General features: G+C 32.2%; 91 protein-coding genes and 1 tRNA gene. 67 read left to right on the forward strand and 25 right to left on the reverse strand.

Features of this window, described 5'->3' with window-relative positions; all coding sequences use genetic code 11:
• Window positions 1–358 precede the first annotated feature (358 nt).
• The 18 genes from LNP27_RS10975 to LNP27_RS11060 all read left to right on the forward strand — a co-directional run bounded on the left by LNP27_RS10975 (window position 359) and on the right by LNP27_RS11060 (window position 20,880).
• Complete coding sequence (locus LNP27_RS10975) at window positions 359–1,360, forward strand: acyltransferase family protein (RefSeq protein ID WP_229941644.1); 1,002 nt, start codon at window positions 359–361, stop codon at window positions 1,358–1,360.
• 49 nt (window positions 1,361–1,409) lie between these two features.
• The gene (locus LNP27_RS10980; protein WP_229941645.1) at window positions 1,410–2,711 is read left to right on the forward strand and encodes a lipopolysaccharide biosynthesis protein; all 1,302 of its coding nucleotides are present in this window, start codon (window positions 1,410–1,412) and stop codon (window positions 2,709–2,711) included.
• Between the two features lie 9 nt (window positions 2,712–2,720).
• Complete coding sequence (locus tag LNP27_RS10985) at window positions 2,721–3,575, forward strand: glycosyltransferase family 2 protein (RefSeq protein WP_229941646.1); 855 nt, start codon at window positions 2,721–2,723, stop codon at window positions 3,573–3,575.
• A gap of 173 nt (window positions 3,576–3,748) precedes the next feature.
• Window positions 3,749–4,402 carry a DUF1919 domain-containing protein gene (locus tag LNP27_RS10990; RefSeq protein WP_229941647.1) on the forward strand — a complete coding sequence of 218 codons (654 nt, stop codon included), beginning with the start codon at window positions 3,749–3,751 and terminating at the stop codon, window positions 4,400–4,402.
• Window positions 4,396–5,424 (forward strand): glycosyltransferase, encoded by a 1,029-nt coding sequence (locus LNP27_RS10995; protein WP_229941648.1) that lies wholly within the window; start codon window positions 4,396–4,398, stop codon window positions 5,422–5,424. Before LNP27_RS10990 ends, LNP27_RS10995 begins: the two co-directional genes overlap by 7 nt.
• A 44-nt stretch (window positions 5,425–5,468) precedes the next feature.
• A complete protein-coding gene (locus LNP27_RS11000; RefSeq protein ID WP_229941649.1) occupies window positions 5,469–6,407 on the forward strand; it encodes a hypothetical protein in 939 nt (312 codons plus the stop codon).
• Between the two features lie 241 nt (window positions 6,408–6,648).
• Window positions 6,649–7,596 carry a glycosyltransferase family 2 protein gene (locus LNP27_RS11005; RefSeq protein WP_229941650.1) on the forward strand — a complete coding sequence of 316 codons (948 nt, stop codon included), beginning with the start codon at window positions 6,649–6,651 and terminating at the stop codon, window positions 7,594–7,596.
• Entirely contained in the window at window positions 7,593–8,675 is a 1,083-nt protein-coding gene (locus tag LNP27_RS11010) for a glycosyltransferase family protein (protein ID WP_229941651.1), read from the forward strand. Before LNP27_RS11005 ends, LNP27_RS11010 begins: the two co-directional genes overlap by 4 nt.
• Window positions 8,672–9,916, forward strand: a complete 1,245-nt coding sequence (locus LNP27_RS11015; RefSeq protein ID WP_229941652.1) for a glycosyltransferase family 4 protein — start codon at window positions 8,672–8,674, stop codon at window positions 9,914–9,916. The genes LNP27_RS11010 and LNP27_RS11015 overlap by 4 nt, the downstream gene beginning before the upstream one ends.
• A gap of 13 nt (window positions 9,917–9,929) precedes the next feature.
• Window positions 9,930–11,246, forward strand: a complete 1,317-nt coding sequence (locus LNP27_RS11020) for a hypothetical protein (protein ID WP_229941653.1) — start codon at window positions 9,930–9,932, stop codon at window positions 11,244–11,246.
• A gap of 53 nt (window positions 11,247–11,299) precedes the next feature.
• Window positions 11,300–12,472, forward strand: coding sequence for a glycosyltransferase (locus tag LNP27_RS11025; protein ID WP_229941654.1), 1,173 nt, complete (start codon window positions 11,300–11,302; stop codon window positions 12,470–12,472).
• Complete coding sequence (locus LNP27_RS11030; RefSeq protein WP_229941655.1) at window positions 12,469–13,551, forward strand: glycosyltransferase; 1,083 nt, start codon at window positions 12,469–12,471, stop codon at window positions 13,549–13,551. Before LNP27_RS11025 ends, LNP27_RS11030 begins: the two co-directional genes overlap by 4 nt.
• 7 nt (window positions 13,552–13,558) lie before the next feature.
• Window positions 13,559–14,104, forward strand: a complete 546-nt coding sequence (locus LNP27_RS11035) for a WcaF family extracellular polysaccharide biosynthesis acetyltransferase (RefSeq protein WP_229941656.1) — start codon at window positions 13,559–13,561, stop codon at window positions 14,102–14,104.
• Between the two features lie 911 nt (window positions 14,105–15,015).
• Window positions 15,016–15,762 carry a glycosyltransferase family 2 protein gene (locus LNP27_RS11040; protein ID WP_229941657.1) on the forward strand — a complete coding sequence of 249 codons (747 nt, stop codon included), beginning with the start codon at window positions 15,016–15,018 and terminating at the stop codon, window positions 15,760–15,762.
• A gap of 301 nt (window positions 15,763–16,063) precedes the next feature.
• Entirely contained in the window at window positions 16,064–16,762 is a 699-nt protein-coding gene (locus tag LNP27_RS11045; RefSeq protein ID WP_229941658.1) for a polysaccharide biosynthesis/export family protein, read from the forward strand.
• An 84-nt stretch (window positions 16,763–16,846) separates the two neighbouring features.
• Window positions 16,847–19,168: a GumC family protein gene (locus LNP27_RS11050; RefSeq protein WP_229941659.1), complete on the forward strand. Its 2,322-nt coding sequence runs from the start codon at window positions 16,847–16,849 to the stop codon at window positions 19,166–19,168.
• Between the two features lie 98 nt (window positions 19,169–19,266).
• Window positions 19,267–20,667: an exopolysaccharide biosynthesis polyprenyl glycosylphosphotransferase gene (locus LNP27_RS11055; RefSeq protein ID WP_229941660.1), complete on the forward strand. Its 1,401-nt coding sequence runs from the start codon at window positions 19,267–19,269 to the stop codon at window positions 20,665–20,667.
• Window positions 20,668–20,685: 18 nt separating this feature from the next.
• Window positions 20,686–20,880 (forward strand): hypothetical protein, encoded by a 195-nt coding sequence (locus LNP27_RS11060; RefSeq protein ID WP_229941661.1) that lies wholly within the window; start codon window positions 20,686–20,688, stop codon window positions 20,878–20,880.
• 529 nt (window positions 20,881–21,409) lie between these two features.
• Here the strand turns inward: LNP27_RS11060 and LNP27_RS11065 are convergent.
• On the reverse strand, window positions 21,410–22,237 hold the full coding sequence (locus tag LNP27_RS11065; protein WP_229941662.1) for a glycoside hydrolase family 16 protein: 828 nt from the start codon (window positions 22,235–22,237) through the stop codon (window positions 21,410–21,412).
• A 595-nt stretch (window positions 22,238–22,832) separates the two neighbouring features.
• Between LNP27_RS11065 and LNP27_RS11070 the strand changes: the two genes are divergently transcribed.
• From LNP27_RS11070 to LNP27_RS11080, 3 genes are all read left to right on the forward strand, one after another.
• Window positions 22,833–23,594, forward strand: coding sequence for a sensor histidine kinase (locus tag LNP27_RS11070; RefSeq protein ID WP_428979021.1), 762 nt, complete (start codon window positions 22,833–22,835; stop codon window positions 23,592–23,594).
• Window positions 23,557–24,276 (forward strand): LytR/AlgR family response regulator transcription factor, encoded by a 720-nt coding sequence (locus LNP27_RS11075; protein WP_229941664.1) that lies wholly within the window; start codon window positions 23,557–23,559, stop codon window positions 24,274–24,276. Before LNP27_RS11070 ends, LNP27_RS11075 begins: the two co-directional genes overlap by 38 nt.
• A gap of 122 nt (window positions 24,277–24,398) precedes the next feature.
• Window positions 24,399–26,669 carry a cation:proton antiporter gene (locus LNP27_RS11080; RefSeq protein ID WP_229941665.1) on the forward strand — a complete coding sequence of 757 codons (2,271 nt, stop codon included), beginning with the start codon at window positions 24,399–24,401 and terminating at the stop codon, window positions 26,667–26,669.
• Between the two features lie 1,073 nt (window positions 26,670–27,742).
• Here LNP27_RS11080 and LNP27_RS11085 read toward each other — a convergent pair.
• From LNP27_RS11085 to LNP27_RS11095, 3 genes are all read right to left on the reverse strand, one after another.
• Window positions 27,743–28,636: an alpha/beta hydrolase family protein gene (locus LNP27_RS11085; RefSeq protein WP_229941666.1), complete on the reverse strand. Its 894-nt coding sequence runs from the start codon at window positions 28,634–28,636 to the stop codon at window positions 27,743–27,745.
• 180 nt (window positions 28,637–28,816) lie between these two features.
• On the reverse strand, window positions 28,817–29,839 hold the full coding sequence (locus tag LNP27_RS11090; RefSeq protein WP_229941667.1) for an alpha/beta hydrolase family protein: 1,023 nt from the start codon (window positions 29,837–29,839) through the stop codon (window positions 28,817–28,819).
• A gap of 470 nt (window positions 29,840–30,309) precedes the next feature.
• Entirely contained in the window at window positions 30,310–31,188 is an 879-nt protein-coding gene (locus tag LNP27_RS11095) for a hypothetical protein (protein WP_229941668.1), read from the reverse strand.
• A gap of 393 nt (window positions 31,189–31,581) precedes the next feature.
• Between LNP27_RS11095 and LNP27_RS11100 the strand changes: the two genes are divergently transcribed.
• From LNP27_RS11100 to LNP27_RS11115, 4 genes are all read left to right on the forward strand, one after another.
• On the forward strand, window positions 31,582–31,767 hold the full coding sequence (locus LNP27_RS11100; RefSeq protein ID WP_229941669.1) for a hypothetical protein: 186 nt from the start codon (window positions 31,582–31,584) through the stop codon (window positions 31,765–31,767).
• Between the two features lie 79 nt (window positions 31,768–31,846).
• Window positions 31,847–33,538, forward strand: a complete 1,692-nt coding sequence (locus tag LNP27_RS11105) for a tetratricopeptide repeat-containing sensor histidine kinase (protein WP_229944064.1) — start codon at window positions 31,847–31,849, stop codon at window positions 33,536–33,538.
• A gap of 9 nt (window positions 33,539–33,547) precedes the next feature.
• On the forward strand, window positions 33,548–34,216 hold the full coding sequence (locus LNP27_RS11110) for a response regulator transcription factor (protein WP_229941670.1): 669 nt from the start codon (window positions 33,548–33,550) through the stop codon (window positions 34,214–34,216).
• A gap of 92 nt (window positions 34,217–34,308) precedes the next feature.
• Complete coding sequence (locus tag LNP27_RS11115) at window positions 34,309–34,389, forward strand: hypothetical protein (protein ID WP_229944065.1); 81 nt, start codon at window positions 34,309–34,311, stop codon at window positions 34,387–34,389.
• A gap of 117 nt (window positions 34,390–34,506) precedes the next feature.
• On the opposite strand, the gene LNP27_RS11120 is transcribed toward LNP27_RS11115, so the two are convergent.
• The 5 genes from LNP27_RS11120 to LNP27_RS11140 form a co-directional block, all read right to left on the reverse strand.
• Window positions 34,507–34,587: transfer RNA gene (locus tag LNP27_RS11120), tRNA-Tyr, on the reverse strand.
• 376 nt (window positions 34,588–34,963) lie between these two features.
• Window positions 34,964–35,332, reverse strand: coding sequence for a TlpA family protein disulfide reductase (locus LNP27_RS11125; RefSeq protein WP_346432405.1), 369 nt, complete (start codon window positions 35,330–35,332; stop codon window positions 34,964–34,966).
• A gap of 36 nt (window positions 35,333–35,368) precedes the next feature.
• On the reverse strand, window positions 35,369–36,130 hold the full coding sequence (locus tag LNP27_RS11130) for a DUF4369 domain-containing protein (RefSeq protein ID WP_229941671.1): 762 nt from the start codon (window positions 36,128–36,130) through the stop codon (window positions 35,369–35,371).
• Between the two features lie 340 nt (window positions 36,131–36,470).
• Window positions 36,471–36,911 (reverse strand): KTSC domain-containing protein, encoded by a 441-nt coding sequence (locus LNP27_RS11135; RefSeq protein WP_229941672.1) that lies wholly within the window; start codon window positions 36,909–36,911, stop codon window positions 36,471–36,473.
• A 173-nt stretch (window positions 36,912–37,084) separates the two neighbouring features.
• Window positions 37,085–37,333, reverse strand: coding sequence for a hypothetical protein (locus tag LNP27_RS11140; protein WP_229941673.1), 249 nt, complete (start codon window positions 37,331–37,333; stop codon window positions 37,085–37,087).
• A gap of 91 nt (window positions 37,334–37,424) precedes the next feature.
• On the opposite strand from LNP27_RS11140, the gene LNP27_RS11145 reads away from it, so the two are divergent.
• The gene (locus tag LNP27_RS11145; protein ID WP_229941674.1) at window positions 37,425–37,970 is read left to right on the forward strand and encodes a hypothetical protein; all 546 of its coding nucleotides are present in this window, start codon (window positions 37,425–37,427) and stop codon (window positions 37,968–37,970) included.
• A gap of 17 nt (window positions 37,971–37,987) precedes the next feature.
• On the opposite strand, the gene LNP27_RS11150 is transcribed toward LNP27_RS11145, so the two are convergent.
• Both LNP27_RS11150 and LNP27_RS11155 read right to left on the reverse strand, forming a co-directional pair.
• Window positions 37,988–38,317 carry a response regulator gene (locus LNP27_RS11150; protein ID WP_229941675.1) on the reverse strand — a complete coding sequence of 110 codons (330 nt, stop codon included), beginning with the start codon at window positions 38,315–38,317 and terminating at the stop codon, window positions 37,988–37,990.
• Window positions 38,318–38,379: 62 nt separating this feature from the next.
• A complete protein-coding gene (locus LNP27_RS11155) occupies window positions 38,380–41,223 on the reverse strand; it encodes a PAS domain S-box protein (RefSeq protein ID WP_229941676.1) in 2,844 nt (947 codons plus the stop codon).
• Between the two features lie 371 nt (window positions 41,224–41,594).
• On the opposite strand from LNP27_RS11155, the gene LNP27_RS11160 reads away from it, so the two are divergent.
• The 3 genes from LNP27_RS11160 to LNP27_RS11170 are packed head-to-tail and all read left to right on the forward strand — an operon-like array spanning window position 41,595 to window position 42,399.
• Complete coding sequence (locus LNP27_RS11160) at window positions 41,595–41,753, forward strand: hypothetical protein (protein ID WP_229941677.1); 159 nt, start codon at window positions 41,595–41,597, stop codon at window positions 41,751–41,753.
• 5 nt (window positions 41,754–41,758) lie between these two features.
• Window positions 41,759–42,001, forward strand: coding sequence for a hypothetical protein (locus LNP27_RS11165; RefSeq protein WP_229941678.1), 243 nt, complete (start codon window positions 41,759–41,761; stop codon window positions 41,999–42,001).
• Window positions 42,002–42,018: 17 nt separating this feature from the next.
• Window positions 42,019–42,399, forward strand: a complete 381-nt coding sequence (locus tag LNP27_RS11170) for a YchJ family protein (RefSeq protein WP_229941679.1) — start codon at window positions 42,019–42,021, stop codon at window positions 42,397–42,399.
• Between the two features lie 221 nt (window positions 42,400–42,620).
• Here LNP27_RS11170 and LNP27_RS11175 read toward each other — a convergent pair whose 3' ends face one another.
• Entirely contained in the window at window positions 42,621–42,788 is a 168-nt protein-coding gene (locus LNP27_RS11175) for a hypothetical protein (RefSeq protein WP_229941680.1), read from the reverse strand.
• A 344-nt stretch (window positions 42,789–43,132) separates the two neighbouring features.
• Here LNP27_RS11175 and LNP27_RS11180 point away from each other — a divergent pair, with 344 nt between their 5' ends.
• The 3 genes from LNP27_RS11180 (at window position 43,133) to LNP27_RS11190 (ending at window position 46,774) form a co-directional block, all read left to right on the forward strand.
• Window positions 43,133–44,251 (forward strand): vWA domain-containing protein, encoded by a 1,119-nt coding sequence (locus tag LNP27_RS11180; RefSeq protein ID WP_229941681.1) that lies wholly within the window; start codon window positions 43,133–43,135, stop codon window positions 44,249–44,251.
• 183 nt (window positions 44,252–44,434) lie between these two features.
• Complete coding sequence (locus LNP27_RS11185; protein ID WP_229941682.1) at window positions 44,435–45,898, forward strand: AAA family ATPase; 1,464 nt, start codon at window positions 44,435–44,437, stop codon at window positions 45,896–45,898.
• Between the two features lie 270 nt (window positions 45,899–46,168).
• Window positions 46,169–46,774: a 2OG-Fe(II) oxygenase gene (locus LNP27_RS11190; RefSeq protein WP_229941683.1), complete on the forward strand. Its 606-nt coding sequence runs from the start codon at window positions 46,169–46,171 to the stop codon at window positions 46,772–46,774.
• Window positions 46,775–46,830: 56 nt separating this feature from the next.
• Here the strand turns inward: LNP27_RS11190 and LNP27_RS11195 are convergent, their stop codons facing one another.
• Entirely contained in the window at window positions 46,831–47,826 is a 996-nt protein-coding gene (locus LNP27_RS11195; protein WP_229941684.1) for a metal-dependent hydrolase, read from the reverse strand.
• A 281-nt stretch (window positions 47,827–48,107) separates the two neighbouring features.
• On the opposite strand from LNP27_RS11195, the gene LNP27_RS11200 reads away from it, so the two are divergent.
• Window positions 48,108–48,962: an EamA family transporter gene (locus tag LNP27_RS11200; RefSeq protein WP_229941685.1), complete on the forward strand. Its 855-nt coding sequence runs from the start codon at window positions 48,108–48,110 to the stop codon at window positions 48,960–48,962.
• Between the two features lie 113 nt (window positions 48,963–49,075).
• Here LNP27_RS11200 and LNP27_RS11205 read toward each other — a convergent pair whose 3' ends face one another.
• Both LNP27_RS11205 and LNP27_RS11210 read right to left on the reverse strand, forming a co-directional pair.
• Window positions 49,076–49,813 (reverse strand): GYF domain-containing protein, encoded by a 738-nt coding sequence (locus LNP27_RS11205; RefSeq protein WP_229941686.1) that lies wholly within the window; start codon window positions 49,811–49,813, stop codon window positions 49,076–49,078.
• Between the two features lie 75 nt (window positions 49,814–49,888).
• Window positions 49,889–51,037 carry a saccharopine dehydrogenase family protein gene (locus LNP27_RS11210; RefSeq protein ID WP_229941687.1) on the reverse strand — a complete coding sequence of 383 codons (1,149 nt, stop codon included), beginning with the start codon at window positions 51,035–51,037 and terminating at the stop codon, window positions 49,889–49,891.
• Window positions 51,038–51,862: 825 nt separating this feature from the next.
• Between LNP27_RS11210 and LNP27_RS11215 the strand changes: the two genes are divergently transcribed.
• The 25 genes from LNP27_RS11215 to LNP27_RS11335 all read left to right on the forward strand — a co-directional run bounded on the left by LNP27_RS11215 (window position 51,863) and on the right by LNP27_RS11335 (window position 95,426).
• Window positions 51,863–55,297: a SusC/RagA family TonB-linked outer membrane protein gene (locus tag LNP27_RS11215; protein ID WP_229941688.1), complete on the forward strand. Its 3,435-nt coding sequence runs from the start codon at window positions 51,863–51,865 to the stop codon at window positions 55,295–55,297.
• A gap of 4 nt (window positions 55,298–55,301) precedes the next feature.
• Window positions 55,302–56,876, forward strand: a complete 1,575-nt coding sequence (locus LNP27_RS11220; RefSeq protein ID WP_229941689.1) for a RagB/SusD family nutrient uptake outer membrane protein — start codon at window positions 55,302–55,304, stop codon at window positions 56,874–56,876.
• A gap of 320 nt (window positions 56,877–57,196) precedes the next feature.
• Window positions 57,197–58,426, forward strand: a complete 1,230-nt coding sequence (locus tag LNP27_RS11225; RefSeq protein WP_229941690.1) for an ROK family transcriptional regulator — start codon at window positions 57,197–57,199, stop codon at window positions 58,424–58,426.
• 368 nt (window positions 58,427–58,794) lie between these two features.
• A complete protein-coding gene (locus LNP27_RS11230; protein WP_229941691.1) occupies window positions 58,795–59,715 on the forward strand; it encodes a dihydrodipicolinate synthase family protein in 921 nt (306 codons plus the stop codon).
• 244 nt (window positions 59,716–59,959) lie between these two features.
• Complete coding sequence (locus LNP27_RS11235) at window positions 59,960–61,135, forward strand: galactose oxidase (RefSeq protein ID WP_229941692.1); 1,176 nt, start codon at window positions 59,960–59,962, stop codon at window positions 61,133–61,135.
• 74 nt (window positions 61,136–61,209) lie between these two features.
• Window positions 61,210–62,454: an MFS transporter gene (locus LNP27_RS11240; RefSeq protein ID WP_229941693.1), complete on the forward strand. Its 1,245-nt coding sequence runs from the start codon at window positions 61,210–61,212 to the stop codon at window positions 62,452–62,454.
• 150 nt (window positions 62,455–62,604) lie between these two features.
• Window positions 62,605–64,695: a GDSL-type esterase/lipase family protein gene (locus LNP27_RS11245; RefSeq protein ID WP_229941694.1), complete on the forward strand. Its 2,091-nt coding sequence runs from the start codon at window positions 62,605–62,607 to the stop codon at window positions 64,693–64,695.
• 94 nt (window positions 64,696–64,789) lie between these two features.
• Window positions 64,790–65,977 (forward strand): AGE family epimerase/isomerase, encoded by a 1,188-nt coding sequence (locus LNP27_RS11250; RefSeq protein ID WP_229941695.1) that lies wholly within the window; start codon window positions 64,790–64,792, stop codon window positions 65,975–65,977.
• A gap of 56 nt (window positions 65,978–66,033) precedes the next feature.
• Window positions 66,034–71,163 carry a LamG-like jellyroll fold domain-containing protein gene (locus LNP27_RS11255; RefSeq protein ID WP_229941696.1) on the forward strand — a complete coding sequence of 1,710 codons (5,130 nt, stop codon included), beginning with the start codon at window positions 66,034–66,036 and terminating at the stop codon, window positions 71,161–71,163.
• 187 nt (window positions 71,164–71,350) lie between these two features.
• Window positions 71,351–72,493: a sialidase family protein gene (locus LNP27_RS11260; protein WP_229941697.1), complete on the forward strand. Its 1,143-nt coding sequence runs from the start codon at window positions 71,351–71,353 to the stop codon at window positions 72,491–72,493.
• Between the two features lie 259 nt (window positions 72,494–72,752).
• On the forward strand, window positions 72,753–75,356 hold the full coding sequence (locus tag LNP27_RS11265; RefSeq protein WP_229941698.1) for a family 20 glycosylhydrolase: 2,604 nt from the start codon (window positions 72,753–72,755) through the stop codon (window positions 75,354–75,356).
• Between the two features lie 53 nt (window positions 75,357–75,409).
• A complete protein-coding gene (gene nagA, locus LNP27_RS11270) occupies window positions 75,410–76,528 on the forward strand; it encodes an N-acetylglucosamine-6-phosphate deacetylase (protein ID WP_229941699.1) in 1,119 nt (372 codons plus the stop codon).
• A gap of 95 nt (window positions 76,529–76,623) precedes the next feature.
• Window positions 76,624–77,193: a Crp/Fnr family transcriptional regulator gene (locus tag LNP27_RS11275; RefSeq protein WP_229941700.1), complete on the forward strand. Its 570-nt coding sequence runs from the start codon at window positions 76,624–76,626 to the stop codon at window positions 77,191–77,193.
• A gap of 168 nt (window positions 77,194–77,361) precedes the next feature.
• Window positions 77,362–78,522: an MFS transporter gene (locus LNP27_RS11280; protein WP_229941701.1), complete on the forward strand. Its 1,161-nt coding sequence runs from the start codon at window positions 77,362–77,364 to the stop codon at window positions 78,520–78,522.
• Between the two features lie 336 nt (window positions 78,523–78,858).
• Window positions 78,859–79,413, forward strand: coding sequence for an RNA polymerase sigma factor (locus LNP27_RS11285; RefSeq protein ID WP_229941702.1), 555 nt, complete (start codon window positions 78,859–78,861; stop codon window positions 79,411–79,413).
• A 67-nt stretch (window positions 79,414–79,480) separates the two neighbouring features.
• Window positions 79,481–80,689 (forward strand): FecR family protein, encoded by a 1,209-nt coding sequence (locus LNP27_RS11290; protein WP_229941703.1) that lies wholly within the window; start codon window positions 79,481–79,483, stop codon window positions 80,687–80,689.
• A 103-nt stretch (window positions 80,690–80,792) separates the two neighbouring features.
• Window positions 80,793–81,335 (forward strand): STN domain-containing protein, encoded by a 543-nt coding sequence (locus LNP27_RS11295; protein WP_229941704.1) that lies wholly within the window; start codon window positions 80,793–80,795, stop codon window positions 81,333–81,335.
• Window positions 81,332–84,292 carry a SusC/RagA family TonB-linked outer membrane protein gene (locus LNP27_RS11300; protein ID WP_229941705.1) on the forward strand — a complete coding sequence of 987 codons (2,961 nt, stop codon included), beginning with the start codon at window positions 81,332–81,334 and terminating at the stop codon, window positions 84,290–84,292. The genes LNP27_RS11295 and LNP27_RS11300 overlap by 4 nt, the downstream gene beginning before the upstream one ends.
• 12 nt (window positions 84,293–84,304) lie before the next feature.
• On the forward strand, window positions 84,305–85,723 hold the full coding sequence (locus tag LNP27_RS11305; protein WP_229941706.1) for a RagB/SusD family nutrient uptake outer membrane protein: 1,419 nt from the start codon (window positions 84,305–84,307) through the stop codon (window positions 85,721–85,723).
• Between the two features lie 101 nt (window positions 85,724–85,824).
• Entirely contained in the window at window positions 85,825–86,856 is a 1,032-nt protein-coding gene (locus tag LNP27_RS11310; protein ID WP_229941707.1) for a TlpA family protein disulfide reductase, read from the forward strand.
• A 328-nt stretch (window positions 86,857–87,184) separates the two neighbouring features.
• Window positions 87,185–89,992: a M16 family metallopeptidase gene (locus LNP27_RS11315; RefSeq protein WP_229941708.1), complete on the forward strand. Its 2,808-nt coding sequence runs from the start codon at window positions 87,185–87,187 to the stop codon at window positions 89,990–89,992.
• A 134-nt stretch (window positions 89,993–90,126) separates the two neighbouring features.
• On the forward strand, window positions 90,127–92,196 hold the full coding sequence (locus tag LNP27_RS11320; protein ID WP_229941709.1) for a protein-disulfide reductase DsbD family protein: 2,070 nt from the start codon (window positions 90,127–90,129) through the stop codon (window positions 92,194–92,196).
• 140 nt (window positions 92,197–92,336) lie between these two features.
• Window positions 92,337–93,209, forward strand: a complete 873-nt coding sequence (locus LNP27_RS11325) for an AraC family transcriptional regulator (protein ID WP_229941710.1) — start codon at window positions 92,337–92,339, stop codon at window positions 93,207–93,209.
• Window positions 93,210–93,346: 137 nt separating this feature from the next.
• Entirely contained in the window at window positions 93,347–94,051 is a 705-nt protein-coding gene (locus LNP27_RS11330) for an ankyrin repeat domain-containing protein (protein ID WP_229941711.1), read from the forward strand.
• Between the two features lie 13 nt (window positions 94,052–94,064).
• The gene (locus tag LNP27_RS11335) at window positions 94,065–95,426 is read left to right on the forward strand and encodes an amidohydrolase (protein WP_229941712.1); all 1,362 of its coding nucleotides are present in this window, start codon (window positions 94,065–94,067) and stop codon (window positions 95,424–95,426) included.
• Window positions 95,427–95,697: 271 nt separating this feature from the next.
• Here LNP27_RS11335 and LNP27_RS11340 read toward each other — a convergent pair whose 3' ends face one another.
• Window positions 95,698–96,285 (reverse strand): RsmD family RNA methyltransferase, encoded by a 588-nt coding sequence (locus tag LNP27_RS11340; RefSeq protein ID WP_229941713.1) that lies wholly within the window; start codon window positions 96,283–96,285, stop codon window positions 95,698–95,700.
• Window positions 96,282–97,103 (reverse strand): DUF3822 family protein, encoded by an 822-nt coding sequence (locus LNP27_RS11345; RefSeq protein WP_229941714.1) that lies wholly within the window; start codon window positions 97,101–97,103, stop codon window positions 96,282–96,284. The genes LNP27_RS11340 and LNP27_RS11345 overlap by 4 nt, the downstream gene beginning before the upstream one ends.
• 186 nt (window positions 97,104–97,289) lie before the next feature.
• On the opposite strand from LNP27_RS11345, the gene LNP27_RS11350 reads away from it, so the two are divergent.
• The 3 genes from LNP27_RS11350 to kdsB all read left to right on the forward strand — a co-directional run bounded on the left by LNP27_RS11350 (window position 97,290) and on the right by kdsB (window position 100,641).
• Window positions 97,290–98,711: an ATP-dependent DNA helicase gene (locus tag LNP27_RS11350; RefSeq protein WP_229941715.1), complete on the forward strand. Its 1,422-nt coding sequence runs from the start codon at window positions 97,290–97,292 to the stop codon at window positions 98,709–98,711.
• 84 nt (window positions 98,712–98,795) lie between these two features.
• On the forward strand, window positions 98,796–99,626 hold the full coding sequence (gene ygiD, locus LNP27_RS11355) for a 4,5-DOPA-extradiol-dioxygenase (protein ID WP_229941716.1): 831 nt from the start codon (window positions 98,796–98,798) through the stop codon (window positions 99,624–99,626).
• Between the two features lie 289 nt (window positions 99,627–99,915).
• Complete coding sequence (gene kdsB / locus LNP27_RS11360) at window positions 99,916–100,641, forward strand: 3-deoxy-manno-octulosonate cytidylyltransferase (protein WP_229941717.1); 726 nt, start codon at window positions 99,916–99,918, stop codon at window positions 100,639–100,641.
• Between the two features lies 1 nt (window position 100,642).
• Here the strand turns inward: kdsB and LNP27_RS11365 are convergent, their stop codons facing one another.
• Both LNP27_RS11365 and LNP27_RS11370 read right to left on the reverse strand, forming a co-directional pair.
• Window positions 100,643–101,353 (reverse strand): potassium channel family protein, encoded by a 711-nt coding sequence (locus tag LNP27_RS11365; RefSeq protein ID WP_229941718.1) that lies wholly within the window; start codon window positions 101,351–101,353, stop codon window positions 100,643–100,645.
• A gap of 92 nt (window positions 101,354–101,445) precedes the next feature.
• Window positions 101,446–102,111 (reverse strand): spermidine synthase, encoded by a 666-nt coding sequence (locus LNP27_RS11370; RefSeq protein WP_229941719.1) that lies wholly within the window; start codon window positions 102,109–102,111, stop codon window positions 101,446–101,448.
• Window positions 102,112–102,172: 61 nt separating this feature from the next.
• On the opposite strand from LNP27_RS11370, the gene LNP27_RS11375 reads away from it, so the two are divergent.
• Entirely contained in the window at window positions 102,173–102,727 is a 555-nt protein-coding gene (locus tag LNP27_RS11375; protein ID WP_229941720.1) for a 1-acyl-sn-glycerol-3-phosphate acyltransferase, read from the forward strand.
• Between the two features lie 81 nt (window positions 102,728–102,808).
• Window positions 102,809–103,810 carry a hypothetical protein gene (locus LNP27_RS11380; protein WP_229941721.1) on the forward strand — a complete coding sequence of 334 codons (1,002 nt, stop codon included), beginning with the start codon at window positions 102,809–102,811 and terminating at the stop codon, window positions 103,808–103,810.
• A gap of 100 nt (window positions 103,811–103,910) precedes the next feature.
• Here the strand turns inward: LNP27_RS11380 and LNP27_RS11385 are convergent, their stop codons facing one another.
• Window positions 103,911–104,381: a helix-turn-helix domain-containing protein gene (locus LNP27_RS11385; RefSeq protein ID WP_229941722.1), complete on the reverse strand. Its 471-nt coding sequence runs from the start codon at window positions 104,379–104,381 to the stop codon at window positions 103,911–103,913.
• 311 nt (window positions 104,382–104,692) lie between these two features.
• Between LNP27_RS11385 and LNP27_RS11390 the strand changes: the two genes are divergently transcribed.
• The 4 genes from LNP27_RS11390 (at window position 104,693) to LNP27_RS11405 (ending at window position 109,613) form a co-directional block, all read left to right on the forward strand.
• Window positions 104,693–105,847 carry a M14 family metallopeptidase gene (locus LNP27_RS11390; protein WP_229941723.1) on the forward strand — a complete coding sequence of 385 codons (1,155 nt, stop codon included), beginning with the start codon at window positions 104,693–104,695 and terminating at the stop codon, window positions 105,845–105,847.
• A 76-nt stretch (window positions 105,848–105,923) separates the two neighbouring features.
• Entirely contained in the window at window positions 105,924–106,403 is a 480-nt protein-coding gene (locus LNP27_RS11395; protein WP_035672404.1) for an Lrp/AsnC family transcriptional regulator, read from the forward strand.
• Window positions 106,404–106,500: 97 nt separating this feature from the next.
• Window positions 106,501–109,086 carry a phosphoenolpyruvate carboxylase gene (locus tag LNP27_RS11400; RefSeq protein WP_229941724.1) on the forward strand — a complete coding sequence of 862 codons (2,586 nt, stop codon included), beginning with the start codon at window positions 106,501–106,503 and terminating at the stop codon, window positions 109,084–109,086.
• Between the two features lie 11 nt (window positions 109,087–109,097).
• Entirely contained in the window at window positions 109,098–109,613 is a 516-nt protein-coding gene (locus tag LNP27_RS11405) for a DinB family protein (RefSeq protein WP_229941725.1), read from the forward strand.
• A 1-nt stretch (window position 109,614) separates the two neighbouring features.
• Here the strand turns inward: LNP27_RS11405 and LNP27_RS11410 are convergent, their stop codons facing one another.
• The 5 genes from LNP27_RS11410 to LNP27_RS11430 form a co-directional block, all read right to left on the reverse strand.
• Window positions 109,615–110,091, reverse strand: coding sequence for a DNA-deoxyinosine glycosylase (locus LNP27_RS11410; RefSeq protein WP_229941726.1), 477 nt, complete (start codon window positions 110,089–110,091; stop codon window positions 109,615–109,617).
• Window position 110,092: 1 nt separating this feature from the next.
• Window positions 110,093–112,204 (reverse strand): DNA helicase RecQ, encoded by a 2,112-nt coding sequence (recQ, locus tag LNP27_RS11415; RefSeq protein WP_229941727.1) that lies wholly within the window; start codon window positions 112,202–112,204, stop codon window positions 110,093–110,095.
• 85 nt (window positions 112,205–112,289) lie between these two features.
• Window positions 112,290–112,682, reverse strand: a complete 393-nt coding sequence (locus LNP27_RS11420) for a DNA primase (protein WP_229941728.1) — start codon at window positions 112,680–112,682, stop codon at window positions 112,290–112,292.
• A gap of 7 nt (window positions 112,683–112,689) precedes the next feature.
• Window positions 112,690–113,664 (reverse strand): deoxyhypusine synthase family protein, encoded by a 975-nt coding sequence (locus LNP27_RS11425; protein ID WP_229941729.1) that lies wholly within the window; start codon window positions 113,662–113,664, stop codon window positions 112,690–112,692.
• A 101-nt stretch (window positions 113,665–113,765) separates the two neighbouring features.
• On the reverse strand, window positions 113,766–115,166 hold the full coding sequence (locus LNP27_RS11430; RefSeq protein WP_229941730.1) for a type III PLP-dependent enzyme domain-containing protein: 1,401 nt from the start codon (window positions 115,164–115,166) through the stop codon (window positions 113,766–113,768).
• Window positions 115,167–115,343: the final 177 nt, after the last annotated feature.

Below are 115,343 nucleotides of genomic sequence, written 5' to 3' on the forward strand. Positions count from 1 at the left end.
GATTTTATTGTAGAAGCTATTGCGAAGAAAAAGGAATTGAATTTTATTTTAATTCCAGAGACCATCAATTTTCAAGTTCGAATTTGCGTCAAGAAGTCTATAAAAAAAACTTTTAAAGGTAACTGAAGATAATTAATACTAGTATTTGAAAATTGTAAATTGGAATAGGACTAAAAGCTACCTTGAAAATAGTTGTCTATTAATAATTTAGTTTAGAGATTCAATGTGCAATAAAAAAAGATAATTACTTCTAAAGGAATTATTAATTTGACTTGGTAACGACATTCAGAAACACCTTGAGAATTAATGAATAACTTCAGTCGCCCTTCTTATTTGTAAGATAAATAATCTTAATATTATGATTAAACCAGGTTTAGTTCGTTTTGTTTTAGCCACATTAGTCGTCCTTTTTCATATTACTAAGTTTATTTTTATTGGACATCTAGCTGTATTTTGTTTCTTTGTACTAAGTGGATACTGGGTGTCTTTGATGTATGAAACTAAATATAGTGATACAAAACAACCAATACTAGTTTTTTATTGTAGTAGAATTTTTCGTTTGCTTCCAGTTTATTATTTAGTAAGTATTTTTACCTTTTTAATGCTTTTTCTATTTGATTCTAAATCTTTTGAAATATTAGATTTTAGTTCTGTAAGCGGTATTAGTTTTTTAATTGTAAACTTTTTTTTGTTAGGTTATAATCAGCTGATTTTTGCGCCATTAGTTCCAGCTTGGTCACTGGATATCGAATTACAATTTTATTTTTTAGTACCAATGCTTTTGGTGTTTATGAAACAAAGAAACACAAGGATATTATTTATAATTATCAGTTTTTTTTTAGCATTTGTATTTTCATTTTTGATGCCGGAATTGTTTTTGAGTAAATCAATATTTAAATTTTTAGTTTATTTTTTGATAGGTATAGAAATTTATAAATCTAAGATAGAATTTAAACCAAAGATTGAATTGTCATTCAACCTTTTATTTACAGGGATTTTATTGGTACATTATCTGGTACCTGATTTATTTGCTATGGTTAAATTGCCAAATAGCAGTTACAATGAATTTTTTAATATTTTAGGTTCTTTTCTTTTAATACCACTACTCGCAAATAGTGTGTTAAGGAAAAGTGATTCAAGAGACATAATGCTAGGTGGTATGTCATATGTATTATATTTAAGTCATTGGATGTTTATAATACCCTATAATTATTATATACAAGAACTCACTAAAATAGATAGAATTCCTTATACATTAGCTTATTTATTTGTCACTTTTTTGTTTTCATTTTTGGTTTATCAATATTATGATCTGCCACTAGATACATTAAGAAAAAAATGGATTTTAAATAGAATGTAAAATAGAGTAGCTTATTTGAGAGTATCAAATTTTTATTTTAAACTGAAGTATGATACATAAGGTAAAGAATCATCCAAAATACGGTATTGCAAAGCATTGGGGTAAATTAATTGGTATTACAGGAGGGGCACAATTGATTATTCAAGTTCTAGGATTTGCAAGTGGAATTTTGATTATACGATTATTACCTCTAGAAGAATATGCATTTTACACCTTAGCGAATACCATGTTAGGAACTATGACAATGTTAGCTGATGGAGGTATTTCTACAGGTGTAATGTCACAAGGTGGAAAAGTTTGGCAAGATAGGGAAAAACTAGGTGTGATTTTGGCTACTGGACTAGACTTGCGTCGTAAGTTTGCTATCGCAAGTATTCTATTGGCATCTCCCATCTTAATATATCTGTTGTTGCATAATGGTGCCAGTTGGTTGACAACTATATTAATTGTTGCTTCTTTGATTCCTGCTTTTTTCGCTGCCTTGTCCGATTCTTTGTTAGAAATTGTTCCGAAACTTCATCAGAATATATATCCGTTACAAATGAACCAAGTGGGCGTAGGTTTAGGACGTCTTATTTTAACTGGACTGACTATTTTTATTTTTCCATGGACGTTTGCTGCTATCTTAGCCGGAGGAATTCCTCGAATTTATGGAAATATAAATCTAAGAAAGATTGCTGATAATTTTATAGATAGTAAGCAAACAACAGATCCAATTATTCAAAAAGAGATTTTAATCGTTGTTAAGCGTATAATGCCAGGAGCAATATATTATTGTCTGTCGGGACAAATTACTATTTGGTTGATTTCACTATTTGGAAATTCTATGTCTGTTGCACAAATTGGAGCAATAGGAAGAGTGTCTCTTTTATTAGGAGTTTTTACATCAATATTTTCGACTTTATTAGTTCCTCGTTTTGCCCGACAAAAGAATGATTATAAAGTGCTTTTAAACCAGTTTTTAATGAATGTATTACTTTTAATAGTTATATGTATTATAATAGTTTTAGTTATTTCAACATTTTCTACTCAATTCTTATGGATATTAGGTAAAAATTATAAAGGTTTAGATTCAGCACTTATTTTAAATACAGTAGGTAGTTGTCTGGCACTAATTACGGGACTTTTGTTTTCTCTAAGTTCTAGTCGAGGATGGCTAATGAATCCTTACATATATATTGTGGCTAATTTAATCAGTATTGTTATTGGTATTTTGCTTTTTGATATTTCAAGTTTAATTGGTATTCTTTGGTTTAATATATTTATATCAATAATTCAAGTTATAATATATGGATCCTATACACTATTTAAGATTCATAAAATAAGATCTATTTTATTTAATAATTTTTAATATTTTAATATGATTAGTCCATTAGTATCTATTTGTATACCTGTATATAACGCAGCAAAATATATTGAAGAAACAATAAATTGTTTTCTTTTACAATCTTATCAAAATATAGAGATATTAGTACAAGATGATTATTCAAATGATGGAACTTGGGAGTTAATGAATAGTTTATTCCATAATATAACTAAAGTAAAATTATATAGAAATGAAAAAAATCTTGGAATTGGACCTAATTGGAATAATGTTTATGATCATGCTAGAGGAGAATATGTTGTCATTGCAAATGCAGATGATCTTCATAAGCCTTCCTTTATAGAAAAAGGAGTACAGAAATTATCAGATTCTAAAATAGATTTTGTTTCGTTTAAGTATAAAGTGCTTTTTGAAAAAACAGGGATACTAGAATATACCAGCCAAAATGAGTTTTTAAAATCGGGATATGTTGAAAATTCATTTGAAAAAATTGTCTTTACTAATCCTTTTCATATTGTTTTTACGATGTTTAGAAAAAATAAATTAGATGAAATCAAATTGAATGGTAAGTTATTTTTAGATACTCAAGTTTGTGATGCTGAATTAATGTTACGTTATGGTGAAAAAAGTACTTTGTACTATTGTGATGAAGTAATAGGTTATTACAGAATTCATGAAACCAACAATTCAAGTATACCACTAGGCGAAAAAAAAAGTTATTATTTTGTTGTTCTCCCTATTTGGCATACTAGACTGATTAAAGCATTTGGTTTTAAATTTAGAAAAGGTCTATTAGTTGGTTTAGTAAGATATTGTAAATCAATGATTAAAGGCAGTAGTCCTTGGGATTTTAAGCTGTTTTTTACTATGGTTCGATCCATAATGGCTTAATTTTTTTGTAAGAATTTAGATTCATTATATTTATTATTGATTTTTTTCAAATGTCAGACTACTTATAAAAGATGAAAAAACTAATAATGTTCTTGCGGTATATAACTTTAAAATTTATTAACAGAAGAAATAATAATTTAATTATAAAAGATTATTTCGGTAAATAAATTAATATGGATAGTAATTTTTGTGTCATTTCAAATAATTGTTGGGGAGCTGAATTATATATTGAGCGAGGAATTCAATATAATACACCTTTTGTAGGATTATTTATTCCACCCATACAGTTTGTTAAAATGGTAGATAATCTGCCGTTATATCTAAAATGTAAATTGGTTTTTATAAAAGAAACTAAGTTTATAGAATATGAAAAATTACACGCAAAAAACAAATATCCTATTGCTTTGCTCGGCGATATCGAGATTCATTTTATGCATTACAAAGATGAAGATGAAGCAAGTGAAAAATGGATAAGGCGTTTATCAAGAATGCCACAAGATTCATCTAATTGGTTTGTTAAAGCTTGTGATGGAGAAATAATTAATTGGAAAGAATATGCATCGTTATGGAATTCAATTCAATATAGTAAAGTTTTCTTTTCGGCTAAAAAAAGAATTGATATTAATAATTTGGTCCATATTGCTGAATCTTTTAATGATTATGTAACTGATGGAAAGGCCTTGTATAAATTATCAAAGGATTATTTTGATGTTGACAAATGGATTAATTCAAAAGGAGAGTTATGGTGTGTAAAGAAGATTTCAACTAAACGATATTTGAAATTCCTATTTGTCAAACTTAAATATAAAAAAGGGAAGTTATGGTAGGTATAAGTATAATAGTTTGTTGTTATAATAGTGTTAATAGGTTAAAACCAACTATTGAGCATTTATTAAATCAGGTTGATATACATCCAAGTCAGTGGGAGGTATTAATAATTGATAATGCATCAACTGATAAAACATCTGAAGTTGCTAGCGCTTTGTGGGAAAATGGTAAAAAAGAAAACAGCCCCAATTTTAAAATAATTAAAGAACCAACACCTGGTTTATCTGCAGCTAGATTATGCGGTATAAAGAATTCAGTTTTTGATTTTGTATTGTTTTGTGATGATGATAATTGGTTATCAAAAAACTACTTATCAGATGCATTTTCCATTATAGATAATAATTTGGAAGTTGGTATAATTGGGGGATATGGAGTTCCTGTTTTTGAAGGAAAAGAACCACCTTACTTTTGGGAAAATCAACATCATACTTTGGCAGTTGGTTCACAATATATTGAAGAAGGCGATATAACAAATACTCGAAAAGTAGTATATGGAGCTGGAATGATTTTAAATAAAAATGCTTTTTTAAAATTGATAAATAATTATCAATTTGTGTTTCAATCTACAGATAGAATAGGATCATCATTAATTAGTAGTGGAGATCATGAGTTGTGTTTAGCTTTAATAATGATTGGTTATAAAATTTCATGGACTAAAAAATTACAATTTTCTCATTATATCCCCAAAAATAGAACAGAAATTAATTATTATAAAAAATTATTTTTAGGATTTGGACTCTCTGGTCCTATGCTTATTGGCTATTCTTTAGATAAAAAATTTCCAAAAAGTATAAATAATGATTTTAGATATATTGCAGGTAGAAATATTAAAAATATAATATTTACTTATACTAAAATTTTATTTCATCGAAATATTCTTAAAAAAAGTGATTATGAGATTTTAGATCTAACACAAGATTTATATTCAAGTATAGGTAGTTTTAAAACGACTATTAAAGTTAAGAATACTTATAGAGATAGCTTTATAGATTCTATGTTATTTAAAAATTCAAAAATATAATTTAGACAATTTAATGCTAAATATACCTCGCTTGAGATATCAAAATGAAAACATATAAAAATATTGTCATTACTCTTTTTGAAGGTCATTATGAATTTGGAGTTGGTACTTTGTTAAATTCATTAGTGAAATCTGAATTTGAAGGGCTATTTTGTATTGGATATAAGGGGTGCTTACCTTTCTGGATTAACCAATTACATTTAGTTGAAAATGAAAGTAATTTATATCAAGTTTCTGAATATATATATATTCGATTTGATGAGTTAAATGTGGATATGCATTTTGGTTATTATAAACCATATTATATGAAGAAGGTATATCAAGAATATACAGATGCTAATGGTTATTTTTATTTTGATCCTGACATACTGATTTTAGCTAAATGGACATTTTTTGAAAATTGGTTGAATAGCGGAGTTGCTCTTTGTCAAGATATTTGTTATGATATGATGCATTATAATCATCCTTGGAGAAATCAATGGCGTAAAGATTTTAAACAATATGATCAGGGAACGAGTCAATTTTGGAATTATTATGTTAATAGTGGTGCGATAGGTGTTGATTCAAAAACATTCAAAATTATTGATAGTTGGATCATGTTTACGGAAACTTACAAAAAAAATGATTTACCAATTACATACTTTAATCAAGAAGATACTTTATCTCCATACAAAGGAGACCAAGATGTTTTAAATGCAGTTTTAACTTTAAATGGAGATATTCCTATTTCCGTTATAGGTAAAGAAGCTATGGGATTTGCCTACCCAATTAGTATTATGGTTCATGCGATAGGTGGTGATGAAAAACCGTGGAAAATGAATTATTTGAAAACTGCGATTAAAGGTAAAGCGGCTATAGTAGCCGATAATTATTTTTTTGATTTTTATAATGGAAGAATAAAACTGTACAGTACTTTTAAATTGAATAGACGGAAATTAGCTTTAATGACTTCAAAATTAATTAATGGGTTTTGGAAAAAATAATGAAATTTAAAATATATATAAGTAAAAAAATAAAATAGAGTTCGATTTCAAATCATTATAAATGTCATTCACTTTCAATTAAATATCGGTTGAAGAAAAATATCTATCAAGAACTATGTGTTTCTCTTAAAGTACTGTACTATTAAATACAAGGAATAGAGAAAACCTCCTAAAGATACAGGTATAAAATTGTGTTATAGTAAGGATAATGCTGTAAAAATATTATAATATTTAAAATAGTATGAAAAAAATATCTATATGTATTCCAACCTATTCAAGGTTAAATTATCTGATAGAATTAGTCAATTCTTGTTTAAATCAAAGTTATAGTGATTTTGAAATTTGCATTTCTCAAGACTGTACACCTAAAGGATTGGTTCAGGAAATTAAAGAATACTGTGAATATTTGGTATCAAAATACCCATATATTGTTAGGTATGTTGCTCAAGATAAAAATTTGGGGATAGCTGGAAATTGGAATTTCTTGGTAGAAATGGCAAATGGAGAATATATTTTTATGCCAGGGGATGATGATTTGATTGCTCCTGATTTTTTAGAAAAGATGCTTGCACCTCCAAATTTAAGTGCTGATGTTATTTTTTGTGATCAAATTTTTATTGATAGTAATGGTGAAAAGTTGGTTGATATTACCATAGAACTCAATTATATATATAAAAGAGACATACTCTTAAGTGGAATTGTCAAAGAGCCAGTTAAAAGAGTACTTCAAAATTCTATACCGATGTCTTCTGCAATAATTAAACGTATTTGTTTTTTAACATTATCTTTTGATAACAGAATTAACACACCGGAATTAGAAGTTTTTTTAAAAATAGCCTTAGGCGGTGGGAAATTTATTTTTGTTAATGAACAATTAGCTTTTTATCGAATGCATCAAGGTTCAGCAACATCATCAGGACTGTCGATTGGTCAATTTTTATCTAATATTATGGATATTGAAATTCCTGAAGAGTATTTTTCTGATAAATATAAATTGATAATTAATGCAATAGTACCAGGTATAAATAATGCTTTAAGTAATGGAAATGTTGAAGTTGCTAAAAAATTATATAATAGTGAATTTTATCCAAGAAAAAATGTAACCATAAGAATCTTGCAAGGGCTACTATTATTATTTCCCAATTATATTTCGAAGTTTATTTTGGACTATCGTAAAAGCTACCTATGAAAATTATTTTTCTTTGTGGATCTTTAGAGCCTGGACAGGATGGAGTTGGTGATTATACCCGCCGATTGAGTGGTGAACTTATAAAATTGGGGCATCAAGTTCGGATTATAGCTTTATGCGATTATCAGGCTATTTGTTTTAATACTGAAAATCAAATGGTAGAGGAAACTAGAGTAATTGTAAACCGGATACCAGTATCAATAATAAATAATCAGCGTTTTATTTGGGTGGAAAATATTTTAAAAGAATATGGACCCGATTGGATTAGCCTGCAGTTTGTACCTTATAGTTTTAACTCAAAAGGATTGCCTTTCTGGTTGCCCTCTTTCTTGAAGAAATTAAAGTCAAAGTACAAATGGCATATTATGTTTCATGAATTATGGCTAGGAATAGATATTGAATCTTCATTTAAACATAAATGTATAGGTCAATTTCAACAATTAATAATTAAAAAAATTTTTGTAAATATTAAACCAAATTTAGTTAGTACACAAAATAAATTATACCAATTTTTTCTTGAATCTCATAATATTAAAGTTGACTTATTACCAATTTGCGGTAATATACCGACAACAGCTTTAAAAAATAAAACTATAAAATTTATACAATTTGTTTTGTTTGGTACCATTCAAACTGGAGCTCCTTTTGGAGATTTTATTATTGATTTAGTCTCCAATAAAATTAACTTTATTAAACCTATAAAGTTTATTTTTATTGGGAAAAATGGCTCTGAATTGTTTTATTATACAACTATTCTAGATAATTACAATATTTGTTATGAAGTTATGGGTCTGCAATCTGAAAATGTAATATCACAAGTTCTTATTGATAGTGATTTTGGTATTTCTACAACTCCTTATTTTCAAACGGAAAAGAGTGGAGTTTACGCGGCATATAGAGAACATAAACTCACCACTATTTCCGTTTCACGTGAATGGACACCAACAAAAGGACAGTATATTGTGCCAAATATTATTAAATATGAGAAAAATAATTTAAATATAATTGAAGTGGATTTTAACGTGTTTAATTTGAATTCCATGGCAAAGCAATTTATTAATTCTATTTCTAAAATATGAAGATACTAGTATCTCATCCCACTTTAAATGCAAATTCAAAAAATTTAGTAATTGGTTTATTGAAAAATAAATTACTTTTTAAATTGTTTACAGCTGTTGCAATATTTCCAGGTCAACTATTATATAAGTTGGGTAACAATCCAAAATTAAAAGATTTAAAAAGAAGAAATTTAGAGAAAGACTGGCAACCTTACACTCGATCAAACTCTTTTTTTGAGTTTGGACGTTTATTAGCTTCAAAATTTCATTTAGAGAATTTGGTAAAACACGAAAAAGGCTATTTTTCTGTTGACAGTGTTTATAAAAAACACGATTTATGGGTTGCTAATAATTTGGATCAAGTAAAAAAAGAGGGATTATCAGGAATATATGGATATGAAGATGGTTCATTAGCCACTTTTACAAAAGCCAAAAAATTGGGAATTAAATGCATTTATGACCTGCCTATTGGTTATTATAAGAGTGCTCTTTTACTGATGAAAAATGAATTTGATGATAATCCTGATTGGTCCAGTACACTTATAGGTTTTAATGATTCACCAGAAAAGTTGAATAAAAAAGACCAAGAATTATCCATGGCAGATGTTATTTTTGTTGCAAGTAGTTTTACAAAAAAAACATTGCAATACTATTCTGGAAATTTGACAGAAATAAAAGTAATTCCATACGGTTTTCCTGAGGTGAATTTTAAAAAATTATATAAACCAATAGAAGGTCGTAAACTAAAAGTTTTATTTGTAGGAGGATTATCACAGAGAAAAGGACTTTCTTATTTGTTTGATGCAGTAGAAGGATTACAAAATAAATTAGAATTAACTGTTGTGGGGCATAAAGTAGTTTCTGATTGTAATGCTTTGAATAAAGCTTTAGATCAGCATCATTGGATGCCGTCATTGTCTCATGATCAAGTACTAATGTGTATGCGTGAACATGATGTTTTAGTTTTTCCTTCTCTTTTTGAAGGTTTTGGTTTGGTGATTACAGAAGCAATGTCACAAGGAGTTCCTGTTATTACGACTGATCGAACAGCAGGACCTGATTTAATCAAGCATGGTGAAGATGGATGGATTGTATCACCTAGCTCTTCAATGGCAATAAAAGAAGTTTTATTAACTATTCTAGAAAAACCAGAGCTATTGAAACAATTCGGACTGGCTGCACAAGCAAAGGCAAAAAGTAGACCATGGTCAGTTTATGGGCAAGAAATGGCAGATGCAATTTCATCTTTAAAAATTTCCTAAATAAATAGCATTCATGATTATAAACACAGAACAAGAAGTTTTTCCAAATTATAATTCTATAAAAATAGCGATATGGCTTTATTTTTTTCTTTGGATTTTTGAAGGGGCTTTGCGTAAATGGATTTTACCTAGTTTAGCTACTCCATTATTGGTGGTACGAGATCCTATTGCTATTTATATAATTCTAAGAGTTTTTTATTTGAATATTAAATTTATAAATCCTTACGTTGTTATAAGTTTAATATTCACTTTATTAAGTTTAGCTATTACATTAACTTTCGGTCATGGGAATTTATTTGTAGGTCTTTATGGTGCTAGGATTATGTTAATTCATTTTCCTCTGATATTCATAATAGGTGCAGTTTTCACAAAAGATGACATATTAAAAATGGGACGTGCGTTTTTGGGAATTAATATTTTGGTAACTTTAATTGTTTATTTTCAGTACATTAGTCCTCAATCTGCTTTTGTTAATATAGGTATTGGAGGTGAAGGTAGTGCTGGTTTTGCGGGTTCGATGGGTTATTTTCGTCCTTCTGGTACTTTTTCGTTTATTTCTGGATTGGCTAATTTTTATACAGGAGTATCTGTTTTTGTCTTTTATTTTTGGTTATCCAAAGACTCTTGTTCAAAAATTCTTCTTTATATTAGTACAATTGCATTGGTTGTGGGTTTACCTTTAACTATAAGTCGCGGTGCAGTTGCTGCTGTAATTATAGTTGGATTATTTGCAATAATAGCATCTGTTACTACAGGTAAACAAGTATTTAGATTAATATTTATTAGTGTTGTTTTTTGTTTTGTAATATTTATTTTACAAAAGTATTTAACGATATTTAACGTAGGAACTGAGGTTTTTTTGGATCGTGTTGAATCGGCTAATCTGCAAGCTGGTTCGGGTGGTTTAAAAGATTCTATTTTATTAAGAGCCTTAAATGAAACTTTTGGCCCCATTGGTGACTTATTAAGTCAACCCTTATTTTCAGGTAATTTAGGAATGGGAACAAATGCAGGCGCCCAGATGTTAACAGGTAAAACAAATTTCATGATTTCAGAAATGGAATCTGGTCGTTTGATAGGTGAACAAGGTGTCATATTTGGAGGTGGTTTAATATTTTTAAGAATGTTATTTGCTATTCGTTTGGCAATTAAATCGTTTAAATTACCTCAAGAGGCAAAACTTCTACCTTTTATTATTTGTGGAGCAGCATGTATAACATTGTTTCTTGGACAATGGGCTCAACCTAGTATATTAGGATATGCAATCATTATTTCAGGTTTAGTTATAGCTAGTTTTAAAAAAGATGTTAGTCCATTGAAAAGTATATGATTGCGCTAATAATTGTAGTTTTTATAACTCCTATTAAAATAATTTAAATATAAATGAAAATTATACTTTTCACACATCCAGACTTTTTAAATCACCAAAGCATGCCAAGATTTGCCAAAATGATTAGTGGTGGTTTGAAGCAAAAGGGGCATGAAGTGAAAGAATGGAGTCCGAAAGCTTATTTTTTTAAACTAGCTTTAGGAAAGCCATTTTTAGAAAAGTGGTTGGGCTACTTGGATCAATATTTAGTTTTTCCAATTAGTATAAAAGTTAAGCTGTTAAGTTGCAGTAGTGACACTTTATTTGTTTTTGCAGATAATGCTTTAGGGATATGGGTACCATTAGTAAAGAAAAGATTCCATGTGGTGCACTGTCATGATTTTTTAGCACAACAATCTGCTTTTGGTATGTTGCCAGAAAATATAATTGGTTTAACTGGAAAATACTATCAAAAATTTATTCATTGGGGCTATGATAAAGCTAAGAATTTTATCAGTATTTCAATTAAAACTCAAAAGGATTTACATGTTTTATTAACTAAAGCACCAAAAATCTCTAAAGTTGTTTATAATGGATTAAATCAAAATTTTCAACCTATAAAAAATAAAATAATACTACGTGAATTACTAACAAATAAATATAAGATAGATTTATCAAAAGGTTACATACTACATGTAGGAGGTAATGCTTTTTATAAAAATAAATTAGGAGTACTTGAAATATATGATCAGTGGGCCAAAGATTTTACAGCAAATATTCCATTAATCTTGGTTGGAGAACCACCTTCTGTTGAGTTGATCAATTTTAAAGAAAAGTCAATAGTTTCAAAATCTATTTATTTTATGAAAAATATTAATGATTTTCATTTAAGGCAATTCTATCAAGGTGCTTCGGTTTTACTTTTTCCTTCCTCATATGAAGGTTTCGGTTGGCCAATAGTTGAAGCAATGGCCTCAGGTACCTTGGTGATTACTACTAATGAGTACCCAATGAAAGAAGTGGCGGCAGATGCAGGTTTTTATATTCCAAAAAAAATATTTAATTCACAAGCAGTGATAAAATGGAAAAGTGTTGCTGCTAAAGAATTAGAAAAGGTAATGCAGCTAACGCCAGAACAAATTATATTAGCAGAACAAAAGTCAATTTTAAGGTCAAAAGAATTTTCAGCTGAGGGTTTTGTCAATTCAATAGAAAAGATTTATCAACAAATCTTACTAGACAAATGAAAGTAATACATTTTATTGATACTATCGATAAAACAGCTGGAGGAACAACTGAATATATGCGTTTATTGAGTAATGCACTAAAATCAGAAGTTGATTTAATAGTAGTAACAGGACTTTCAGAATCTCCTATAGAAATAAGTAGTGTTAAAATTCAATTTTTTGATTGTAAAGTTTGGCGTTGGTTTAATCTTTTAAATGAGTTTCGAACTTTCTTAAAAAAGGAAAAACCTAATATTGTTCATATTAACGGCATTTGGAGTCCTCAAAACTGGGGATTTCAAAAAGTAGCTCAAGAATTGGGTATTAAGGTAGTTTTGTCTCCACACGGAATGCTTGAACCTTGGATTTTAGCACATAATAGTTGGAAAAAAAAAATAGGTCTTTATTTATACCAAAACAAAGCTATTCGGGCTGCCGAACACTTACATGTTACCGCACAAATGGAAAAAGAAAGTATAAGGAATCTTGGGTATACAAATGAACTTACTATTATTCCTAATGGAATTGATTTAAGTGAAATTAAACAGAAAAAAGAGTCCTATGGAACTAAAAAAATAATTTTTTTATCCCGTATTCATCCCAAAAAAGGAATTGATTTATTGTTAGATGCTTGGCGTATAACTAATACTGAAGGATGGTCATTAGAAATAGCAGGAAATGGAGATATAAATTATATAAGAATTTTGTCTGAAAGTGCTAGTGATATTAACAATGTACATTTTGTGGGTGCAAAATATGGTGAAGATAAGTGGGATTTTTTACGATCAGCAGATATAATGATATTACCCACTTATAGTGAAAATTTTGGTATAGTGGTGGCAGAAGCTTTGGCAGTTGGTCTACCCGTGATTACCACCAAAGGAACACCTTGGGAAGATTTAAATATATATGATTGCGGTTGGTGGATTGATTTGTCATTAGAAAGTTTGTCTTGTACTTTAGAAACTGCTTTTTTGACGAAAACTCTTGAACTTAGGAAATTAGGAAGTAATGGTATAAAATTAATTGAAGATAAATATAATATTAAACAAATTGGAAAAGATATTAAAAAATTATACAAAAAGATTTTAACTGATTAAAACTATTATGACTGTAGCACTTAAAACGTTTAAAACTAATAATTTTTCCAAGGGGAAAGGGAAACTGGTTCAATTACTTTGGATTCTTTGTAATGCCTTTTTCTTGAAAAATTCTCTGTTCGTTTTTATGAAATTCAAAGTCATTTTATTACGGATTTTTGGCGCTAAAATCGGACATGGGACGATTATTAAGCCTAACGTAAATATTAAATTTCCATGGAAATTGGTTATTGGAAATGATGTTTGGATTGGCGAAGGAGTTTGGATTGATAATTTAGATAAAGTAACCATTGGTGATGATGTTTGTATTTCCCAAGGAGCTTTACTTTTAACTGGAAATCACGATTATAAATCTTCTTCCTTTGATTATAAAAATGAACCCATTAATATTGAAAATGGAGTTTGGATTGGAGCAAAATCTGTCGTTTGTCCAGGAGTAATTTGTAAAAATGAATGTATTTTAACCGTAGGATCAGTTGCTACAAAAGATTTAGAATCCTTCGGTATTTATCAAGGTAATCCTGCTTTACTTATAAGACAGAGAAAATATTAAATAACAATATATAAAAAACCTGGTTTTAAAAAAAATAGATTTTTTAAGAAGCTATTTTTGATAAAAATCAAGAAAAACGAAGAGTTATAAAAGCATTGCGATATAATATGCCTTTTCGTCCATTGTTAGTTTTTATTTATAGATATTACACCCAATAGGCTGATAATATCTTCAAGTAATCTTTATTAAAAAAATTAAAACTTACTACTAATAATTTATTTTAATGTAAAATAATACACTTAATTATTTTACAAAGTTTCTGCTAAACTTCTAGCCAAGAATCATAATTATACCACTAAATTTTTATCTTCAAGCAATACTTCTCTCTGCCCATTAAATAAGCTAAATTTCAATCCAAAACTATAATTTAGTACTATTTATAAATTGATAGACTCCACTTCATGTTTTTAATTTTGCTGATTTAGAAAACATCTTCATCAACTCATGTTTTATGTAAAATGCAATAAAAATATTAGTTTTTTACTTGTATCTATTTCATGTTAAACAATTGCCTGTTTACAGTGATTTTTTTATGAAAAAAGCCACTTAAATAGCAGTGTAGTCTCAGTGAATAAATGATGTAATTGCTTGAAAACATGCTCTTCATCGTTAATAATAGTTATTTATAGAATATACAAGGATTAGTGAAACCTTTTTCTTTTTTTTGTATAGTAAATCAGTCATAACAGAAGAATTAAGGCCAATAAAAGGCATAATTGATTTATGAATCTTTACCTAAATGATGATTAACTTTTTAGTTTTTTTTAGAATAAATCTTTCAAATAGAATAATGTTTTTATAAAATTTTCGCAGTATTTTAAATTTATATCGTGGTTCAATTTGTTTTAAAAAAAATAACTATTTGCACGAATAGTAATTAAATAGAAAACGTTTTTAAATAAAAATAAAAAATGAAAATCAGTATTATAACAGTATGCTACAATCGAAAGTCTACGATAGAGAAAGCTATCAAAAGTGTATTGGAACAAAATTATAGTGATATTGAATATATTATTATTGATGGTAATTCAATAGATGGAACTAAGGAAATTATTGAAAACTATCGAGACAAAGTAAGTCACTTTATATCAGAACCAGACAAAGGAATGTATGATGCGATAAATAAAGGACTACAGTTGGCTACCGGTGATGTAATAGGTCTAATGCATTCGGATGATGAATTTTACGATAAAAATGTTCTTGATAGAATTGTCTCACGTTTTAATTCTGATTCAACTATTGAAGGAGTTTATGGCGATGGTGTTTATGTTTCAAATGATCAGGAGGAACGTTTAATTAGAGATAGGGTTGGTGGCATTTTCAGCATTAAAAAGATTAAAAAAGGTTGGTTACCATTGCATCCAACGGTTTATTTGAAGAAGTCTATTATAGATAAAAACGGACTATACAACCTTGATTTTAAAATAGCTTCCGATACAGAATTTTTATTGAGATATCTATATAAATATGAAATTAAGATGAGTTATATCAACTCTTATATTGTAAAAATGAGAATGGGAGGAATGAGCACTAATCTAAACTATGCTATTAAAGTTTTGTTTGAAGATTATAAAATATATAAATTTCATGGTTTAGCTGCGTTCATAGCTGTATTTCTCAAGAAAAGTCTTGCTTTGAGACAATATTTGGTTCATTAGCTATCTTAAAAATATTAATTTATTTGTTTACTGAAGTCTGTACGTATTTTTTTAAGTTATCAAATAGTTTTGAAAATTAGTCCAAATGCAAGGATCAATGGCTAATTAAATTCCGAGAAGTAATTTAAAAACCATAAAGAAAAATTGAAAGTAAGATTAAGAGCAGATTAGCATTCAATTTGTTTCGATACAACAAGTGAAAAATAAAAAAACTTATACTTAAAGTACTATGAAAAATAAAATCGTCCCTATAATTTTACTAGTTTTTTTAACCCTTCAATCCTGTACCACTAAAAAACAAATGCTTTATTTGCAAGATGTAGATGAATATTCAAACTCGGTTATAAATTATACTACTTCTAAAATACAAGCAAATGATATCTTGAAAGTTGATATCAGTGATCTCAATCCTATCGTTGCGGCTCCTTTTAATAATAATGCTAGCTCTTCTACTACGCAATCATCAGTAGAAATGATGAAATTAACTGGATATTTAGTTACCCCGCAAGGATATATTACAATGCCCATACTAAATGAAATTAATGTAATTGGTTTAAGTCCTATTGGATTAGAAAATAAAATAAAAGAACGTTTAATTAAAGAGGGTTACCTAATAAATCCTACAGTACAAGTTAGAGTCTTAAATAATAAATTTACCATTTTGGGAGAAGTCAATGCTCCAGGTGTAATATCTTTTACTGAAGAGTCTGTAAGCTTACTAGATGCTATAGGTTTAGCAAAAGATTTAACTTATTCTGCAATAAGAAAAGATGTAAAAATAATTAGAGAGTTAGATGGAAAACGTTTAGTATATCACGTTGACCTCACAACCGCTTCATGGATGTCCAATCCGGATTATAGAATACGACAGAATGATGTTATTTTGGTAACCCCTAATAAACTTAAAGCAAATAGTGGAGGTGTCATTAAAGATCCAATACAATTGCTAGGTGTAGGAATCTCACTCGCGGCATTGATATTATTACTTCGTAAAGGATAATAAATCAGCAATCAAATTTATAGGGTATTGTTGAGATACTACTAAGTTAAATGATATTATTTCTTTATATTTTATTCTAAAATTATGGATTTTAAAAAAGAGTTTTCGAAGTATGTTACGTATTGGCCTTGGTTTCTCTTTAGTTTGATTTTGTGCTTGGGAGGTGCTTATTTTTATATAAAAATAGTTCCACCTACCTATCAGACTTCAGCTACTATTTTCCTTGATAAAAAGCAAGAAGATAAAACTAAAATAATAACAATTAGTACAGATCAAAAAGCTGACGAAGATAATGTTGAAGATGAAATCCGACTTGTCACTTCAAAAGAATTTTTGCTGAAGGTAATTAAGGCTTTAAATTTAAATATATACTATTTTGAAAATGATTATGCAGTAAAAAGTATTTCGAAAGATAAAGTCCCATTCATTGTAGATACCACAATCTCTATGGATTCATTACCTCAAATTTCTTATAACATTAAATTGAATAACGAAGGATTTGTCATAACAGATCAGTCGTCTGAAAAAACCTATATTATTAAAGGTCATAAGGGCAATCAAAGAGTCGGAAATTTACCTTTTAAAATTCATTTGTCGCCAGACGCATTAAAAAATCTTGACCTATATTTCGATAGTGAATATATAGTGAGTTTTGAACCAACAACGATTGCTTTACAAAATTTAAAAAAATCACTTATAGTATTGTCAGATGAAAAGTCTAAAGGAGCGATCGAGCTAAACCATATTGGAACTAATCCTGAACTTTCAAGAATCATCTTAAATAAAATTATAGTCCTTTTAGATGAAAATATTGTTATTAATAAGCAAAAGTTATATGCAAATACAGTTTCGTATTTAAATCAAAGAATCAAAGATTTTACCAAGGAAAAAGACTCTATTGAAAGTGTGAAAGAGAAATTTTTGCAAAATAACGACATACTAGTTATGGATACCTACGTTCTTGAAAAAACTGCTGACAGAAATATTAAAAACGAGAGCTCTTCGCTTAACGAAAAAGAAATTGCACGTACTAATTTTGCGATTAATGACATTAAAAGAGCCACTGGTACAACAACTTTGAGTACGGATTATAACCTAGAAACTCCTACCGTCAATCAAATGCTTTTGAACTATAATGCAAGGCTTATGGATAGTCAATTAATTCTTCAAAGAGCACAGGCAAATAATCCAGCTTACATTAGTTTAATGAATCAATTGAAGGTTCAGAGACAAGAGATATTGAATACTTTAGAAGGGTATTTGAGTTTTTTGAAACAAACGTCCAAAGCTAACAGGTATGAACAAGGCATTGCTAATTCTAGAGCAAAAAGCATTCCCACTAAAGATAAGATATTAGGGAATATCAACAGTAATCTTAATACTAAGGAAGAGACATATTTAGCATTATTGCAAAAAAGGGAAGAAGCTGTTTTAAATGGTGCAATTCTAGAATCGAATTTAAAGACATTAGATTCTCCTGAAACAAATTATTCGGCAATTTTTCCTCAACCAAAATCATTTATGCTGGGTGCTTTTCTATTTGGTATGCTACTGCCGTTCGGTGTTATTTATGGAAAATTTTCATTAGATACTAAAATTCATAATGAGGATGATATTCACAAAATACTGGTTAATATTCCTTTACTAGGATTCATTCCTAAAATTAATAGTAGTGAAAAGTTAGATAACACTGCTAGTTCACGTTCATTGATAGCCGAGGCAACGCGTACTTTTGTCTCTAATATGTCCTATTTATTGCCACGAAAAAACGAGAATAAGGGCAATGTAATTTTGATTAGTTCATCGATCCAAGGTGAGGGTAAATCTTTTTGTGCCTTTCATACTGCAATTACAATTAGTAATCTTAATAAAAAAGTTTTATTAATTGGTTTAGATCTTCGAAATCCACAATTGCATGAATATTTTAGTTTGGATAAAAATGATGCCGGCCTTACAGATTTTCTGTCAAATAAAAATGATAATTGGAAGTCATTATTACATAAAGGCAGTAATTTTTCTGCAAATCTCGATATGCTGTTAGCAGGTGAAATACCTCCTAATCCAACTCAATTATTAACTAATTCTAATTTTGAGTCATTGCTTCAAGAAGCAAGAAATTTTTATGATTTTATAATTTTAGATAGTGCACCGGTTCAAATGGTATCGGATACTTTGAATATTAGTTATTTAGCTGACGCTACTGTGTTTATCGTTAAATATGACTTTACTGATAAAAGTAGTTTAGGACAAGTGAATAGTTTTATAAAAAATGAACAATTAAAAAACGTGGGTATTCTTATCAACGGCGTAAATATGAAAACGGCGTATGGCTACGGTTATGGCAAAAGCTATACTTATCAATATAAAGAGATGAATATAAAAAAACCATGGTATAAAAGAGCCTAAAATGCCACATCTTAATTATTGATAGAGTATATATTTTAAAAGAATATTGGAAAGATTAGCAGGTACATTTATTTAGAGTTTATTTAAAAGGTTACAAAATGCGAAATAGACATAAATTTGCCTTCATAGTTTTCTGCGCTTTTGCTGACATGTTTGCTATGGTAAGTAGCACTGTTTTGTTTTTGAATTTTTCGAATGAACAAAATAGTACTTTGAGCAGTTTGTTTCTAAATGAAATGATTCCAATCACAATTTTTAGTTGGTTGTTTTCAGTGTCCTATTTTCAATTGTATAGAGTGGATGTTCTTTTTAATCTAGAATATTTTTTTCGTAATAGTTGGCGTGCTTTCTTTTCACAAAGAATTATGTGGCAAATTTATATTTTGCTTTTTCATCAAAATACTTTGTATTCCTTTGGTAGTAAAGCAAATTTATTTCAATTAGGATTTTTGTTGCTATATTTTTTGCTGTCGAGAATTATATTTACGGTAGCGATAGAAAAGGTAAAGGGATGGATTTTCAAACGATATACGGTTGCAATTTGGGGATTTAATAAAACGAGTATCGAATTGGCTTCTCATTTAGAAAGTAATTCACTGTTCATGGATTTTGTTGGTATTGTTAATGAAAATTCTTCTATTGATTATACAAACAATAAAGATTTTAGCCAAGCGCTTTCGAAAGCTATTCATAGTGCATCTGAAAATAATATTAATGAATTGTATATTGTTGCGAAGCCCGATTACATTTCAGATTTGAATTTTTTCTTTGAACTTGGTGATAAACACTGTATGAGATTAAAATTTGTTCCTGATTTTTCGTCGATTTCAAAGAAACATTTTAACTCGAGCAGTTTAAATAATTTTCATGTAATTAATCCTCGATTTGAGCCATTGCAAAATGCTTACAATCGTTTATTGAAGAGGATATTTGATGTAGTCGTTAGTATTCTAGTTATTGTATTGATATTGTCTTGGCTTTACCCTCTAGTGGCGTTTCTAATTAAGAAAGAAAGTAAAGGTCCAGTGTTATTCAAGCAAATACGAACAGGAAAAAAGAATAAGCCTTTTTGTTGCTATAAGTTCCGAAGCATGTATGTAAATATTGGTGATGAAAGTAAACAGGCTAAAAAAGGTGATGCGCGAGTAACTAAAATTGGTAAATTCCTTAGAAAAACGAGTTTAGATGAAATGCCACAATTTTTTAATGTTTTAGTGGGTAACATGAGTGTCGTTGGTCCTCGGCCTCATATGATTAAGCATACATCAGATTATAATGACCACATTAGAAATTTCATGGTTCGCCATTTCGTAAAACCTGGAATTACTGGTCTTTCACAAGTTTTAGGGCTAAGAGGAGAAACTAAGAACGTATCTGATATGAAAAAACGAGTTAGTACTGATATTCGATATTTGCAAAATTGGAGTTTACTAACTGATATAAAAATTTGCTTTTTAACAGTAATTGTGACCTTAAAAGGAGACGAAAACGCTTTTTAAACATAAAAAATAGAAATAATGGACATAACAAATTACCTTATCGGTTTGCTTACAGGGGTTTCTGTAACAGCCTTCTTCGTGGGGAAGGAATGGTATAAATATTATACTAGATATACAATTCAGAAAAAGCAACTTGATCGAATTTTAAAATTAAATGATAAAATTAAAAATTCGAAACCAGTGGAAAATCAAAGTTTGACTGCAGTTTATTAAGTCTAATATTTGTTTAATCTTTCAGCCTACAAAGTTAATGAGCTAAATAGAGTTTATTCGCTCTTTTAGCTCAATTAAACTTTATTAGAAATCCTTAAAAGGGATTATAATCGAAAAGTAGTTGGTATAAAACTTCAATCAATTTTCAATTTTTGTAGTTAAATGAAATTTCTTTAAATTGTTATTAGTAAAGGTGTTTACTTTTTACTAGGGAAAGTATAAAAGATACTATTTACGATGCTTTCTATAAATAGTGATACACAGTCAATAATACGTATTGCGCAACAATCGACGATCAGATGCTTTTTTAGTATCATATATGGTTTATAACTACTTTAGGATTGTTTGCGAATATTTTTATTTCGAAGTCAAGAGACTTCGAAGAGCCTGATATTGTTCAGAATCTGGCTGACTAAATTTACTTTTATCATCGGAGGGCGGGTTTTTCTTGTGGCCTCTTCGGCTCAAAAAAAAAAAACTAAAAATCAATAATTTTCAGGCTTTTTTTTCTCTAAAATCCCCATAAAGTCTATTGATACACTTTTACCCAGTCAATGATCATTTGTACAGGTAATTGATCTGGGTTTATTTTCCCAACCCAAGCACCTCCCAATTGCTGATCAATCATCACATAAAAAGGTTGATCGTATGGCCACTGGCTGCTATCTACATCTGGTTTGCGCGGATAACGGAATGTTTCCTTCCCATTCAGCGTAAATATCAATTTATCTGGATACCATTCCAATCCAAATTTATTATACTCAGCTATATTCAGCTTTGCTGTCCCAGAATGAGGCGGGTTAGTTTTTTCTTTTAAATCAAGTGTGTAGTACGAATGGGTAGTTTGATAAATTATATTATCCAAATTGAGATGTTCCATTATATCAATCTCTCCATTTTTCGGATACTTGCCATACTTATCTTTCTCCGCAAGCATCCATATGGCAGGCCATGCTCCCTGTGCACACTCCAACTTAGCGTATATTTCAATTTTACCATACTGAAAAGCAAATTTACCTTTGGTATAAACCCCACCCGTTAGATAGGGTCTTGGATCTTTTAAAGTATCCGGGTTTTTAATACCCCTTAAATATAATTTCCCACCCGATTGATCATAGCAATCAGAATTACTACTCATATGCTTATTCCAATCGCTTCCACCTGATGGAATTTTGCTCCATTTAGAACTGTCAATAGCAGCCCCATTAAAATCATCCTCCCACACAAGTTTCCATTTCTTATTTTCTCTTCCTTCTTTTTGCAAATAGATATACTGATTGTCCTTAGTTAAACGTAAAGTTGTACAAGAAGAAAATAAGATAAGTCCGAAACATATAATTTGTAAAAATTTATTCATAATCTGCTTATGTTTTATACTCCTCGCTTTGTAAAAAAAGTTTTTATTAAGATTTATCAAAAATATAAAAATAGCAAAAAATTAATTAAATCTACAAGTATAATAATAATGCACCGGAAAAATTTAAATGATGACACCTGATTTTCATAACTTTACAATCTTCTTCCTAAATACTTGAAAAAGAATTTATTAGGAGAATGTAGTTGGTGGGCTGGTGACATTTCGTTTACTTCTTTTTTTTATTTCTTCCTCTCTTTTTAAAGAAATATTAATTAATTTTTTTAAAATAAAGAACTTTTTTCTATTTACAGATTCCCTTGAGGAACTGATTTTTATTGTGTTTAAATTTGAAGTATTGATAATTTAAAATATTTTATCATGTCAAAATGGCTAATAGGAATAGTAATGAATTCAGTAAATTTCGGGGAGCTGGCTGGAGTATTTTTTATAAATAGTGATGATTTTAGCTTGGTATCTAATATATTTTAAACTGTTTAACTCCCGCAGTGAATAACATTCAATGAACTCCAAAGAAATAAAATATTAAGGAGATTATTTTCAGTACTTTTGAATCAAATAATAGAAGATGAATAAAATTCAAGAAAACAATACCATGATTTATATGTTTCTAATTATTATTCTGATCCTCATAATAGCGCTTTGCTATCTTGTATATCTTTTAATCAAAATAGGAAACAGCAAGAAGAAGGTTGAAGAAAAGTTTCATTTTCTTGAAATGAAAGTAAATAATTTACAGTTGGAAACCTTAGAATCTAAACTCAATCCTCATCTTTTCAAAAATGTTCTCAATTCAATTCAGTCACACGCCTACCAAACTTATTTTGCTTTGGATAAATTGGCGAATGTACTGGATTACATTTTATATGAAAGTCAAAAAAAGTTTGTTTCTGCAAAAGAAGAGATTGAATTTGCATTGAATCTCATTGAAATAAATAAAATTAAAGTCAGTCCTCTTTTTGAAATGAAAGTAAAAACTAAAATCAATGAAGGCGAAATGCTGTATGAACAACGACTTTTAGCGCCTTTGATTTCGATAGATTTAATAGAAAATGCATTTAAACATGCTGATTTGCAAAGTGCAGATGCTTTTATCTCGGTTTTATTTGAATTCAAAGAGAACTGTTTTTATTTGACGGTTTCGAATAAGATCTCAGATAAAAAAGCATTAAAAAAAGAACGAAGCGGTATAGGAGCAACCACATTGGAACAACGTTTGAAAATTATTTATAAAAATCAGTTCAAACTGGATAAATTTGTCGAAAATGACATTTATATTGCGCACTTAAAAATCAATCTTCTTGAATACAAAACTCAAATGCTTGCTGCTGGACGATGAATTGCCAGGATTGACGTACCTAAAAATACTGTGTGAGCAAATTCCGGAATTAGAAATCGTAAAAGCATTCAATAACCCTGAAAAATTATTGGCTGAACTTCCGGAACTCGATTTTGATTTATGTATTTCAGATATCGAAATGCCTGGAATCGACGGGTTGACTCTTGCGAGTTTATTGCAAAACAAATTGGTTATTTTTACCACTGCATATAAAGATTATGCTGCCGAAGCATTTGATGTAAACGCCGTCGATTATATTACAAAACCGGTTACAAAAGAGCGTTTGCAAATAGCTGTTGCAAAGGCTTTGGAGCGGTTCAATACAGTAGCACCCGCAAAAAAATTCATTCATTTGAATACCGATAAAGGAAAAGCTTTGTTATATTTTAACCAAATTCAATATATCAAAACCGCGGTGGCTGACAGCAGAGACAAAGAAGTATTTCTAGTTGATGGTAGTTCGCTGATTTTAAAAAATATTAATTTTCACTTGCTTTTAAGCCAACTTCCTAATGTTGATTTTTGCAGGGTGAATAAAAAAGAAATCATTGCAATAACAGCGGTGAAATTTTTCAACCACAATGAAATCACAATCAGTAATCAGGAAAAAAATGGGAAATTCACAATATTAATTTTGAGCGAAACCTATCGTTCTGATTTTTTGATAAAAGTAAAAATCTAACTTATTACAAAGTTTTCCAATCTTGTTACATTCGACAAAAATTAGCGTGTGTTTTTATTTATTTCCAAAAAATCACTTCCCATATTTGCATCATAAAGCATTGATAATTTAAAAAAGATTACATGAGAAGTATTAAAAATTCGTTTTTTTATTTGATAATTATAGGTGTATCTTCTGCCTTAATGTATTGGATTATTCTGAAAGGGAAAATGTTGGAAGTAGGACAAAATATTGTTTCTCATCAAAAAGAAAACGGGCATTGGAATGATTTTGTAACCTCGATGAACCACAATTTACAGCACCCTTTGGCTATTCTTCTGGCGCAAATTGTTACTATTATTTTAGTCGCTCGCTTTTTCGGATGGGTTTGCAGGAGAATTGGGCAACCCACAGTAATAGGGGAAATGATAGCAGGAATAGTTTTAGGTCCTTCTTTAATTGGGATGTATTTCCCTGAATTTTCATCAATTTTGTTTCCAAATGATTCCTTGGGCAATCTGCAGTTTTTGAGCCAAATAGGGTTAATATTTTTTATGTTTGTTATTGGAATGGAACTCGATTTGAAAGTGCTTAAAAATAAAGCGCACGATGCTGTGGTTATTAGTCATGCCAGTATTATTATCCCGTTTACCTTAGGTTTAGGGCTTGCTTATTTTATATACAATTCTTTTGCGCCTCCTGGGGTTGAATTTTTATCTTTCGGATTGTTCTTAGGAATTGCTATGAGCATCACTGCTTTTCCGGTTTTGGCCGGAATAGTCCGGGAGCGTGGAATCCATAAGACGAAATTAGGAGCCATCGTAATTACTTGTGCCGCTGCTGATGATATAACAGCTTGGTGTATTCTAGCAGCTGTGATTGCGATTGTAAAAGCAGGTTCATTCACCAGTTCCTTATATGTTATGGCATTGGCAGTATTTTATGTAATTCTGATGCTAAAATTGGTTAGACCTTTCCTAAAAAGAGTTGGTGACTTAAATGCTACAAAAGAAAGTCTGAACAAGCCGGTTGTAGCTATTTTCTTTTTGACATTGTTATTGTCTTCTTATGTGTCTGAATTAATTGGAATTCATGCATTGTTTGGCGCATTTTTGGCTGGCGCAATTATGCCGGAAAATAATAAATTCCGTTCCATTTTTATCGAAAAGGTTGAAGATGTTTCAGTGGTGATTTTGCTTCCTTTGTTCTTTGTTTTTACGGGTTTAAGAACTCAAATAGGATTAATTGACGATCCAGATTTATGGAAAATTACTATTTTGATTATTTTGGTTGCAGTAGTTGGTAAGTTTTTTGGTAGCGCACTTGCAGCAAAGTTCGTAGGACACAATTGGAAAGACAGTCTATCCATTGGAACACTAATGAATACAAGAGGTTTGATGGAATTGGTGGTACTGAATATTGGATACGATTTAGGGGTTTTATCCACTGAAATTTTTACAATGATGGTTATTATGGCATTGGCGACGACCTTTATGACCGGGCCGGGTTTGGATTTAATCAACTATATTTTTAAAACCAAAGACAGTATTATACCAGAAGAAATTAGTAATAAAAGTAAGTATAAAGTGCTGATTTCTTTTTCCACTGCTGAAAAAGGCAAAGTATTGTTAAAAGTTGCCAATAGTTTTGTCAAAAAACAAAGCGGAAATACCATTGTTACTGCAATGCATTTATCATTAAGTTCAGAAATGCATTCATTTGGTATTAAGGATTATGAACGAGAAACATTTTTGCCGGTTATTTCCGAATCAGAAAATTTGGATCAACAAATAATAACCCTTTTTAAAGTTTCAAATGACATTGATTCGGACATAACAGATACTGCCAACCAAGGAGAATATGATTTATTGCTTGTAGGTTTGGGGCAATCTATTTTCGAAGGAACCTTGCTAGGGAAAGTCCTTGGTTTTACAACCCGAATTATTAATCCTGATCGCTTAATTGATAAATTCACAGGAAAAGAAGGATTGTTTGAGAATTCACCTTTTGATGAAAGAACAAGACAAATTATTGCCAAAAGTAGAATGCCTGTCGGAATTCTGGTCGACAAAAAGCTGGAGGAAATTAATCGGGTTTTTATTCCTATTTTCAGTGATGATGATGCCTTTTTGATTCAGTTTGCCCAAAAATTAATTCATAATAATGGTTCTCAAATTACGGTTTTGGATGTCATTGGGCATAAACGAAACAATAGGGAAATTCAAGAAGCGATTCGTTCTATAGAGCAAATAGCCCCAAATCATATTATGATGATGCAGGAAAGAACAATTAAAAGAGAGTTTTTAGAAAATCAGGATTTGATGATTATCAGTTTAGCCAGTTGGAAAAAACTGATTGATTCTCAAAGTATTTGGCTCAACAATACACCGTCGGTATTGATTATTAAGCCATAGAATTACTAGTGAAAATATCTGATGGATTTAGTATATTACTTCCTGTACGGTTATTAAACCTATAAAATTTTATTTTCGAAAGAAAGTGACTTTAAAATATTTATTACGTCAATATTAAAAAACAATCCCTTTGTTTAATATGATTCGTTGCATTTCTGAATTGCGTTTCCATTATGAAGAATGTAAAAAATGTGGGGTTTGGATTGTTAAATAAATTAAATATTAGATTTTTTGACGCTATTTAGATTAAATAGCGTCATTTTCACGTTAAGCAATACCGTTTTTGGTAATACAAGTTTCTATATCAAGTCCTTTATTTTTAAGTTGCCTTTCTTATACATTCAAGTATTGTTCAAGATTGAGTCGTTTATTTTCGTAATCGTTGAGAATTCCTTAAGCTTTAAGTAATTATTTAATTGGTTAGATCAATTCAACTGTTTAAGATGTTGTTACATTAATTATTTGAACATTACTTCTGGAACGTGAGCATTAAAATTGCTGATTATAAAATTCTCTTCTAAGATAAAACTATGTTTTTTGAAGAACGATTTCAATTGCTCTAGGCTTGCTTTAATAGCTTGTTGCGGACTTTGTATAGGGTGATTCTCTATTGGAAGGTATTCTTTTTAATTGACCTTCTAATTCTCCATTACCGAATTTGAGTAGTTTTTCATTTTATTCGCTGCTAATTAAGGATGTTAGACCTGTCGATTTTACTATTTGTGGTCAGCAAATCTATTTGGACGCCTGTATTTTAGCAAATGTTGACTTGTGTAATTCCCGACTTGCATACTTTGTTTTTTGATATTCATGCGGTAAATAGGCTTTGTGTTTACCGCAAAAATGCGGTGATTAATGAAAGTAATCACCGCATTTTTTAATTTTTGGTATTTCGGATAAAAGGGAGTTGTTCGAGGGCGGGAGGCCAAGTACTAGGGGGCAAGGAATGAAATTCCACGCCATCGGGTTTAAATGACAATTATTTTTCTTTTTAAATTACAGGTTCCTTTCAAAAAGACTCGCATTGTTCGCGCTACTCGCGCAATGAAATTTTATCGGTTATATGCATTATTTTAATTTTTATACTTCTTAATGCTCAACGCTTTCTGTTTTATCCATTGTATTGAAATGTCAACAGGTTCTCTATCATTATCAGATGCTGTATTGTGTCCTAATTTAGAAAACAATGTATATTCGAAAGGATTACCTTGCGCTTTCAATGTATTTAATTGCTCCATACACAACTTTACCGGAATCTGTATGTCTTTCTCTCCAAAAATCCAAAGTCCAGGAATCAAAAGATTATTCAAGTAAATTTTTGGGTCAGTAGCTGTAAATTGATACCTATTAGGGTCATTTTTTATATGCTCACGAGCGTCTGATTCTGTATGATTTTCCCAAAAAGTATTGTTTCCATTAGTATAAAATTGAAATCGAAGTTGTTCCAAGGTAGTAATGGTAGGGCAACTAAATAAAACCATAAATTCTATTTGTGGATTTTTGTCTGCAGCAATTGGAATTATCCATCCTGCTTGACTGAAGCCAACTAATCCAATTGGTATTTTTTTATCTTTCAAATAGGTTCGAAATGTATTTACTGCTGCGCTTGCATCGTGAGATAATAAATTAAGATTACCTGTGTCAATATTATTCGTACCAACTGATGGTCCTACGTACACACCACCAGATTCTCCAACTCCACGTTTGTCATAAGTCAAAACAGTAATACCTTCATTGGCTAGACGTGTAGCAAACTCCATTTCTCTTTCTACAGGATCAGAACCATGAACAATTACAACAGCAGCAATTGCATTTTTCGGCGTTAAAATTGAGCCTGCAAGAGTGATGCCCTGACTCTCAAACTTTACGTCTTGAATGGTAAAATCAGTCGATTGTGAAAATACAGTTACTGGTAAGGTTATTAATAACAACCAAAGATATATGTTGGGAAAAAAATTGATTTTCATTTTTGATTACTATAAAAATTTATTTTAAACGATCTTGATTAGCATTTCCTATAACTTTTTGCAGCTTTGAGATGGCTGCAAGTTCGTAACCTTTCAGTTTTCGGCTTTGCAGAAAAGATGATACGAAGAGGGAATTCCACTATTCTACAGCTGGCTCAAAATTGCTATTGGCAGCTGTATTTATTGTTTTGTCCATTTGATAAATTCGTTCATAACTTCTGTCCAATGTTCTTTTTCGTAATTCGTTGTTCCATCAACTTCAACTTCAAAAAAGTTATGTTCTAAATTTAAGTATCTTTTATATGTTAAATTATCTTTTGAGTTTTGGATATAAAATAAAGGAACTAAATCACATAAATCAGAAGCAATATCATTTGTTCCATATGCTAAATAAGTAGGTATTTTAATTCGTAACCAATCATTTAACAATGGTCTTGAAAATGATTTCCAAGCTAATAAGTACGGTTTTTGAATTAAAGTATCTTTATTATAAGCGTCTTTATACATTTGGTAAGTATTTTCAATTTTATCATTAGCATCGGCCCAAGTAATTTCTTTTCTTTCAGCTTCCTTTCTATAATCTCTAATATTTTGGTCTATTCTTCCAAATGGATTTGCTGCAAATAATCCTAAATGCGTAACTTTTTTGTTATTCAAAGCTATGAGTGTTGCAACTTTAGAACCTTGAGAATGTCCGGCAACTATTAACTTCGAATTATCTACCCATTTTTGTTTTCGTAAAAATTTTAAAACTTTTTCTGCTCTGTATTCATAGTTCTCTAAAAAATCGGCTTTTATATATTCTTTATCAAATTCGTCAGGTTCTTTTTCATTTGGAATGTAACAGTAAGATTTATTTAGGTATTTTTCGGCAACAATTACTGAAGTTTTTGGCATTGAAATGACAATTAAATGATAGTTCTTTTTTATTTCATTTAGGTCAAAATTTGTAATACCACCGCCTATCATCCACATATTTTCTTTTTCTGGTTTTACGAACAATGGCATTGGCAAAGAACCTTGACAAAACAAAAAAACGGGTTTTATTTCATCTAATTTAGTGTCAATTACTACAAAATTAATGGTATCATTTTCCTGTTTAATACTGAATTGAATTGCTTGATTATTTATTATATCACGTTTTTGCCCAAAACTTATTTGGATGAAAAGAAATAAGAATAATGTGGTTTGTAGTTTTTTCATACTATATCTGTCAACTTTTATGTAGGTCTTACAATATTTTAGACTTTATAAAAGATCAAATATATTGTTTTATTCTTACAAATTATTAGTGGCTCTTTATATTAGTTTGGTGTATTAGAACATATATTATAGTGTATGATTAGATAATTGAATATTTAAGTTCAATTCCAGAAGGTATTTATTCGATGGAATAATAATTTAATGTAATGGGTTTTATCAGGAATAATGATCAGACTGTTTTAAAAATAAGATAATAAGTGATTTTGATTGTGTGCAGGAGCGAGACACTCGCGCCATTGGGATGTTCATAAATCTTAGATTTCAAAATAAACAAAAAATATTCATGGGTTATTATTGTTTTTTGGTATTCATGAATCTTTGATTTCAAGCCTGAATTTGTATCCCAAAAATCATCGCAAGCATTTTCCTATCGCGAACTTGCGCGGACTACAAAATCAGCACTATCGGGTTTACTTAATATATTTATCAATCATATATTGGGTAATCGGTTTTAAAGGTTTTTCATTTTCAGGGTTAAAGCCCGGTCCATTAAAAAAATCCAGATGATCTCCGGTTTTGCAATACCACAATATTGGTTTATTATGCTTAAAAAAGGTTGTGGTATCACAAATTTCAATTTTTCTAAAATTCAGCATATTTTTATTTAGAGGCATCGTTGAATAAAAGTTTACAATACCAACTGCTTTGGTTTCACAATCAACTGCTTCAAAATGGTCTTTTTGCCATTGCATGCACTCTTTTTTGGGTAAAAAAACGTACCCAAAACCACTCAACATTGTAACTACTATCAGTCCAGGAATAAGTAGCCTTTTTTGAAAAATACGTAATTCTTTATTTTTCAAGGATGATGGTTGAATTGATTGGTCGTCACTACTACCATTATTTTTAACAATCTTAGCTGCTCCAAAAAAATCGACTGTATCTGTATTTTCAATACTAGTACTGGGGATATTCTCTTTTTTAAAAGCCTCCTGTCTTGAGAATTTCAGATAAGGCCGCGGATTAAAATCGACTAATATTGCTGCAATATTTACTGCCTCAATATCAGTTAAATCAGTTTCTCCTTTAAAAAATGTTTCAATAGGCCTGAATTTATCTGTTTGGTCTTTTAATTTATTGGAGCAATTTAAAATAAAATCAAATTGAAAAAAAGCAGAAAAGCTTTTTAAATCATCAACGCTAGCATTATTCTTAAATAACTCGCCACACAATTTCCTCAATTTGGCACGAGAAGGATTTAGCAAAAAACTGGAATGGGTGCCAACCTTTTCAATCTCATACTTCAATTTAACCGCTGCTTTATAATCTTCTAAAGTATTTTTCACCATAAGCTTAAAGGAATTTTTAGGAATTTTTAGGAATCCTCGGCATTGCTGGGAATCATAGGAATTCCGCATCAATTTTACTGCTGAAGCGTCATTACTTTGCATCAGATTTAGTTCTTGTTCTATTTCACGATACGGACAAATCTACAAAACTACTTCTATCAAAGGAAGGTTATACAGAATAGAATTTTTATTCCGGGAAGTATAATTAATCGATTCGGTACTAGCCCACTTTACTTCCCGAAACCAAAAAAACTGTTCTCATTTTAATGGTTTGGCTCTTAATAATTATTCTGTAAAAGATATCGAACGGCCAGACCTATGTCAAATTTTTAACAATTAAAGTAATGAAAAAAAATATTTTTTATAGCTGCTGTTGCAGTATCGGGTTTAGTTATGGTATCATGTGATGCGGATTCGATTGATAGTGCAGCTCCTCAAGCAAAAGATTTTGGAGTTCAAAGAAAAGGTCTGAAATTCAACGAAAGTGATACTAGTCCCCTGTCTAATACAAGTAGCCCTATGGCCACTGAAGGACCAGGCGATGAAATAATTATTATAACACCACCAAAAAAACCATAATAAGGTGCATTAATTTGCAATTAAATACTAATTTCGGGGAAAGAAACTTTATATGTTGCGTTCCCCGTTTTTTATTTTAGTGTTTTTGCTTTCTATTGTATCTTGTCAAAAGAGTGTAAAAACAGGTATTGATACTTCTAAAAAACAAGAAAGCCCTAAAAAAATTATAGCCCAGAAATATTCAGAATTAGGTGATTCCTTTAGTAGGGATAATAAATTGGATAGTGCTTTCTATTATTATTTAAAATCTACAGAATTATTTAAAGAGGAGGGCAGCAGCACATACATCGCCTATAATCTAGTTGGAATGGCACATATTCAACAGACCTATGGAGATTATTACAGTAGTGAAGAAACTTTAACCGAAGCTTTGCCGCACATAAACAATGATGTACAATATCAGGTGGCAGCAAATAATTTATTTGGAATCGCCGCAAAAGAACTAAAGAATTACGATGACGCCGTTCGTTATTATGATACAATTTTAAAAACTGTAAAAGATTCTATAGCTAGAGTTGCTATTCTCAATAATATCGCTACAGTTTATATGGAACAAAAAAAGTACAGAAAAGCAATAGTACTTTTAGAGCCATTTTTAAAGTCTACTATTTTAGATACACTACAGAATAAAAAAGCTAGAATTATTGACAATCTAGGATTTGCTTATTATAAAGACAATCAGATTCCAAAGGGACTAGCATTAATGAATCAGGCTTTAGCAATCAGAACTAGCATTAACGATTCCTATGGCAGTATTGAAAGTTATTTGCATTTAGCCGATTACTATCAAAATAAAGATTACCAAAAATCAAAAGAGAATGCACTACATGCTTATGATGAAGCAACGAAACATCAAAGTATTGACGAACGATTGGAAGCCTTGGGATTTTTAATCTCATATAATCAAGAAAAAGGAGTAAATACATATGCCAAATTGTTTGTAACACTAAACGATAGTATTATAAAAGTCCGGAATAATGCTAAAAATAAATTTGCAAAAATCAGGTATGATTCTAGAAAAGCCATACTAGAAAGTATCAAATATAAGGAACAAAGAGCGGAAAACCTTTTAGAACTCGAAACGCAAAAGAACCAAAAATACTTATTATTTTTTGGATTTTTCACATTACTTGGCGGGATTGTACTTATAGTCAATTACTATAAAAGTAAAACCAAACGAGAACGCTTAGAGGCAAGTTATAGTACCGAAACCCGAATTTCTAAAGAACTCCATGATGAATTGGCTAATGATGTTTTTTACGCCATGACTTTTGCGGGAACTCAAGATTTACAGAATCCGATAAAAAAAGAAAATCTTATAGATAATCTTGATAAAATATATGTTAGAACACGAAATTTTTCTAGGGAAAATAGTCCTATAGAGACGGGAGAACGTTTTGAATACAATTTAAAACAAATGCTTAATAGCTATAAAAGCAGTGGTACCGAAGTTATTATTAAAAATGGGAACCCAATAGATTGGTCAAAAGTTGAAACAGAAAAAAAGATAGCAATACAAAGAGTATTACAAGAACTTATGGTTAATATGAAAAAATACAGTCAAGCCAGTTTTGTGGTCATTGGTTTTGATTTGGAACAAAATTCTATTAAAATTGACTATTCAGATAATGGAATTGGTTTTTCAGAAAAACTAATTTTAAAAAATGGTCTCCAGAATGCGGAAAACCGTATTGAGGTGGTAAATGGAATACTTACTTTTGATTCTCAAACCAATAAAGGTTTCAAAGCTAAGATTTTAGTTCCAAAATAAGATATAAATATGTTTACAAAAGTTTTAATTGCGGATGATATTGATTTTAATGATTTGGGTGCTGCCCAGATACTAAATGAACTTGATGTTCAAGAAATTCAATATGCAAAATATTGTGATGAAGCTTTGTTAAAGGTTAAAAAAGCACATTTAGAAGGTGCTCCTTTTCAACTGCTTATTTCTGATTTGTCCTTTAAGGTAGATCACCAATTGACCCAACTCAATTCGGGTGAAGAATTGATAGCTGCAGTTAAAAAGCAGTGTCCTAACATTAAAATAATTGTTTTTTCGATTGAAGACAGAGCACATCGCATCAAATTATTATTTGACGAGCTTAGTATAGATGGCTATGTAATGAAAGGAAGAAATACAATATACGACCTAAAAAGAGCCATTCAAAAAACCTACAATAATGAACCAGAAAACATTTCTCCTGAATTGTTATATCTGCTTCAAGATAAGACTACAAGTGAAATAGACAATTATGACGTTCAGTTAATCAAGTATCTCTCCATAGGAATATCTCAAGAAAATATAGAAGCAGTATTTAAAAAAGAAGGCATTAGTCCTAACAGTAAAAGTTCTATTGAAAAACATATCAATAAACTCAAAATTTATTTCAAAGCAAATAATACGGTACATCTTGTAGCTATAGCCAAGGATTTAGGAATTATTTAAAGTTTCACTCCTAGCAACCCACATTTATTCTTCACATTCTAGCTCCTTAGGAGGCTTTTATTAATGCTTCAGCAGAATCTTTCAATGCAAAAATAAAAGCATTTAGATCACGATTCAGAGGTGTTAGGAATGTAGAATTTTTCCTTTTTCGACTAACGAATATATATGCTTAATTTTTGCTGCTTCACAGGTTTTCGCGTTGGTCCTGTTGATCCCTTTTTTCATGATTGGCTTTTTTAGTTCTGTATAAATAAAAAAAACGCTTCAATTTCTTGAAGCGTTTTTTGTTGTGGGGAGAGCAGGATTCGAACCTGCGAAGTTTACACAGCAGATTTACAGTCTGCCCTCGTTGGCCGCTTGAGTATCTCCCCTAAGCCTTTGAGTACAACAGTTAGCTGTTGTTAGCGGTGCAAATATAGAAACTGTTTTGGTTTCTACAAAGTAATTTTACAGTTAATTTTAGTATTATTTTTAACGTATTGGTAGTTAATAATATGGCTTTTAATAAATAGAAAAATTTTACTTTTCATACTTGGTTTTTAGAAATATGAGTTACATAATCTCACTAATAAAGGGAAAAATAGATTTTAAAAGTTAGGAGTGGGAACTAACACACAGATGTAAATTCATCTTAAAAGTATTTTTGATTCACTCTATTAAATTATTTAAACCATACATATTAATGACGAACATCCAAAACAAAAAAAAATCTCCACTAGGGAGATTTTTTTTATTATAATAGGAGAACTACTTTGCTAAGAGTTCAATAATTTTAGCTCTAAGTGCATCGCCTCTTAAATCTTTTGCAACTACGTATCCTGATGCATCAAGAATAAAAGTAGCGGGAATAGATTCTACGTGATATTGCTTTGCAATAGGCTCATCCCAAAATTTTAAATTAGAAACCTGATTCCAAGTTAATTTATCTTTTGCAATCGCTTCTTTCCATTTAGCAGCATCTTTATCTAAAGACACTCCAATAATGTTAAGTCCTTTACTGTGCAATTCATTATAAATAGCAACAACATTTGGATTTTCCTGACGACATGGGCCACACCATGATGCCCAGAAATCAACGATCGTAACCTTTCCTAAGCTTTCTTTTAGAGAAATAATTTTCCCTTCAGGATTAGGAGCCGAAAAATCCGCTCTTCATTTACCGTCAGTTGTTGGGGCGGTTGCTCCAACACCTGCTGGTGCTTTTAATTCAGCTAATTTCGATTTAATTGCTTTTCCTGGTTTAGTATTTTTCAATGATTCCTCTAAACCATTGTATAACTTTTCTGATTTTGAAACGTCAGCACTTGGATCATTTAACATACCTTGGATAATCAAAGCAGAGATAAATGATTTAGGATGAGTTTCAGCATAAGACATATACTTTGCTTTTGAATTAGCACCAACTTCTTCTTGTAATTTATTGAATTGCGACATCAAACTGTTGATTACAACTGTATCTTTAGTTTGTTGCGCTTTATTCATCGCTTCCATGTTTTTATTTTGGAAATCCATTAGTTTCTTTTGAACCTTAGTGATTTCTTCATTAAACTTAACATACTCATCGTTATTGTATGTTCCAGAAACTTTAGATTTTTGAATGCTATCTTTGTCAATTGCGATAGTTACTTCGCCATTTTCTAATATAAACGGTATTTTAGCTTGTGCTCCTTCTAATTGAATAGTATAAAATGCAGGCTCTGTAATTTTTCCTTTCATTTCAAATTTACCATTTTCTACTTTAACAGTATCTTTTGCAAGTAATCCCATTCCAGTTTCATCTTGTGTTTCTAAGATGATAGTTTTACCATTTTCAATCCCTGTTGCAGTTCCTGAAATGATGTATTCGTCTTTGCCAACTTTGCTACAAGAAATTAGTACTACAGCCGCCGAAAGTAATAAAATTATTTTTTTCATTATTAATTAGTTAATTGAGTTAAGTGTGCAAAAGTATTTAAAATAATCAAAATTCAAATGATTTTGAAACATAAATTTTTGTTATAGTTTTCTGGTTATAAAGTATTGGTTTTTTTAAGGATACCTAGGTTTTATTCCTACTTTTAGTATCACTTTTAAATAGTGTTTTTTGATGTTTGAGAAGTTTCTATTTGTTTTTCGTTCAGTGAAAACTGTAACAAGAGCACTTAATTGACAAATTATCAATTCAGTAAAGTTTTAAATTAAATTTCTAAATATAAAATAATCAAAAAAAGCACCCTCATAAGGATGCTTTGTATACTAAGTTATAAAGAATTATTTAGTCTTGGTTAAGTGTTTTTCTCCAAGTAAATGAATTCAATATGTGTCTTTTAGCGAATCTTCCAGGAGAATCAGCATTAACCATTTTTACATAAGTTGCTTTAGGAACACTGATGTACTCATAAACACTACCATTTGAAAAGTTGATGATTAATCTTCCTTCAACAAACTTGTAATCAGTTATAGTTGATGTAGAAATTGTTTCAGTATATTCAGGTAAGTTTGCTTTTATAGTCTCAGGATTGATACTTACTAAGAAATGATATGCCTCAATAATTTTTTTACTGTTTTCTTCAGCAGCTTTTAAACCATCGTCATTACCCTGAAATTTGTCAGGATGTGCTTCTTTCATCGCATTGCGATAAATTGTTTTCAAATCTTTTAGCTCTGCAGTTTTGTCTACATTTAGCAATTTGCGGTATTCAACTATTTTTTTCATAAATAAGGTAACTACTTGTCTTTTAATATAAAATCAATATAATTTGATTCCAAAATCGACAAATTTTTTGCAAAGGTACACTTTTTTTTATTTTATTAGTTTCTACCCTTTAAATTTTCAAAAAAAAGTCTCTTTTAAGATTATTTGTTTAATAACGTTAAACTAAAAAAAAACTACTCTTGCTGTGGCTTATTGTTCGCTTTATCGAAATTTTTTGATTTTTTCGGGTATTTGTTATAGCTAATATCGCTTGGGTTTTCGATAATAGATTTTATAGTTATCCATTCTCCAACTGGATATTTCGTTGCCATTTTATAATCTAAAAGATATTCACCACAGAAAAAGTTGTTGTTCTCATCTTGTTCCATAATCCCTGTATAAACTCCTTTTTGCAACATTCTTTCTTCAGATGCTTTTGTCATAATGCTTATATTTAAAATAATTCTCGGATGCAAAGTTAATCAAATATTGTTTGTCTAGGGATGATTTATAGTTTCTCATTACCTTTGCAGTATGGAAAAAAATTTCAGACCTAGTCCTAATTCCTTCAAAAATACGTTCTGTGTATTTCATGAAATGCCTATTGAATCTATAAATGGATTAAAAGTTCAGTACGATAGTAAAGCAGGGAGTAAATACTACTATACTAAAGCTGGAATGTACCGTTTATCAAATCACTGGGGCCGATTAGCGAACAGCAAGTGGCGCTTAGAGCCATTAGAACCAGAAACTATTTCTAAATTGAAGTTAGGTTTTGCCTCGTGGAACGACTTTTATCCAGACAATGCCGAAGAAGAAATTTATTATTTAGAGGCGAATTTCATCAAAAAAACGGTCAATTATCAGCACAAAAATAATCCGCTCTACGATAAAAAAGCTATTCTCCGAACTAGTTTTGAAACTACAAAGCGCATCAAGCAAATTCGAAATTTATTCAATTTAACTTCTTGGGCTAAATATTTTGATTATGAGGATATTGATGTTTTGAGGGAACAGATTATTACGGAACTCATATTCACTAATAAGACTTTAGAGGAAATTAAAAAACAATTTATTTGAGTCTGATTTGTTTTTTTTTAGTCTCTCGATGCAATCAATATTAAGTCATCTAAAGTGACAGGTTTAGATAAATAGCCCAAAATATTTTCATGCGATTTAGATTTATTTTTATCTTCAATCGCAATCGAAGAGCTTACAATATAAACCACGATATCTGCATTAAATTTAGGTTTTATCACTCCTAATTCATCCATAAATTCCCATCCATCCATTATTGGCATGTTGATATCTAACAATATTATATCCGGAATAGCGTCGATATTTTCTGAGCTGTTATACAACTCATCTATAGCGTCTTTTCCATTCTTGAAAGAGGATATCTCTGAAAACATTTCTGATCTCTCCATGATCTTCTTTACGATTATTTGATAGATATTATCATCATCAATTACCCATATTTTTTTCTTTTTCATAGAATATAGATTTTAAATGTAGTTCCCTTATTAGGTTCACTTTCTACAGTAATATTTCCTCCCATTGCATCAATTTGGTTTTTTGTGATAAACAACCCGATTCCTCTTGAATCAGCGTTATTAGAAAAAGTTTTATACATCCCAAAAATCTTATCTCCATTTCTAGCTAGATCAATTCCAATTCCATTATCAGTAATTTCAAGAATTTTTATATTGTTTTCTTCTACTAAATTAATATTGATCACTGGTTTTCTGGAAGGATGTTTGTACCTGATAGAATTTGAAATTATATTATAGAGTATGCTTTCTAAATAGGCAGGATTATAATTAATTAACGTACCTGGAGGTATTTCAGTAGAAATTGTCACTTTATTCGATGAGATTTGCTCACAAAGTACATTTTTAGTCGAAATAATATATTTTTCTAAGTCTAAAGGTTCAGAGACCAAGTCAATGTTAGCTCTTATATTTATAACTTCGTTTAAGTGAAACATGGTTTCATTGAGCGAATCGGAGGTCGTTTTTAACAATTGAATAAGCTGTTCTTTTTCCTCTTCATTTTCAGCAGTTTCAAGGAGGGATATAATAGATTCAATATTGCTAGTGTGCGATCTCAAATTATGGGATATAATATACGAGAAGTTAAGAAGCCTTTTGTTCTCTTCAGTGACTAAATCAAATGATGCGTTTAACTCCTTTTCGGCTTCCTTTGCTTTAGAAATATCAATCATAATACCACGTAAACTAATAGCTTTGTCATTTTCTAAAACAACATTTACAATATCTCTTAGCCAAACAATCGACCCATCTTTAGCAATCATTCGATATTCAAAATCATGATCTAAATTTTGATTCTTTTTTAGTTCCGTGTAATTTTGTACATAATGCTTATCCTCATCATAAATATGATTTTGCCAAAAAGCAGCGTCTGCTAACCATTCTTCAGGGGTATATCCTAATATGTTTTTTACTTTTGGACTAATAAATGTGTGTGAGAAATTTACAGCATCACATTCCCAAACAATTCCGTCAATAGTATTAATTAATGATTCGATTCTTTGTTGTGATTTTTTTATAATATTTTCGTTGTGTTTCTGTACTGTAATATCTTCTGTAGACACTATAGTTCTTCCTAATGATTCCTCGAATCCAGTAATAATACTCCATCGATATTTTACATCTCGAGTTTCACCTTTAGCCGTTTTTATGGTAGAGTCTGCTATTAGTTCATTTTTTCCTTGAGTAATAGCTATGATATGCTTTGCAAAATCACAGGTGTAACTTTCTCCCAGAAATTGTTTAAAACCACACGTAACTTCTTCTTTATTTTTAGCATCATGAAGGTCAATACACATATTGTTCACATCGACTACTCGTACAAGTGTCATGCATTTTGCTATTACTTCAGGATTGGTCTTTAAATATTTCTCAACTATATCTGGACTTTTACTGACTAAATCTAGTTCTTTGAGATAATTTTTAACTTGAGAGAAATCCTTTTCCCAAAGTGGAATAGGGTAGTCCTCAAACAAACTTTTAAAGCGGATTTCACTTTTTTTGATCAAATCTTCAGCGTCTTTTTTTATTGATATATCTTCTATAATTGCTATATGGGACACCACTTTACCATCCTTTTTTATAAGTGGCGAAACGGTTAAATTTATCCATATTACATTACCGTCTTTACTGATAAAGCGCTTCTCTAAAGAATAATTTTCAATTTCTCCGGCTCGAAGTTTATCGATATTGCTTAAATCTTCAATTAAATCCTCAGGATGGGTTAGCGTTTGATAATTTAATTCTTGGATTTCCTTTTGAGAATATCCTAATAGTTTGCAATATTGATTGTTAATCTCAATAAATCGACCCGTAAAAGAATCGATGTGAGCTATACCTACGGCAGCTTGATCAAAAATTGCTTTAAATTTTATTTCGGAATTCATTAATTTTTTAGCTTGTTTGTTCACTAAGGACTGTAATTTCCTTGGCATCCTTAAAAGCGTAAAAATTACTACACCAAATAGTGCTGCTAATAGCATTCCAATAATTCCCGGTATTAAAATTTCTTTTGTTAGAAAACTTCGGTTTTTTGAAGCGATATATAATTTCCAATCACCGTCTGGAATTTGTACTGAAATTTTATAATTGTCATTAAAATTTTCTTTTTTAGGTAAATAGAAAATTTCACGTTTCTCGGTAGGACTGTATTTTGATAGCTGAAAATAATATTTTGATTGATCGACATTAGCTATACCAGACGATTTTAAAAGCGTTTCTAATTTTAGAATTACCGCTGAATAACCCCAAAATTGGTTGTTTTGAAAAATAGGAAATCTCCCTACAATCCCCATTCCTCCTTGCTTAAGTTCTAAAGGTCCAGCAAAATACATTTTTCTGGTTGTAATAGATTTAAAAGCTTCCTTGTTGAGATGAGGGCTGGTCAGAATGTTTAAATTCATCGCCTCTTCGTTACCTGCCATAGGATATATGTACTTTATAATTCCCTTAGGAACGAGCTGAACAGTGTGAATAGTAGGGTTAGTAGCAATTAAACTTTTACTTACATAATCAAAATTTTTAGGCACGCCTGATTCACCAATTGTAAGTGCTAAAGTAAGTGAAGTTGTATAACAGTTTTTTAATGATTGTTCAATGTTTTGCTGGACAACATGAAGAATTGTATCCATTTGTCGCTGCTCATCTTCTTTGATTACTTGATATTGTAATACTACGACAAATCCTACTATATAGCTCAGGAACAAGAATGTAAGTATACTGGTTAATTTAGGCCTATTAAAAAACCACTCAATGAATTTATTGTGTTTTTTTTTGGATTTCATTTTTGTATTGGTCGGTTTGGGGAAACTTCAATTTTCAAAAAATAAATATATAGAAAGATATTTAGTAATAAAATAGTGTCACTTGGTTTCTAAGTTGTTGTTTTATAGTTTTTTAGTCTTTATTTGTAATTTGTGAATTATTAATTATTCCTTTTTTTTTGATAAAAATATTTAATTATAATTTAAATCGCCTACTAAATCTTGGTTTTTTTTGACAAGGTGTTAAACAATCTTAAATTATAATATAAAGTACAGACTTAAAAAAAGAGGAAGTTTTCAAATTAAAACCAATTTAAATTTAATAAATAAGACGAACTTTGCAGGAGATTTTGAATCAAAAAAAGGATTTTAAAATTTTAAAGTATAAAATTATGGGGCGAAATAACGAAAGAAATATAAAAAAGCACAACGATAAATTGCACAAAGCGCAAGATAAAGTTAAGCAAGCGGAAATAGTTCGTAAAGAAAAATTGAAGCAAATTGTAAAAAAGTTTAATGAGAATAATACTCCCGATACTAACAAAATATAAGCAGCATGGATAAAAGTAAATTTGACGAAGTAAAAACAGGTGTTCAAGAAATAATTGATCTAATTGCAGAGAAAAACGCCAAAGATGCTGGTAATAAATTAGTGGAGGTAAGCGAAGAATTAGATGAATTATTAGATTTTGCGGAAGAAGACGAAGATTTAATGGAGGTTAGCAGGTATCAAGTATTATTGAATCAATTGCATCAAAGAATTGTTGGGCTTAATGGTCAAACAACATCTTCTAATTAATTTTTTTTAATATAACAATGATTTCAATCGAATGTTACTGCGGTTCCACTAAACAGTTTGAAGATTGTTGCGAACCCATAATTAAAGGCTCTGAAAAAGCGACAACTGCTGAAGCTCTCATGCGCTCCAGATATTCCGCTTATGCAGCACATCAAGCTGATTATTTGGTTGCAACCACTGATATTTCTCAGCGAAAACACTATACTAAAACGGAGATTTTAAATTGGGCCACGACTAATAAATGGCTCAAATTAGAAATTGTAAAGACCACCGAAAATACCGTAGAATTCAAAGCTTATTTTTCAGATAATGCGCTTCAAAACCATATTCATCACGAACTTTCTACTTTTACATTTGAAAATGGAAGTTGGTTTTATGTCGATGGACAGTTTTTTTGAGTTTAAAACCATGTAGTTTTAAATTTTCTTGTAGGTTGTGGTTCTTTTATCACCTTGTTTTGTGATCATTCGTTCGTCAACGGTTTTTTGCAAATCTGTACTAGCTGTTGCTGAAGATAAATCTTTAAATTAATTTAAATAATCTTTCCTTGTAAATTCATCAACACTACAATCTAAAAAAAAATAATTCTATCTTCATTTGAACGCTTTTTTGCTGAATTTTATAAAATTTCATGTAAAAATTGATTAATAATAGGCATCATATAGTAGATGAATATTGTTGATTTGCCTAATTTATTTGAAGCAGAAAGTGTATTATTGTATGCAGTTTGATTTTTTGAAATTAATGTTCCAAAAGGTAAAGATCCAAAAACTGGAAATTCGGACATTAAAATCAAAGTTTGCCACAATCGTCCCATTCTCCCGTTTCCATCCATAAGGGACGAATGAATTCCATTTCATAATGAAACATACAACTTTTAATTAATGAAATTTCAGGTTTCATTTAAAAGTTCAACAGCTTTCTAGCACATTTTTCCGCGTGAGTGATGGCAGTGGAAATCCTCCCGTTTTTCAGGGAGATTGAAACGGACAGCACGACCACGCTGAAACGCTAGTGGAAGCGCGGACACGCCCAAATTATTATGAAAAATACATTCTAGAACCGCATTTAACTAAAAATTAGTAAACGTTTGCCTGACGGACGCTGCAAAATGATGTAATTTTAAAGTCTATGGAAAACGTGAATAAAAAAGGGTTCTATTTTAAGCAATATGAAGCGCCATTTCAGTCCCCGTTTGATAAACTCTTTGGGATTTTTAAGGAGTTGATTACGCATACTTCGGGAGATTTTGATGAAGCGATCGACTGGTTGCGGGAATTAGACAAGGAATATAAACTCACCGATGAACATTATACCATTGATGATTTTATTGAAGATTTAAGGAAAAAAGGCTATATCCGTGACGAACTGAAAGAGGACGGAACTTCGGGAACTGGGATTACTGCCAAGACGGAGCGTGCGATTAGACAACAAGCGCTGGATACTATTTTTGGGAACTTGAAACGCTCTGGAAGTGGTAATCACAAAACGAAACATGCGGGAAGCGGAGACGAACACACGGGTGAGTTTCGGGAGTTTCATTTTGGAGATGGACTGGAACGAATTTCGTTGACTGAAAGTTTGCGCAACGCCCAGATCAATAACGGTGTTGAAGATTTTATGTTGACCGAAAATGATTTGGTTGTCGAGGAAACACAGTTTAAATCCCAGATGAGTACGGTTTTGATGATTGATATTAGCCACAGTATGATTTTGTATGGCGAGGATCGGATCACTCCTGCTAAAAAAGTAGCTATGGCGCTTGCTGAACTGATTACGACGCGTTATCCAAAAGATACTTTAGATATTTTAGTTTTTGGAAATGATGCGTGGACAATTCAGATCAGCGATTTACCTTATTTAAAAGTGGGTCCTTACCATACAAATACGGTTGCTGGTTTACAATTGGCCATGGATATTTTACGCCGAAAACGAAATACCAATAAACAAATTTTCATGATTACCGATGGGAAACCAAGTTGCGTGCGGGAGAAAGACGGTTCTTATTATATGAACAGTAACGGACTGGACGAATATATTGTGGATAAATGCTACAATCAGGCGCAAAAGGCTCGGAAATTACACATTCCCATTACTACCTTTATGATCGCTAATGATCCCTATTTGCAACAATTTGTGAATCATTTTACGGAGGCGAATCAAGGAAAAGCGTTTTATACTGGACTGAAAGGACTAGGAGAAATGATTTTTCAGGATTATGAAACAAATAGAAAGAAGAGGATTAAGTAGTGTTCAGTGCTCAGTTCTCAGTCGAGCAGTAGTAGATAGATGTAGAGTAATTGTATTGTCAATTGCAATCAAGTAAGAAAATATATTTATAGAATAGTATTAATAAAAAAGTAAAATACAATATTAATCTTGGTGAACGTAGCGTAAAAACCTTGTGAATCTTGTGGTTAAAAAATAATAAACATGAAAATAGAAAATATAAAAACACTCGGAGAATTAAAAAAATCAGGTTACGAAAGTAAAAGCATCAAAGATGAATTGCGTTCGAATTTGAGAGAAAAGATAAAAGCGGGAATACCAACTTTTGAAGGTGTTCACGGATTCGAAAACACCGTAATTCCAGAATTGGAACGAGCAATCTTGTCGCGTCACAATATTAACTTATTAGGTCTTCGTGGTCAAGCCAAAACGAGATTAGCACGTAAAATGGTAGAATTGCTTGATGAATACATTCCGTATGTGACTGGTTCAGAGATTAACGATGATCCATTCCAACCGATTTCGCGTTTTGCTAAAGACATAATTGAAATTAAAGGTGATGAAACCCCAATTTCGTGGTTGCATAGAAGTGATCGTTTCTTCGAGAAACTAGCTACGCCAGATGTTACTGTTGCGGATTTAATAGGTGATGTTGATCCTATAAAAGCAGCAAATTTGAAATTGTCCTATGCGGACGATCGCGTGATTCATTTCGGGATGATTCCGAGAGCGAATCGCTGTATTTTTGTAATCAATGAATTACCTGATTTACAAGCTCGAATCCAAGTAGCCTTATTTAATATTTTGCAAGAAGGCGATATCCAAATTAGAGGTTTTAAATTAAGAATGCCGCTGGATATGCAATTTGTTTTTACAGCAAACCCAGAAGATTATACGAATAGAGGAAGTATTGTAACACCGCTGAAAGATAGAATAGGTTCTCAAATCCTGACGCATTATCCTGACACTATCAAGATTGCAAGAACAATTACAGAGCAAGAAGCCAAGTTAGACTCTTTGCAAAATGATATGGTTTATGTGCCTTCTTTAGCGAGAGATTTACTGGAACAAGTGAGTTTTGAAGCGAGAGAAAGTGAATACATTGATAATAAGAGCGGAATTAGTGCTCGTTTGAGTATTACTGCTTTTGAGAATTTATTGAGTACTGCTGAGAGAAGAGCTTTGAAAAATGGAGAAGATAAAACAACCGTACGTTTATCTGACTTTATGGGGATTATTCCTGCAATTACAGGAAAAGTGGAATTAGTTTATGAAGGAGAACAAGAAGGAGCGGCTGTGGTGGCTCAGCATTTATTAGGTGATGCGATTCATACTTTTTTCCCTGCTTATTTTCCAAAAATTGAGAAATTAGAAAAACAAGATGAAAAAACACCTTATACGGATATTATCGAGTGGTTTTTTGCTGAAAGTGGTTTCGAATTATTAGATGATTGTACAGATGCCGAATATGAAAGAATCTTAGGCAGTATTGTTCCTCTTGAGATTTTAATCAAGAAATACCAACCACAACTCGAAAAAGAAGATAAATTCTTTATGAAAGAGTTCATTTTGTGGGCTTTGGTTGAATATAAAAAACTCAGTAAAGACCGCTTCTCAGAAGGATATCAATTCAAGGATATTTACGGTAGTTTTATCAGTAAACTATAATAGAAAAGGGTTTAGATTTATTTCTAAACCCTTTTTTAAATTTTAAGATAATATGATTCTAACCGCAGATTTGCAGATTTTTAATTTATATACTATATTCTAATAAAGATATTATTTTTAAATAAAACAATTTAATTTTTTGACCTGTAGAATAGTATTTTTAAAAATCAGCCAATCTTCGGTAAAAAATAATAATTTATATTTATTTAACAATCAGGTATTACCATTTTTTTTTATTCTACCTTGGCCCGTTGGCGGTATAAACAGTCAATGAAAATTGACATGGAAAATAATTTCGAGACTTTGATTGCCACTTATATTGAAAATAAAGTAGGCATATCAGAGCATTTTTTGAGTAACACTTTGGCGAATAACTTAAAGCTAAATTTAATTGCTCTCAACACCAAAAGTTTATTGGTAGAAGCAGGTATTGGAAACGCCGAAAAAGTATCATACGATGGAGCGATTCGGAGTGATTCTATTTACTGGTTGGATAAAAAACACAATAACGCATTCGAAAACGAATTCTTTGCTCAAATAGAAGAATTTATCCTTTATCTAAACCGAAGCTGTTTTGCTGGAATTACCGGTTATGAGTTTCATTATTCCCTTTACGAATCGGGTGATTTTTATTTAAAACACTTGGATCAATTCAAAAATAATCCCAGCCGAAAATACTCTATGATTAGCTATTTGAACGCCGATTGGCAAGAAAGTGACGGCGGTGAACTCCTAATTCATCAATTAGATAATAATCAAAAAATAGCGCCAACTCAAGGCAAAACCGTTTTCTTTAAAAGTGACGAATTAGTACATGAAGTTCTGGTTACACAAAATACTCGAATGAGCATTACAGGTTGGTTGAAAAGTGATTAATTTTTGTCTTTTGTCAAATCTAGCGCAGTTGAGATTTAGTTTTATTAGAAGTGCATTTAATTTCCTTTTAATCGAGTGACTATTTTTTGCAACAGTCGTTTTCCGTCTCTTTTATTTTTAGGAACTTCAGTAGCATGCATTTCGGAATTGTTTTGCACAAACTGATAACTGAAAGAAAATAGTGGGTTGCTTGGGTTGTCATTTAGCAGTCCGAACCGCAAATCGTTGAAATATAAATTTTCGTCTTTTTGTGAAATAATATACCAGCCTTCACTAGCTTTCTTGAGTTTTTCAAAATCGGCATTTCCTATTAAGCTTTTTTCTAAAGCGTTGTTTTTGCTATAAGCGACAAATGAAATAGGCTGGGTGTCAAAAAGGGAATAATCACTCAATAGATAATTGTTTGTAGTCGCTACGTTCGCATTCCACAAAATGAGGTTGAAAGCCGTAGGTTTTACAATGATTTCATTATACTGAATACCTTGTTTTGTCAATGCTTTTTCAAATTGAGATAACGCGTATAGTTTTATAAAACAAGATAAAAGTAAATACGAACTACTAATTAGTAAACCGCGCTTGATGTATTTATATCGAAGTGACTCTTTTTGCGTTTTCCATACTAAAACTAATGCGATAACTAGCGGTATGGTGTACAGCGGATCAATAACAAAAATAGTTTTTAAAGCGAAACGTTGTTCTAGTGGCCACAAGATTTGTGTTCCCCAGGAAGTAAACATATCTAACAATACGTGCGTAAACAAACCCCAAAAAGCCATGTTTGTGGCGGTAAAGAAGCTGATTTTGCCTTTTTCTACTTTTGAAATTAACCATCCAAATAATGGACTGATTAATAAAAAAAGAAAAAGAGAATGACTAATTCCCCGATGAATCAATAGCGCATCTACAGGATTTAAGAACATTCCAACTAGAACATCTAAGTCAGGCAATGTTCCTAAAATAGCACCGTACAAAAAGGTTTTATTTTTGAGTTGTTTGCCAGCACATACTTCGGAAACGGCGATTCCGAGAGCTATTTGAGTAAAAGAATCCATAATGCTAAAGTAAGTCTTATCGAGCGACTTCCCAATTTAAGTGTTCTAAATGTTTAGAAAATTTGAGTAAATAAATCTTTAATTTAGTGATCTTATAATTTTTTTTAGCCTGACATAAAAAGGACTAAAAAGATTTTAATCTGTGGAAGTCACAGTACCTCGGGGCAAAATTTTTAAACTTTTTCTTCAAACTTTAAGGCTTTTAGTGGTGAATAGTTTAAATTTCGAAAAGGACTATTTTTTAAGCAATAAACAGTATTTTTGGGTTCTAAAAATTTATTATGCTCTTTCTAATATTAAGTATTATTTGCAGTGTTACCGTAGGTGTAATTTTTAAAGTTTCTCGTAAATACAATGTGAATAATTCACAAATTGTTACTGCAAATTATTTGTTTGCTTTGATTCTATGTTATTTCTTCTTCAGTCCTGATTTGACTGTAGTAGGAAAAGAATCGCCATGGATTTTATATGCTGTTATTGGTTTATTATTGCCTTCGGTATTTTTATTTTTGGCAGCTTCTATAAAACACATGGGAATTGTAAAAACGGATGCCGCCCAGCGACTTTCGTTATTTATTCCTATTCTTGCAGCTTGGTTTATCTTCAAAGAAGATTTTAATTCATTAAAAATTACTGCATTTTTAATTGGATTACCAGCAATACTATTAATTCTAGCAAAACCGTCTGAAAACACTAAAAATAAATGGATTTATCCCACTGTCGTCTTACTAGGTTTCGGATTAATAGATATCCTATTTAAACAAATTGCATTGTACACCACTTTACCTTATACAACTTCGCTATTTGTTGTTTTTAGTATTGCGCTGCTAATTATGGTTGCCGTAGTTATCTATGAATTGATTAGTACTAAAGCGCGTTTACAAATGAAAAATATCGCATTTGGAGGTTTAGTAGGTGTTTTTAATTTTGGTAATATTCTTTTCTACTTAAAAGCGCATCAGGCATTTGTTGAAAATCCTTCGACTGTTTTTGCGGGTATGAATATGGGCGTCATTATTCTAGGAAGTTTGATTGGTGTTTTTGTATTTAAAGAAAAACTGACCAAGATGAATTACGCAGGTCTTGCCCTAGCTTTGCTAGCTATTATTCTAATAGTACTCTCGCAAATGAAATAAGATATAGAAAAAATTTTGTTTTAAACCTGTATTTTTCAGCACTATGTGAACTTAAATTTAAAATTTCTTATTAAATGGTTTTTAAAAAAAAAGTCGTTATTTTCTCCTTAAAACTAGACTTTTATTTTCTCTAATTCCAAATAAATATGGTCCATTTCTTTTTTAAGCTCCACTATTTGATTGTTGGCGATATCAATTTCTTTCATGCTAGCGTTAATATCATTTTCTCTTTCGCTATCTGATCTTAAAAAATGAAAATCTTGGGCTTTTGCTAGCTTATCTTTAGCTTGATTCAAACTACTTACAGCAACAAAAAGCTGCTGTTGAACTTCTACAAGTTGGCTATTAAGAGAAACCTTTCGTTCTTTTAATACTCGCTCAAATTCTAGTTTTTCTTGTTCAATTTTCTGGGCTTTTTCATCCTGAATTCGTTTTTCTTCTAATTCACGCTGTTGATTTTCTTTTTCAGTTTTTAAGTTTTGTTGCTCTAATTGAACGCTCCTTTGATTTTGAAAAAAGCTAATTCCAGCCGTAGCTATAACTAGTACTAAAATTGAAACTACTATATAAAAAAGCGTTTTATCTAATCCCATAATTTTAGGATCAGGCTTTTCTTCATCAGCTTCTAAAAATGTTTGAGGCTCTAGATTTTGAGTAATTGGAAATCCTCTAAGTGGTGGTGGAATAATTACGAATAAATTTTGTAATTCTAGCACATCTCCTGCATACTTCCAATCTTCCATGCCTGCACACCATACAGGAGTAGATTTTGTAATTAATTTGGCTTTCAGTTGGTCGCTATCAAATGGTCCAGTGCTGCCCGTACCATCGTGTATGTAATACAAATTCATTTAGTTGTACTTATTATTATCCAATGTCAAAAGTACAAAACAATTTTATTTATTAATTGTAAAAGAAATTTTCAGTTACAGTTTTGTTTTTCCATAAACTCTTGCAATATAATTTCCGTTTAAAAATGCTATCGGATCAATTTGGCTTTGAAGTATAATGCCAGTAAGAGAGGATTCTAGCAAGAGCTGTGCTGCTTGCGCTAATGGAGCGGCAGTTGTAATTTGAATGGCTCTTAATGTATGTTTTCCTACTATTTGCGGAAGAATACGTTTTGAAATTTCGCGTCGTCGCAACATTCCCGTCGAATCTCTTCCTTCTACTGCAGCATACAAAACAATTTGGTCATCTTCGATAGTAGGTACTATTTGCTGCATTTGTTGTTGCAATTCATTTATTGCATCTTCTTTGTTTTCTAAATTAGAAAGTAACTCGTCAATCCAAGTATAATGACCCGGATGTCTTAGTGTTTTGTAATCAAGCGACCTAACTTTCCCTTGTAGCGCGTCAGGCAAATCAGCTGCGCCACCTGAAGTTAGAGCCTCTTCATAAGCAATACCTTCAATAATAATAGTCGCTCTTTCTGACAATGAAGGAAGTTTTATTTTTGAAAAATCACGAAGAACAACGGTATCTTTGAGATATTCTGTGGTAACACCTATAGGACTCCATGTGAATCCATAATAATGCGGAGCAACGGCATTAGTGGTTAGTGCACCGACCTTAAATTCCAATTTATCTACTTTTTCAACCTCATAATCATTACAAAATTGCTGAAAAAGACCATTGGCCAGTAAATCAATATAACCAGGTGCTAAGCCGGTTTGAAGTAGAAAGCCTGTGTTAGCATTTTTTGCCAACGATTTTATAGCTTCCGTTTCTGCAACATATTCTGTTAGATTGGCGTAATGTAAATTAAAATCTTTCGCAAACTGTGCTATCCTTGGTGCTTGACTTCCAGGCAGACAGTCAAGAATAATATCGCCTTGCATTAATATTGACTTCATTTCATCGGTTAAGTCTTTTTCATGCAGATGAAAATCGTGTATGTTACCAGACTTTGATGTTCCTTTTTGAATCCAATGCACTACTTGATTTGCTTTTGAATGGTTTCTGTCGCCAATGAAAAGAGTAGGAGTGACATCACTCCATTCCATTAGTATTAAACCAACAGCTTCTGCTATTCCGCCAGCTCCCGCTATAATTATATTGTGATGCTTTTTCATACTTTAAAGATAAGGATTTTATTGTTTTAAGAAATTTTTGCTTTAGCATAAATATTTTACAAATTAGTTTCTGGTCGTAATACGCTGCATTTTATTGGTTTTAAAAGAAGTAAGAAACTTTATTTTAAGAAAAATAGTATAAAAGTAAAAAACCAAATTTAATTATATAGAAATTTTATACAAACTGATTATATAATGATTTTTCAATTGTATGTAAGCCGCTCAGACCTTGGTTTTATTAAATATTTGAGAAGTAATAAAATTAATTTAGAAGACATTTATTAATTAATTAGGCAGTTGATCCTTTCCTTATATAATAATGTGATAAATAGGATGTTTTCTAAATTTATTGCAAAAAAATGCACTTAATCCCATCCGTGAAAACAACAATAATTACTTTTTTAACATAATAATTAAGTAATTAAAATTTTAATTAAGTTTTAAATAAATAATAAAATGAAAATGACTAATAATTTAATTAATAAAATTATTTAATAACTTGTTCTTTGTTTTAAATATTTTTATATATTTGCTTATCAATATTAATTTTTAACATATAATTAGTACTGATTCAAAAACTTATTTAAACTTTTAGAATAAAATAGTTTACTAAATAAAAACGAAAATCTGCTAGTCGATACACGAAAGACCATGATAGATTTTATAAAATAAAAATTAATGAGCTCGTCTCATTTTGATTAAATATGATCTTACTTTCCTTAAAAATAGCATGTAGTTCTTTTTATTCTATTATCTGAATAAACTGGAAAGTAAGAGAATAGAAGTTACGAGAATAATAAAGTATTAACCAACCTTCAAAAAATTATGAAAATTTTTTCTAAAAACAAGCCAAGAGATTTATGGTATGATTCGCCAGCCAGGGGAACAACAAAACTAGCTACTGTTTTGTTGACGGCTTTAACGGTTCAACTTTCAACAGCAGCGACGACTGACAAAGTATCGCTTTTTGAAAGTAGACTAGTTTCAAAAACGGGAACAACAGTTTTCAATGCGAGTTTTATCCAGAAGAAAATTACTGGAAAAGTATTAGATTCAGGCGGATTGCCTATTCCTGGTGCAAACATTGTAGCAAAAGGTAGCACTGCTTCGACACAAACTGACTTTGATGGTAACTTTAGTATTGATGTACCAGCTAATGTTACCAAACTTATTGTTTCTTATATTGGAATGGAATCACAAGAAGTAAGCATTGGAAAATCACCACTTACTATTACATTAAAAGAGTCTGGCGAAAGTTTAGATGAAGTCGTAATTGTGGGCTATGGAACACAAAAGAGATCAAAAATAACAGGATCTGTATCAAAATTAGATAACAAAGTATTACAAACAGGTGTGCGTTCTAATCCAGCTTCTGCCTTAGCAGGAACAATTCCTGGATTAAGAGTACAACAGTCATCAGGACGACCTGGAGCTGTACCTTCTATTGTATTGCGTGGAGGTACAAATTATGATGGATCTGGTTCACCACTTGTTATGGTAGATGGTTTTATTAGAGCGGGTTTTAGTGAAATTAGTCAAGATGATATTGCTTCAATTGAAGTATTAAAAGATGCATCTGCGACTGCTATCTATGGTGCAAGAGCTAATAACGGTGTGATTTTGATAACGACTAAAAAAGGAAAGAATGGTACGTCTAACATCACTATTAATTCAAAAGTAGGTATTAATACACTTAATATTCCTTTTGATTTCTTAGATGCTAAAGACTATTTATATTGGTCTAGAAAAGCCATTGAAACTTCTGGAAAGTATGATGCTGGAAGACTGACGCAACTAAATGGTATTGGTCCTTTTGGAACTGGGAATGTTTACAAAGATGTTAACGGAAATATTCTTGACGGAAACAAAGTAAATACTGCAGTATGGAGTCCAATGTTTAGAAATCCGATAAATGAGGAATTGTTGTCGCAAGGTTGGCAATCTATGATTGATCCTTTAAAGACTAATGCTCTTGGAGCCTACGATTTAAATGGAACCAATAAAGAAATCATTTATAAGGATTTTAACTATAAAGATTACGCATTACGACCACAAGGATTAACTAAGGATTATAGTATTAATATGACTGGCGGTAATGAAAAAGGAAATTATTACGCTAGTATAGGCTCCTTTGACGAGCAAGGATTGCCGATAAATACTTTCTATAAAAGGTTGACTTTTGTTTTCAATGGGGAATATAAAATCAAGCCTTGGCTAACATCTACTTCTAGCATTAATTTTGCTGATGCTAAATGGAGAGATTCTCAAACAGCTGGTGAAGGTAATTATTTAACTCGTGCTTTAGGAGCACCTCCTACAATGAGAGGAACAAACGCGAATGGCGATTTGTTAGTAGGGCGTGATTCGCAAGATGGAAATCCTGCTGTTAACGATGATAAATTCATCCGCAATAATACTACAGATAAATTTACACTTTCGCAATCATTCAAGTTTGATATCTTAAAGAATTTAAGTTTTAGCACAAGTGCGAACTGGTTTTATAGTTATGGATATAATGAAGCTTTCAATAAAGATTTTTTATCTAGCCCAGGAAATACAAATAAAACTAGATCTTCAAGTGCTGGTTACTCAAGAGATTTTAGCCAGACCTATAATGGTGCTTTAAATTACAATACAAAGTTTTTAGATAAAAACAATATTAGTGTAATGATTGGATCTGAATATTATGACATTTATCAAAATGGATTATCAGCTTCTGGATCTGGTGCACCATCAGATGATTTCATGGATTTAGAATACACTAGTGGCGATAAAGACAGAAGGAATATTGATACCTATCACCAACGTCAACGTATTTTATCATTCTTTTCTCGTGTAAATTATGATTATGATGACAAGTACTTAATGACTTTAACGGTAAGACGTGATGGTTATTCTCGATTATTAAACAATCGTTGGGGTAATTTCCCGGGAATATCTGTAGGGTGGAACATGCACAAAGAAAATTTCTTTAGTGGGATTTCTGATGTTGTAAATACGTTAAAACTAAGAGCTAGTTATGGTCAAAATGCTAATGTTAGCGGTATAGGTGCCTACCAGTTACAAGGAAGATATAATTCAGGAAAGTATGATGGTATATTAGGATATCAAGCAGGTGGACTTCCTTTTCCAGACTTAAAATGGGAACGTTCTTCTACTTATGAAGTGGGAGTAGATACACGATTGTTTAGTAAATTAGATCTTTCTTTTGCATTTTATGATAGAGAAACAAATGATAAAATCTCTACTTTCCAGCTTCCAGTTACCTCTGGTATTACTCAAATCACAACAAACTTAGGTAGTTTTCAAAACAAAGGAGTGGAGTTAGATTTAAATTATAGTGCAGTTAGAACCCAAGATTGGTCATTAGATATTAATACTAATTTCGCTACCAATACGAATAAAATTTTAAAATTACCAAACAATGGTTTAGAGAATAATAGAATTGGTGGAAGCCAAGTTTATGATGATAAAGGTAATCTTGTTTGGGTTGGTGGTTTTCAAGAAGGACAAGATCCTAATCAAGCCTATGCTTATGTTGCTGAGGGAATTATTAGAACACAGGCAGATCTAGATTCATATGCTTTGCAATTAAGAGATTTATTAGGAGCAAGAACTCTAGTTCATCCAGATGTTTTCAACGCAATGACTCCTGCTCAAAAAGCATTGCATTACCCAATCGCTTTAGGAGATGTAAAATGGAAAGATGTAAATGGTGATGGTATCATTAACAGTTATGATAGAGAATATATGGGACGCACTGTTCCTAAAATGACTGGTGGTTTTGGCTTTACAGCTAGATACAAGTCATTCACATTGAGTAGCCGTTTAGATTATGCTTTAGGTTTTGTTCAATACGATGGTCCTACGACTTGGTTCTTGAGTAATGCACAAGGAACTTTCAACACAATACAAGATGTAAAAAACACTTGGACGCCTGAAAATCCGAATGCAAAATACCCAACATATTACTGGGCTGATCAATTATACAAGAACAATACTTTCCGTACTTCAAGTATGTTTTACAACAAAGCCGATTATTTAGCTTTCCGTGAAGTTAATTTAAGCTACTCTTTACCATCTGAACTACTGAGCAAAGCAAAGATTGAAGGAATAAAATTGACTTTAACTGGACAAAATTTAGGATACTTAAGTAAATCTACTTTATTTTCTCCAGAGGCAACAGAAAATGGAACATCTGTAGGTGGAGGGTATCCGCTACCTCGCACTGTAATATTTGGTATTCAAATTATATTATAAAATTATGAAAAAGATAGTATTAGGATTTGCATTATTAACGTTATCCTTGACGTTTAATGCTTGCGACAATTTAGATTTAGCTCCAGAGGATTATTACGCTAGTGGTAGCTTTTGGAAAACTAGCACACAGGTAGATGGGGCAATGGTTGGTTTACACAATCAATTAAGAGGGTACCAATTTACTTTGTACACTTTAGGAGAACTTAGAGGAGGGACATTAAGGACTGGAACTAGTTTTACAGGTTCTGCGTCTTTGAACTCAAGTGGAATTATTAGTCAAGACATAAGAGAATCGGCTACTGGAATTTCAGGTTGGTCAGGATTTTATAGTGCGATTTTTCAGGTAAATAACTTTATCTATCAAGTAGAAAAAGCTGACTATCTAGTTGCAGCTGATAAAAGTTATTATTTAGGCCAAGCTTATGGTTTAAGAGCTTTTTATTATTTCCAATTGTACCGTACATATGGTAGAGTGCCATTGGCCAAAGAACCTAAAGTGGTCATTAGCACGCCAAGTACAGTTCAAGATGCTTACTTGCCGCGTACCGTTACTGAGAAAGAAACTTTAGATTTTATCAAAGAGGATATTGAAAAGTCAGTGACTAATTTTGCAGGAATTTATACTACTAAAATGCAAAAAGCACAATGGTCGTTAGCTGCAACTCAAATGCTAAAAGGAGAAGTGTATTTATGGTCAGCAAAAGTTAAAATTGATGGAGCAAATCCTACTACAACTGTTGCGGACTTAATTACTGCTAGAGCGGCAATCGAGGCAATTATACCAAAATACAGCTTACAATCTAGTTTTGCTAATGTATTCAACTCTGCTGCAACATCATCTATTAAAGGAAATAATGAAATTATTTTTGCTTTGCGATATGGTCAAGGGGAGGCTACTAATAACTACAGCCAATTTATCTATGCAATTTCAGATGCTTTGACAGGTTATGTAGATGATAAAGGTGTCGCTATTCCTGCTGCTGATCCTTTGAAAGTTAATGGCGGTGGAACGATTATTCGTTATGAGTACAAGTATGATTTGTACGCTAAATACGATGCTGCAGACACAAGAGCTAATGTGACTTTCTTGAATTTTAACAAAGGAACATTGCAAGCTACTAACCTTCGTAAATTCATAGGAACAGTAGTTGAGGGAGCTCGTTCTTTCTCAGATGATTTTCCAATCTATCGTTTAGCGGAGGCTCAGTTGCTGTTAGCTGAAATTAAAAACAAACAAGGACAAGATCCTTCTGCTGAAATTAACGCAATCAGAACGCGTGCTTATGCAGGTAGCGTTGCGCCAGTTTTTGTAAACGGATCATTTGAACAAAACGAGATTGCTATTTTTAATGAAAGACAAAAAGAGTTTGTAGCTGAAGGTAAAATATGGTACGATTTACGTCGTATGCAAGATGCTTCAGGAAATCCTCTTGCTTTCAGAAAAGATTTAAACTTAATAGGCGTACTAGATAATATAGCAGGTCAAAACCATAAATTATTGTGGCCAATTGATTTATCTACATTAAATAGTGACGAAACTTTAAAGGGACAACAAAATCCTGGATATAGTGGAACGTAAGTTTCTATAATGAACAAAGCCGGCAAAGTATTCATAATTATTTTGCCGGTTTTTTTTACTCTAAAATTTAGTTTTTTTCTCGGTTGAGTTACTAAAATTCAGTAGCATTAAAAATGTAATCGAATGATTTGCTTTAGCTCTGATTACCTTGCTGTTAGCCTTACTAAAAATCACATAAAAAAAGTGTTATAAAAAATGTGCGAATCTGAAGTATTATAAATAATTATCCGATTTTCTTGAGTTATAAAACCTGATTAGCTTTAAGAAAAATATAGTAAGTTTGTAAATAATTACCTCTAAATTGTAAAAAACTATAAAAAATGAGTTTAAAAGATTTATTAGACGCTAGTAGTGACAATAGCCTTTCGGGGCAAAAGTGGCACATGTTGAGACAATCAATTGTAAAACACTTATTGTCTTCCGGAAATGCTACAATAGCAGAATTAGGTTCGGAACTACAATCCAGTGTTCCTACAGTTACTAAAGCGGTCAATGAATTACTGACTGAAGGATATGTAGTAGATATGGGGAAAATCACTAATAGTGGTGGAAGACGACCTTCTTTATATAGTATCAATCCCACATGTGCATATTTTTTAGGAATTGAAGTAGGTCGCAGTAGCATGTCTATAGGATTACAAAATATAAAAAATGAATTTGTAAGTATTGAATTAGGAGCTTCGTTTGTTTTAGAAAATACACAAGAATCCTTACTTGAATTATGCAACTTAATAAATTTATTTGTTGAAGATAGTTTAGTTGATAAAAAAATGATCGTTGGTGCTTGTATCAATTTATCAGGCCGTATAAATACAATGGAAGGATTCAGTTATAACTTTTTTTTCAGTGAAAACCGACCTTTAAACGAAATCATATCAGAGCAATTGGATTTACCTGTTCGACTAGAAAATGATACCAGAGCAATGGCTTTTGGAGAATATCATGAGGGCGTTGTTGATGAAGAACAAAATGTAATCTATGTCAACTACGGTTGGGGTGTAGCAATTGGAATAATTACTGACGGAAACTTGTATTATGGAAAGTCAGGTTATGCGGGAGAATTTGGTCACAGTAATATTTTCGACAATGGAATCATATGCCAATGTGGTAAAATGGGTTGTTTAGAAACCGAGATATCGGGTTGGGCATTAGTGAATCAGTTCAAAGAAGCAATTTCTGCAGGAAAACAATCTAAAGTGGTGTTAGATGATAACTCAAAAAGCTTGCAACATCACGCTATAATTATGGGGGCTTTACAACAGGAAGATTCTTTGTGTGTAGAGTTAGTTTCTAAACAAAGTGAAAAAATGGGGCGCTACTTGTCTATGATTCTTAATATTTTCAATCCAGAGTTACTTGTTGTTGGTGGTGACTTCTCATTATTGGGTGGTTATGTACTTTTACCAATTCAATCTGCCTTAAAAAAATACTCATTAGGATTAGTTAATAGAGATGTGAAATTAAAGAAATCTAGTTTAGGCGCTCGTGCAGGTGTTATTGGTGCCTGCTGTGTTGTAAAAGAAAAAATGCTCACTGCTCTAGTTAACTAAAATTATCTTTTCTTTTGTTATTAAATTTTTTTAATAAATCGACTTGTATTATTAAAATATTTTGTAAGTTTACCTTTTGATAGTTCTAAATAAATTTTAAAGTGCTGGAGATCTTATTCTTTTCCGTTTTTTTTGCTAAAAGTAATCTAGAAAACGGTTTACGAAAATGCGATTAAATTTCTGAAACTATACTATTAAAAATAGGATTTAGAGTGGAATGCCTCTAGTCCTAAAAATAGTTAAGATTAACGCTAATTGTATCACCACGCACATTTTTATTTTATCAATTTAATAATTTATTAGTCAGACTAAGTTTTTTAGTTTTTAGTCTTCACTTAATCTAAAAAAAAATCTTAAAAATATATATTATGAAAATTCAACACTTACAAGGTCTTATTTCTGCTCCATTTACACCATTTGATAGCAACGGGAAATTAGATGTTAGTTTAATTCCTGGGTACTATTCTTTTTTAAAACAAAACGGAATAACGGGAGCTTTTATTAATGGTTCAACAGGTGAAGGAGTTTCTACAACCATGGCGGAAAAGAAAGCAGTAGCACAAGCTTGGGCAGACTGTAGTAATCATGATGCCGACTTTAAAGTAATGGCTTTTTTAGCAGGTACTTGTCTTGATGATTGTATCGAGTTAGCTAAACATGCTTACGAAATTGGTTTATACGCTGTTTCACTGACAGGTCCTTTTTATTTTAAACCTGCAAATATAGATATGCTTGCTGAAGTATGTATCAAAGTTGGAAAAGAAGTGCCAAATATGCCTGTTTATTACTATCATATTCCAGTTTTGACCGGAGTTAACTTTCCGATGTTTGATCTAGTGAGAGCACTAGATGGTAAGCTTCCCAATTTTGCTGGAGTAAAATATACCCATGAAGATTTTATGGATTTCCAAAGTTGCATGACGTATGCTGATGGTAAGTACGATATGCTTTGGGGACGTGATGAAAATATGCTTTCAGCTTTAGTATTAGGAGCAAAAGGTGCTGTAGGAAGCACTTTTAATTATGCAGCTCCATTGTATTACGATTTGATTGATGCATTCAATGCCAATGATTTGGTTAAAGCTCGTGTTTTACAACAAAAATCCATTGACATGATTCGTTTGTTAGGGAAATATGGCGGAATCTCAGTTGGTAAAGCATACATGAAAATGGTAGGATTCAATTTAGGTGAATTCAGATTGCCTGTAAAAAACATGAGTGATGAACAATTTGAATTATTCAAAAAAGATGTAGCAAGTTTAAATTTTGATGAATATAAGTCAAAATAATTGTAATTATTGATTCTGAAAAATTCTAACACAAATAGTGTAGGTTTAACAATATTAAATAAGCTGTTTTTTTCGCTAGATTAAAAGCATCTTCGTTGCCATTAATTAATCAGGTTACAAAGGCTTTATTTGCTTTAATTTATAAAAAAGCTAAAAAAATATTCGTTGTGTTTTTGTGTCTTTGTAGCATTGAATCACGAACCGACTTACATTTTGTTAGAGACTTTATTTTAAAATAATAACGATGAACAAATCTATTTTTCCTTTACTTTTTATATCCCTTATTATGGCAACAACTGATGCATTTTCTCAAAAGAAAGAAGTAAATCATGTAGATTGGACGACAGCTGCCCAATTGCAAAATTCGGATGGTAGTCTTTCAATTGGTTACGCAGGACCAATTAACGGTATTAGTAATGAGGTGCTAATTGTTAGCGGTGGTGCCAACTTCCCTGATAAAATGCCTTGGGAAGGAGGAAAGAAAAGTTATTCTAAAACCATTCATGTACTTGAAAAATGCAAAGATCAATATACTTGGAATAATGAAGTAAAAAGTGTATTGCCTGAAGCTATTGCTTATTGTGGATCGACATCTACTGATTTAGGTGTGGTTTATGTAGGTGGCGAAAATGAAAATGGACTTTCTAATAAATCATATCTTTTAAAATGGAATGCCGCTAAAAAAGAAGTGGAAGCTAAAGTATTACCCGATTTTCCTTTCGCTATTGCAAATATTTCTCTGACTCATATTGGTAAAACAGTTTATGCTGTTGGCGGAGATGAGGCAGCTAAATCCTCTGATTTTTTTGCTAGTCTAGACTTGAATGAAGCCAACCCGCAATGGAAAGCTTTACCCAATTTACCTTTGGCTTTAGCCAATGCGGTTGTAATTGCTCAAAAAGGAAAAAACGGAGTTAATATTTATGTAGTAGGCGGAAGAACTAAAACAGCTTCTGGAATAAGTGATTTACATAATACTACTTTTGTTTTCGATGTAAAAAAACAAATCTGGGAAGCTGCGGCAACGATTTCTGACGGAAAAAACAGCACTAACTTTTCAGCGGGAGCTGGAGTTGCCGTAGGAACTCATTCTGTGTTAATTGTTGGTGGAGACAATGGTGTTATTTTTCACCAAATAGAAACCTATCTATCTCAAATTGCTCAAGCAGAATCAGAAGAATTAAAAGCGGAACTCATCGCTAAGAAAAATAAATTAGTAACGAATCATCCCGGATTTTTCAACGGAATTTTGTTATACAATACGCTAACAAATGAATGGTCAAAAGTAGGAGAGTTACCTTTTTTACCTCATGTTACCACTCCAGCCGTTTTATGGGATAAAAAAATAATCCTGTCTAACGGGGAAATTAAACCTGGAATTCGTACACCTAATGTTATGTTAGGAACCATCAAGAAATAATAACAATTAGTTAGTTACACTCACTTTCTATTTACTGAAAAGCTATTTTAAAAACTCACAAAGAAAACCCATTTATGAAAGAATCAAAATATTATCCTTGGGTTGTCGTAGCCCTACTGTGGATTGTCGCCTTGCTCAATTACATGGACAGACAAATGTTAGCCACCATGCGCCCATCAATGGAAACTGATATTCCAGAATTATTATCTGGCGAGAATTTTGGTCGATTAATGGCAATATTTCTTTGGATTTATGCATTAATGAGTCCAGTTTCGGGAATTATTGCTGATAAAATGAACAGAAAATGGTTGATTGTTGGTAGCCTTTTTGTTTGGTCAGCTGTTACTTATGCGATGGGATATGCTAATAGTTACAATCAGTTGTATTGGTTAAGAGCAATTATGGGTGTGAGCGAGGCTTTATATATTCCTGCAGGCTTGTCACTTATCGCTGATTATCACCAAAAAAAGACAAGATCATTAGCTATTGGTATTCACATGACGGGATTGTATATGGGTTCTGCAATAGGAGGTTTTGGAGCTACAATTGCTGCCTCTTTTTCATGGCATACTACTTTTCATTATTTTGGATTGATTGGAATTATTTATTCTGTTGTTTTAGTGTTTTTATTAAAGGAATTTAAACATCCCGAATCAGAAACTAAAGCATCTGTTGCTACACCTACAAAGGAAAGAGAATCAGTGCTAAAAGGTTTAAGCGTATTATTTACAAACATGTCTTTTTGGATAATCTTATTTTATTTTGCTATTCCAAGTTTACCAGGTTGGGCTACTAAAAACTGGCTTCCTACTTTATTTTCTCAAAACTTAAATATTCCTATGGAACAAGCTGGACCGCTTGCGACTATTACCATTTCTGTTTCGGCATTTATCGGAGTTATTTTTGGTGGAATACTATCAGATAGATGGGTACAAAAAAACATTAAAGGAAGAGTCTATACGAGTGCCATTGGTTTAGGATTAACTATTCCTGCTTTACTGTTACTTGGTTTTGGTCATTCTTTATTTAATGTAGTAGGAGCAGCGCTATGTTTTGGTATTGGATACGGAATGTTTGATGCTAATAATATGCCAATTCTTTGTCAGTTTGTGTCTTCAAAATATAGAGCTACGGCTTACGGAATTCTTAATATGGTCGGAGTAGGTTGTGGCGCTTTAGTGACTTCATTATTAGGTAAATATTCTGATAGCGGAACCTTAGGGAGTGGATTTGCATTAATGGCTGGTGTCGTTTTAGTTGCATTAATTGTTCAAATCAGTTTTCTACGTCCAACGGCAAATGATTATGTAGATGCCTAATATTTGATTAAAATCAAATGCGCATTTAATATTTAAATAAGTGACTTTCATTATTTTTTGGTTTGGTTAGAGCTATATTTTGAGGTAAAATAGTATGTTTTGCCTCATTATATAGACAGCTACAAAACTTACAACGGTTAATCCTGTACTATGAAACGATTTGCTATAAATCAGTTTTTACTTTCTTGTATTGTTATCCTCTGTTTCGGACAGTTGGTAATGGCACAAAAAGCAGCTATAAAAATAGCTTGTATTGGTGATTCCGTAACCGCAGGTTATCTTTTAGGAAATTCAGGATTAGAATCGTATCCATCCCAACTTCAATTGTTGATGGGAGAAAGTCATCAGGTTGGAAATTTTGGAAATAGTGGTGCTACACTGTTGAAAAACGGACATAAGCCTTATTATAAAACAAAGGAATTTAAAGATGCTATTGCATTTAATCCAGATATTGCCATCATTCATTTAGGTTTAAATGATACCGATCCTAGAAACTGGCCTAACTACAAAGAAGAATTTGATGCTGATTATAGTTGGTTATTGGATGCGTTAAAAAAGCAAAATCCAGCTGTTAAAATATATATCTGTAGAATGACGCCTATTTTTAATGAACATCCTCGATTCAAATCTGGAACGAGAGATTGGTATTGGCAAATTCAATCGCATATAGAAACTATTGCAAAAGCGAATCAAGTGGGATTAATTGACCTACATGAAATTTTATATCCGCGTCCTGATCTTTTTCCAGATGCATTACATCCCACAAAGGAAGGTGCATCAATTTTGGCGAAGATCGTTTATAAAAATATCACTCAAGATTTTGGCGGACTAAAATTAGCAACGGTTTTTACAGATAATATGGTTTTGCAACGCAATCAGCCTATTACAATTTACGGAACTGCTAATGGTGGTGAGGTAGTTGAAGTATCTTTCAAAGGACAAAAGAAGTCAGCTACAACCAATCAATACGGAAAATGGGAAGTTATTTTTCCTCCTCAAATTCATGGTGGACCTTATGAAATGATGATTAAAAGCAATTTAAAAAACATTGTTTTAAAGAACATATTAATTGGTGATGTTTGGTTTTGTTCTGGGCAATCGAATATGGTTTTTCAACTTCAACAATCTGAAAACGGAAATGAGGAAATAAAAAAAACTTTGCCTAATGCTGCTATTCGTCTTTTCAATTTTAAGGATTTGCGAGAAACGGACAATACAGTTTGGGATTCGATCACATTAGCCAAAACGAATCAATTAGAATTCTTCTCAGGAAAATGGACTGAATGTAATGCGGAAAATGCAAAAGACTTTTCGGCGATTGCTTACTATTTTGCAAAAAAAATTACTACCGAGGAAAATGTGCCTATAGGATTGATACAAGTTGCTGTTGGTGGATCACCGATAGAATCTTGGATCGACAGATATACGTTAGAACATGATGATAAAGTGGTTGATTTATTAACTAATTGGCGAAAATCTGATTTTATCATGCCCTGGGTTCGAACTCGTGCTGATATGAATTTAAAAAAATCAACCAATCCAAAACAACGTCATCCTTATGATCCAGCTTATAATTTTGAAGCAGGCATAACAAACTTTACTAAATTCCCAATAAAAGGTGTGCTTTGGTATCAAGGGGAAAGCAATGCACACAATATAGAATTATATGAACACCTTCTGCCTACTATGGTTAAAAGTTGGCGCAAAGCTTGGAACAGTAATTTTCCGTTTTATTATGTGCAATTGTCTAGCTTAAATCGACCTACATGGCCTGATTTTAGAGATGCTCAAAATAGAATGCAAAAAATAATTTCTAACAGCGCTATGGCAGTAAGTATGGATTTTGGAGATTCAACTGATGTTCATCCTATTCGAAAGAAAGAAATTGGGGATCGATTAGCACTTTTAGCTTTAAAAAACACCTACGGAAAATCAGTTATCGCTAATGGACCTTACCCTTTGAATGCAGTAAAAAATAAGGATCAAATAGTGATTTCTTTTACTTTTTCAAAAAAAATAATGGCAGCAGAAAAAAAAGAGATTATTGGTTTTGAATTAGTGACTGTTAAAGGAAAACACATTAAAACTTTGGCCACAGCCAAAAACAATCAAATTTTTATCACTATTCCAAAAGGAGAAAATATAAAGTCAGTTTATTACGCTTGGGAACCTTTTACGAGGGCAAATTTAGTAAATGAAGCCGGTTTACCATGTTCTACTTTTAAGATAGAAATAAAATAGAAATAAAAAGTACTCCAAAGGATGCTACAACAATATAAAATAAGTACAATAAGCAGGTAGGTGATGAAAAACCTAACTATAATACTTTTAAGAGATGAATTATTCGACTACAGATCTACAGGATTTAAAAGATTTTTACCAAAATCAATTATTAAATGACACGGTTCCATTTTGGTTTCCACGCTCGATAGATACCGAGTTTGGCGGTTATTTATTAATGCGAGATCAAGACGGAAGTCTAATTGATGATGATAAAGCGGTTTGGATACAAGGTCGTGCCGCTTGGTTATTGGCCACACTTTACAATACGGTCGAACCAAAACAAGAGTGGCTGGAAGGTTCCAAAACAGGTATCGATTTTCTGAACAATCATTGTTTTGATACGGATGGACAAATGTTTTTTCACGTAACTCGTGATGGGCAACCCATTCGCAAACGCCGCTATTATTTTTCCGAAACTTTTGCTGTTATCGCCATGTCGGCTTACGCCAAAGCAAGTGGAGATGAAGCCGCTGCCGAAAAAGCAAGGTTTTTGTTTGGTAAATGCATCGAATATTCAACAACTCCAGGTTTATTACAACCTAAATATTTGCCTACTCGACCAGCAAAAGGAATTGGAGTGCCTATGATTATGATGAATACGGCGCAACAATTAAGAGAAAACATTGGCGATCCCCGTTGTAATGAATGGATAGACAAATGGATTGCAGAGATTGAGCGTGATTTTGTTAAAGATGATATAAAATGCGTGATGGAACAAGTAGCACCAGATGGTTCTATTATTGACCATATCGACGGTCGTACTTTGAACCCAGGTCATGCGATAGAAGGAGCTTGGTTTATATTGCATGAAGCAAAATACAGAAACAATGATCCACATTTGATTGCATTAGGATGCAAAATGTTGGATTATATGTGGGAACGTGGCTGGGACAAAGAACATGGTGGGATTTTATATTTCCGTGATGTCTATGACAGACCCGTTCAAGAATATTGGCAAGACATGAAGTTTTGGTGGCCACAAAATGAGGTGATTATTGCAACTTTATTAGCCTACACCATGACTGGAGATGAGAAATATGCCAAATGGCACAAAATGATTCATGACTATGCTTATGACAAATTTCATGACAAAGAAAATGGCGAATGGTTTGGCTATTTGCACCGCGATGGTAGCATAGCACAAACTGCCAAAGGGAATATGTTCAAAGGGCCATTTCATTTACCGCGCCAGGAATGGTATTGTTTACAAATACTCAACGAACACTTGAAAAACGAATAGTTTTTCAAATACTCATTGAACCGATTAAAATTTATATTAATTATTATTTACAATTTATGGAAAAATTATTAACTAAGCTAGGCTTGCTTTTTTGTTTGGCTTTTTGTTTGAATCTTAATGCTCAAAGTGGCAATGCATTAGTGCTAAATGGTACATCACAGTATATGACTGTGGCTACCCACTCTGACCTCAATATTACAGCTCTTCAGAGTAAAACCATTAGCTGCTGGATTCAAACAACCTCCACTGCAAGCACGCGTGTGTTTGGTAAACGTTCCAGTGGCAATGGAGCCAATATGACTGCACCTGGTGTATCAGGTACTGGTTTTGAAATATTTTTAAAAGGAGGCACTTCCCCTGGAAGTTTTGTTGCAGGAAATGCCAAGTCCACAACCAGTGTTAGTATTGGCACACCATATGGTACGGTGGGAGTAAATAATGGAGTATGGCACCATCTTGCTCTGGTAATAGACAATACCACTAAAATAGCATACGTATATATAGACGGCACATTTAGTTCCCAGACTGCCACTGCTGCAACCACCGCACAAGATTTTTCAACACTTGTAAATATGGTTATTGGTGCGGCGGCAGATGCAAGCAATAAATTGCCGGGTAAAATTGATGATTTCCGTATTTATAACGGAGCGTTGGATGCAACACAAATTGGTGCCGATAAAAATACCACAACGGTAAATGGATCAACCCCAAACCTTTTGGCCGCTTGGGATTTTGAAGGTATAACCCAAACAAATGTTCCCGATGTTTCAGGAAGAAATCATCCTGGGATACTTACAGGTTATACCATGCAGTATGCTTCAACGGTCTTGTCACAAACGAATACAACGCAACTTGTACAAGGAAGTAATGACCAACAGATTATTGGTGTCAATATCAAAACGACCAATCCAAATACTTTGCCTGCAATTACACTTTCGCAGTTAAATTTTACTATGAATGGCACCACAGTCCTTTCGGATGTAAATAATATAAAGATATATTCAACAGGGAGTTCCAATGTTTTCAGCACGGCAACACAATTTGGCGCAGCAGTTAGTCCGGCCGCAGGAACGCTTACTGCGACTGGAAGTATTCCGTTGACAACAGGGGATAATTATTTTTGGATTGCTTATGATGTGGCTGCGGGTGCGACAGTAAATAATGTATTGGATGCCACCTGCGAAGGTTTTGTGGTAGGTAATTCTACCTATACTCTAGCGTCACCTAACAATACGGTAACAGGTTCAAGAACAATAGTTGCACCGGGAGCCGTTAATGTTTCCTTTACCACTATCCCGAAGGATATGCAGTTTTTTGCCAGAAATCTTAGTAACCAAGCAACAATAAGTGTTGTGGGTAGTGTAGATTCACCTAATATCGCATCAATAAAAGTTGATTTTTACCGTAATAATATATTGCGAAACACGATTTCTCAAAACCTAACGTATAGTGGAGGTTCGGCACCATTTAATTTGTCTGATGTCATCACGGCAGAATTGGCCGAATATAAAATTGTGGTAAGCACGGTTGATAATAGTAGTGCGACAGAAGTTATTACCACAAAGGATCAATTAGTAGCCGGCGATGCTTATGTTGTTATGGGACAATCTAATTCCCATCCTACCAGAGCAGGTTATACCTTTACCAATGAATACTTAAGAAGCTTTGGTATTCAAACAGGCAATACCAACTATGATACTTACAATCCTGCAGATGTTAACTGGGGGCTTGCACAGGCAAACTATACTGGGGCGTCAGGAACGGCAGATGCTGCTAATCCTACTTTTTTTGCTGGACCTTATATGGTAGGTGTTTGGGGACTCCAAATGATGGAAGACTTAAAAAACCAGTTTCAAATACCGATATGCATCATCAACGGAGGGGCAGGTTCAAGTACAATTGAACAAAACTTGCCAGGTGCGGATCATTTTGATTTGACGACAGTGTATGGCCGAATGATGTACCGTGTACAACAAGCTGGATTACAAAATAACATTAAAGCCATGTTCTGGCATCAGGGGGAGAAAAATGCTGACGGAACTTTTGCAAATTATCCAGCAAACTTCGATTTACTATACAATGCTTGGAAAACAGATTTGCCAGGCATGCAAAAAGTATATGTTTTTCAAACCAACTTAAACGGTTGTTATGGCGGTGCCAGTGTAAACCAATCGGCAATGAGAGAATGGCAACGGATTTTGCCACAAACAAAAACCGATGTTTCTGTGTTTCCTATGGCGGGTATTCCAGGAATGCAATCAGGTGATGGAAATGAAATTGCTTACTGCCATTACGGACTTAGTGGTTATACCACCATGGGTAGTCGTGTTGGGAAAGTGGTAGCTAAAGAAATTTACAGTTTCAATGCTACCGATAATGTTTTGCCTCCAAACATTACTGCGGCGGCATTTAATGCAGGTCGTACCCAAATAACGTTGACTTTCAACAACAGTAATCTTCTTGCGCAAGCAGCGGTGGGTATTCATAATTTAAAAGATTATTTTTTCCTTGACGGTGTTTCGGGTGCTGTAAGCACGTTGACCGTGATTGGTAATACGGTTGTTTTAGATTTATCGGCAGCATCATCGGCACAAACAATTTCGTACTTATCTAATAGTTTGTATAATGATAATTCGAGCGTTTTTGCTGGGCCATATTTAACCAATACTAATAATATAGGAGCATTAACTTTTAATAATTTTCCAATAACAGGAGCATTACAACATTTACCAACTCCTTCAGGCAATGTATTGAAGTTGATCAATGGTGGTGGTTCTAATCAATATATGTCTGTGGTAGATCATGCTGATATTGATATTGCTTCCAATCAGTCTAGGACAATTACGGCATTAGTAAAAACTGCTACACCAGCAGCTGTCCGCATACTTTCAAAACGTAGTGGTGCAGGTTATGAATTTATTACCAGCGCTAGTGGTATTCCAGGTTTAAACGCTTCGGATGCTACTGGTCCACGTGGAGCAGGGTTCACTGGATCACCGAACATTGCAAATAATCAATGGCATCATGTAGCTATGGTGATTGATCAAAGCAATACAGCAGCCAAAACAGTAAAACTCTATGTTGATGGGGTCTTGATTTCAACAGGTTCTTCCTTCAATTCAGCTGGCGATTTCAGTAATGCCGTGAACTTAATTGTGGGTGGTGTTTCTGGAACAGCAGCGGGTCAATTTAATGGTAGTTTGGATAATGTTCGCATTTGGAATAAAGCGATGACATTTTCAGAAATTAGTGCCGATCAGGATGCTGTGGTCAGTGCGCCAACAGCAAATCTTCTTGCTGCTTGGGATTTTGAAGGTGTGGTAGGTACCAATGTTCCAGATGTATCTGGCAATTCTCATCCAGGAACATTGGTGGGAAGTCCGATTGTTGCCCCTGTACAAGTAAATATGGTGGTCAACTCGACTACCTTAGTTCAAACACAACTGCCAACAGGATTGGGAGATGTAGATCAACGCATCATCGCTGTAAGGGTAACCACTGAAGGTTTTCAAAACGTATTGACCGCTTCTGCGTTAAACTTTACAATGAATGGCACTACTTCAATTTCCGATGTTAGCAATATCAAAGTGTATTATACGGGTAGCAGTGCTATTTTTAACACAAATACAGCATTTGGCTCAGCAATTACTCCTGCAGCTGGTGCTTTAACAGCAAATGGTTCTCAGGTTTTAACAGAAGGAGACAATTATTTCTGGATTACCTATGATGTAGCCGCTGGAGCTACCGAAGGGAATTTCCTTGACGCCAGTTGCGAATCTATTGTTATTAATTCTGTGACTTACAATCCAGCCTCGAATACTGTTGCAGGAAATAGAGTAATATTATTGGCAAACACACTATTGTTCACACCTGGGGATGCGGGTTCGTTAAATTATCGTATTCCAGCAATCATAACTGCTGCCGATGGATCTTTGGTAACCGTAACTGACAAAAGATGGAATGGTGCTGGGGATTTAGCAGCTAAGATTGACCCCGTAGTTCGTCGCAGTACTGATAATGGTAAAACATGGTCAGCTCCTGTAGTCATTGCTAATTTTGGTGCAGCTACTGGAGCAGGAGACGCAGCGATTGTAATGGATAAAACAAATGGTAATTTAATTTGTATTTTAGCTGCAAACAAAGGTTTTTTTGCTTCTACCAACGCCAATCCTATTCAAATTTTAATTGTTCGTAGTACTGACAATGGTATTACTTGGGGCACTCCCGTAGATATAACTACCCAAATATATGGTCCTAATCCAAATTGGAAAGGTGTCTTTATAGCTGCTGGAAGAGCGCATCAATTAAGAGATGGAAAAATTGTAGCGGCATTAACCGTTAGAGAAGATGTTTCGGGTTCAGAAAAAATCAATAACTACATGATGAGCAGTGTAGATAGTGGAGTGACTTGGACTGCTTCAACTGGAAGAGCTGAACTAGATGGTGACGAGGCTAAAATTGTAGAGTTGAATAATGGTAATCTTATGATGAGTATTCGTAATTCAGGTTCTCGTAGATTTAATATTTCAACTGATAAAGGAGTAACTTGGGGTACCGCTTACAGTCAAGCTGCAATTACAGATCCAAATTGCAATGGGGATTTTATTCGCTACACTTCAACTATAGATGGATATGATAAAAATCGCTTGTTACATTCTGTTCCATTTGCAGCAAATCGTAGTAATGTTAGTGTATTAATGAGTACTGATGAAGGAACTTCGTGGCCAACCAAAAAAACAATTTTTTCTGGAGCATCAGCCTATTCTAGTTTAACGGTTTTACCTGACGGAACTTTGGGTATGTACTACGAAAATGGCGAGAGTTCGACTTACCAAATGTATTTTGTACGTTTCAGTTTAAATTGGTTAACAAATGGAGCAGATACTTTTGTGCCTAGTCCTACTTTATCAACAAACAACAGTATAAATAATCAAGATCAAAAAGGTTTAACAGTCCAAATCAGTCCTAATCCTACAGATGATTTATTTACTATGAATATACTAAATGCCGAAGATCGTGTTACTATTAAAATAGTTAGTTTACTAGGAAATGTTATTCAAAAAATAACGCTTAATAAAGGTGAATCGACCAAAGTTTTATCTTTAGGAAATCAATCAAATGGGGTTTATGTGATTCAAGTAAATGATACAAAGACAACTAAAAATTACAAGATAATTAAAAAATAGCAAGATTAAACTACTAGTCTTTGCTACATCATAGACTAGTAGTTTATAAATTAAATAGAAAACGAGCAATATAGTTTTAGACGATTATTGATGTTCATTTTATTTATTAATGGATATATTTACGGGTTAACTATTAAAAAATTTCCCCAATAAACAAACAACACACTAACATTAAACAGTTTTTACCATGAGAAAAATTTTCACATCGCTACTATTGATCACAGTAATAGGGCTGTCGGCTCAAAATGAGAAGTACCAAATTGCAGATGGTGTTATTTCACATCAGGACTTATTCAACACATCTATGGTTCAAGGAGTAAACTGCTTCCGAATTCCTGCAATTGTTACAGCTCCAAACGGTGATCTTATTGCTGCTATTGATGAGCGTGTTCCTAATTGCGGTGATTTAAACCGAAGCGGTGATATTAACATTGTTGTCAGACGAAGTGCTGACAATGGAAAGACTTGGTCTGCAATTGAAACGGTGGTTAATTTTCCAATGGGACTATCAGCTTCTGATCCTTCAATGATTGTAGATAGGGATACTAAAGAAATTATTCTTTTCTATAATTACATGGATTTTGAAAAAGAAAGAGACATTTATTATTTACACGTAGTTAAAAGTAAGGACAACGGAAAAACTTGGAGCAAACCAGAAGACATTACAAAGCAAATTGCAAAACCAGAATGGCATAAAGACTTTAAATTCATCACTTCGGGTCGTGGAATTCAAACTAGAGACGGAAAACTTTTGCATACTTTAGTTAATCTAAGTAAAGGTTTATTCATTTTCGGAAGTGATGACCATGGTAAAACGTGGTATTTTATTGATACTCCTATAAAACCCGCTGATGAATCTAAAATTATCGAATTAGCTGATGGAACTTGGATGGTTAACTCCAGAGTTAATGGCGGGAAAATGCGTTATGTACACACTTCAACAGATGAAGGGAAATCATGGACAAGTAAGCCAGAGCCTACACTGATAGATCCGAGTTGTAACGGTAGTATTATAAGATATACTGCAAAAGCAGATGGTTATAATAAAGACAGAATTATTTTCTCGAATGCAAAAATGGAAAAAGGGCGTATGAATTTGAACGTTCGTATCAGTTATGACGAAGGAAAAACTTGGTCAGAAGGTAAAACGATTTATAGCGGTCCTTCAGCCTATTCCTCTCTTACTGTTTTGAAAAATGGCGACCTAGCCGTCTTTTTCGAAAAAGATGAGTATACTAAAAATGAATTTGTTAGCTTTTCTTTAAAATGGTTAACTGACGGAAAGGATAAGTATAAAAAAGCTTGCAAGATCAGAAAGAAAAAAAATTAATAATAAATTTTAGCCCTTCAATAATTCACAAATTTTGGAGGGTTTTTTTCTAAATTTCCTGCATGGTCTTTTTTAACCGTGTAGGTTTTATATTTGAAGAATGGTCTACAACTATTTTTGAACTTTATAAAGCATCCGCTATTGTATGGTTCGAAGAATTTTATACCTACAAGGTTTTGAAAACCTTGCAGAAAAACCATAACAATTACAAATTCATTACCTTTTAACGTATAATAAACCACTATTAATACTGTCTATCATGAATTATCGCAAAAACTGCAATTGGATGTACTCTGTCATTATCACAGCGCTGTTTTTTATTGCAGGAACTACCAATGCTCAAATAAAAAAAAGCAATTTTCCTGAAAGTCTATTTTCGACTTATTATCATCAAAGATTAAGTCATTTTGAAACTTTACCTAAAACTAAAAATGATATTGTTTTTTTAGGAAACAGCATATCAGATGGCGCAGAATGGAGTGAGCTATTTGCGGACAACCACATAAAAAATCGCGGAATTAGCGGTGATTTTACTATAGGAGTTCTCAATCGCCTAGATGAGATAAGTATTCGAAAACCAAAGAAAGTTTTTCTGTTAATCGGAGTTAATGACTTGACACGTAATACATCGACCGATAGTATTTTTAAAAACATTGTTCAAATTGCGAAGTACTTAAAACAAGAGAGCCCTGCAACAAAACTATACATCCAAAGTGTTCTGCCCGTAAATGACGTCTATAAAAAGTTTGATGGTCATACCAGTAAAGGGGAACAAATAAAATCCTTAAATGCTAGTCTTAAGCAAAATGCCAAAGATTACAATTACACTTTTATTGACCTATACACAGCGTTCTCTGATGAGAATGGAAAAATGGCAAAACAGCTAACGAATGATGGGTTACATCTTAACGGCGAAGGTTATTTGTTATGGAAACGTATTGTTTATCCTTATGTATATAATTTAGAAACCAAAGCAGCTTTACTTCCAAAACCACAACAACTAACTTGGAATAATGGCTATTTCTCTTTAACGGATGCCAATACCATTTTTGTCGAAAATCCAGCTTTGAATAAAGAAGCATTAGTATTGCAAAAAGCAATGAAGCAAAAAGGTTTACACGCCGAAATAACAAACAAAAAGCCTAGCAAACAAAATTACATCTTGCTTCGATTAGGAAATGTAAATGCTGCTTTAAATCCCGCAGAAGCCTATAATCTAAAAACTACTTCCGATAAAATTGTACTAACGGCGAATACACCAAATGGAGTCTATAACGGCATTCAAACTTTACTGCAATTAATGCGCGATAATGTTGCAGTGGAAGCCTCTGAAATCACAGATTGGCCAGCTTTTGCATGGCGTGGATTTATGGTAGATGTTGGAAGAAATTACCAATCGATGAAACTCCTAAAACAACAGATTGATGTAATGGCAGCTTACAAAATGAATATTTTTCATTTTCATCCTACTGAAGATATCGCTTGGCGTTTGCAAAGCAAGTTATATCCACAGTTGACAAATCCGGAATTTATGCTGCGTGATAAAGGCGAATATTATACGGAGAATGATTTAAAAGAGCTGATTGCATATTGCAAAGAACGTTACATCACCTTAGTTCCTGAAATTGATATGCCAGGTCATAGCGCCGCGTTCAAAAGAGCCATGGGAGTTGACATGCAAAGTGATGAAGGTTTAGTAATTGTAAAAAATATAATTAAGGAATTTTGCAGTACTTACGATGTACCGTATTTGCATTTAGGAGCCGACGAAGTAAAAATTACGAATCAGAAATTCCTACCCGAAGTGATTGCACTTACTGAAAGTTTAGGAAAAAAAGTGATTGGCTGGGAGCCAGGTGGTAATTTTACTGATAGTGTAATTCGCCAACTGTGGATGGAAGGAGCAACAAAAGTTAGTAAAAACAAAAATATTAAATATATTGATTCTCGACATTTGTACTTAAACCACATGGACCCTTTAGAAAGTGTAGTTACCATTTTTAACCGCCAAATATGCAATTTAACTGAAGGGAATGAAAATGCTTTGGGGGGAATTGTTTGTGTATGGAATGATAGAGCGCTAGAAAACGGTGATGATGTTATGAAAATGAATCCTGTTTATCCAGGCATGTTGGCTTTTGCAGAACGCAGCTGGCGAGGTGGGGGTTCTCAAGGTTGGACAGCAACTATTGGCGAACCAGAAACCGAAAGAGCTACTGCTTTTGCGGAGTTTGAAAACCGACTATTAGACCAAAAAAAGCAATACTTCAAAGGTTTAGATTTTCCTTATATGAAACAAACTGATTTAGTTTGGAACATTTATGGCCCTTTTGATAATAAAGGTGATGTAACCAAATCTTTTGCACCTGAAAATGTAAAATTTAATGCATCCAAAGAAAAACCAACGTACAAAGCTACTGGCGGAACTCTAGTAATGAGACATTGGTGGGCACCATTAATTTCCGGAATTATTGAGGAGCCAAAAGAAAATACAACATGGTATGCTCAAACAAAAATTTGGAGTGATGAAGATAAAGAACAAGATTTTTGGATAGGCTTTAATAACTTATCGCGTTCGATGAATACGGATTCGCCTGCTGCAGGAACGTGGAATAATTTGAATAGTTCCATCTGGGTAAATAATCAGTTGATCCCTACGCCACTGTGGAAACGCCCTGCGCAAAAAGGTAATTTAGAAATACCGCTAATTGATGAAGGATATGAATTTAGAGAACCAACAAAGATTACTTTGAAAAAGGGATGGAATACGGTTAATGTAAAGTTACCAATTACTTCATTTAATGGACTTAATTGGCAAAATCCAGTAAAATGGATGTTTACCTTTGTAGCAGTAACACAATAATAACTGCTCTTGCTCCATTGATGAGAGTAATTCTTTATAAAAAACAGAAAGAAATGAAACAAGCAATTATTAACGCCATAGTACATACTGGAGAGGGGATAATCCACAACGGCGTTGTTATCATAGAAAACGATACTATTATCAGTGTTCAAAAAGAAATTCCAAATGATATTCCACAAATTGATTTAAAAGGAAAACATATTGCTGCAGGTTTTATCGACATTCAAATAAATGGTGGTGAGCAATTCTATTTTAGTCAATATCCAAATGAGGAAACCATTCAAGACATTCATGATTCAAGTTTGAAATATGGAACGACTCATACTCTGCCTTGTTTAATTTCTTCTTCGAATGAAACCATACTTCAAGGAATTGAAGCGATCGGCAATTATAAGGAAAAACATAAAAACGGAGTATTAGGAATGCATTTAGAAGGACCTTTTTTGAACCCTTTAAAACGTGGTGCGCATAGCTTGAATCAAGTTCGAAAGCCAACAAATTCTGAACTAGAAGAGATTATCCGTTATGGAAAAGACGTTATAAAAGTAATCACCATTGCACCAGAATGTTTTACAGATGACCAATTAGAGATGCTTTTAGAAAGTGGCATAGTGATTTCAGCGGGACATTCGACCATGACTTATGAGCAAGCGCAATACTACTTTTCGAAAGGAATAAAACTCGTTACGCACTTATTCAATGCTATGACGCAATTTGGTCATCGCGAACCGGGATTAGTAGGAGCAACTTTTGCAAACGAATCTGTGTATGCTCCAGTTATTTTGGACGGTGCTCACTGTGATTATGCGGCGGCAAGAATAGCTTATGAATTAAAGAAAGAAAAGTTTTTCTTGATTAGTGACGCTGCATTTTTAGGACGTAAAGTTGTAAATTTCAAATGGGAAAATTTTGACGCTCATCTTGAAAATGGATTCTATCGTAATGAAGAAGGCAATCTTGCAGGAGCGAGTATCTCGATGGATGAAGCGGTACAAAATGCTTACAAATACCTAAATGTATCTGCTGATGAAGCAATAAAAATGGCTACTTGTCGAGTTGCAGGAGCTATAAATATGGAAAATGAAATTGGCAAAATAAAACCAGGTTTCCCTGCTACTTTTGTTCAGTTTAATCCTGATTTATCTGGAATTAAAAGTTTAGTTTTAATTTAAAAAAGATCTAATTCATATAATTGCTTTTGTGTTTTGTATATTGAAGTTTTAATCGGAATTTTGAAGAGACTTGAAATCTAACTTTACTACCATAAATGCATTCACTTTTAAAAAATTATATCAAAGAAGAAACTGGAATTAGTGAAGTGCATTTAGATTTGATTTGTACCTATTTTAAGACAATACAAACTAAGCGAAACCAAATTCTCATTAGTTTTGATGAAGTGTGTTCTAATTACTACTTCATAAATAAAGGAAGTATCCGTCTCTATACCATAAATTCAGATGGAACAGAAAACTCACGATACTTTGGCTTTGAAGGTATGCTTTGCACAGCATTACCTAGTTTTATAGATCAAAAACCTGCTGGTGAATATTTGCAAACTATTGAAAAATCAGAACTCCTAGTTATTTCAAGGGTAGATTTTTACAAATTAGTAGATCAATTTCCTGAATTTGGCAACATACATAAACGGATTTTAGAATTGGGTTTTATTACTTCTCAACAGCGCATTTATGGTTTTCAAGGATTTGATGCATTAGAAAAAGTCAAATGGATTATAAAAAACCAACCTCAATTTTTGTTAAGAGTTTCTAATAAAATGGCAGCTTCTTATGTGGGAATTTCTCCATCCACCTTAAGCCGAATCAAATCTAAATTATAATTTTAAAAACGTTGACATAGGACAATTCTTTTCCTTCTAAAAAAAATTAAATTTGACAAAAAATAAATGTTTATTTTCTGATAAATTTTTTGCGGTGAATTCAAAAGGATTAATTGGAAATAACTTTATTTGTTACACTCTTTTTTAATTCCACTTCTAAAACATACAATGAAACAAGTTACTCTTAGCAATCAAGTATTATATTTATTAAGCATATCTGCGGGTTTAGTCGTTGCAAATCTTTATTATAACCAACCATTATTACATCAAATCGCAGTTAGTTTTAAAGTTACGGAAGCAGAAGTGAGCAATGTTGCTTTGTTTACACAATTAGGTTATGCTCTGGGTTTATTATTTATAATTCCACTAGGAGATAAAGTTTCTAACAAGAAAATATTGCGATTGGATTTTTTAATAATGGTCCTTTCGTTAATCGCAGCTGGTTTTGCAAATTCTCTTTTTATTTTGATCGTAAGTAGCTTTTTTGTTGGATTTACATCAGCAATTCCACAGTTATTTGTACCCATGGCAGCTCAACTTTCTGACGATAAAAATAGAGGTAGAGCTATAGGAATTGTAATGAGTGGATTACTGATTGGAATTTTAGGAAGCCGTGTGATAGGTGGTTTTGTAGGAGAGCAATTCGGATGGCGTGTCATGTTTTATGCCGCTGCGGTAATGATGGTTTTGTTGTACATCCTTCTAAAATATAAATTACCAACGATTGCTCCAGTGTTTAAAGGGAGTTACGCTAGTTTAATGAAATCTTTGTACCATTATTTCAAAACTGACGGTTCGTTGCGATTAGCTACTTTAAGAGGTGGTTTAGCATTTGCAGGATTGAGTGCTTTTTGGACTACATTGGTTTTTTTGATGCAAGACTCTTTTGGTTACGGAAGTGCCATCACTGGAGCGTTTGGAATTCTTGGAATTGTAGGTGCTTTGGGTGCAACTTTTGTTGGTAAAATAAGTGGTAATATTAGTAACCATTCCATAATCTTAGTGGGAACATTGCTACTAATTCTATCTTGGTCTATTCTTCTGTTTTCAGGTACTTCATTGATTGGGTTGATGATCGGTGTTTTATTAGTCGATTTAGGTTTACAGTCTTTGCATATTACCAATCAAAAGATAATTTTTTCAAAAAATCCAGAAGCTAGAAACAGAGTGAATACCATTTACATGGTTGGTTTTTTTATAGGTGGTGCTTTTGGAACTGTAGCTGGAGCAATGGCTTGGGGACATTATAAATGGATAGGAGTTTCCGCTCTTGGAATTGTTTTATCAGTTTTAATACTAATCGCTCACCTGTCTTTTAGAAAAGAGTAATTTTTTGTGAATAAGACTAATTTTTTTTAGTTTAAAATGTTAAATAATAATCTCGGATTAATAGCAACTCTCAATAACTCTAAATATTTTATTATTAGTGCATTAGTATAATCAATTAGTTAGATAGCTATTTTTTATTTTGTAAAAAAAGAAGTACAATCACTACTGTAACTTGTAATTGCTGGGTTTTCTGGTTTGATTTTCCTTCAAAATATAGTACATTCGGGCAATATTACGTAATACTTAATTTTTTAACTTAAACGTTTTTTTGTGTCGGTGGAATATGCATGATTGTAGATTTCAAACCACTTTTACACCTAGTAGCAATTATTCTTTATGAAGTCACAAGATTTATTAATCCTTGAAAAACTTAAGGTAGGAGATTCTTCTGCTTATAAAGAATTATTTGACTTATACTACATGCCACTTAGTGTATACTCCTTAAAATACTGCGATTCATTTGAGTTAGCTGAAGATATTGTTCAAGATCTATTTATCAAATTTTGGGATCAAAAGATTTATCTAAGTCTAGAACAGGCGATTAGCCCTTATCTTTTTGCAGCAGTAAAAAACAACAGTATGAAGGCTGTTAAAAAGCAAAATAAATATTATTTTGAAGAAATAGAAGATCATGTCAACATTTTAATGGATGAAGAACGCTTGGACTTAGAGTTTCTAGAGCAAGAAAAAGAGAAATTATATAAAGAAATTGAAGCTTTACCCTTAAAAAGCAGAGAAGTTTTTAAAGCAATCGTATTAGAAAATCAAAAATACAAAGAGGTCGCTTTTGAGCTGGGAATATCAGTGAATACGGTCAAAACACATTATTCAAGAGCCTTAAAACAATTGCGAAATTCGCTGGATGTAATCGTCGTTTTACTTTTAGTTTAAAAAAAGTTTAATTTTTTGTCACCCACTTTTGATCTTTTGTACTCTATAAGATAATAAGAAGACAAAAATGATAACTATTCCACTTACTATATTAGAAATACTTTCGGCATATATCTCAAAAGAGATAACTGAAAATGAATTTGCTATTCTAAAAGAATGGATTGATGAAGGCCCTGAAAACAAACAAGCTTTTTCAGAGTATTTACTCTTCTACAAAAAAACGAGACAAGTAGTTTTCACGGCAAACACTAATAAAGACAATGCGTGGGATACCATAGTTTCTCAATTAGAACGACCATTACAAACGCAAGAAAAACTCCAAAAAATTGAATCGAAGGTTCGATTCTTACAAACTGCCACTACCATTCTAAAATACGCTGCTGTTGTGATAGTTTTAGTGTCTGTAGGCTATTTTTATTTTGGTAAAGATGCAAATGTAAAACCAATTTTTGAAAATTCTATTGCAGCGGAAACAGCTATTACTTTACAGCTAGCTAACGGTGACATTCAAATTATAAATGAGGATGGAACAACTCAAGTAGTTGATGCTAATGGAAATGTAGTGGGTACTCAAAAAGGAAATCAATTGGTTTACACTAATGCTTCCGCAAAAGATACTCTCGTTTATAACACTATAAAAGTACCATACGGAAAACGTTTTGAGCTTAAATTATCTGATGGAACAGATGTTCATTTGAATGCAGGAACTTCATTAAAGTATCCAGTTCGATTTATAAACGGAGAAAATCGCCAAGTGTTTCTTAACGGCGAAGCTTTTTTTGAAGTTACTAAAGATGCGAAACATCCTTTCGTTGTGGGTTCAAACGATATGAACGTTAAAGTTTTGGGAACAAAATTTAATGTAACATCTTATAAAGAGGATGCTAAAACATATACTGTTTTAGTAGAGGGAAGTGTTGTTGCTTCTAATAAAGTAGTTGAAGATGACAATGTAATTTTAAAACCAGGAAACAGAGTGTTTTTCGAAAATAAACATCTTAAAACAGAAACTGTCGATGTTAGAAAATATATTGCTTGGGTTACTGGAGAGCTTATGTTTATTGATGATTCGTTTGGAGTTATCACAAATAAGTTAGAGCGAAAATACAATGTTGATATTGTAAATAAATACGATGAGCTGAATGATATAATGGTTACAGCAACATTTAAGGAAGAGAATATTGATCAGGTTTTGAAAACATTTCAAACTTATAAAGCTTTTAACTATACTATTAACAACCGAGTAATAACCATAACTAAACCTAAGAATATGTAATAATTTTATTAAATAAAAAAAAAGGAAGATGCGCCAACATCTTCCCAGTCATTTTTAATAATGATTTAATCTAAAACTAACAAATTAAACCAAGTGTAAACTTATGAAAAAACAGCGAACTAAAAGTGCGTTGAAGCGCATTTTGAATAACTCTAACTTAAAGATGAAATTCACACTCTTATTTTTATTCATAACTCTTGTGCAAGTTAATGCATCAAGTAGTTACGGACAAAAGAACACCGTTACTATGGACGTAAATGGTGTTGCAATGTCTAATGTATTTCAGATAATTGAAAACCAAACTGATTTTCATTTCTTCTACAACCGTAATGAGTTGAATTTGAATCAAAAAATTGATTTAAATGTTGACAAAAAACTAGTTTCTGATGTCTTAGGGAAACTTTTTAAAAACACTAATATTTCGTATCAAATTTTAGGCAACCAGATTGTCCTTAAAAAAGTAGATAAAACGAAAGTTGAAACTGTAAGTGCTGCTTATCAAAAACAAATAGAAGGCGTTGTTGTAGATAAAGCTGGATTACCTTTAACAGGTGTAACTGTAACAATCGAAGGAACAAATTACGGTACAACTACGGACTTCAATGGACGATTCAATTTAATTCTGAAGCAAATGGAAAATTTTTGATATTTTCTTACGTAGGTTTTGAACCTATGAGGGTAGCTTTTGACGGTACGAGTAACTTAAAAATAGTGCTTTTACAAGAACTTAATGAACTTGAAGAAGTGGTACTTGTAGGTTATGGTAAACAAAAACGTACTGAGTTTTCAGGAGCGGTTTCTTCAGTAAGTGCAAAAGATATTGTTCAGGCTTCAACTGGAACAATTGGTTTTGATAGAGCTTTAGGAGGATTAGTTAAAGGAGTTCAAGTATCTCAAAATACAGGACGTCCAGGTGCGCCGGTTCGTATTAATATTAGAGGTCTTACTTCTCCATTATCTTCTGTAGGTGGTGGATTAAACCAACCTTTATTTGTAATTGATGGAGTGCCGTTTAATGTTGATGCTTTACAAGGAGCAAATCCATTATCGACTTTGAATCCTAATGATATCGAAAGTTTTGACGTATTGAAAGATGCTGGAGCAACTTCTATATATGGATCTCGTGGTGCTAATGGTGTGATCATCATTAAAACTAAAAGAGGGAAAAAAGGGCAACCTTCAAGAGTAAATTTCAATTATGCTACTACTTTAGCACAGCCTATAAACACGGTTGGAGCTTTAAATGCAACTCAGTATAAAAACTTTTATAATCAATTGATTACTAATACTGTTGATGCTATGAATAATGGTCAAATGGATCCTTTCATTTCTTTTGATTTACAGAATATTGCTAAAGTTGATTTAGATTTTGATACGTTCATGGTGAGCAATAATGGTATGAACGATGATTATTTTGGTACTGCAAATACGGATTGGAGCAAAGAAGTATTTAGAAGTATGGCTGTTACGAAACAAGCTAATTTAAGTTTGAGTGGCGGTAGCTATAAAACAAACTACAATTTCAGCACATCGTTTATAGATCAAGAAGGTTTGACTATCAAAGATAAAATGAAGCAGTATAATTTAGGAATGTCATTAGATACAGATCTTACTGATTTTGTAAAAATTGGAAGTTCTGTCAATGTGGGACATACTGAAGCTAATTCAGGAGAAAATGATATCTTAAATCAATTTACTGTAAATACTTCTATAGCTCGCGCTCGTCCTGATTTAGCGCCAAGAGATGAGAATGGTAAATTAGTAGGTCAGCCGGATTATCAAAATGGGTTTATGACTCTTGAGCCTAATCCATTAATGCGTTTGGGTAATATAACAAACAACAAAGCATACAACTTTATTGGTGGTGCTTACATTGAAGTAGAGCCTTTAAAAGATTTGAAATTAAAAGCAGAGTCTAATGCTTCTATTTTCTATAACAAAAACAGTTCTTTTATTCCAAAAACGGTTGAAACTGATTATATCTTTTTTCCAAATGACTCTTACTTGAGTGAAGCAAATGGTTTAGTATCGAACATTACAACGAACTTAACAGCTAACTACAACTTTAATATCTCAGAGAATCATAAATTTGGAATATTAGGTGGTGCTGCTTGGGACAGAACAAACTTCAATAATTCTTCTCAATTTTACAGCGGTTTCCCAGATGACGAAATTTTAATTAATGCTACTTCAGCAAGAACAGTTATTGGTTATTCTAGTACTAAATTAGATACAGGATTATATTCTTTGTTTTCTCGTTTGAACTACGGTTATAAAGATCTATACAATGCTACTTTGAATTTTAGAACGGATACGTCTTCTAAATTTGGTACAGATAATAAAAGAGGTTATTTCCCATCTTTATCTGCAAGTTGGAATATTTCTAATGAAAAATTTCTTTCGGATACGGAGCATATCAATATCTTAAAATTGCGAGCGAGTGCAGGAAGAGTTGGATCAACTAACGTTTCTGATTTTGCTTATGTACAATTTTTTCAAAATTCATCTTCAAATATCTACAATGGTAATTCTGGTATTGTTGCTGATGATAATTTTCCAAATCCAGGAATTGGTTGGGAAACAACAGACGAGGTGAATTTAGGTTTAGATTTTGGATTTTTCAACAACCGTTTAAAAGGTAGTTTTGATGCCTATTCAAGAAAAACTACCGGTGCATTAGTGCAAACACCAATATCTTTAGAATTAGGTCCTAAGTCTTATTTCTCAAACTTTATGGATGTAACTAATAAAGGTATTGAGGTTAGTATAGGTGGTGATATCATTAGAGGTGAAGACTTTGTTTGGTCAACTAATGTAAACTGGTCTTTCAATAGAAACAAATTAGTAAAACTGAATGGAGCGAGCATTAATCCTTTCCAATTAGATTACTATATTGAAGGTCAACCAGTAGGAACGATTAGAGGCTATCAAGTAACTAAAATATTCCAAAATCAAGATGAAATAGATGCATTAAATGCAGCATCACCAACAGGTTTATACGATAAAGCATCAACTTCTGTGGGAGATTTTATGATGGCAGATCTTAATGGAGATGGTTTAATTACAGCTGATGATAAAGCGGTAATTGGAAATATTCAGCCTAAATACTTTGGTGGAATTTCTAATACAATTGCTTACAAAAACTTTAGCCTTAGTGCTTTGTTCCAATATTCAGTAGGAGCACAGTCAATCTGGAATGCAATTCCTATGGGTACATTTAATAATCTAGGTGAAAATAAATACAGTGAATATGCTTTGAATACTTGGACACCTGAAAATCCTAGTGCGCGTTATGCAAGAGCACTTTACACGGATCCATCTGCAAGCGGAAGAATTTCAGATAGATATATTTATGATACTTCATACTTGCGTCTAAAAAGTATGCAGTTCACTTATAATTTCGAACAAAAACTAATGAACAAAATGGGTATTGATAAAGCGTCATTTACGCTGACTGGTACAAATTTATTGACTTGGACAAAATGGCCTGGTATTGATCCAGAAACTTTCTCAGAAAGAGGAACAATAACAGATCAAATCAACAACGAAGATCCATATCCTTTAGCTAAGTCATTCTCATTAGGAATTCAAGTTCAATTTTAATTTTAAATACAGATGAAACAATATATAAAAAATAGCGCTGCAGTTTTGCTTTTTGCAGTAGCCGCTACAGTAACAAGTTGTAGTATTGACGATATAAAACCATACAATAAATTAACTCCTGAAAACGCGGTAAGAGACGAAGCTTCTGCGCAATTGATACTTAATGGTGTTTATGATTTAGGTAGAGAATTTGACGTAAGTTTTTTCCCATTGCATCTTGCAGCTTTAGGAAATGAGGGAACTATCTCAGGATTTATGAGCGGAAGCAATGGTTTTAACACTAATGAAGTTCCAGTTGATAATATCTTTTTGACCAATTTGTATAGTGGTCATTACAAAATAATCAATGGTTGTAACTTTTTAATTCAAGAATTAGAAGCAGGAAAAGCTATTGGTATTGCAGATGATAAAAAAGCGGAAATGATTTCAGAAGCTAAGTTCCAACGTGCTTTTGCTCATTTCAACTTACTTCGTTATTTTGGTGAATTTTATAATGTAAATTCTACATACGGAATTGTTGTTAGAAACACTTTTGCAACTACACTTGAGGCAAACCCAAGAAATACAGTTGCTGAAGTGTACAAACAAATCGAAGATGATTTACTTTATGCTTCCGAAAAAGGACTGCAATACATAGAACATTTTTACTCAGGAAGCCTTGCTGCTAAAGCGTTATTATCTAAAGTGTATTTATATGAAGGGAAATATACTGAAGCTGCAACTTTAGCAGATGAAGTAATCAATAATGATGAAGGTTATGCTTTAGAAATGCAATACTCTGATATCTTCAAAAACAGTTTCAACTCATCAGAAGTTATTTTTGCGCCATTGACTGGTCCAGATAATGAAGGAAAAACTCAAATGAGTCAAGTGAAAAGGACTTCTTTTAGTCAAATTTTAAGAACTTTAGCTGATGCTCAAGTGGGAACTGCAAATGATGGAAGTTTGTTAGGTGCTGGTTCTGGTTATGACCCACGTTTTGCTTTTGCTTATGCAGCAAATACAAAAAAATCGAATGATAACGGAAAATACCCATTTCTAGATCAAATATCTTCTCAAGGAAATACTTTGTATCACTTGCGTTTAGGTGAAATTTATTTAATTAAAGCGGAAGCAGAAGCTAGAAGAACTGGTGGTGATCTTGATCTTGCTTTAGAAAGTCTGAACGAAATTAGAATGCGTGCAGGAGTAACTCCAAAAGATTTATCTACTCAAGCTGCTTTATTAAGCGATATCCGTAACGAAAAGTTGTTAGAGCTTTTCTTCGAAAATGGAGAAGGCTGGTTTGATATCGTTCGTTACGTTAATCTTGGAAATCTTACTGCTACAGCTGCTAAAGCTTCATTAGTTTCTCCAAACAAATTCGTATTACCAATGCCATTGCAAGTACTTGCAGGTAATAAAACAATAATTCAAAACAAAGGGTATTAATCCTAAGAACTAAATGAGAGTGCAAAAAAGAAAAGAATTCATTTTATTCTTTCTGCTATTGCACTCTCACTTTTTACACTATTAATTTTTAAACCTATAAAATGAAAAATTTATCATTCCTAGCATTTCTATTAGTTATGCTTTCTTGCCAAAATGCACTAGCTCAAAAAGAATATGCAGTAGTACATGGAAAAATTGAAAACCCAATTGATGGACTAGTTGTTAGACTTTTTAATCCAGAAACTTCAAAATCAGTAAACATAAAAGTAGCAGCTGATGGAACGTATAGAGATACCATTAATTTAGATAAACCTGGTTTTTTTAATACCTTTTATGACAAGTTCTTTAGTTTATATCTTACCAGTGGTATGAATTTAGAAATTAATTTTGATGCAAAAAATGTGACTAAAACTCTTGTAATTACTGGAAAAGGAGAAAATGAAAATGCATTCTTGAGAGTTAAAGCGAAATTAGAAGGGGAGTTATACGGAAATGATATAAATGCATTTTTCGATTTAGATCAAGCAGCATTTGATGCTAAAATCAATAAATTCAGCGCTGACTTTCAAACGCAATTAGATGCTAAAAAGTCAAATCTTAATGCCTCTTTTGTAACAGCTCAACATAAAATAGTTGCTGATTTGAAAAAAGGTCTAATACAACAATACAACGATGCACAAAGAAATAAAACAGAATTGGCTGTAGGAATGCAATCACCTGAATTTAAAAATTACATCAACCTTGATGGTGGAAAAACATCACTTTCAGATTTTAGAGGGAGTTATGTTTTTATTGACGTATGGGCAACTTGGTGTGGACCTTGTAAATATGAATTTCCGTTTATTGGGAAAGTAGAAAAAATGTATCACGGTAAAAACATCAAGTTTGTAAGTATTTCTATTGATCGTTTGAAAGATGAGCAAAAATGGCGCGATATGATTAAAAAGGAAGGTTTAGTTGGAATCCAACTTTTAGCGGATAATGAAATTAAATCTTCATTTATTGAAGGGTATTATATTCAAGCAATTCCTCGTTTTATCATATTAGATAAAGAAGGAAAAATAATAAATTCTGATGCGCCAAGACCTTCACAACCTGAATTACAAGATATTTTAAACTCACTTGACATGTAATTTTTAGATTTCAAGAAATGACTTCGACTACACAAAAACTTTCAAAAATGTAAAAGTGTAGTATTGCTACTTCATTATTTTGTTTCAACTTATAAACCGAAGTCGTTCTAAAAAAATCCATAAGTCTGCTAATTCCTTGTTTGCGTGAGGGATTGTAGTGGAGCTCTTTTTTCTGGATTCTCGTTTTTTAACGAGATTCTGGGAAAAAAGTGGGAACAAAAAGCCCGGTTGCGATAGCGAACACGCCCAAATAATAAAGCATTTTATTGTAAAAATAGATGCTATTTCTATTCTATTACCTATACCTAAAATTTACTATTACAAAAACATGAAAAATCTATTAACTGTATTATTTCTTTCTTTAGCGGCTTTTACTGTTACTGCACAAGAACTAAAATTAAATGATCCGCTTCCGGTAAATTCTCGAATTAAAAAAGGGGTACTTAAAAACGGAATGACTTATTATATCTACAAAACGGATGTAGTTAAAAACGTAGCAAGTTATTATATCATTCAGAATGTTGGTTCTGTTTTAGAGAATGACGATCAGCAAGGATTGGCACATTTTCTAGAACATATGGCTTTCAACGGAACTAAAAACTTCCCTGGAAAAGGGGTTTTAAGCACACTTCAAAAACACGGAGCTGTGTTTGCAAAAGACATTAATGCGTATACTGCTTTTGATGAAACGGTTTACAATATGGATAATATTCCAACAAATGTTCCAGGTTTAATTGATACTTCGTTATTAATTTTGCACGATTGGGCAGATGGTTTATTACTTACCGATGCTGAAATTGATTCAGAACGCGGTGTAATTAAAGAAGAGTGGAGAACGAGACAGAATGGTTATATGCGTCTTTTCAAAAAATCGTTACCTACGATGTTTAATAATACTAAATACGCTGATCGCATGCCTATAGGTTTAATGAGCGTAGTTGATAATTTTAAATACAAAGCATTAAGAGATTTTTACCATGACTGGTATAGAACAGACTTGCAAGCAATAGCAGTAGTAGGTGATATTGATGTAGCAGAAATAGAACAGAAAATCGAAAAATTATTTTCTCCTATTCAAGCTATTAAAAATCCTATTGAGAGATTCGTAATTACGATTCCAGGTAACAAGGAAATGCTTTACAACTTAGGGACTGATAAAGAAGTGGCTACTTCGACACTTGTTTTTACAATTAACCATCCTAAATCATTGAAAGATGAAACGGTTGCTGACTTGAAAGAATCATTGTATAGTGGAATGGTTTCAAGAATGTTGAGTTCAAGATTAAAAGAGATTTCTCAAAAACCAGATGCACCGTATGTGTCAGCGTCTGCTAGTTATTCTAGTTTGGCTAGAGCCAATAATACGTTTGGATTGATTATTTCTCCAAAACCAAATAGGCAACAACAAGCTTTTAAAACAGCTTTAGCTGAATTAAATAGAGCAGTAAAATTTGGTTTCACACAAGCTGAAATCGATAGAACTATGGCGGTTTATAACAATTTTTACCAAACTAAAATTAGTAAAATTGATCAAACTCCTCATGCAGAAATAGTAAATACGATTCAGAAAAACTATTTAGAAAATGAGGCAATGACTGATATGTCTAAAGAATTTGAGATTATCAAACAGATTTTTGCTCAAATGACTGCTAAAGATTTGCAAGATTTTATCAAAAAATTATATACTCCAGAAAACAGAGTACTTGATGTAACAGGCGTTGAAGGAGAGAATAACTTATCTCAAGCGGAAGCATTGCAATTAATTAACGAAGTAGAAAATGATGCTACTTTAGTTGCATATTCAGATGAATTTGTTGGTAAAACATTAATTTCAGGTCTTGCTATTAAATCAGCAAAGATTGTTTCTGAAAAATTGAATAAAGAAATTGGTTCAACACGATTTGTATTGAGCAATGGAGTAGTGGTAGATTACAAATTTACAGATATTGAAAAAAACAATGTACTACTAGAAGCAGCTAGTTTTGGTGGTAATTCTGTGATAAAAGATGCTGATTTGCCTTCGGCTTCCATGGTGAGTACTCTAGCTAGAATGTCTGGTCTAGGAGATTATAGCGCTACTGATTTATCTAAAGTTTTAGCTGGTAAAAATGCTAATGCTCGCGTGGGTATTTCTGATTTAGAAGAGAATATTTCAGGAATGACTACAACAAAAGATATTGAAACTTTATTACAAATGATTCACTTACAATTTGTAAAACCTCGTTTTGATTTAGATAGTTTTAAGGTACTGCAAAATAATCTAGAAAATACTTTGACACAAAGAAAGAATGACATCGGTACTAAAATGGAAGATAGCATTACAACCTCTTTGTACGGATTTAACAATCCTAAAAAACGTTTATTTGACGAGAAATATTTAAAAGATATTTCATTCGAAAAAATAAAAGCAATCTATCAAGAGCGTTTTAAAAACCCTGCTGACTTCACTTTCTTTATCACTGGTGATATTTCAAAAGAAGCAGTAAAACCTTTATTAGAGAAATACATTGCTAGTTTGCCAACTACTAAGAAAAAAGAAAAATGGCAAGATAATTCAGTTTCTTGGTTGAATGGAACTAACAAGAAAGTGATTTTCATGGAAATGGAAGATCCAAAAGCTACGGTTCGTATTTCGTTTAAAAAGCCTTACACGTATAGTTTAAAAAACACTTACGTTTTAAAAGCGTTTCAGGATATTCTTGAAAATAGATTATTAGAAACATTGAGAGAGCAAGAAGGTGGAACTTATGGCGCTAGTGTTTATAGTGTTTTGCCTAAGAGACCCAAACAAATAGCTAGTTTCTATGTTTACTTTGATTGTAATCCTGATAAAGTAGAAAAATTAGTGGAAATTGTTCACCAAGAAATTGAAAAAATCAAAAATGGTGATCTTAAAAAAGAAGATTTAGATAAGGTTTTAACTAGTTACTTAAAAGACTTAAAAGAAGAAAAAGAATATACAGGTTACGAGTTGAACGTAATGTATGACTACGCTATTGAAGGTTATAATAGAAACGATCCTAAGAACAATGTTGATCTTATAAATGCAGTTACGCCGCAAGACATTCAGAATCTTGTTGAAACAATAATGAATGGCGCAGAGAGCTTCGAATTTATATTTAAACCCAAAAAATAGTATTAAAGCATCTTTCGTTATTACTTAGTTTATTTTAAGTATTTTGAATTAGTACACAAACAACGAAAGTTTATAAGGGGTCATTGAGACAATGACCCTTTATAATTAAATGCAAAAGATAAATTTATATTCCAATGAAAAAAATTATGTTACTGTTAGCTCTTTTTATAAGCGCTGTCTCTTTTTCACAAATCCACAATCCAGTAAAATGGTCTACATCGGTTGTAGCTGTTTCTGAAACCAAATATGATTTAGTTGTTCAAGCAACTATCGAAGGTGGATGGCATTTATATTCTCAAAGTGTTCCTGAGGATGGACCAATTCCAACAGCTTTTACTTTTCCTAAAAACTCCGCTTATGAATTAGTTGGAAAAGTTTCTGAAGGAACGGGGAAAACTGTTAATGATCCAGTTTTCAATATGAAGATAAAGTTTTTTGAAAATAAAGCTACGTTCAAGCAACGTATAAATGTGGTTTCAAAAAAGGCTTTTAAAATTACTGGAGAAGTTGAATTTATGGTTTGTAATGATGCCAATTGTTTACCACCAACTTACGTAGATTTAAACTTTCAAATTCCTGAAACTGCTGGAATAGCTGTTATCAAGGAAGAAGAAAAAGTAGAAAAAGAAGCGGTAGAAATTACAGCCGAAAAAACTGCAATCGACACTTTAGTAAAAGAGGAAGTTGCTGTTGATTCAACTGCTAAAGCTGAAGTTAATGCGAATACGGTCGAAAAAGTAGTTCCTGAAACGACTCAAAAATCGACTGATAGAAGTTTGTTAGCCATTTTTATTATTGCTTTCTTTTCAGGATTTGCTGCATTATTAACACCATGCGTGTTTCCTATGATCCCTATGACAGTTAGTTTCTTTACTAAACAAAGTAAAACTAGAGCTAAGGGAATCAAAAACGCTATTATCTACGGATTATCAATTGTAATTATTTATGTGCTTCTAGGTTCCATAGTAAGTGCAGTTTTTGGGGCAGATGCTCTGAATGCACTTTCAACTAATGTATGGTTTAACGTTATTTTCTTTTTACTATTAATCGTTTTTGCAGTTTCCTTTTTGGGAGCTTTCGAAATCATGCTTCCTAATTCATGGGCAAATAAAGTAGATACAAAAGCAGATAAAGGAGGATTGATTGGAATTTTCTTTATGGCTTTGGCTTTAGCAATTGTTTCTTTTTCATGTACAGGACCTATTGTTGGAACCTTATTAGTGCAAGCGGCAGCCGGCGGAAATCAAGTTGGACCTATCGTAGGAATGTTAGGTTTTTCATTGGCATTAGCTATTCCATTTGCATTATTTGCAGCTTTCCCAGGATGGTTAAATTCATTGCCAAAATCAGGCGGATGGTTGAATACTGTAAAGGTAGTTTTAGGATTTTTAGAATTAGCTTTAGCATTCAAATTTTTATCGAATGCTGATTTAGTTTTGCAATTGCATTTACTTGAAAGAGAAGTTTTCTTAGCGATTTGGATTGCCATTTTTGGAACATTAGCATTTTATCTTTTTGGAAAAATACAATTACCGCACGATTCGCCTTTAACGCATATATCTGTTGGAAGATTAAGTTTAGGTTTACTAACATTAACTTTTACGATTTATATGATTCCGGGTTTATGGGGAGCACCTTTAAACTTAATTAGCGCTTTTCCACCGGCACAACATTATAGCGAATCTCCTTACGGTGTAGGATCTTCTCAAGGAGGAACTTCAACTTCAGCAACTCCTGAAATTCCAGAAGGAGCACACTTAATGGCACCGCATAATATTATTGCCTTTACTGATTACGATTTAGGTATGGCTTACGCCAAAAAAGTAAACAAACCTGTTATGTTAGATTTTACTGGATACGCTTGTGTAAACTGTAGAAAAATGGAACAACAAGTTTGGCCAAAAGAGCAAATTTTGTCTATCCTGAAAAATGAAGTTGTGCTTATATCTTTATATGTAGACGATAAAAGACCACTTCCTGCAGGTGAAGAAATTGAATCTAAGTTAAGACCAGGTAAAAAATTAAAATACGTGGGACAAAAATGGAGTGAATTCCAAACCATTAAATACAAAGCAAATGCTCAGCCATTTTATGTGTTAATCGACAACGAAGGGGAGAACTTACTTGATCCTGTGGGTTATACACCAGATGCTGAAGAATACCACAAGTGGTTAAAAATAGGAGTAGCTAATTTTAAAAAATAGTAATATTCCATTATAATAAAGCACTCTAATTTTTTAATTAGGGTGCTTTATTTGTTTTAAGTATATAGGTAGAAAGGTTAGTTGTGTCGTCTTGTTTAATTCTTTATTTTTGGAATTGAATAATAATAAATAAAACTAGTTTGAGCAAACTTGCGTTCCCTACTTTATCTATTGGAAATATACTTGGCGAAGATAATTTGGGTATTACCCTATTCCGTCATAGTGTAAAGGGACGAAACGAATTTGAGCAGCCCCATAAACACGATTTCTTTCTAGTCTTTTTTGTCGAAAGTGGCTCCGGAGTTCACGATATTGACTTCACACAATATACAGTTGCTGATAATCAGGTTTATTTTGTTCGCCCTGGACAAATACACAATTGGTCACTTAAAGAAGGTACGACTGGGTTTCAGTTGATGCTTTCGAGCGAAATAGTAAATATTTTTTATAATTTATCTCCACTTTCTTTTTTTCAACCCAGTTCTTTATCCTGTATTTCACTAACAGCAACAGTTTTTCAAGAGTTTATAAAAAAGCTGAATGAAATCGAAGGATTACTTCCTAATAATGATATAGTTACAAAGGAAATAGTAGTGCTGCAGCTGCATTTGTTGCTTAAGCTATTAGAGAAGAATTATTTAATTCAATTTCCAGAGAGCGATAGTGTCGTTAGACCTGAAAAATTAATACAAAAATTCGCTGAGTTACTTGAGATTCATTTTCAGCAAGAGCCATCGGTAAAATTTTATGCCACTCAGTTAAAAATAACAGCTAATTATCTAAATATCCTTTCGCAAAAATATTTAAAAACTTCTGCCGGAGATTTCATAAAAGATAGAACCATGCTTGAAGCGAAGCGCCTGTTAGCTAGCACTAACTTATCTATGAAAGAAATCGCATACCAATTGGGTTTTAATGATAATGGCTATTTTAGTAAAGTCTTTAAAAAACATTCAGGAGAATCGCCGAGCGATTTTAGAGAAAGTTATAAATTTTACCATCCTTATCATTAATAATACCGTTCAGTATTAGAATTTCTAATCGATTTTTGTATTTGATAATAATCAGTAAAGATTTATAAGCATAAAAGAAAGTTTAAGACGGTTTTATGACAGAGAATCATTTTTATTAATTCAGTATGAAAAGCACTATGACAAGTATAAAAAACAACAGCGGATTATTAAGCAAATTGGTTATAATCATTGTCTTAATTTGTGGTTGCTCTTCAAAACAAACAGAATCAAAATTAGAGGATATGGACAAAAACAAAGCACTTTTTGAAGCTGTTGATCGTGGTGATGCAACAATGGTGACAAAGATTTTACAGGATAAGCTCTCCTTAGAAATTAAAAATGAAAAGGGGAGAACTGCACTCATGGAAGCAGTTTATAAAACGGATAATAAAATAGCCGTATTGCTTATAACTGCAGGAGCCGATGTCAATGCTCAGGATGGAATAAAAAGCAGCCCTTTTTTATACGCTGGTGCTGAAGGTAATGTGGAAATAGTAAAAATGGCATTGAAGCACGGTGCAAACTTCAAAATCTATAATCGATATGGAGGAACAGCACTGATTCCTGCAGCCGAAAAAGGACATTTAGAAGTTGTGAAATTATTGGTAAACACTCCAAATTTCCCTATAGATCATATTAATAATTTGGGTTGGACCGCTTTACTTGAAGCTGTTTTGTTGAGTGATGGTGGCCAAGTTCACATAGATATAGTAGCTGCGCTAATAAAAGGAGGTTGTGATGTAAACATTGGTGATAAAAACGGAATAACATCATTGATGCATGCTAAGAAACAAGGTTATATTGAAATGGTAAAATTATTAGAACAAGCAGGAGCAAAATAATAAAAAGAGAATAATGGATCAAAACGCGATTAGTAGAAAAAAATTTTTAGGAATGAGTGCAGCTGCAACTGGCGCAGCTTTGTTTTCTGGTGTTGGTAGTTCAGCGATGACTGAGCTAAAGAATGAGGATAAAACGAAAGCTGATTTAAAAGAATATATTTTATCAAATGTAAGGCTGGAAGAAGGTTTTGAATATAATGAAAAGAAGGAAGTGGTTTCCACCAAAACAGACTTGTACAATTTGCATATTGCCAATGGTAAAATAAAAAAGATTACTAAGGAGAAATTAGATTTACGAGTAAAAATAATTGATGCAAAAGGATTTTTGATGCTACCTGGTTTGCGTGATATGCATATTCATATTGATAAAACGTATTACGGTGGGAAGTGGAATGCTGCGCCAAGAAAAGGCTATACAGTAAAGGATATGATCGTGTTAGAGGAAAAAATAATTCCACAATTATTGACAGACTCGCAGCGCAAAGCCGAAGAAGCTATAGAACTAATGAAAAGCCAAGGTACATATTTTGCACGTTGCCAAACTAATATTGATCCCGTAAGTGGATTAAAAAGTTTAGAGCATTTATTAGCCGCTCTAGATAAAAATAAAGATAGTTTTGCTTGGGAAATTGTAGCTTTTCCGCAGCATGGAATTCTGTATTCTCAATCAGAGTCGTTATTGCGAGAAGCTGCTAAAATGGGCGTTGACTTCATTGGTGGACTAGATCCAACAACTGTTGATGGGAATCTTGAGCGATCTCTTGACGCAATGTTCCAAATTGCAATTGATAACAATAAAGGAATTGATATTCACTTGCACGAAGGACTACCAACAGGAAAGGCGGCAATTGATTATATTATCAAAAAAACAGAAGAGAACAAACAGTTACAAGGTAAAACATACATTAGTCATGGTTTTGCACTTGCAAGAATGGAACAAAAAGAATTAGAAAAAACAGCCGAACAAATGGGAGCGCTGGGAATTGGTGTTGTTTCTACAGTTCCAATTGGTAGAACCATTATACCTATTCCTACTTTGAAAAAATACGGTGTAAAATTAATGACAGGAACTGATAGTATTGTAGATCATTGGCAACCTTTTGGAAATTGTGATATGCTTGAAAAAGCAAAATTGTGTGCCCAACTTTACGGATGGACGGATGAGTTTAGTTTAAGTCGTGCTCTACATATTGCTACTACTAATGAGGTTTTACTACTAAATGATGCCGGCATTCGAACTTGGCCTCTTATAGATAATGAAGCCAATTTTATCTTGGTAAAAGCCAGTTGTTCTGCAGAAACGGTAGCGCGTTTACCTAAAAGAGAAGCAGTCTTTTTTAAAGGAAAACTTATAGCAGGAGAAATGAAGGCTTAAGTTTGCTTGTTTTATTTAAAACTTTCTACTTTAATTTTAAGTCAAATTCAGTTTGTAGAAATAGAATTAAAACAAAAAAAGATGCTATCAAAGCATCTTTTTTTGTTTTAACGTAATTTGATTGATTTATGATCTTAAAAAATATTTTCTTTATTGAAGTACGTATCTTCTACTTTTTCACCACTAAATTCACTTAAGCAAAATTAAAGCTTAATTCTCTCAATTATTTTATTGGAGTAGTAGATTTATGAAGCAATTCTGTTGACAATCACTATTCTTCTTCACCATCTATTTCATCCTCATCATTGCCTTCGCCGTTCGAAGCTATTTCGAAAAAACTAAAAATAGAGCCTCCGTAACTTTTCTGGAAAGAAAAATGAATCATATGATCCAGTTTCGTATACTTAGAATGTTCGATTACCATCATTCCATCTTCATTAAGCAAGTCTCTTTCAAAAACTAACTCAATAATTCTTTCAAACGTTTTTTGTTCGAATCCGTAAGGTGGATCTGCAAAAATAATATCATACGATGTTTTACATTTTTCTAAATAGGAGTACACATCACTTTTTGTAGCAGCAATATTAAAATCATATTCAGTTGCAACTTGCTTGATGAATTTTACACATCCAAAGTCGCCATCTACAGAAGTGATTGGTGTGCAACCACGTGATGCAAATTCGTAACTAATATTCCCAGTTCCAGCAAACAAGTCTAACACTTTTAACCCTTCAAAATTAAAATGGTTATTTAAAACATTGAATAATGCTTCTTTAGACATATCTGTTGTAGGACGTACGGGCAAACCTTTTGGTGGAGAAATGCGTCTTCCTTTGTATTTTCCTGAAATTATTCTCATGAGTTGAAAAGTATATAATGTTTTCTGTTTTCGGCCTCAGAAAAATAATTGTTCCATCGCAAATCCTCTACATCGATAAGAGAAACATTGCGAATGTATTTATAAGCAATTTTAAAACAATCATTTTCTTGATCAATATTCCCGATCAATTCTAATGGGAAATTTTCGGGATTAAGATTTAATTGCTCAGCAGTGAATAAAATATAATAAATAAAGTCTTCAGCTGTGTTATAATCAAATGAATTGAATAATAACAGCTTTTGATTCTGGACTACTATGATTTCAAAATGTCCTGAATTGATATGAATGAACATCTTTTTTTCCTCTTTGTTTTTAGAGGCAATCAATAGTTTATGAACTAAAATGCTATTGGCATGTTTGTAATCGAAAGAGCCAAATTGGTCAATAAAAAAATTATTGATATTTACGTAAGGTATATAAACAGAATTCATTTGGCAGTTTGAAATTACATCAAAAGCAAAAAAATCAGTTTCAAAGACCTTTGTATTGTATTGTAAATAACTACCTAAAAAATGTTCATCAAATAGCGGCTCCGGAACAAATGTTGAAAGATTGTTGTTGTGAATCACTAAAATCTCATCATAAGTTTCACTTAATTCGGGATAACTTTGAAAGGCATTGGCAAACAGTTCCTCAATCTTGGCGTTTTTGTCCACCGTGTCAAACTGAACTTCATTAACGGAACTAACAGTATCGTTAAGTGTATTAAAACAACAAAAAGATAAACCATTCAAAGATACTTGAATAGATAGTTTTTTATAAACCTTCTCGGTTATGTTAGTGTTTTCTGTTGGCATAATTTGATGTACAATTCTTCTATAAATTGTATTTTAGAAAGAATTAAATGAGGTTACAAACTTACAAATAAAAATAGCAATGGCAATTGTAAAAATCAATTTCAATTTTAAAAATCAATACTAATGTCGATATTATTTCAAAATGGAAAGCCTATCTTTGAAATTCATATTCCAACTTATTAGCAGATGAATTCCTCCTTGTTTTACAGTCTTTTACAACGCAAATTTCCATTTCAACCCACTTACAAACAAGATGTTTTTTTTCAGAAAATCGCTATTTTTTTAACTGAAGTTGAAAACAACACTATTTTTGTTCTAAAAGGATACGCTGGAACTGGTAAAACAACAGTAATTTCTACGATTGTCAATAGTTTATTGGATATTAATAAAAAATATGTTTTGCTTGCACCTACAGGTCGCGCAGCAAAAGTGATTGCTAACTATTCTGACAAACCGGCTTTTACAATTCATAAAAAAATATACTTTCCTAAAAAATCTTCCGGCGGTGGCGTTTCTTTTACATTGCAGCAAAATAAGCATACTAATACAATTTTTATTGTTGATGAAGCGTCGATGATTTCAGATGCGAATTCCGATTCTAAATTATATGAAAACGGTTCTTTACTAGATGATTTGATTTCGTATGTGTATTCTGGAAAAAATTGTAAGATGATTTTACTGGGAGATACCGCACAGTTACCTCCCGTAAATCTAGATATCAGTCCCGCTTTAGATATTCGAACTTTAGGAATGAATTATGATAAAGAAGTAGAACATATCGAGCTTGACGAAGTAATGCGTCAGGAAGAAAATTCAGGAATTTTACATAATGCAACTGAACTTCGAGAATTGTTGAAAGATTCTTTCATCACTGAATTCAAATTTGATGTCAAGAAATTCAAAGATATTGTACGCTTAACAGATGGATATGACATTCAGGACGCCATAAATTCTGCTTACAGTAATTATAGTATTGAAGATACTGCGTTTATCGTTCGTTCTAATAAAAGAGCTAATCAGTATAATGAGCAAATTAGAACTAAAATTCTCGATAAAGAAAGCGAACTTTCCACTGGAGATTTCTTAATGGTTGTCAAAAATAATTATTTCTGGTTAAAAGATTCAGATCATGCCGGCTTTATTGCTAATGGTGATATTATTGAAGTTTTAGAAATTTTCAATATCAAAGAATTGTATGGTTTTAAGTTTGCAAAAGTTAAAATCAGAATGATTGATTATCCGGATCAAAAGGCTTTTGAAACGGTTCTATTATTAGATACTATAAAAAGTGAATCGCCATCTCTAACTTATGAAGAATCGAATCGACTGTATCAAGAAGTGTTGAAGGATTACGAAGGCGAAACTAAATTCAAACAGTTTCAAAAAGTAAAAGCCAACGAATATTTTAATGGACTCCAAGTTAAATTTTCGTATGCAATAACCTGTCATAAGTCTCAAGGTGGTCAGTGGAATACGGTTTTTATAGAACAACCGTATTTGCCGGATGGCATCAACAGAGATTATATCAGATGGCTGTACACAGCAATGACGAGAGCTAAAAACAAATTGTATTTGATAGGTTTTAAGGATGATAGTTTTGTGGAATAATTTTAAAAACAACCGCAAATTCACAAATTTTTCAATTTAATTTTAAAACATATAATTTGCGAATTTGCGGTAAAAAAAACAGCTATGAACACATTAAACGATTTACATAAAATATCTGGCTCTTTTTCGAATACTGAAAAAATGCCGGTTTTATTTTTGGGACATGGAAGCCCGATGAATGCGATTGAAGAAAATCAGTTTGTGACGGGTTTTCGAAATTTGGCTAAAACGTTACCGCAACCAAATGCGATTTTGTGTATTTCGGCGCATTGGTTTACCAAAGGGACAAAGGTTACTGCAATGGAAATGCCCAGAACGATTCACGATTTTGGTGGTTTTCCGCAAGCGTTGTTTGACGTGCAATATCCAGCAAAAGGAAGTCCGGAATTAGCATTAGAAACCAAACAATTATTGACTCCGGTAGAAGTGGAGCTGGACGAACATTGGGGTTTGGATCACGGTGCTTGGAGTGTAATTAAGCATTTATATCCGGAAGCGAATGTTCCTGTAATTCAGTTGAGTATTGATTATACAAAATCTGGGCAATACCATTTTGAACTAGCTCAGAAATTAAGTGCGTTGCGTACCAAAGGAATCTTGATTGTAGGCAGCGGAAATATTGTGCATAATTTGAGATTGGTCGATTATCGCAATTTCGATAAGGACAACTACGGCTACGATTGGGCAATTGAAGCAAGGGAAACGGTGAACAACTATTTATTGGACGGGAATTTTCAACCATTGATTGATTTTGAAAAACAAAGCAAAGCCTTTCAATTAGCGATTCCTACGCCAGAACATTATTTACCTTTGATTTATACGTTAGGATTAAAAGTAAAATCTGAAGAACTCAGTTTGTTCAATGATAAGCTATTGGCAGGTTCGTTGAGTATGACTTCGGTGAAGATTATGTAGGGTTTTGTGAATTAAATTTTATATTTTGGAATTAATTATAACACAAAAAAGAAAATGATTGCAGTCATTCCTACACATTATGGTTTTCAAATCAACATTTGTGAAACTATTACCTTCTAATAATTCAGATTTATAGTTTAAACATCTCCTGATCGAATAGTATTGGCCAATATTTTTTACATTTATAAAACCGTTTGGATATCAAAAAAAAACGATACCTCGCAATAGTAATTAAAATAAAATTTACGACTTAGTACCTTCGTAGCAAATTAAAAATATAAAAATAAAAATGAAAATAATAGCAGTTATACCCGCGCGTTACGCATCAACACGATTTCCAGCTAAATTAATGCAGGATTTAGGAGGAAAAACGGTGATTTTAAGAACTTATGAAGCTGCTGTTCGAACGCAATTGTTCGACGATGTTTTTGTGGTAACCGATTCAGAATTGATTTTCAATGAAATTATTTCTCACGATGGCAAAGCAATTATGAGTATTAAGGAACACGAATCAGGAAGTGATCGCATTGCAGAAGCTATTGAAAGTATTGATGTAGATGTTGTAGTCAATGTGCAAGGAGATGAGCCATTTATAAATATAGAACCTTTGGAAGAATTGATTCAGATTTTTAGAAATGATATTGACATGAAAGTAGACTTAGCTTCTTTAATGCGAGAGATAAAAGAGGAAGAAGAAATAAATAATCCAAATAATGTAAAAGTGGTTGTAGATCAAAATAGGTTTGCACTGTATTTTTCGCGTTCGGTTATTCCATATCCTAGAGAGAAAAATGTAGGTGTTCGCTATATGCAACATATTGGCATTTATGCCTTCAGAAAACAAGCTTTATTAGATTTCTATAGTTTGCCTATGAAATCTTTGGAGGCATCCGAAAAATTGGAACAGTTGCGTTATCTGGAATTTGGCAAACGCATTAAAATGGTCGAAACTACTCATGTAGGAATTGGAATCGATACTCCTGAAGATTTAGAAAAAGCTAGGAAGATGCTATAATTTAAGGCACATCATCATGATCAAAATAACCTTTGGTGTTAATTTTAGTAGAGAAAAAATTCAAAAATAAAACAATAAAAAACAGGAATAGTAACGATTGTGTACTTACAAGAAATTTCCCCAACGGGTTTATAGGATACAAATCACCATACCCGATAGACGATGACGTTACGATACTGAAATAAATAGGATCAAACCAATGCTTAAATTCTTTATTTAGGTAATTACCAACAGAATAGAAAACCGCATATTCAAATGCAATTTCTAAATAATTAAAAAATAGTAAAAGCATAGATCTTTTATAAGAACGTGGTTTTCCAAATAAATCTGACGCAAATATTAGTGTTGGAATGTAAAATAAAGTTTCTAAGAAAAAGTAAACTATGATCCAGATAAGCCATTGATGGCTTTGCCATTGATTTATTAAAATTAGTAGTGGTAGCGCTACTTTAAATAATATATAAAAATCAGAGGCTAATTCCTGATAAGCTATACCTTTTTTACTAGCTAAATATTTTATGTAAATTCCCGGAAAAAATAATTGTGAAGAGGCAAGAATTAAGCGAACAATTTTCTCAAGTCCGCTATCATCTTGATGATCATTGTTCCAAATAGACTGAATATTCCTTATCCTTTTTTGAATAGGATTTACTTTTGGTGGCAATTCTTTGGAGGTTTTACCAAGAAGTAATTTTTTTAAATGCTTTTTCATTTAAAGTATTGGATTAATACTGCTGTGTAAGAGTACAAAAAAAACTGATAAAACTCCTTTGCAAATTAAAATAAAGCGTGCCAAAAGAAAAATTAATCCACCTTTTCAATTACAATTAGTTCATTATGTTGCTGGACTCTTGGAAGAGTTCTAATTTTAAATTGATTCTCATAAAATTCAGAAACGTATTTTTTATTTCTTAAATTTTGTACTTCATTTAATATCATGGTATTAAAAAGGATACATCCACGACTTTTCAAAAGAGAACAAATTCTATTGACAAAAAAGGTTTCAAATAAAAAATTAGGCATTGCGGTATCTTGAAAAATATCTATAATTATGAGATCGTACTTATTTTTGGTTTTTAATACAAACTCAAAAGCGTCATCTATAATAATTTCGAGGCTCTCTATCTCGTTTAGTTTAAAATAAGTATTGGCTACTTTGATAATTTCAGGATCAATTTCTACTCCCGTAATTTTATTTTTATACTTTATTTCATCTACTAATGTTTTTATGACACTACCACCAGCTACGCCTAAAAGTAATATATGATTCATTCTTGCAATTTTGCTAAACCCAATTTTTTTTAACCCGAATCGCAATATTCGTTGTAAACTACCGTAAGAATAATTTGCATTTTCAGAATCTAGAACTAATTCGCCATTTGCCCATGTTACTTCTATAGATTTACTTAATAACGATTTTGATTGATAAATTTTGATAGGATAGAGGTAGCTAAATATTTTTTTTATCATTAGGGCGACTTTTGACCAAAAATAAGATTTAAATTATTTATTTTGTTCAAAATAGCAAAGAATGAAGAAACAAATCTACAAATGGATATTTTTCAAGCTCATGGGTTGGAAAATAGTTGGGAATATTGATGAAGGAGTAAAGAAATGTGTGATGATGGTGATGCCGCATACCAGCGCTCATGATTTTTATTTAGGAATTTTTACTAGAGGTATTACTGGATTAGAGATGAACTTTGTAGGTAAAAAAGAATTATTTCGTTTCCCGTTTGGAGCCTATTTTAGATACATGGGAGGCGAACCACTAGATCGTTCAGGAGGATTAAACAAAGTAGATTCGATTGCAGCTATTTTTAAGAGAAGAGAAGTATTCAGACTAGCAGTGGCTCCCGAAGGTACTCGTAATAAAGTTACAGAATTAAAAACAGGTTTTTATTTTATCGCTTTGAAAGCAAATGTTCCGATAATTCCGGTAGCTTTTGATTTTGGTAAAAAAGAAGTTAATTTAGGAAAACCCGTTTATCCTTCGGGCGAAATCGAGGAGGACCTAAAAATTTTGAAACAACATTTTGTAGGAGTAAAAGGCAAAATTCCGGAAAAAGGGTATGTAGCTGAATAAAAAATTAGAAAAATATCAAAAAAAATAAAACCAAAGTAAGTAGTTTTTCGTAAATGTTTAAAACATTTAAAATTAAACATTATGAAAAATTTATTTATTAGCTCGGCTTTTTTGATTCTCCTTTTTGCTTCTTGCGATAACAGTGATTCAAACTCCGCTTCGGCAGAGGCTACTTTAGTGACATCTAGCAACACCACAGGGAAAGTTTCTTATGTTGATTTGCTATCCCCTAATGCAATAGCAAAGTCCTTTACAATTGCTTCAATTGATGCCGAAGGAATTTCGTATGATAGTGACACTGATGCTGTGATTGTAGCTTCAAGGACGAACAATCGACTAGAGACGTATAGTGGTTTAAAAGCAAGTTTTAATGCAGGAACAGATAATTTAAGCGCAACGCTAACTAGTTTAACAGGTGATTTTACAAATGCAAGAGAAACAGCTGTTTCTGGAGATATGATTGTAGTTACTCAAGATCAACTGGCTATAAATGGCAATATGAATAAACTTTTAGTTTATAAAAAAGCCTCTAATGGATTTACTTTAGTGAAAACTTTTAATACCGATTTTAAGCTTTGGGGAATTCACATGGTTGGCGATGACTTATACGCTGTAGTTGATTTAACTGGAGATATTGTTATGTTTAAAGATTTTATGAGCAAAGCGCCAGGAATGATTACAGCAACAAAACTTGTAACTATTGCCGGTTTAACACGAACTCACGGAATCACATATTCAGCTGCTGATGATGTAATGATTTTAACAGATGTTGCCGATGCGGCTTCAGCAACTGATGGTGGTTTAGTTTTAATTAAAAACTTCAGTAGTGTTTTTGCATCAACTGCAGCGTCAGGAACAATTGCTTTATCAAATCAAGTTAGAATCTACGGTCCTAACTCAAAATTAGGAAATCCTGTAGATGTGGCTTACGATAGTGTTACCAATTATATTTATGTTGCAGAAAGACTTAATGCGGGAGGTCAGGTATTGACGTACAGCTATCCAATGGCTTCCGGAGATTTCGCTCCAATAAATAGTAGAGCTGAACTAGGTGTAACTTCCATTTTTGTTTTAAGAAAATAGTATTAGGGCTAAAATAATATAGCAAACCCTCAATTCGGAAAAATTCTGAACTGAGGGTTTTTTATTGTGTGAAATTTTGAGTGATACATACAATAGTAGTCTAACTAGGATTGTAACTTTTAAAAGTGCCATTTGTATAAAAAACGACAATCTTGTCAATTTCACTAGAATTTGTTCCCTTTGCAAAATTTTGACTTTCTACATTTTTTGTTTCTAATAAACTGACGGGATTTGAAATTTCAGAAAATAGATTCTGAGGAGTCGATTCCTCGAATGGAGCAGCAGTAGTATTTTCCTTTTTGTTACCTTCAGTTATGCTGTCAATTTTAGAATTGTCATCATAATTTTTTGGAAATGTTCCTTTACCATTTAAAATCCAGTACAAATCTACATCAGGAAAAACCTCTAGTATTTTTAAGATAAAATCTAAACTTGGTTTGTTTCTTCCTGAAAGTAGGTGAGACAAACTAGAGCGTTGCACTCCAATTTTATCAGCAAATGAGGAAGCATTCAGACTGTAATAATCCAATAATGTTTCCAACCGTTTTATAAAATCCTCTATGTTTACCATTGTAAATTAGCTATATCAATTAACTATTCACAAATGTAATCAAAAGACATATCAATAGCAAAGTTACAGATGTAATTAGTATTATTTTTGTAAAATAAATTAAAGTATATTGTTATGTAATACGATGCAACTTACTGAATTACATTATATTGAATACTAAAAAAATAGTAATCCACAATTGTTACTTACCATCGGTACGATAGGTGATAGGAATAATGTAAAAGTGTTTACATGATTAAAATTAGCAATCTTTTACTTGTTTACAAATGTAAATATAAAGATGTTTACTTTTGTAAATCAAATAAATCAATATGAATTTAGAGGCATTATTTAGTCAAAACAAGGAAAAATCTATTACAGGTCGTTACATTACTTTAGAGTCGATTGAGCCATTATTGAAGCAATTAAATAGAAATAATGAAGTTCAAATTATTGGTAAATCCGTTCTTGAAAAACCAATTTATTCGTACGAAAGTGGAAAAGGAAAAACCAAAATATTTCTTTGGTCGCAAATGCACGGTAATGAAAGTACAACGACAAAAGCATTATTTGACTTTATAAATCTATTAAATAGTGGTTCGGAATTAGCAAAACAGCTTTTAAACGCTTTTACATTTTTAAGTATTCCTATGTTGAATCCTGATGGTGCTGCGTTATATACTAGAGAAAATGCTAATAAGGTCGATTTAAATAGAGATTCGCAGGATCTTACACAGCCGGAAAGTAGGATTTTGAGGCAAGCTTTCGAGGTATTTAAGCCGGAATACTGTTTTAATCTCCATGATCAGCGCACTATTTTTGGCGTAAGCGATACAGGAAAACCAGCAACAATGTCATTTTTAGCTCCTTCATATAATGAAGCGAGAGAAATAAACGACTCTAGATTGAAGGCTATTAATGTTATTGCAGCTATTAACGATGGCTTGCAATCCTATATGCCAAATCAAGTAGGTCGATTTGATGATTCTTTCAATATAAATTGTATTGGAGATACATTTCAATACCTAGGTGTTCCAACTATTTTGTTTGAAGCAGGTCATTATCAAAATGATTACGAGAGAGAAGTAACACGAAAACATGCATTTATGGCTTTTGTTTTTGCTTTTACAACAATTAGCGAAAACGATATAGTTATTAATGGAATTGACAAATACATGAATATTCCTCAAAATAAAGTCGTTTTTTATGATTTTATTTATAAAAACATCAGAATAAATTATGATGGTATAGAAAAAATCACCAATTTTGCAGCTCAATACAAAGAAGAGTTAATAGACAATCAAATTTGTTTTAATGCCTATTTTTCACAAATAGGAGATTTAGAAAATTATTTTGGTCATACTGAATACGATGCTCAAGGAGCTTTATATAAAGATGAAATTAATAATATCCCAATTTTAAACCAAAAAGCAGATTTTTATTTAACTAATAACGTAGAATTTGTTAATGGAATGATAAAAATGTAATTTTAATGTCATTTTAACATTTTTTATGTATATTTTTACACTTTGTTATAGCAATTAATAATATAAATTACGAATTATGAGTAAATTTCGTTTAGATGAAGTAGATCACCAGATATTAGATATGTTGATTGACAATACAAGAGTTCCATTTACGGATATTGCAAAAAAATTATTAATCTCTGCTGGAACTGTGCATGTTAGAGTAAAAAAAATGGAAGATGCTGGTATTATAATGGGATCTTCATTAGTCCTTGATTATGACAAATTAGGATATTCTTTCATTGCGTATGTTGGAGTTTTTCTAAACAACACCTCTCAAACTAAGTTTGTTTTGGAACGTATCAACGAAATTCCTTATGTAACTGTAGCGTCAGTAACTACTGGTAAGTTTAATATCTTTTGCAAAATTAGAGCTAAAGATACAAAGCATGCAAAAGATGTTATTTTCATGATTGATGATATAGAAGGAGTTTACAGAACTGAGACTATGATTTCTCTTGAGGAAAGTATAAATGACAAGAAGCGTTTGATGCATACTATTTTCAAAAATATGTAATGATCTTGAATGCGATATTATAAATATAACCTCAAGTTTGTCCTTGGGGTTTTTTTTATGACAAAAACTATTAACTAAACCAACTACAACATATATTATGTACACGCTGCCTAAAATTGAACGTTTCAACCAAGACGTCCTCTCTAAATACAACATTTATAATAGTGTATTTATCACGCTTCCATTTGATTCTATTGATAATACTGGCGCTTTATTGCCTTTGTTTTCAGAGATATGTGATACAGGTTTCAAAAAGCAAGAAACACCTAAAGAAATAGTAGATTTTTTTGCCACACGTTATTTACAAAATGCATCTGAGGATGATAAAATTGATATCATGTTTCGCTTTATTCAATACATTGAGCGTCAAATCGTTTTGTTTGATGCGGTTGAAGACGCTGCATTTCCTATCATAAACAACATGGAAGGAAGAGGTTCGCTTCGTGACATGAAGGAGAAATCAGATGCAAAAAATAAGCAAGAAGAACTAATTGATTTTTTAGAAGAGTTTCATGTAAGGACTGTATTAACTGCACATCCTACACAGTTTTATCCTGGCGCAGTGCTTGGGATTATTAATGATTTAACAAATGCAATCCGTAAAAATGATTTATTGGATATCAAGCAATTGCTAGCTCAGTTGGGTAAAACTCCATTTATTAAGCATGAAAAACCAAATCCTTTTGATGAAGCGGTAAGCCTAATTTGGTTTTTAGAAAATGTTTTCTATAAGGCATCTGGAGAAATGGTTCATTATTTAGAGAAAAACATTTTCAAAGGGGATTCTATAAAAAACCAAATAATTCAGCTTGGTTTTTGGCCAGGTGGTGATCGAGATGGAAATCCATTTGTAACAACTGATATCACATTTAAAGTAGCAGAACGTTTACGAACTTCTATTTTGAAATGTTATTATACAGAAATCAGAGCTTTAAAAAGAAAGCTAACTTTTTCTGGAGTAGACACTTTGGTTACGGAAATTGAACTTAAACTTTACAGGTCTGTTTTTTATTCGAAAGGAGAAATTTTCATTACTTTAGAAGAGTTTAAATCGCAACTTAATAAAATAAAGCAAATAATTATTAATCAGCACCAATCATTATATCTAGATGAATTAGATGCGCTGCTGATAAAAGTGAATTTATTTGGGTTCCATTTTGCTACGTTGGATATTCGTCAGAATAGTAGAATACACGATGCAGTTTTTAATGATGTCGTTAGTTTTTATTCTAGTTCCGATTCTTCTGTTTTTCCAAAAAATTATTTTGATTTAACTGAGGACGAAAAATTCAAAGTATTATCAACTATCAGTGGCGATCTTAATCCAAATGTATTTGATGATGAAATGACTCGTTCTACAATTGAGTCCATTCAAGCGATTAAAACGATACAAGATAAAAATGGTGAATTTGGTGCAAATCGTTATATTATTAGCAATAATGAAAGTGCACTCAACGTAATGGAGACTTTTGCTTTATTTAAATTAAGTAATTGGGATGAACCAAATGTTGATATTATTCCGCTCTTTGAATCGGTTGATGATTTGCAAAACGCGCATACTATCATGGAAAAATTATATCTGAATCCAGCTTACTCAAAGCATTTAGTCCATAGAAATAATAAGCAAACGATAATGCTAGGCTTCTCTGATGGAACTAAAGATGGTGGCTATTTAATGGCAAACTGGAGTATCTATAAAGCTAAAGAGATGCTTACTGAAATCTCTAGAAAATATGGCATAAAAGCAATTTTCTTTGATGGTCGTGGGGGTCCGCCAGCTCGCGGTGGTGGAAAAACGCATAAATTCTATGCTTCTTTAGGTCCAAATATCGAAAATAATGAAATTCAAATTACAGTTCAAGGACAAACAATCAGTTCTAATTTTGGTACTTTAGATTCTTGTCGTTATAATCTTGAAAACTTATTAAGTGCTGGTGTAACCAATCAAGTTTTTAATAAAGGACAAAACGAATTATCTATAGATGAAAAAAATATACTAGATCAATTAGCTGATTTTGGATATCAAAAGTATTTAAGTTTCAAAAATCATCCTAAATTCATTCCATATTTAGAACAAATGAGTACGTTGAAGTATTATGCTAAAACAAATATTGGAAGTCGCCCATCTAAAAGAAGTAAATCTGAAAGTTTAGATTTTGCTGATTTAAGAGCTATTCCTTTTGTAGGTTCATGGAGTCAGTTGAAGCAAAATGTCCCTGGTTTCTTCGGACTTGGAACTGCTTTAAAACATTATGAAGATACCAATCAGTGGGAGAAAGTTCAGGATTTGTATAACGATTCATTGTTCTTTAAAACCTTACTAGAAAATAGTATGATGTCCTTGGCAAAATCATTTTTCCCATTGACGGCTTACATGCAAAAAGATCCTGAATTTGGAGAATTCTGGCAAATTATTTATGACGAATTCTTAGAAACAAAACGATTGCTTTTGAAAATTGCAGGGCATAAAACCTTGATGGAAAACTATCCTGATGGTAAAGCTTCTATTGACATTAGGGAACGTATTGTATTGCCATTGATTACAATACAACAGTATGCATTGTTGAGAATTAATGAATTGAATAAAGAAAGTGTAGTAAACGAAGAACTTATAAAAGTGTACGAAAAAATCGTTACTCGTTCTCTTTTTGGGAATACAAATGCAAGTAGAAACTCAGCTTAAATTATAATAGAATGAAAGCATCACAATTGCCAGTTAAGGAATATGCAGAATATTTTTTCCCTTACATAAGTGTTTTGGGCGATGTTACTTTAATAGAAGAGTTAGAGATTTCTTTGCACGAGTTTATTCGTTTTGTTCAAAATATTCCAATGGATAAATTTGACTATCGTTACGCAGAAGATAAGTGGACAATTAAAGAAATTATTCAACACGTAATTGATACGGAGCGCATTTTTGCTTATCGTGCACTACGAATTTCTCGAAATGATCAAACACCATTGCCGGGATTTGATGAAAATGAATATTCGAATAATACAGAAGCTAACAAAAGAGGCTTGCAAGATTTATTGACAGAATTGTCGGCAGTGAGACATTCGAATATATTTCTTTTCAAAAGCTTTTCAGAAGAGCAATTGCAGCGAACAGGAATAGCCTCTAATGCTGGTATTTCAGTTCGTGCTATTGGTTTTATAATGATTGGCCATCAAAAACACCATCAAAATATTTTTGAAGAACGCTATTTGTAGTCTAATCTAACATTGTAGACCAGATTTTTAACTTTTTTTCAAAACACATTGTATTGGCAGGACTTGTAGAAGGCATCACATAATACGTGATGCCTTTTATTTGCCCAAATTTTTTGAAAAAGTATTTATGACTTTCTTTACCGTTGAAAACAATTTTAGTTATTCCTGAAAATTTTTCAAACAGCATTTCAAAATCATTTTCTTTATGATTTTTGATATGTGCATCCAGGCTTCCTTTTCTTTCGCAATTTTCTAAGACATCCCATAATCCTATTTTATTGTTTTGGAGAAACGCTATCTTTTGTTCAAAAACTTCTAAAACTGGTAAATTATTGAAAAGAGTGTAGATTATTTTCCAAAAATGATTTCTAGGATGCGCATAATATTCCTGCTTTTCCAGAGAAGCTATTCCGGGCATCGTTCCTAAAATCAAAATTTCAGTTGTAGTATTTATAAAAGGAGGAAAGGATTGTATCATTTTAAGTTGTAATACTTTCTTTTTCAAGAATGGCTAATGCTAATCTGATTTTCCCATAGTCCATTTGTTCTTCAAAATGATCAAAATAGGGTTTTAAAGCTACTGGTGATTCCAATTTTGTTTTGGCATCAGCTATTAATCGCACTTCTTCATTAGTCACAAACGGCTTTAAATCAATAGAAAATCCGTCAAGATATAATTTAGCTAAGTGTGACATTATTGTGCTTAATCCTAAATTTCTTTTTTCGGCAATTGCTTCAACAGATAATCCACTTTGGTATAGTTCTAATGTTTCTTTATAAGTACTGCCTTCTTTCTTTTTTCTAACTGGTTTTGTTTTCTGAAAATCGATAATAGCTTTAATGAATGCGTCTCCATATTTTTCTAGCTTTGCTTTTCCAACTCCGTCAATGGCTAATAACTCCTGATCGCTCATAGGTCGTTCGGTTTCCATTTGGCGTAAAGCTGCATCACTAAAGATTACATAAGCTGGAACTTCTTCTTCTTTTGAAATTTCATAGCGTAATTTTCGTAAGGTTTCAAAAAGTGAATTAGCAACTGATTTTGATTTTTTCTCTTTGACTTCTAGTTTATCGATGTTGGTTTTCTGAACAGTTGTCAATTGTACTTTCTCCCCTTCAAACAATACTTTTTTGGCGAAAGCTGTCAATCTAATTTTATTTTGCTGATGAAAAGCGATCTCGCAATAGCCTAAATTAATTAGTTGTATTAAATATTGATTCCAGTCATACCAAGAAAAATCAGCGCCAACACCATATGTCTTTAGATTTTGATATTCCTTTTCAAAAATATAAGCATTTTTAGAGCCACGTAAAAAGTCAACAATTACTGGTAGTGGTTCCGTTTCTTTTAAACGTATAATTGCCGAAAGCGCCATTTGCGCAATTACAGTTCCATCAAAAAATAGCGGTGGATTTTTACACACATCACAATTCCCACAATTCTCAGTAACGAGTTCGCCAAAATAAGAAAGTAATATTTTACGTCTGCAACTTAATGCGTCAGTATATTGTTTCATGCGTTCTAATTTTGCCAATTGTACTTCGGCGTTCAAACCTCGTGAAGCAAATTTTTGAAGCTGAAGCATATCGCCGTAGCTTTCGAATAGAACCGTTTCAGAAGGTAATCCGTCACGGCCCGCACGACCAATTTCCTGATAATACCCTTCTATATTCTTGGGTAAGTTATAATGAATAACCCAACGCACGTTCGATTTATCAATTCCCATTCCAAAAGCAATTGTAGCGCAAACCACTTGGCAATCATCATTTATAAATTCATCTTGGGTTTTTGATCGAATTTTATTGTCTAAACCTGCATGGTATGCTTTTGCGTTAACACCTACTTTTTGTAGTTTTTCAGCAAGTTCTTCAGTAGTTTTTCTACTTAAGCAATATACAATTCCTGATTCGTTTGGTTTTTCTTTTATAAAATCTATAATTTGTTTTACTCGATCTAAAGCAGGACGCACTTCTAAACTTAAATTTTTTCTATCAAAAGAAGCAACAAAAGTTTTAGGATTTATTAAGTTCAATTGATCGCTAATATCCTTACGTGTAGCCTTGTCAGCGGTGGCAGTTAAAGCTAAGATTGGGGTGTAAGGGAAGCGATTTTTAAGATAACCTAAGTTTGTATAGGCAGGTCGGAAATCATGTCCCCAAGCTGAAATACAATGAGCTTCATCGATTGCTATCAAGCTTACGGTCAAACTATTGAAAATATTGTCTAAAAAAGATAAGCTTTCAGGAGCAATGTAAACTAATTTTATGTAGTTCGATTGTAATCTTTCTATAAAAAATTGGCGTTCATTTTCCGTTTGACTGCTGTTTATAAAACAAGCTTCGATTCCATTTGCTTTTAGGCTGTCCACTTGATCTTTCATCAAAGCTATTAGTGGTGAAATAACGATTGTAATTCCAGTAAAAAGTAAGGCAGGTAATTGAAAACATATTGATTTTCCTCCTCCGGTAGGCATAATTGCTAACGTATCTTGACCAGAAAGAACGCAATTTATTATATCTTCTTGATTAGGTCTGAATTTTTCAAAACCAAAGTTTTCCTTTAAAGTGTCGTGTAAAATTTGAGTGGTCATGATGGCGTATATTTTAAACCTAAAGTAATAAAAAAGGAACTCAATTAGAGTTCCTTTTAAACATTATAGTTTAGATTTGGATAAATTAATCCTCATCGTCTTGATCGTCGTCTTCGTCTGCAAAATCTTTTTCATCTGAATCTTCGTCATCTTCATCATCACCAGATTCTGGCTTATCAATAGCATCATCATCAATGTCGTCATCATCTAAATCCAAACCTTTAATTGGTGCAATAACTTCGTCAATTAACAGTTCATCATCTTCATCATAGTTTTCAATTCTATCAGAAAGCTTAGTACTTACTTTTACTAAATAAATAGTGTCTTCAGTACGTACTTCAACTGCTTCAATCAGTTCATTTTTAGCATTTCTAAAACTAATGATATTAGAATCATCATAACCGTCGGGAAATTTTTCAACCAAAAGATTTAAAATTTCGTTTGTAAGTTTGGCGTAATCAACTATTACTCTTTTCATATAAATGCTATAAATCTAATAAATAAGCGAAAATTAAAGGTGCTACAATCGTAGCATCTGACTCGATGATAAACTTAGGAGTTGTGATGTCTAACTTACCCCATGTAATTTTTTCGTTTGGAACCGCACCTGAATACGAACCATAACTAGTTGTAGAGTCTGAAATCTGACAGAAATAACTCCAAAAAGGAACATTTTCAACTTCTAAATCTTGATCTAACATTGGTACAACACAAATAGGGAAATCACCAGCGATTCCACCACCAATCTGGAAGAAACCAATTCCTTTACCGCTACAGTTTTTAGGATACCAATCAGCTAACCACATCATGTATTCAATTCCGCTTTTTGTTGTTGTTGGTTTGAATTCGCCTTTAATGCAATAAGAAGCGAAAATATTTCCCATTGTACTATCTTCCCATCCTGGAACTACAATTGGTAGGTTTTTTTCGGCTGCGGCAACCATCCAAGAATCTTTAGCGTCAATTTCGTAATACTGCTCTAAAACTCCTGAATTAATCATTTGGTACATAAATTCATGTGGGAAATAACGTTCTCCTGATTTATCAGCTTTGTTCCAAATATCAAATAAATGTGATTGTAATCTTCTAAATGCTTCTTCTTCAGGAATACAAGTATCAGTTACACGATTAAAGTGGTTGTCTAACAAATCTCTCTCTTCTTGAGGTGTTAAATCTCTATAATTTGGAATTCTCTTGTACGAATTGTGAGCAACTAAATTCATGATATCTTCTTCAAGATTAGCGCCAGTACATGAAATAATATGCACTTTATCTTGGCGTATCATCTCTGCTAATGATTTTCCAAGTTCAGCAGTACTCATCGCACCACCAAGCGTGATCATCATTTTACCATTATCTAATAAATGCTCTTCATATCCTTTTGCAGCATCTACTAAAGCAGCTGCATTAAAATGCAAATAATTCTTTTCAATAAACTGACTAATTGGTCCTTTGCTCATTTTTATTTAATTTAAAATCTTGTAATTATGTAGTTGTAAAGTAGTTATTCAAATTTAATAAAATAAAATTGAATAGTTAAGTAATTAAAAAATGTTTGTTCTTATTTCTTTGCGTAGCCTAATATTTTTAAAACATCGTCAGCAGTTTGCGTTTCTGAGAAAACCTCGGTAGCTAAAATACCATTTTCATCTCTGTCAATTAAAATATGTTTGGGCTGTGGAATCAAACAGTGATGCAATCCACCGTATCCGCCTATTGTTTCTTGATATGCTCCCGTATTGAAAAAACCAATATATAAAGGTTTTTCTTTGTTGTATTTAGGTAAATAAATAGCGTTCATGTTTTGCTCTGAGTTGTAATAATCATCGCTATCACAAGTCATTCCACCTAATAAAACGCGTTCGTAAGTATCATTCCAGCGATTCACTGCTAGCATGATAAAACGTTTGTTTATTGCCCAAGTATCTGGTAAAGTAGTGATAAAAGAGGAATCAATCATGTTCCATTTCTCTCTATCATTTTGTTGTTTTTGATACAAAATCTGATAAATTGCGCCACCGCTTTCTCCAACCGTGAAAGATCCAAATTCCGTAAAAATATTTGGAACATCTACTTCAGCTTCGTCGCAAGCAATTTTAATCTGATTGATAATTTCATCAATCATGTATTGGTAATCAAAATCAAATGCAAGTGAGTTTTTGATAGGAAAACCACCACCAATGTTCAGTCCGTCTAATGATGGACATTCCTTTTTTAAAGCAACATATACTTTAATACATTTTACTAATTCGTTCCAGTAATATGAGGTATCATTGATTCCTGTATTAATAAAAAAGTGTAACATTTTAAGTTCCAAATTTTTATTGTCTTGAATTTGTTTTTTGTAAAAACTAACTATGTTTTTATATCCAATTCCTAATCTTGAGGTGTAAAACTCAAATTTAGGCTCCTCTTCAGCAGCAATTCGAATTCCAATTTTAAATTTCCCTTTGATTTCCGCTTGTAGCAAATCTAATTCCTCGTAGTTATCAATAATAGGAATAGTATTCTTGTGACCATTATTGATCAATCGAGCAATGTTTTCTACATATTGGTCTCTTTTAAAACCGTTACATATTACATAAGTACTTTTGTTGATTTTGCCATTCTCTAGCAAATTTTCAACAATATTAATGTCAAATGCAGAAGAGGTTTCAATATGAATATTATTTTTAAAAGCCTCATTCATAATATACTCAAAATGAGAACTTTTAGTACAATAGCAGTAATAGTATTTAGCTTCGTACTTGTTTTTTTCCATAGACTTACGAAACCAGCTTTTGGCTTTGTTAATGTTATTGGAAATTTGAGGTAAATAAGTAAACTTTAAGGGCGTACCATATTTTTCAACCAGCTTCATCAAATCGATATTGTGAAACTGAAGATTATCTTTGTTTAACTTGAACTCTTCTTGAGGGAAATAATAGGTTTGATTGATTAGATCAGAATATTTTGTATTCATTAGATTTTATAAATTTTATAGATTAGAATATTTTAAAATAAATAAATCTAAAATTCAAACTCGAATATTGGCATAAATAATCTGAAGTTTCTCGTGATCGCCTTTCAAATATTGAAAAATATCAAAACTGAAGTTTCCTTTAATCGAATAAAAGCGCTTCAACATCCTCAGGAAAGA

It is taken from the genome of Flavobacterium galactosidilyticum (assembly GCF_020911945.1).
In the GTDB taxonomy this organism is placed as follows: Bacteria; Bacteroidota; Bacteroidia; order Flavobacteriales; family Flavobacteriaceae; genus Flavobacterium; species Flavobacterium galactosidilyticum.

Excerpts from the sequence above, each read along its gene's own strand:
- LNP27_RS11190 (WP_229941683.1), top strand. The coding sequence starts at position 46,169 with ATGAAAATTGACATGGAAAATAATTTCGAGACTTTGATTGCCACTTAT.
- LNP27_RS11170 (WP_229941679.1), top strand. The coding sequence starts at position 42,019 with ATGATTTCAATCGAATGTTACTGCGGTTCCACTAAACAGTTTGAAGAT.
- LNP27_RS11240 (WP_229941693.1), top strand. The coding sequence starts at position 61,210 with ATGAAAGAATCAAAATATTATCCTTGGGTTGTCGTAGCCCTACTGTGG.
- LNP27_RS11280 (WP_229941701.1), top strand. The coding sequence starts at position 77,362 with ATGAAACAAGTTACTCTTAGCAATCAAGTATTATATTTATTAAGCATA.
- LNP27_RS11015 (WP_229941652.1), top strand. The coding sequence starts at position 8,672 with ATGAAGATACTAGTATCTCATCCCACTTTAAATGCAAATTCAAAAAAT.
- LNP27_RS11320 (WP_229941709.1), top strand. The coding sequence starts at position 90,127 with ATGAAAAAAATTATGTTACTGTTAGCTCTTTTTATAAGCGCTGTCTCT.
- LNP27_RS11315 (WP_229941708.1), top strand. The coding sequence starts at position 87,185 with ATGAAAAATCTATTAACTGTATTATTTCTTTCTTTAGCGGCTTTTACT.
- LNP27_RS11085 (WP_229941666.1), bottom strand. The coding sequence starts at position 28,636 with ATGAAAATCAATTTTTTTCCCAACATATATCTTTGGTTGTTATTAATA.
- LNP27_RS11005 (WP_229941650.1), top strand. The coding sequence starts at position 6,649 with ATGAAAAAAATATCTATATGTATTCCAACCTATTCAAGGTTAAATTAT.
- LNP27_RS11390 (WP_229941723.1), top strand. The coding sequence starts at position 104,693 with ATGAATTTAGAGGCATTATTTAGTCAAAACAAGGAAAAATCTATTACA.
- LNP27_RS11425 (WP_229941729.1), bottom strand. The coding sequence starts at position 113,664 with ATGAGCAAAGGACCAATTAGTCAGTTTATTGAAAAGAATTATTTGCAT.
- LNP27_RS11310 (WP_229941707.1), top strand. The coding sequence starts at position 85,825 with ATGAAAAATTTATCATTCCTAGCATTTCTATTAGTTATGCTTTCTTGC.
- LNP27_RS11055 (WP_229941660.1), top strand. The coding sequence starts at position 19,267 with ATGCGAAATAGACATAAATTTGCCTTCATAGTTTTCTGCGCTTTTGCT.
- LNP27_RS11195 (WP_229941684.1), bottom strand. The coding sequence starts at position 47,826 with ATGGATTCTTTTACTCAAATAGCTCTCGGAATCGCCGTTTCCGAAGTA.
- LNP27_RS11185 (WP_229941682.1), top strand. The coding sequence starts at position 44,435 with ATGAAAATAGAAAATATAAAAACACTCGGAGAATTAAAAAAATCAGGT.
- LNP27_RS11050 (WP_229941659.1), top strand. The coding sequence starts at position 16,847 with ATGGATTTTAAAAAAGAGTTTTCGAAGTATGTTACGTATTGGCCTTGG.
- LNP27_RS11180 (WP_229941681.1), top strand. The coding sequence starts at position 43,133 with ATGGAAAACGTGAATAAAAAAGGGTTCTATTTTAAGCAATATGAAGCG.
- LNP27_RS11135 (WP_229941672.1), bottom strand. The coding sequence starts at position 36,911 with ATGAAAAAAATAGTTGAATACCGCAAATTGCTAAATGTAGACAAAACT.
- LNP27_RS11275 (WP_229941700.1), top strand. The coding sequence starts at position 76,624 with ATGCATTCACTTTTAAAAAATTATATCAAAGAAGAAACTGGAATTAGT.
- LNP27_RS11145 (WP_229941674.1), top strand. The coding sequence starts at position 37,425 with ATGGAAAAAAATTTCAGACCTAGTCCTAATTCCTTCAAAAATACGTTC.
- LNP27_RS11255 (WP_229941696.1), top strand. The coding sequence starts at position 66,034 with ATGGAAAAATTATTAACTAAGCTAGGCTTGCTTTTTTGTTTGGCTTTT.
- LNP27_RS11100 (WP_229941669.1), top strand. The coding sequence starts at position 31,582 with ATGGTATCATGTGATGCGGATTCGATTGATAGTGCAGCTCCTCAAGCA.
- LNP27_RS11260 (WP_229941697.1), top strand. The coding sequence starts at position 71,351 with ATGAGAAAAATTTTCACATCGCTACTATTGATCACAGTAATAGGGCTG.
- LNP27_RS11235 (WP_229941692.1), top strand. The coding sequence starts at position 59,960 with ATGAACAAATCTATTTTTCCTTTACTTTTTATATCCCTTATTATGGCA.
- LNP27_RS10990 (WP_229941647.1), top strand. The coding sequence starts at position 3,749 with ATGGATAGTAATTTTTGTGTCATTTCAAATAATTGTTGGGGAGCTGAA.
- LNP27_RS11250 (WP_229941695.1), top strand. The coding sequence starts at position 64,790 with ATGAATTATTCGACTACAGATCTACAGGATTTAAAAGATTTTTACCAA.
- LNP27_RS11230 (WP_229941691.1), top strand. The coding sequence starts at position 58,795 with ATGAAAATTCAACACTTACAAGGTCTTATTTCTGCTCCATTTACACCA.
- LNP27_RS11330 (WP_229941711.1), top strand. The coding sequence starts at position 93,347 with ATGACAAGTATAAAAAACAACAGCGGATTATTAAGCAAATTGGTTATA.
- LNP27_RS11090 (WP_229941667.1), bottom strand. The coding sequence starts at position 29,839 with ATGAAAAAACTACAAACCACATTATTCTTATTTCTTTTCATCCAAATA.
- LNP27_RS11060 (WP_229941661.1), top strand. The coding sequence starts at position 20,686 with ATGGACATAACAAATTACCTTATCGGTTTGCTTACAGGGGTTTCTGTA.
- LNP27_RS11420 (WP_229941728.1), bottom strand. The coding sequence starts at position 112,682 with ATGAAAAGAGTAATAGTTGATTACGCCAAACTTACAAACGAAATTTTA.
- LNP27_RS11150 (WP_229941675.1), bottom strand. The coding sequence starts at position 38,317 with ATGGAGAGATCAGAAATGTTTTCAGAGATATCCTCTTTCAAGAATGGA.
- LNP27_RS11385 (WP_229941722.1), bottom strand. The coding sequence starts at position 104,381 with ATGGTAAACATAGAGGATTTTATAAAACGGTTGGAAACATTATTGGAT.
- LNP27_RS11130 (WP_229941671.1), bottom strand. The coding sequence starts at position 36,130 with ATGAAAAAAATAATTTTATTACTTTCGGCGGCTGTAGTACTAATTTCT.
- LNP27_RS11395 (WP_035672404.1), top strand. The coding sequence starts at position 105,924 with ATGAGTAAATTTCGTTTAGATGAAGTAGATCACCAGATATTAGATATG.
- LNP27_RS11010 (WP_229941651.1), top strand. The coding sequence starts at position 7,593 with ATGAAAATTATTTTTCTTTGTGGATCTTTAGAGCCTGGACAGGATGGA.
- recQ (WP_229941727.1), bottom strand. The coding sequence starts at position 112,204 with ATGACCACTCAAATTTTACACGACACTTTAAAGGAAAACTTTGGTTTT.
- LNP27_RS11000 (WP_229941649.1), top strand. The coding sequence starts at position 5,469 with ATGAAAACATATAAAAATATTGTCATTACTCTTTTTGAAGGTCATTAT.
- LNP27_RS11335 (WP_229941712.1), top strand. The coding sequence starts at position 94,065 with ATGGATCAAAACGCGATTAGTAGAAAAAAATTTTTAGGAATGAGTGCA.
- LNP27_RS10975 (WP_229941644.1), top strand. The coding sequence starts at position 359 with ATGATTAAACCAGGTTTAGTTCGTTTTGTTTTAGCCACATTAGTCGTC.
- ygiD (WP_229941716.1), top strand. The coding sequence starts at position 98,796 with ATGAACACATTAAACGATTTACATAAAATATCTGGCTCTTTTTCGAAT.
- LNP27_RS11175 (WP_229941680.1), bottom strand. The coding sequence starts at position 42,788 with ATGTCCGAATTTCCAGTTTTTGGATCTTTACCTTTTGGAACATTAATT.
- LNP27_RS11155 (WP_229941676.1), bottom strand. The coding sequence starts at position 41,223 with ATGAAATCCAAAAAAAAACACAATAAATTCATTGAGTGGTTTTTTAAT.
- LNP27_RS11265 (WP_229941698.1), top strand. The coding sequence starts at position 72,753 with ATGAATTATCGCAAAAACTGCAATTGGATGTACTCTGTCATTATCACA.
- LNP27_RS11160 (WP_229941677.1), top strand. The coding sequence starts at position 41,595 with ATGGGGCGAAATAACGAAAGAAATATAAAAAAGCACAACGATAAATTG.
- LNP27_RS11295 (WP_229941704.1), top strand. The coding sequence starts at position 80,793 with ATGAAAAAACAGCGAACTAAAAGTGCGTTGAAGCGCATTTTGAATAAC.
- LNP27_RS11200 (WP_229941685.1), top strand. The coding sequence starts at position 48,108 with ATGCTCTTTCTAATATTAAGTATTATTTGCAGTGTTACCGTAGGTGTA.
- LNP27_RS11065 (WP_229941662.1), bottom strand. The coding sequence starts at position 22,237 with ATGAATAAATTTTTACAAATTATATGTTTCGGACTTATCTTATTTTCT.
- LNP27_RS11035 (WP_229941656.1), top strand. The coding sequence starts at position 13,559 with ATGACTGTAGCACTTAAAACGTTTAAAACTAATAATTTTTCCAAGGGG.
- LNP27_RS11095 (WP_229941668.1), bottom strand. The coding sequence starts at position 31,188 with ATGGTGAAAAATACTTTAGAAGATTATAAAGCAGCGGTTAAATTGAAG.
- LNP27_RS11025 (WP_229941654.1), top strand. The coding sequence starts at position 11,300 with ATGAAAATTATACTTTTCACACATCCAGACTTTTTAAATCACCAAAGC.
- LNP27_RS11285 (WP_229941702.1), top strand. The coding sequence starts at position 78,859 with ATGAAGTCACAAGATTTATTAATCCTTGAAAAACTTAAGGTAGGAGAT.
- LNP27_RS11380 (WP_229941721.1), top strand. The coding sequence starts at position 102,809 with ATGAAAAATTTATTTATTAGCTCGGCTTTTTTGATTCTCCTTTTTGCT.
- LNP27_RS10985 (WP_229941646.1), top strand. The coding sequence starts at position 2,721 with ATGATTAGTCCATTAGTATCTATTTGTATACCTGTATATAACGCAGCA.
- LNP27_RS11140 (WP_229941673.1), bottom strand. The coding sequence starts at position 37,333 with ATGACAAAAGCATCTGAAGAAAGAATGTTGCAAAAAGGAGTTTATACA.
- LNP27_RS11030 (WP_229941655.1), top strand. The coding sequence starts at position 12,469 with ATGAAAGTAATACATTTTATTGATACTATCGATAAAACAGCTGGAGGA.
- LNP27_RS11210 (WP_229941687.1), bottom strand. The coding sequence starts at position 51,037 with ATGAAAAAGCATCACAATATAATTATAGCGGGAGCTGGCGGAATAGCA.
- LNP27_RS11375 (WP_229941720.1), top strand. The coding sequence starts at position 102,173 with ATGAAGAAACAAATCTACAAATGGATATTTTTCAAGCTCATGGGTTGG.
- LNP27_RS11350 (WP_229941715.1), top strand. The coding sequence starts at position 97,290 with ATGAATTCCTCCTTGTTTTACAGTCTTTTACAACGCAAATTTCCATTT.
- LNP27_RS11215 (WP_229941688.1), top strand. The coding sequence starts at position 51,863 with ATGAAAATTTTTTCTAAAAACAAGCCAAGAGATTTATGGTATGATTCG.
- LNP27_RS11410 (WP_229941726.1), bottom strand. The coding sequence starts at position 110,091 with ATGATACAATCCTTTCCTCCTTTTATAAATACTACAACTGAAATTTTG.
- LNP27_RS11080 (WP_229941665.1), top strand. The coding sequence starts at position 24,399 with ATGAGAAGTATTAAAAATTCGTTTTTTTATTTGATAATTATAGGTGTA.
- LNP27_RS11020 (WP_229941653.1), top strand. The coding sequence starts at position 9,930 with ATGATTATAAACACAGAACAAGAAGTTTTTCCAAATTATAATTCTATA.
- LNP27_RS11045 (WP_229941658.1), top strand. The coding sequence starts at position 16,064 with ATGCTTTATTTGCAAGATGTAGATGAATATTCAAACTCGGTTATAAAT.
- LNP27_RS11205 (WP_229941686.1), bottom strand. The coding sequence starts at position 49,813 with ATGAATTTGTATTACATACACGATGGTACGGGCAGCACTGGACCATTT.
- LNP27_RS11340 (WP_229941713.1), bottom strand. The coding sequence starts at position 96,285 with ATGAGAATAATTTCAGGAAAATACAAAGGAAGACGCATTTCTCCACCA.
- LNP27_RS11305 (WP_229941706.1), top strand. The coding sequence starts at position 84,305 with ATGAAACAATATATAAAAAATAGCGCTGCAGTTTTGCTTTTTGCAGTA.
- LNP27_RS11370 (WP_229941719.1), bottom strand. The coding sequence starts at position 102,111 with ATGATAAAAAAAATATTTAGCTACCTCTATCCTATCAAAATTTATCAA.
- kdsB (WP_229941717.1), top strand. The coding sequence starts at position 99,916 with ATGAAAATAATAGCAGTTATACCCGCGCGTTACGCATCAACACGATTT.
- LNP27_RS11225 (WP_229941690.1), top strand. The coding sequence starts at position 57,197 with ATGAGTTTAAAAGATTTATTAGACGCTAGTAGTGACAATAGCCTTTCG.
- LNP27_RS11245 (WP_229941694.1), top strand. The coding sequence starts at position 62,605 with ATGAAACGATTTGCTATAAATCAGTTTTTACTTTCTTGTATTGTTATC.
- LNP27_RS11040 (WP_229941657.1), top strand. The coding sequence starts at position 15,016 with ATGAAAATCAGTATTATAACAGTATGCTACAATCGAAAGTCTACGATA.
- LNP27_RS11365 (WP_229941718.1), bottom strand. The coding sequence starts at position 101,353 with ATGAAAAAGCATTTAAAAAAATTACTTCTTGGTAAAACCTCCAAAGAA.
- LNP27_RS11290 (WP_229941703.1), top strand. The coding sequence starts at position 79,481 with ATGATAACTATTCCACTTACTATATTAGAAATACTTTCGGCATATATC.
- nagA (WP_229941699.1), top strand. The coding sequence starts at position 75,410 with ATGAAACAAGCAATTATTAACGCCATAGTACATACTGGAGAGGGGATA.
- LNP27_RS11430 (WP_229941730.1), bottom strand. The coding sequence starts at position 115,166 with ATGAATACAAAATATTCTGATCTAATCAATCAAACCTATTATTTCCCT.
- LNP27_RS11110 (WP_229941670.1), top strand. The coding sequence starts at position 33,548 with ATGTTTACAAAAGTTTTAATTGCGGATGATATTGATTTTAATGATTTG.
- LNP27_RS10980 (WP_229941645.1), top strand. The coding sequence starts at position 1,410 with ATGATACATAAGGTAAAGAATCATCCAAAATACGGTATTGCAAAGCAT.
- LNP27_RS11165 (WP_229941678.1), top strand. The coding sequence starts at position 41,759 with ATGGATAAAAGTAAATTTGACGAAGTAAAAACAGGTGTTCAAGAAATA.
- LNP27_RS11400 (WP_229941724.1), top strand. The coding sequence starts at position 106,501 with ATGTACACGCTGCCTAAAATTGAACGTTTCAACCAAGACGTCCTCTCT.
- LNP27_RS11345 (WP_229941714.1), bottom strand. The coding sequence starts at position 97,103 with ATGCCAACAGAAAACACTAACATAACCGAGAAGGTTTATAAAAAACTA.
- LNP27_RS11220 (WP_229941689.1), top strand. The coding sequence starts at position 55,302 with ATGAAAAAGATAGTATTAGGATTTGCATTATTAACGTTATCCTTGACG.
- LNP27_RS11405 (WP_229941725.1), top strand. The coding sequence starts at position 109,098 with ATGAAAGCATCACAATTGCCAGTTAAGGAATATGCAGAATATTTTTTC.
- LNP27_RS10995 (WP_229941648.1), top strand. The coding sequence starts at position 4,396 with ATGGTAGGTATAAGTATAATAGTTTGTTGTTATAATAGTGTTAATAGG.